Genomic DNA, 112,507 nt, shown 5'->3' with positions numbered 1-112,507 from the left:
GCTGGGTGGCAACTTTTACCAGAGTAAACCGGAGGCAGGTATTTACGATGCCAGCTATGGCCTGCTGTTGAAAGGAGATGGCAAGGGCAATTTTAAAGCGGTTAATGAAAGTCAAAGCGGGATAATGGTTAAAGGGCAGGTAAGAAATATTACCAATATCAAAGCTGGTAAAAGAAATCTAACCATTTTTTCCATGAACAATGAAGCGCCAACAATTTTTGAAATGACAAATAAATAATCACGATCACTTTTAAAAAACGACTTGCTGATATGAAAAAATTAATTGTTGCCTGCTTATTATTTGCCGGTATTGCGGCAAATGCACAAACCGAAAAAGCGAAAACGAAACCACTTTTTAATGGCAAAAATTTAAATGGCTGGTACAGCTTTCTTACTTCAAAAGGAAAGAATAGTGATCCTGAAAAAGTATTCAATATCGAAAATGGTTTGCTGCATATTTCGGGAAAAGAGTTCGGTTATATTTGTACTGAAAAAGTATACAGCAATTTTCACCTGATAGTTGAATTTAAATGGGGCACAAAAAAGTATCCACCAAGAGATGCAGACACCACTAAAAGAGACAACGGCATTTTATATTTCGTACCGCTCAATGCAAAGGATTTTGTCTGGCCAAAAGGTATCGAGTGCCAGATACAGGAAGGTGATGTAGGTGATTTCTGGATGGTGGATAGTGCAACAGTTGTAGTAGATGGCGTTCGTTCGGTTCCTAAAGATTTTAACCGGGCTAAAAAGAAAGCCGATGCAGAAAAACCAACAGGCGAATGGAACAGGGTAGAAGTAATTTCAAACAACGGAAAGCTTACACATATTGTAAATGGTACCGTTGTAAATGAAGCGACAGACCCAAGTGTAACCGAAGGAAAAATAATTATTCAGTCAGAAGGAGCAGAAATATATTACCGCAAGATTGAGCTTGCCGAATTGGAATAAAGGTGACTGCCTTTAGCAGAACAATTAAAGAACGAACAGTAAAAATAATTTGATTAACGATTAAAACAGAGTGCTATGCCTGGAGATTCCACCAATATCAATAACAAATCAGCCACCCAAAATACCTATGATGCCATCGTAATTGGTTCCGGCATCAGTGGTGGCTGGGCCGCAAAAGAACTAACTGAAAAAGGATTAAAGGTGCTGATGCTGGAACGTGGACGTCCGCATGAACACATCAAGGATTATGCATCGGCCAGTAAAGATCCATGGGATTTTCCTCACCGCGGCAAAGCGCCCTTACAGTATAAAAAAGACAACCCCGTTATATCGCGTGATTGGGCCATGTATGGTACCGCAGCGCAGGAAGCAATCCTGGACAGTTGGGTAAATGAAAAGGAATGTCCTTATGTACAGGAAAAGCCTTTCGCCTGGTGGCGCAGCTACCAGTTTGGCGGCCGTTCACTCTTATGGGGAAGACAAAGTTATCGTTTAAGTGACCTGGATTTTGAAGCCAATGCAAAAGACGGCATTGCCATCGACTGGCCAATCCGTTATAAAGAGATGGCGCCCTGGTATGACTATGTAGAAAAATTCGCCGGCATTAGTGGCTCCATAGAAGGTTTACCGCATTTGCCGGACGGACATTTTTTACCGCCGATGGAATTGAATGTGGTAGAAAAAGATGTGGCAGCAAGAATAAAGCAACAATACAAAGACCGCCATATGATCATTGGGCGTGTGGCCAATTTAACAGCACCGTTGCAGGCAAGAACCCAGTGCCAGTACAGGAACCGTTGCTGGGAAGGATGTCCTTTCGGCGGTTATTTTAGTACGCAGTCGTCTACATTTCCAGCGGCAACTGCTACCGGTAATTTAACCGTTCGGCCATGGAGCATTGTTACAAAAATCATTTACGATAAAAATACAAAGAAGGCAACAGGCGTAGAAGTGCTGGACGCTGAAAACAATAAAACTTACGAGTTTCATGCAAAAATTCTTTTCCTGAATGCTTCTGCTTTAAACAGTGCCTGGGTGCTGATGAATTCAGCAACTGATATCTGGCCTGATGGACTTGGCAGCAGCAGTGGCGAATTAGGTCATAATGTGATGGATCATCACTACATGCTGGGCGCACAGGGAACAATAGAAGGTTTTGAAGATAAAACAACCTACGGCCGCAGGGCGAATGGTTTTTATATTACCCGCTTTGCGAATTTATATGGTGATAAAAGGGACTTTTTGCGTGGGTATGGTTACCAGGGAAGTGCCAGCCGTGAAGGCTGGAGCCGTGAAGTAGCTGAACTGAATATTGGCGGCGATTTTAAAGAAGCGTTGACTGAACCCGGAGCATGGAGCATTGGAGCTACAGGCTTTGGTGAGATACTGCCTTACCATGATAATAAAATTTCTTTGCACAAAACTGTAAAAGACAAATGGGGCTTACCCGTTTTATCTATGGATGCAGGATTGAAAGAAAACGAATTAAAAATGCGTAAAGATATTATTAAAGAACTGGTAGCCATGTTTGAAGCCGCAGGTGTGAAAAATATTACTACCTGGGATAAGGACTATAACATTGGCCAGGGCATTCACGAAATGGGTACGGCACGCATGGGCAACGACCCCAAAACATCGGTATTGAATTCGCACAACCAGGTATGGGATGCACTGAACGTGTTTGTAACAGATGGTGCAGCGATGACTTCATCCGCCTGTCAAAATCCATCGCTTACTTATATGGCATTAACCGCAAGGGCGGCGGAATATGCGGTGAGTGAATTGAAGAAAGGGAATATCTAAATGTATTTTAAAAGCGATGAAACAAAAAGAAGGCTTGCAACACAACTAATAATTAACAACAAATCAATCATTAAAAAAATGAAACAACACTTATTTTTTTCAGCAATACTGGTGGCCGGTTTTTTAAGCACCAATGCACAAAATGCAAAACCAGAAGACACAGAATATTATACACCCGTGCCTAAAGTAATTACCCCAGGTAGTGCGTATGGTGTGCCGCCAAGTGATGCGGTTGTATTATTCGATGGAAAAAATCTCGACCAGTGGGTGCCAACCAAGGACAGCACTTCAAACAACAAATGGACTGTTGCCGATAATTGCATGACGGTAAACAAAGCCAACGGAGATCTGCAGACAAAAAGATCATTTACCGATTTTCAACTGCATATTGAATACCGTATTCCGGCGAACATTACCGGTAGCGGTCAGGCACGTGGTAACAGCGGTATTTTTTTAGCAGCATTGCCATGGGGCGCAGGCGGCTACGAATTGCAGGTGCTGGATAATTACAATAATACTACGTATGTAAACGGCCAGGCAGGAAGTATGTATAAACAAACGCCGCCATTGGTGAACGCTTGCCGAAAACCCGGCGAGTGGCAAACCTATGATGTTGTTTGGACTGCACCCCGCTTTAACGAAGATGGTACAGTGAAAAGCCCTGCCCGTGTAACGGTTTTACACAATGGCGTACTGGTACAAAATAATACCACATTAACAGGCGATACACCCTACATTGGTAAACCGGAATATAAAAAACATGGTGCTGCGCCCATTAAATTACAAGCCCATGGTGATAAAAGTGAACCAATCAGTTACCGCAATATCTGGCTGAGAGAACTATAACCAACCAATGAATTTTCAACGCATATTATATTGCCTGTTTACGGCCATTATATTTTGCGGATGTAAAAGTAAAACGGATACGCTGTTTTCAATGATGCCTGCAGCGCAGACGGGTATTGACTTTGAAAATAAAATTGCGGATACGGACACGCTGAACATCCTCGACTATTTGTATTACTATAATGGGGGCGGTGTAGCAGTTGCGGATTTTAACAATGACGGCCTTGCGGATATTTATTTCACGTCCAACCAGGGCAGTAATAAATTATACCTTAACAAAGGAAATTTTAGATTTGAAGACATCACTGCCAAAGCAGGCGTGGAGGGAAAGGGCAATTGGAAAACAGGTGTTACAGTGGCGGATGTTAACGGTGACGGCTTGCTGGACATATACGTTAGTGAAGTTGGGGGATATAAAAGTTTTAAAGGCAGCAATGAACTCTTTATAAATAATGGCGCTTCATCTTCGGGTGAGATAACCTTTACAGAAAGTGCACATACTTACGGACTGGATATTGAAGGCTTCAATACCCAGTCCGTTTTTTTTGATTACGACCATGACGGTGACCTGGACATGTTCCTGGTAAACCATTCTGTACATTCCAGCCAGAGCTATGGCGACTCTTCCATGCGGCATGTAAAAGACCAGGCAGCCGGAGATAAATTATTCAGGAATGATAGTACAGCCACCGGAAGAAAATTCGTTGAAGTAACAATCGAAGCCGGAATTTACAGCAGTATTGTCGGTTATGGTTTAAATATAGCTGTAGCAGATATTAACAATGATGGCTGGGATGATATTTATGTAAGCAACGATTTTCATGAAAATGATTATTACTATCTCAACAACCACAACGGAACTTTTTCAGAAATAAACCGGGAGGCTTTTGGCCATGAAAGTCGATTTTCTATGGGCAGTGCCATTGCTGATATGAACAACGATGGCTGGCAGGATATCATTACGCTCGACATGTTACCTTCAGATGAAAAAACACTAAAAGCTTCCGCGGGAGATGACCCGTTGGACATCTACAATTTTAAATTTGGTTTTGGATATTACCACCAGTATGCACGCAATTGTTTACAGATAAATGCAGGCGGCGGAAAAAAATTCAGTGACATTGCTTTGTACGCCGGTGTTGCTGCAACAGACTGGAGCTGGAGCCCGCTGGCAGCGGATTTTGATAATGATGGCATTAAAGATTTATTTATCTCCAACGGTATTTTGAGACGACCAAACGATCTTGATTTTGTAAAATTTTACAGCAGCACAACAGGCAATGATACCAGTCGGGCAGCAGATTTGGCGGCCATCAGCAAGATGCCCGAAGGCAAAATAAGCAACTATATTTTTAAAGGAACCGACAGCCTGAAATTTATTGATGAAACCAACACATGGGGTCTTCAACACCCGGGCTTCAGCAATGGCGCAGCTTATGCGGATTTGGACAATGATGGTGACCTGGATATTGTCATCAACAACATCAACGAGCCGGCCACTATTTACCGGAACAACACGGTGCAGCAGCAGTTAAATCATTTTATAGAACTGCAGTTAAAAGGTGATGATCAAAATAAATTTGGTATCGGTGCCAAGGTTACGCTTCAACAAAAAGCCAACATACAAACCAGCTATATCAATGCCAGCAAAGGCTTTGAAAGTGCGTCACTTCAGTACATTCATTTTGGTACAGGAGCAGATTCAATCATTGATAAAATTGAAATTCAATGGCCGGATGGAAAATCACAATTATTAACGAATGTAAAAGCCGATCAGCGACTTGCAGTTTTATACAAGGACGCAGGCAGCAATAACAATTCATTGCTTCCGGGATTTAATACTGAAGACAAAAAATTGTTTGCAGATATTACCGATTCAATTCAACTGCCGTACAAACACAAGGAAAATAATTTCAACGATTTTAACGTACAGGCTTTTATTCCACACATGGTTTCTACACAAGGACCAAAATTGGCAGTAGCTGATGTGAACAGCGATGGCCTGGAAGATTTTTTTGTTTGCGGCGCTGCAGGCCAGGCGGGCGCTTTGTTTCAGCAAAACGCTGCCGGTAAATTTATTGCCACCAATCAAAAATTATTTAGTGCAGATGCCGCATGTGAAGATGTGAATGCCCTCTTTTTTGATGCAGACAATGATGGCGACAAGGACTTGTATGTAGTAACAGGTGGCAATGAAACGGAAGCAAAAGTCGCATCTTCTTTAGACAGGTTATACCTCAATGATGGCAAGGGAAACTTTAGTAAATCCGCCACGTTGCCGTTGCTTTATGGAAATAAATCTGTAGCTGTTGCTGCCGATATTGATCACGACGGAGACATGGATATATTTGTTGGTGGAAGAGTGGTAGCAGGCCGGTATGGCGATGTCCCAACCTCTTATTTATTGATCAATGATGGCAAGGGAAATTTTACTATAGCCGATGATACAAAAGCGCCGGGCCTGAATAAAATCGGAATGGTAACGGATGCCATATGGACTGACATTGATAAAGACGGCTGGCAGGATTTGGTAATCGTTGGTGAGTGGATGCCCATCACTCTGTATAAAAACCAACAAGGCAAACTGGTAAATGGAACTGAGGGTGCTGGATTGGCAAAGACAACAGGCCTGTGGACTACGATTCATGCTGCTGATTTAAACAATGATGGCACCGATGAACTATTGGCAGGTAACTGGGGAGAAAATTCAAAGCTGCATGCCAGTGAACAATATCCATTAAAATTATTTGCCGGCGACCTGGATAACAATGGTGCCATGGACCAGGTACTCGCCACTGAAAAAAATGGCAAGTATTATACCTTTCTGGGTAAAGAAGAAATAGAAAAACAATTGCCTGCTTTGATGCGCAAAAAATATTTACTGTACAGCAGCTTTGCGGGACAAACGGTGGAAGAAGTATTTGGTGAAAAATTGGATCATGCAAAAAAATATACGGCCAGTTTATTGTCGTCTGTAACGCTCGCCAACAATGGCAAAGGAAAGTTTACCATTAGTAAATTACCTGCATCCGTTCAATGGTCGCCTGTGTTTTCTTTTTTAACGGATGACATAAATGACGATGGAAAACCGGATATCATTTCAGCCGGCAATTTTTTCGGCGTATTGCCTTATGAAGGCCGCTATGATGCAGGACTGGGAAGCGTTTTGACAAATGCAGGTAGCAATCGATTTAATGTATTGCCATCATACATTAGTGGATTTATGGCAAGCGGTGAAGTAAGAGACATCAAAAAAATAAAGCTGGTAAACGGCGGCGAATACATACTTGTTGCAAGAAACAATGACAGCATACTTATCTTCAAAGAATAATTTTTTACTTCGCAAAAGCAGAGGCTTATTTTACCGCTTCCAGCAAACAAAAGGAATACGGTTCTACAATCAAATATTCTTTATCTCTGCCCACGATGTAATCTTTTTTATTCCAGTGATCATATAACATAACTGGTGGGTTTCCCTTTTCTTTTACCACCTGCCAGTCAACATACATTACTTCGTTTTTAAAATTGAAAAAGCAAAATAATCTGTTGTCTTCTACCTGCCGTAAAAAACCTGCGACATGTATGTTGTAAGGAGAAAGCCAGGTAAGATTACTGTAGTCTGCCAGCACGGGTAATTTTTTACGCAGGCTGATCATTTGTTGCGTGGCGCTGAAAATGCGATGCTCAATTGTTCCTTCCACTTCAGCTTTGCTATTTTTATCCCAGTCGATTATGGGCCGGTGCATCCAGCGGTTATCATAACTTTTGGCAGGGTTGCTGAGGTAACTGTAATCATTTGTATACCCTACCTCATCCCCATAAAATAGCATGGGTAAACCACCGATAAAAAAGCTGGCCGCCTGCATTACAATGATCCTGTTAATTGCAGTGCTGATCTCATTTTCATTATTATTAGCAATGGCTTTTTCAAGCCCGCACAGAGAGGCCAACGTGCCACTGATTCTTGCATCCTGCGTTTTTGGATTTACAGAAAACAACGCACCCGTTGCAGTTGACCCCGGCGTATTGCCGGAATAAAAATCCTTTAGAAATTTGCGATGCTGGTATGGATCGAATCCTGCCTGCTGGATCATATAATCATCATAACCCAAACCAATATCATCATGGCAGCGGGTATAAGTTAACCAGGATGTACCATACGGTTTTTTCAACAATTCGTGTTGTGCGGCCAGCATCACCCGGGTATCGCCGGTAGCAAGCGCATCCCATTGCAATGCCATTTGCGTGGCGTTGTAGGCAAAGTCGCATTCTTTGGCAACAAAATTTCCGGTACCAAAATATTGCATGATTTCTTTAGGCGCTACGATGGCTTCACCCAATAAAGCCATGCCCGGCGAAGCAACCTGCACACACTGTTTCAGCAGCCGCAACAGGGTATGCGCTTTGGGCAAATTCTGACAGGTAGTGCCGGGTTCCTTCCAGATAAAGGCGGGTGCATCAATGCGCAAAACATCCACCCCGAGGTTGGCATAAAACAATACAATGTCCAGCATCTCTACCAATACTGCCGGGTTACTGAAATTAAGATCCCACTGGTAATTATGAAACACGGTCATCACCCATTTATGGCATTCCGGAACATAGGTAAAATTGCCGGCAGCCGTTTCAGGGAAAATATCAGGCATGGTCTGCTCAAAAATATCAGGCATGGTGCGGTCATCAAACATGTAGAAATAATCCTGGTAATGCTTATCTCCTTCTTTTGCTTTCATGGCCCATTCCTGCAAACGGGAAGTATGATTCAATACGATATCTGTCATCAGGTACATGCCTGCAGTACTCATCTTTTGTTGAACGACAATTAAATCATCGAGGGTTCCAAAACGGGGATTAATTTTTCTGAAATCAGCTACGGCATAACCGCCATCACTTTCACCGGCCGGACTTTCAAAAAGCGGCATCAGGTGTAAAAAATTTACGCCAAGTGTATCAAAATAATCAAGCTTTTCGCCGAGGTTGGTGAGGTTGCCGCAGAACTGGTCAACATATAGACTCATCCCTGTTATTTCATTGCTTAAAAACCAGTTTCCTTTTTCTGCTTTGATAGCATCGGTTTTTTTTAATGCCGGTTTTCTTTTTTTATGAGCAGATGTAAGCGTTTCAATTAACAGATCAAACTGTGGTACCGCTGCTGGATGCTGCCGGTACAATTCATCATACAATGATTTTATGGTAGATGCATTGGCGATTAACCGGCTGTAAAAAGAAAGGTCATCTTCCTCTTTACCAACCCGGAATTTCAGTAACGCCGATTTTATTTTTTGATGCAGCAGGTAGTCGTACATATTTTATTCAGCAACGGTTAATTAAAGATGTCGGTTGTGAGGTGTTTAAAGGCTTCCATGGCGCCGAGGTATTCGCAGGTTCGGGCGCCTGCTTTATTGGCGTTTACCACAAGCTGGTTCCACTGGTTTTCAGACATTGCCTTTATCTGTTCCAGCGATTTATCACTTAACTGGTAAAGCAATGCACCAACAAATGCATCACCGGCGCCGGTAGTGTCAACCGGTGTTACAGGGATGCTGGGCACAATCATGGTTTTATTATTCAAGCCAAGCATGGTGCCTTCTTTACCAAGCGTAATGGCGAAAATGCCGTTGGTTTTTTCCAGCAGAATAGCCACGGCATCCGGCAGCATTACGGCACCTGTAATCAGCATGGCTTCTTCATCACTTACTTTAAAAAAATGACAGCAGTTTAAAAAATTCCATGATTGATCAATAAAACTTTGCTTGTTATTTTGAAACAGCAGCTGCCTGTAATTAGGATCAAAACTTATAAAAATATTTTTCAGCAGCGCCTTTTGTAATAAGCCCTGGTAGGCAGCCTGCAATGGTCCCGGTAAAAAACCGGTCGCAGAGCCAAAATGAATGATAGAAAATTCATCCAGGTCGATTGCTTCTACTTCCTGGCGGCTTAACTGCCCGTCTGCGCCGCGGTTAAAATAAAAATCCCTTTCCCCGTTTTCCATCAGCGATACAAAGGCAAACGTGGTAAAATAATGTTCATCCTGCAGCATCCATTTGGTAGACACACCAAAATCCTGCATCACTTCTATTAAATGTCTGCCGAAGGGATCAATACCTACTTTCGCCGCCAGCTCTACATTACCACCTAAGGCAGCAATGGCTGCGGCTACATTGGTTGGTGCTCCGCCGGCTTTTTTTAAAAAGTTATTTCCGTCAGAAAGTGATTTTCCCTTGTCGGTACAAATCATATCAATCAGCGCTTCGCCGATACAAAGAATTTTGCCTTTATTTTTTGAAACGGTATCCATTGTTATAAATTATTTAGAAGATTGTTTGATAAATGTCGTGTCAAAATTAATGGCCGCCACCCATGGGCAGTTGCACGTCTTCGCCCGGCGGCACCGTTTTTATCAGCGCAGTTGCCATTGCAGCAATGATTAAAAAAGCGCCTGCAAAACTAATGGCGCTGCCGGGATTGTTATTCAGCAGGTGCTTCAGGATATAACCAAAGGTCAGGTTCTGTAATATCATGGGTATTACAATCATCATGTTAATAATGCCCATGTATACGCCATATCTTTCTTTCGGGATATTGCCTACCACCATTAAATAAGGAATGCCCATCATGCTTGCCCAGGCAATACCAAACCCCGTCATGGGCGCAAACAGCAGGTATTTATTTTCAATGTGCGGAAAGATTAATAAACCGATACCTGCCATTATCAGGCAACTGAAATGCACCAGTTTTGGACTGTATTTATTAGCCAGCCAAACCAGCCCAAAAGCCGACAAAAAAGTAGCCACATTATACCAGCCATTTACAAGTCCGGTCCAGCCAACTGCTTCTTCGTATAATTTGGGATCTGCCGAAGGCGATGTATGCCATACCGATTGGGCGATACTTTTGGAAGCGTTTTGCCAGTAACAAAACAAGGCATACCATTGAAAGAGGTACACCAGCGCCAGTTGCCACATTACTTTCGGCATATCTTTAATGGCATGAGCGATTTCTATGAACGGTTCTGCTACGCCCTTTTTGTTGGCACGCAAGGCCGACAGTTCTTCTGCTGTTGGCGGAATTTCCGGTGTTGTTTTTATTGACCATAACACCGAAGCAATGGAACAAAATGAACCAAGGAAGAAGGAGCCATATACCCAGGTTGGAATTTTACCATGGCCCTGCGGAAAATATTTTTGAAACACAAACAGTGATAGGTTCGCCAGGGTGATGCCGAGCCCGGTAAAAAAGCTTTGCGTTAAGAAGCCGGTGGCGTGTTGGTCTGAAGGTAATTTATCAGCAATAAACGCCCTGTATGGTTCCATGGCGGTATTGTTGCCTGCATCCAGCACCCACAATAAACCTGCGGCCATCCAAAGGCTACTGCTGAAGGGAAAGAAAAACAACGTAATGCTGCAAAGCAGGGCACCGATAAAAAAATACGGCTTGCGTCTTCCAAAACGGGGATGCCAGGTTTTATCACTTAACACGCCAATGATGGGCTGAATCAGCAGGCCTGTCATTGGTCCGGCCAGATTTAAAATCGGTATCTGGTCAGGGCTTGCGCCTAAAAAATCATAAATAGGATTGACTGCACTTTGCTGCAAGCCAAAGCTGTACTGAATGCCAAAAAAACCAACATTCATATTGATGATTTGCTGAAAACTTAAATGAGGCTTTGAGATGGAAAAAGACATACGCAGGCAATGGTTTTATAACAATCGTGAAAGTAAGATAATTATAGAAACCCTGCAACCGGTTGATTGGCTGGTTGCAAACGTTTGATGTGGGCAGTTTGGGTTATCTAAACGACTGTATCTCTTTCAAAAAACGTTACTGATTTCTTTTAAGTTTTTGTTTGATTCATGATCTACAAACATATTTTTTACCCAGATGATTGGTACTTTTGTTAATAGAAATAAATGCTTTCCGTTTTATAAGGGGGGCAGATGTTTCGGAAAAAAAATCGCAAAAAACAATCACCATGATAGACTATGCCGTATTAGATGAGTTCTTACTCAGCATCACCAATAACCATATTACTTATAGCACAAAAATTAAGGCCATTGAGTACAAGGACTACAAACCTTATCAAACTTTTCGGGTTGAATACAAACGTTCAGATACTGGCGAAACGGGGGTTATAGAACATTTAACTTACATGGAGAATATCTTCACGTGGACCGATTCCGAATTTCCCGATAAACAACTTTGTCAATTGATCGGTGACAGGATTATCGCCTACTATTATAAAAGGACGGTGTTACTTCCTAAAATTCTTTCCTGATTTTTTAACTCAGCTTCGACTTGTTCATACTTAGCAGGTTATAAAGATTGTCCTTCAACCAGGTAAGAGTCGACATACAGTTCCTGGTAGGGAACATCGTCGTTTACGCAGGTCATCATGGCTGAAAGCGCCAATACGCCCAGCTTGTAGCCGCTTGTTTCCACATAGGTAATTTCTGGCGTGTATAATTTTGGAAAAAAATCACTGTTGCTGATGGTAATCACGGCCACCTCTTCCGGAATTTTAAGACCGAGTTCCTGAACGGCTTTCATGGTGCTGTTCAGAATAACATCGGTCATACAAAAGATCGTATCCGGCCGGTCTGCATTTTGCAGTTTTTGCTTAATGACCTCTTTGGTATTTTCGTAATGATTGGTATTGTAGATAAGCAGCTTCGGCGCATTTTTATGCTGCTGAAAAACTTTTTGAAAAGCCTTCAATCTTTTTTGAGTGATGGATAAACTGGGTTCTGCAAAAATGGCCAGTACCCTTTTTTTATTTTTTTTGATGATGGCTTCTGCGGCAATAGTGGCTGCGGCTTCATCCGCAAAACAAATACGGTTGCAGCTATTGCTGTCAGGCACACGATCGAAGAAAATTACAGGAATGCCCGATTTACCAAGACTCTGAAACAATTCAAAATTTGATGTGCCCGGCGTGATGCAGGCAAACAACCCTGCCACCCGTTGTTTTTTACAATAGCGGATATGATTGGCTTCAATCTCCGGATCATCATCGGTTTTAAGAATGATGAGGGTGTAGCCGATTTTACGGCTTTCATTTTCTACCGCATCAATAAAGGAAGTATAAAATAAATTGCTTACTTCCGGTACAATTAACCCGAATATTTTACTATGGCTTGTGCTTAATTGTATGGCGAAAGGATTGGGCTCATAGTCCAGCATTTCTGCCAGTTCCTTTACTTTTTGTTTGGTGGCATCTGCAATATCGGGATGATCTTTTAATGCACGTGACGCAGTAGAGATACTTATATTGAGCAGTTGCGAAATTTTCTTTAGCGTTATAACATCAGACATCTTTGCCGGCAATTAAGCTTTTATAAGTGGGGTGTTTGTTACAAGGCAACCAATGTATTGGGATAGCTGCATATTATCAATTAATGAGCCGTTAATAAAGTAGCTTTCATGGCTATGTAAATACCATTGGTCCAGCCAAAGCCATCCTGTCCGGGATACTCGCCTCCACCAGCCGGCTCATCCAGGTTTTCTACATTGTATTTTTCCATCATTTTACCAGTTTCGTTAAACACTTTTTCATTGATTGCTACCCAACGCCGGGCAATTTCATTTGCCAGTTCTTCGTGATGATAATTATTCAATCCTGCAAATGCAATCCATTGCAGCGGCGCCCAGCCGTTGGGTGCATCCCATTGCTGGCCAGTGTGGTTGGTGGTGGTAACAAGTCCGCCACCTTTTAAAAGAAATGTGCGGGTAACCGCAGCTGTTTCAACCGCCTGTTCATCGGAGGCAATTTTTGTAAAGAGCGGAAAAAGACCTGCCGCCGTAATATTCCGGTTGATTTTTTTTGTTTGCATGTTGTAATCGCAGAAAAATCCCAGCTCATTATTCCAGCAGTATTTTAGGATGGCGGTGCTTCTCCTGGCTACTTTCATTTCAAAGTCACTGGCATAGGAGGCATTACCCGCCATTGCGTTTGCTTTCGCAATAGTTAGTTCCAGCGTGTACAGCAGGCAGTTTAAATCAACTGGCACAATATCCGTGGTCTGAATCGTCCCAATATTTAGTTGGTCAGCAAACCAGCGGCTGCTGAAATCCCAGCCGCTTTCAGCACCGGCCCTCAGGTGGGTAAATAATTGGTCAGCCGACTGCTGGCTGTGCTTGCTTACATGCACATCTTCCGCATAACTCTCCTGCCTCGGGCTTGGATTGTTATCATAATACCGATTCAATATTTCGCCATCGGGCATCATAACCACCCGGGCATTTGCTTCGCCGTGCTTGAGATTATCTGACCCAAGCATCCAGAAGTTGTATTCTGTTTCCAGTTCATTTTTATATTGAACAAAAATTCCTTCATCTTTTTTTATCTCGGCCAACAAAGTAACCATCAATGCAAAAAAAGGAGGTTGACTGCGGCTTAAATAATAGCGCCGGTTGCCGTTGGGGATATGACCGCAGCTACCTAGTAAAAAAGCGAAATTATTGATCATGCTTTCAATCAGATCTACCCGCCCGTGCTGTTGCAGACCGAGCATGGTAAAATAACTGTCCCAGTAATAAATTTCCCTGAAACGGCCGCCGGGAACTATGTAGGTGTATGGCAGATTGATCAGCGAACTTTTCTCTTCAACAGGAACTCTTGTAAGTACATCCCATAAATGCCTGATATTTTCTTCAACGGACAGTTGTTTATTGCTTTGATAATTGGCGGCAATCACCGGCGGCTCATCAAAATTTTTTGCTACAAATTTTTTAAGATCAAAACTTGGTTGATCTTTCTCCAAAAGGTATTGACGGGAAATGTTATCCAACGATCCTTTTGGAATACAATCCACAAAGGTTTTTCCGTCTGCGAATACATTACCCATTTGAACATCCTCAAACAAGGGATGACACTCAAAAATATCGGTATTGTTCATCGTTGTAATAGTTTAACTAACGTTAGTGACCTCCGGCTGTAAATTCAATTGTAGTACCGGTTTTCTTTTGTATGCGGTAAAAGAAAAGCAAACAAATCATCAGCACCGTCATCGGTATCAGCGAAAAATAAAAGGCGTTTTCGCCGCCGATATGTTTAAAAAGATAACCCACCAGTCTTGAACCAATCGTACCACCAATGGCCGAAAAGAAAACGAGTAATGAAGCCATAGGACTATGAAACATTTTTTCTGTAGCGCTGAGCACAAACGAATTGACCAGTGGATAAATGGGTGCCAGAAAAAAACCAATCAACGGAAACACATAAGCGATCACAGGCACATCTTTTAATGAAAGAATTTCTTTTGCTTCCAGGTGTTGCGTTTGAGGCAACACAAACAATACCATCAGCGCAGCGCCAATTAAACAAGCCGCCAATATGATCAGCCAGTCAATTTTTTTAACAAGCAATGAAGAAATATACCTGCCCAATGCGATGGACAACATCAATATAACAGCCATGAAAACACTGGTACGCTCCGGCAGATGCAGCACTTTTTGATTAAAAGTGGGCAGCCAGCTCATAATACCCTGCTCCGTCATTACATACATAAATGCAGCTACTGCAAAAATCAGCACCAGCGGGCGCTTCAGCAGTTTAATCATTTCTATAAAATCGTCTCCCAGGCTGGTGCCGGGTATTTCATAATTAACTTTAAAATCAGACACCAGCAGGATGATAAATGACACAGCTATCAATACTGCCAGTAAAAGATAAATGCGTAACCATGCGTCAGGATTTGTATCGCTGTAAAAAAGCGGGAATACAACAAAGCCACCGGCGATGCCAATCATAAAAAAACTTTCGATGGAAGTAAGCAGGCTTTTATGTTCCTTATCATTGCTGGTGATAATACCGATCATGGAATAAACGGATACTTTAATTACCGCGAAAGAAATACCAACACATGCAAACAAGATGCGCACCGAAGTAAAAGAATTGCCATAGTACATTCCGATGCAGCCAACAAAAACCAGCGCCAGTGCTATCAGCATTCCTTTCTTATATCCTATCCGGGGTAAAAAAGATCCTATGAGAAAAGACACAAATGCAATCGACAGATCTTTAAATGCTTCCAGCGAACTGGCTTTTAATTCATCGACATGATAGGTATTGATGGATTTTTGAATGAGGATACCCACGCTGTTCAGCAGTATTGCAAAAACAAAATAGTTTAAATACAGCGAGGTTTTAATTTTCCAATTATTCATATAGCAATTTGATCGTGATGAGTGCTTAAATATACACAACCTTTACAGATACTGATTCAACAGCAACAGGTATTATTTTTAATGTTCGTTAAGTTACAGATTCCGAAAAATTTCAGGCCACTGTTATAAAATTAAAAAGTGCCCGTTGTAAAACGGGCACCTGTTATCAATAAAATTAAAGGTAGAAATCTAACCTTCTCCGTTTAAATTAAAGCGTATACCAACACAAGCATAAAGATGATTGGTGAAAACTTTATAACCTGGAAATCCTACAGGTGCATTGGCGGAACTGGTGTGGCTGCATGGGCTCATAAAATGGATAAGCTTTTAGGTTTTAATAAAATATATTTGAACGAGCTGTTATAGGCGGCATCAATAAAAGCCAGCATAGCAGGCCATTTTTCTTTGGGGTTATTCGCTTTTTTATATATTTTTTTGATCTTTAAAACTACCATCCCATTTTGTTCTTCCGCATCACAGGTAAAAGTGCCGGTCTCATTATCGATACTTGTTTTTAATTCCTTTACTCCTTCAACTGTGTAACCGTCTGGTATTTTAAAATTGATGGTCCAGTTAAGCGTTCTTGCGTACCCAACATTGATATCATACTTTCTTACACGCTCTTCTTTTTTTATTTGTAATTGAGACCCTACCAGGCCAGCAATGTTTACCAGGTATTTTTTTCCTGCTTTTCGCACCATGCCTGCCAGTTCAAAGTCTTCTGTATACACCAGGGTTTTTGCTTTTAATGAACGGCCATCGCTGGAAATGGTGAAGTTTTTATATTTTATCTTTTGTTGAAACTCTCCCTGCAACTCACTTTTCACCTGTTCAACTTTTGCTTCTTTAAATTCATCCTTCAGTGCTTTCACTGATTTGATGTATTCCTCTTCCTGCGCATCTTTCATTTTTTCCGTAGGAGATGAACCGCCATAATATTTATAGTCGTCCAGCATATAGGGTGTATACTTCAGGGTGGTATAAATATTCCTGGTTTTACTGATGCCCGTGTAAGTGCTGACACGGGAAACATTCCATGTACTCATATCTGCAGCAATTGATGCATTTATGGTGTAGTCGGAAACGTTATCCTGGAAGCCTGCATCCGGAAGCTGTACAGGAGTTATATTCTGCGTATTTTGTTTTGTTGGTTTATCTATGATCCAAGCTTCACTACCTAACAGGTTTTCCACAAGGTCGCCCGGATTGCTGTGATCGGTCCAGTTAAAATAAAAACTATTATTCACTTTGCATACATAGCGCAGTTCCTGGTCGAATAATATATTGCTGAGTTTGCCCAAAGTATTGGACACACTGATCAATATATCTGTGTGAATGTCTTTTTGCGAAAGCAAAAAGCTGAAAATATATGCGGCTACCTTATCACTAAAATAATTATCACGGTTTATCGCAATATTCCTCATTTTGTAATATACAAGGTTGAGAAATTCTTTATCACTGAGGTCTTTGACACCTTGCTTTTTCAACTGTGACCACACAACAGATGCGTACGCGTATACTGTACCGTATTCTGGGTAATAATAATTTCCGGTCTGTTCAAAATCTTCCCATGCTTTTTTGGCAAGCTCTTCCTTTGTGAAACCGGTTTTAATTTCCCCTGCCTGACCAATAAGTGCTCCTTTTATTTTCTCGTTATTGGCATAGATTACCTGGAATTTTGCCAGGGGATACACCTGGAATGAACTGATAAAGTTCACATCTTTTTCAACGCCCCGGTCGCTATCTGTAAAAACATATTTAAAGAAACCGTCGTCGCTTGCGTCTGCCTTTTTAAAATCCGGAGCGCCATTTATGGATAAGGATTTGAAAAAAGATTTATTATCTGTTTCAATATTGATCTGGTTAAAAAGTACGGGATAACTTTTATTGCACACTTCGTATTGCGGATCAAACTCAATGTACCCCGTTCCCTTAACATCCAGCTTGCTTTTGGTGTTCGTAACATATTCCAATATATCGCCCGGCTCAAGATCTGGCACGGCAACTTTATAATATCTTTTTTGAGCACCAACCTGTTGATCGAAGAAACTCTTAAAAAATTCGGGTACATCTGATATCGACTCCACCCCTACCGCGTCATTTAAAGCAACTACTTTGGAACTGCTATCAGGCTTGGTTATCCGGGCACTAAAGCCATCTGTTTTATCGCTGTACCTGAAATAAATTTCAGTAAAAGATTTCACAGCATTTTTATCATTCACTTTTATTTTAAATCGTACGTTTTCAAAAAACAATAAACTTCTCTCGCCCCTGGATAAAAAGCCAGACCTTGATTTTTTATCAATGGTTACGCTTCGTTTAAAGCCAAATACAATGGCCGATTCATTTTTATATTTATCGGGTACAATATTGGTGGCAAATGCAGGAATATTTTCTGCCCAAAGTGTTTTAGCATTGTCTTCAATATTATCTAAAAAATCTTCGTTGATAATAGTTTGAGCGCTGGCCGCGAAGGCAAGAAATGCAAACGCAACCGGCAGAATTATCTTTTTATAATTAATTGTTTTCATTGCGGTTGGCTGTTTATTTTTTGGTAATGCTTAGTAAATATTTATTGAACTCTTTGATAGATTCAATAAATTTTTTCCAGTTGGTGAAGTCTGCTTTTTTGATAATGCTGTTGTTGATAGCCAGTTCTTTTTTAAGCACTACTTTATTTCCTGTAATGGTATATTCACCTTTAAAACTGTAACCGTCAAACTTCAGTTCCAGGTTATCTGGCTTGTCAACAAATTTTTTATCGGCAGGAATGGTAAGAGCAATTTCATCTTCAAATTTTACCAGTGCATCCAAATCGTAGCCTTCAATTCTTTTTTCATCCGGAATAAATTTGTCTAGTGATTTTGGAAAGAAGTCTATGCCTACGTATTTGTCGCCGCTGATAGTATTTACGGTATTCGATAAATCCACATCGCCTTCAATGGTTACGGGCAGTTCCCTGTTTTTCAGATCGCTGGTTTTTAGGTTGGTGGCAACCATATTGTCATTGCCAAATTCAAGGTATTCATTCAGGTATTCCTGCTGCGATGTTACCGGCAGGTTCTGATACGACTGATGAAATTCTGTTCTTTCATTACCGGTAAGTACAACTTTCACTTTGCCATTCAGCTTGTCATTTGCCAGTGTAAAATCAGCCCTGGTAACAACTTTATTGTCATTGGCTGTAGAAGACGGCACTGTTTTAATTTCGTATTTATCGCCATTGGCAATCATTACTTCCTTACCCTGAATTCGAAAAGCATTTTCACCGAATGGCGAGTAACTTTCAGTACCATCCAGTTCGTAGGTTTTGCCGCCAAAGTACAAAGTGCAAATAGCATGATTGTTTACGCAAAGGGCAGGCATGCTTTGCGGATAGGGAATAAGGCGGGTTCCTATCCAGCTAAAGCGGCCATCATAGCCGGCCAGCTTCAGCATTTCTGTTAGCAAGTTGGCCATGCCTTTGCAATCGCCATACTTTTTGGCCAACACATCCTGCGCCGGAGTGGGTATATACCCTGAGTAACCATCTTCGTATGCGATGTAACGGATGTTGTCCTGTACCCAGTAATAAATAGCTTTTATTTTATCCAGATCTGTGGTTTTGCCCTGGATAATTTTTGTTACCAGCTGCTGTACTTTATCCTGTACGTTACCGGCCATTAAATACAGGCGGTTGTTCCAGTTGTACACATCATCTGCCTTATCAAATCCTTTCAACGTCTCGCCTTTGCTTTCGAAGGATTTTATTTGTACAATGATGTGCGGATCTGTATAGGCTCTTCCAATGCGACTATACTCCGGCTTGTAGGCGGGGATATCTTTCATGGTAAAAACATAGTTGATAAAACCGCCTTTTTTATTTTCCTGGATCTCGATCTTACGGCCTTCAAAATTCATTTTTTTAAAATCTACCGTTAACCAGTCCGGCACTTGAAATTCAAATACCTGCTCTTTGATTGGGTAAGCCGCATGAAAAAATAGCCGGGTTAAATACTTACCATCCAGGTAAACCTTTTTAACCATTACTCTTGCCATATCACCTTTTTGAGAAAAGCGCAAAGGGTAAAACTGCACCCGGCTATCATCGAAGAAGACGCCATCATCCGTTACTGAGCGGTCTATGCCGCCCCGGTCGGAGGTGATATATTTACTGTTATATTTGAAAGCTCTTTTAAACGTTTTCAACTGAATAAACTTGTTGTAATATTCAGCATAGGTCATACCCGAAAATTTTTTAAGGGATAGAAATTCGTATTCTGCGTCTTCCTGTATTTCCACCACTTTATCATTGAGGGCGTTTTTGCCCTTGTCAAAAGTGAAATAGCGGTAAGATGATTTACAGATAATGCCATCATCTTTAAATTTTTTGGCATAAAATTCTGCCGTACTAAGGTCATCATCATTTTGGGCCTGTATCGGGAAAGAGAAGAAAGAAAACAAGCAGAACAGCAAAAACGAAAGGGATGGTTTGGTAAGGGTCCATCTTTTTACAAAGTAACAAGCGGAGGTACGTTTAGCCGGGTAGCTAACGCTGAGGGTATGATTCATGCAATGCTGGTTAAGATATCGACAAAGTGTAAATGTACAGGTATATAACTATTATTTATCCATATTATTTTATATAAGATTAAAATTAATGAGATTAAGATACACTTTTACAATGGGGCTCTTAGGTCAAGCACGAGACTTCATTGATAAAGTAGTAAACAGATTTATTTTGTTTTATTGTCAGCTGCCATATTCAGCTCAAGCCAGTTTTTTTCTGGACTTATTCTTGCAACTACAGTATCGTTTGGTTTTGAAAATATTCCTTTTTTGGTTGTGATGGAATAATTCATGTGTTCAAACCTGCAATCCAGCCGGTGCAGGTTTATTTTTTGAAATGGTAGTATAACGCTGTCTGCTGCATTGAGATCAAGAAACCATTTTACGTTGTCTTTCGCACGCAGGCTTATTTTTATACTCCGTTCATCGATATCCATGTGCAGAGTTCCATCAACAGATTGCAGTGGCCAGGCTATATGTAATTTGCCACGAACAGAATCGGTTATTATCGGATCGCCGCCTGTCAACAGTGTTTCCTTCCCATCAATAACGGCTTTAAAACGCAGACCAGCGATATTCCCTGGTTTGCTCCAGATATAGCCGTCAACAAAGGGAAGCGTAAAAAACGAACATTCGTTGGATGTGGCTTTGTTCAAAGTGTAAAATGATGGAAAATTTTCGTTGAATAAATGAATATCACGAAAACGCAGCGTGCCATTTTCCCACAACAAATTGAGGCGGTAAAAGCGGCTGTTAAACCAAACGGTTTTATGGTTTCCTTCTTCCAGGTCGTTTGTTACAGTTACCGAAGTGGCGGGTGTAATTTTATAATGGTCTTTAAACCATTGGCCGGAGGCAGCTAGTGTTTCCACCTGTAGTTTCTTTTCATCTCTAAGCCGGGCAATTAAAGGCAATTGTATGGCAAATCCTTTTGCCATGGCATCCCAGGTAAACGAATTTTCCTGGCCCGCCTGCGTATAATTATATTCCATATCTGCGCCCTCAACAAACTCTTTAAAGTACCAGTTAACCCAGGCAGAATCGCCGCCAGCAGATGGATAAACGGGCTCCAATGTTACAACGCCTTGTCTTGCTGATCCAAAACCATTATCGTACTGACGAATTGGGTCACTACCGAGCATGCGAAAGATGGGCACTGGCGTTTGGTTCTTTTCACTTTGCGCCGGCATGTAGGAATTGATTTTACTGGGATAATAGGCCTGGTTCCAGTAACCGCCCCACAATGTGTAGCCATCGGTTCCATATTGGTCCTTACAATTACAGGACGCCACAATATGGTATTTTGTGTACAGGTAATTCAGCGTGTGTGCATCAATAAACCAGGAGCCAACCGACCTGGGATAGTAACCGAATATCTTTTTAAAATCGGCCATGTACACATCGCATAACTTTTCCCTCTCGGCAGGTGTGTAGCCAGTAGAAAAGCCAACGTCAGCAAACCAATCCCAGGGGTAACGGCCACGCCATTTAAGGCCGGCTTTTTCAACCAGTGGTTGTGGAATTTCCCACCATGCTCCAACCTCAAAACTATTGCGGGGTAAGGCTTTCAGTAATTTTTGATAGCGTGCATCCATCAGCGCATCGTACTGCAACAAAAACGTTCCGCCCAGTTTGTATTGTTGCATCATTTCTACCTGCTTTGCAACAGTTTCATACAATACCTGTTCTGTAACGGCGCTATCTCTCGGCTCCAGCAACCGGATAAAATTTACAATGTTTACTATTTTAGGATGGCTGGGATTTTTAGGAGGAAAGCTTTGATGACTGCCTGTTTTGTTAAAAGAAGATAGCATACAAATGCAGGTGAAACCAGTTAGCACAAAGCCAATTATTTTTTTATTCATTTGATTGATCATCTTTTTAGGCTCTTTTACAAAAAGAATTTTCATTTAATAAAAAGGAATTTGGCTGGCGGTAAGGCCGTCAGCAGCTGCAATATCAGCAATAAAATAGTATAAGGGAAAAAGCCTTTTGAAAAACAGGTGCTTATTTTTTTGTCTCAGGATTAAAAGTTCGCCAGCTGTGCCAAAACTCCTGGTAGGCTGGCAATGATTTCAAATTTGCACTGCTGTTGATTCCCTTGCCATCGATGTTGTACTTATGATTATTTTGTACCAGGGTATCGTTGCGTAAACTGAAGTTGTTTAACGCATCCGGATTTTCAAAAGCAAAAAAGCTTTTATCATCCTGCGCCAAAACCAGGATAATATTTTTTCCATCCAGCGTATCGTTGATAATGCGCTTTTCTTTTAACTCGTTCCAGTCGTACGCCTTTTTTTCTTTACCAGCTTTTACACCAATCACCCACGATTTATCTTTCCAGCTAAGGCTATCCGTGCCTGTTAGTTTGCTGGTACTTTTGCCACTTTCAAATTTACCGGTCGTGTCATATTCATTTTTAAATGCCGGGTCTTCCTGCATCACGAGTGAGTTGGGATTGAGTGCAAGCCACTTTGTTAACGAAGTTTGTATATTAAAGAATTCTGGCAGTTTTTGTCCTTTTAATTTACCGGTAATGGCTTCTCCCGTTGCCTGGCGCCACCAGCTTTTTGTAGTCGCATCTTCCAGCATGGCATTAAAATGATCCATACCAACTAAACGAAACTGTTCCGGTTTGCCATTTACAATCGGTTCGTATACACGGCCGGTTCTGCATACGGTACAATAAGTAATCAATAATGGTTTACCGCCCACGGTATCCTGAACCTGGTGATGATAGCCTAAAAACCTGATGGGATAAGCTTTTGCTTCGCCGTTGTTGATTACGCCAATTACCAATCTTCCGGAGTCTACTTTATTATTGGCTTCATTTACCATCAGCACTTGTTTTGGTTTATAAAACATATGATCTGCGGCCATTTGAAAATTGACGACATAAATTACTGAAACAAGCAGCAGTAAAAACAACAATGGCGCCCACCAGCTTTTCCATTCGAACCTGTATGCACCAACTATAATCATTGCAGCAAACACTATCCTAAATGCCCAGCGCCATTGGTATAAAAAATATGCCACATCAATACTGTTCATCTGCTGGCTGCCCGGCATGGGCATGATGAGGTACACATTCAATATTTCAAACAACAGCAGGCCAAAGAAACCGAGATAGAATATTTTTTTCATGAAATTCAATTATATGATTATTCCTTGTTCATTACTTGCTTGCATCATAACCGGCATAGCCCTCCTCCGCCCTTTGCTTTGCCCTTTCAATATAATAATTTTTATCTTCAGGAGCCCAGGTGGCCAGGCCATCTACATACCGGTTAAACATACAAAAAGCTGCCGCTATTAATACGGTGTCATGTATTTCCTTGTCTGTTGCACCAACAACCTTAGCGGCATCAATTTGTTCGGCGGTTACATTTTTTCCGCCTTGTTGAACTTTTTCAGCGATCCATAACAACGCTTTCATTTTATCAGAAATGTTGGTGTCCATATAATCTTTCTTCACCGCATCAATAAAGGCACTGTCGCATTCCAGGTAATGTTGTGCCAGGCCTCCATGCACATTTTGACAAAAAGCGCAATCATTTAACGAAGAAACATAAGCAGCAATTAATTCTCTTTCACCACGGCTCAGCGAATTGTCACTTCGTAGCAACACTTCTGCAAGGTCGTTCAAAGGCTTGGCTGTTGCGGGGCTGAAAGCCATCGGGCCGCGAATGCCGGGAAAATCGTTTTCTAAATTTATATGAGCCATTGTTTAGAGTATTTAATTTTAAAATAGTATCCATTAAGATCATTCATTAAAATTATTGTTCAGTCACAGGCAATGGAAATTCTGTCCATACGTCGTCACCTGTTCTGTCGAGAGGTAGGTCAGCCAGTTTGTTATACCTGCGCAAATCTATCCAGCGATGCCCTTCATAAAAAAGAGAATACCTTCTCTGGTACAACAATTCAGTTATCAGCGCATCTGTTGTTATTGCGCCGGCATAAGGAACCAGGTTATGGCCTTGCCTAATTACATTCAAGGCGGTAACTGCATCAGGAAAAGCGTTGGTGTTTATTTTTGCTTCGGCGTATAACAGTATTAACTCTTCATTTCTTATGATGGGTAAAGGGGCAGTACTTGAAGTATACACCCATACGTCCCGGTCGCTACTCAAGCCATTGAGTGAAGCTGTAGCGTTTCTAACACTGGTTTTATTAATCCGGTCATCGCCTGATTTTATATCTGCAGCAAAGGAAGCATGCGCAACCCTCACTTCTCCACTTTGGTTTTTAGGAATAAACATCGGGTTTAGCTGATCGCCGGAGCCGGTACCAAACACATGGTTCACACCCAGATAAAAGTCTTTTGTTATGTCAAAAAAAGATTCATTCAAGGCGGTTAATACTTCCGGCCATTTTTTACGATAGGCCGCAACCCGGGCGGCGATGGCACGGTTTACTTTTAGCAAGCCGGCTGCATCATTTAAACCATCAAAGCCGGCAAGAGGAAACGCTACAGCAGCAGTTGCGAAATCTGTTTTGGCTGAATCCAATATGGCTGCGATAGCAGTCAGTCCATCATCATAACTTACAAAGGCGCCTAAATTATCGGGGTCTGTTACATTTATTCTTATTCCTTTTGTGTAGGTAAGATTCAGATTCAGTAATAACTGGTAGGCTTTAATGGTTCTTGCAAAACCGATGTAACCACTTTTTTCTGCTCCGCTGATCAGGGTAGAATTAGTAGCTGCCTGTATTAGTGTATTGCAGTTTTTTACAACCCTGTAACGGGCCGCCCACGGATTGGTAATATAAAAATTACTGCTGCTTAAGGTAGCATCATTTGCGCCCAGCAAATCGGTAACGTAACGAGGCTCAGATCCTGAAAATCGATATCCTTCTCTGCCGATTGTACCAACATCATCCAGGTAAAAAGCGATGTTGTTGCGCATCCCTGATTCGGTGCCGCTTACCAGATTATTTAATTCGCTTTTGGAGGCATTGCCTAAAAATTGTTCAATTGTAGGACTGTTTAAATTACCATAATCTTTTTTGCAGGAAGAAAAGAAAATAGCTGTTGCCATAACAACCGCGGTATATATATATTTACTGTGTTTCATTTTAATAATTTTATTTGCTTTTATAAATTGATCCATTGTGACTTTTCAAACAGGGTTAGAAATCTATAGCGACGTGTAAAGAAGCCCGTTTAGATGCCGGGTAAGGATCAACATCAACACCTGAAGAAAAACCTGTTCCGAAATTGGATACTTCAGGATCGTAGGATTTATATTTTGTGATGGTGAGGTAATTGTTCAGAGAAGCACCCACCCTGATATTTTTGATAAATAATGTAGACGGTAATTTGTTGAAAGAATAATACAATCCTATTTCTCTTAAACGCAGGTAGCTTGCATCTTCCACAAAAACTTTGGCAGAACTTCCGACCTGTGAAATACGGTAGATGCCATTTGGCATGCCTGCCTTAATGGTCATGGCATCAAAGTCAGGCGAGGTTTGTCCAAAATCGTTTTGCAGGTAAGTCAGGTTCACATTGTCGCCGCCTTTTTTCCAATGCATTAAAAAGCGCAGGCTTAACTTATTGTGAAAAGTAATTTCGTTGTACGTATTCATCTGGAACTTTGGTTCTGCGTCGCCTAATACGCCTACACCAGCACCATTCAAGCCAACGATTTGTGTAGCGGATTTACCCTGCTCAACCTGGAACGAACCAAGCACATAACCAAATGATCCCTGCGGAATGGGTGTAATGGTGTATTTTGTAACCAATGATTTATTCAGCCAGAAATTAACGGATGTATTCCAGGTGATATTTTTTGATGCAACTGGTTTTGCTTTTACACCCAGCTCAACACCACGGTTACGTAAGTCTCCCGCATTTACCCATTTGGTAGAAAAGCCGGAAGAGGCCGGCAATCCTGCCAGCATCAGGAAGTCGAATATTTTTTTGTTATAGTAGGTAAATTCAAAAGCCAGCTTGCCGTTCAGCAAACTAAAATCAATACCAGTTTCCAGTTCGGTTTGTTTTTCTGGCTTGATGGAGGCATCGCCGCGTTGTATATTTACCAACGACCCAGGGTTGCCGGCAATATTAGAAACCACCAGAGAAGTAAACTTGCTGCCGTACGCCGGAACGTTAGTGGCTTGTCCGTAAGCCGCCCTTAATTTGATGTCATCAAACAAGCCTTTTTGTATAAGACCCAGGCTGGTTAAATTGATTGACACGCCGCCCTTTGGATAAGCATAATATTTTTTTACATCGCCATTATTACTGGAACGGTCAAAACGTACACCACCTGTCAACGTAATACCATTATTGATCACCGCTTCTTCCTGTACAAACACCCCATCATTCTGGTATTTGGCCCTGAACTGGGTGGCAGTTAAAGCACCCGCCTGGTCAACATTCGACTGACCAGAAATAACCTGTGTAGCGACGTTCAGTAAATTATTGTAATCACCGCTTTCCCTGGTGATGCCTGCAGATGTAGTAAAAGAGAGTTTGTCAGAAGGGGTGAAGGAATTCACCAGCGAGGCAATATAGTTGGTGCTTAAATTTTTTGTAGCACCCTGTATTGAAGTTCCTTTGTTAACTGCCTGGAACTGCAGGGCACTTGGAAATAAAGCATTGGTTTCAAGATTATAAAAATCGAAACCACCCCTTGCTACAAACCTTGTAATGCTGTTGTTGTTTTTTTGCAGAATTGCATCCAGGTTTAAGCCGGTTATAAAACGGTTCACCGATTCATTATTGGTCATCAATGCTATTGTTTGTAAAGGATTAGATGCGCCAAATGGATTGGCCGGGTAGTTGCCAAACTGATCAGGATGCAACTGCGCAAAGCTGGGAGTAGATGACAAGGCAATGCCAATAGATGTTCCGGTATTATCATTGCCGGACAAGCCCCTGTCTGCAGAAGAATTGATATAATTTGTACTGATACCGATTTTGATATTATCCGTTATACGGTGATCTACATTTAACCTTAGACTGCTGTTTCTATACCCGGTATTTTTTACAATACCATCTTCATCTTTTTGTGCTGCTGAAAAGAAGAAGTTTGTTTTTTCGCCACCACCACTCATGCTTAACACAGTATTTCTTGCAAAGCCTTTGTTGCCATATACTTCCTTTTCGTAGTCATAAATTTGCCCTGCTGTTTTTGCTGCTGTAAACTGCGCTGCCAATGCGGCTCCGGCTGACGGGTCACGGGAAAGGCTGGCGGCTTTTTCTGCCGTAAACTCCCTTACGCCTAACAATTTTCTTGCTGAAACCTGGCCAAGGTCCTGCGAAATACTGATGTTTGTTTTTCCCTGTTTACCTCTTTTGGTAGTGATGACAATAACACCTGCTGATGCTTTGGAACCATAGATAGCGGCGGCGGAAGCGCCCTTTAAAATTTCGATGTTATCAATATCTTCTGCACGGATATCTGCAATGCGGCTGGAAGCATTGTCCTGGTTGGAAGTGGGGCTGCCGCCGGATGCTGCATTTGTTACTGCATTTAATCCACCCGAGGTAGCCGTGTTATCGATAAAAACACCATCCACCACATACAACGGTTGGGTATTGCCGTAAATGGATGTGACGCCTCTTAGTTTTACAGAAATACCACCACCTGGCGCACCGGTGTTTGAATTGATATACGCACCGGATATTTTTCCGTTAAGAGCGGCATCAAAAGTTTGGGCTGGCGCTACGCCGTTTAATTGTTTGGAAGAAATAGTAGCTACTGCATTGGCAAGATTTCTTCTTTTTACATTGGTAGCCAGGCCTGTGACAACCACTTCATCCAGTTTGGCAAAATCCTCTTCCATTTTTACCTGGATGTCGTTCTGTGCGGCATCGGCTGTAATTATTTTTGTTTTAAATCCCGAAGTGCTGACAGTTAGTTTTGCAGTGGCAGGCAGTGTTAAAGTAAATTTTCCATCGGCATCTGTAATGGTGCCTTTATTGCTTTTGTTGATGGAGATGGTAACGCCAGTTAACGGGGCCATATTGGCATCGGTAACTTTACCAGTGATTGTTTTTTCCTGGGCAAAAAGCCAGTCAGGCAAAAATATAAGGAATAGTATCACCGGTAAAAAATGAAGTACTTTTTTCATTTGAGTTTGTTTTGAATTTTAATGTTGATTTGGGATTATTAGAATGGATTGCTTTTAAGTGGGTTGTTTACTGGTAAAAACATAGTTTCCATAGCCATTATCCACAATTTGTTTTGCCCGAAGCGGATAGGAATCCATATCGGATGGAGTAATGGTGGCGAGGCCATCTACATACCTGTTAAACATGCAAAATGCAGCGGCAATCAACACGGTATCATGTATGTCTTTGTCTGTAGCGCCTTTTTCTTTTGCCAGCTCAACGTCGGCTGTGGTTACGTTTTTTCCACCCCGCTGTACTTTTGCCGCAATGGCCAGTAGCGATTTTAATTTATCAGAAACAGGGGCTTTGGAATAGTCTTTTCTTACCTGCTCCACCAGCTCATTATCACCATCCAGGTAAATACAGGCAATCGCCCCGTGGGAATGATTACAGTAAAAACAATCATTGAGATAAGAAACATAAGTGCCGATTAACTCCCGTTCAGCACGCGATAGACCATCTTCGCTTCTTAATAAAATTTCTGCCAAAACACCCATTGGTGCAGCAGTTACGGGACTGTAAGCCATGGCGCTTCTAATCCCCGGAAAATCGTTGTTGAAATTAATGTGTGGCATACAATCGTTTAAAAATTGAATTGATTTTTTCTGCGAGTCCGGTATTATCTATCCTGGCTTTTATTTTTGCAAAGGCAATATCCCTGGAAGTTGAAAGGTTTTAAGGGAGCGGATTTTAATGGATTACTTTATAATAATTTTCATCACTTCGGTTCCGGAGATGCAGGCAGCACATATCCTTTGGCCATTCTTTCGCCCATTGCTTCATATACCGCAGGGTCGGTCGGTGTAAAACTGGCAAGTCCGTCAACGTAGCGGTTGAACATAGAAAAAGCTGCGGCAATCAGCACTGTATCATGGATTTCGCGGTCATCAGCACCCAACATCCTTGCAGCTGCAATGTCTTCGGGTGTTACTTCTCTTCCCAACACCTGTACCTTTCCGGCAATGTGGAGTAAAGCTTTTAGTTTATCACTTGCACCAGATTGCTGCATATCATGCAACACCTCATCCACCAGGTTTTTATCAGGTCCATACAGGCATCTTGCCGCCGCCGCATGACTGCTCATGCAAAAAATGCACTCATTGCGGTAGGATACATAAGCTGCAATCAATTCCCTTTCGGCTTCAGATAAGGACGAAGGGCCACGCAATAAAACCTGTGCTAAATCATACAAAGGCTTTCCTGTTTCAGGTCGAAAAAGTACGAGGCTTCTGATACCCGGAATGTTCTCTTCTACTTTAATATGCGCCATAGTTATTTCGCCTCTGCCGCCATTTTGGTGGACTATTGCCTGGAGGAGAATACAGGGTTTAGTGAATACTATCAGCCGAAAATTTTACTTCCGTCACTGATTCGACGTCTGCAGCATCAGCAGTGAAAAATGTTACTACTAAGCCTATCAGGAACACCGTGGAAAAGATAAATAAGGCATTGCTATAGCCGCCTAATTCAGTCACCAGCACACCCACAAACAGCACAGCAACCGCCGTTAAAACTCTGCCTGTGTTAAAACAAAAACCCGTTGCGGCCCCGCGGATTTCAACCGGAAATAAATGTGGTATATAAACGGAAAGCACGCCCTGACTGGCGCCGAAGAATAAAGCCAGTATAATAATTTCGAAATATACAATCGGAGAAAAATGAACATTTGTTTTAAACAGGATGAGTGACATTACTGCACAAACTGAAAAACAAAGCTGCATGGATTTGCGAAGGCCGATGGCGTTGGTTAACCAACCGGACAAAAAACCTCCGGTTAAACCGCCCATACCCAGCATCATCATGCTAAGCCCTCTTTCTTTTTGTGCATCACCATTAATTACGAGTGTTTGTATCCAGGTAGGCAGCCAGGAAAAGATCGCCCACAAGCCAATGAGCATGGTGCCAAAAATAATGGAGCCGGTTATTAAATCTTTACGATGGCTGCCGGTAAATAAAGTGTCTTTAACATGTGATTGCAAAGCAATTTCATCCCGGTTGTATTTCCATTTGGGTGATTCTTTTAATAAAAAACAGGCAATTATGGCGATACCCACAGGGAAGACACCTATTAAAAAACCCTGTCGCCAGGAGGAAACAAAATAATCAATTACCCCTGCGGAAAAAATACCCACGGGTATTGAGATGGATAAAATACCGATGAAGATGGCCCTGGTTTTTTGCGGCCATTCTTCCATCATGATGGTAACGGTAGTTACCAAAACACCTCCCAAACCAAAACCACTAAAAAAGCGGCAAATTACGACGCCCCACCAGTTGGGCATGTAACCAGTTAAAATCGTAAAGATCCCGTAGCTGGCAATTGACACGATTACGCCTGCTTTTCTTCCCGCTTTATCACTTATGATACCGCAAATAAAACCACCAAATGCTCCGCCGAAAATAAAAACCGCGTTGATATAGGCGCTGATGGTATTGAGTTCACCTTCACTTTTTTCGCCCAGTAAATCTTTTACAGCCACGGGCAGGTAAACACTCATCAACGTCGATATGGTGCCGGCGAATGCAGTCCCTAAAAAGCAAATGGCAAACAACAACCAGTAATAGGGTTTTATTTTTTCATCTTGTGTTGGTAAAGTCATTGTCTATTTTTTTAGATGCTCATAGCCCTGCGGCAAACGATTGTATCCATTGTTGTTTAAGCGCTCTCCAAGTCCTTTGTAAAATGCAGGATCAGTTGGCGTAACGGTTGCCAGCCCGTCTACATAACGGTTGTACAGGCAGAACAATGCTGCGATCAAAACAGTGTCATGAATTTCTATGTCTGTTGCTCCGGCTTCTTTTGCTTTTTGCACTGATTCGGTCGTTACACTTTTTCCACTCTGCTGCACCTGTGCGGCAATGGTTAGTAAGGCTTTCATTTTTTCACTTACCGGTGCAGTAATAATATCCTGCTTTACCCTGGCCGAGGTTTCTTCTTCACCCAATAAAATATTGGCTGCTGCCGTATGGGCTGTTGTGCAAAACGTACATTGGTTGCGGTGTGAAACAACAGTGGCGATTAATTCTCTTTCGCCTTCGGTTAGAGTGGATGGACCACGGAGCAGAATTTGCGTTAACTCCCTGATGGGTGCTGCGGTTTCTTTGCTGTATTCCAGCAAACCGGTAATACCGGGCAAATGTTGCTCTAAGGGAATGTAAGGCATACTTAATGGTTTTAATAATCTCAAATAATTTTTAAAAATTCAAATACTTCCTTTGATTATATGCGTATTGCCATTGATATAGTTGCTGTGCGTCCGTCAGCCGGCAGAATACCCGGCCCGGGATAAAAAGTAATCCTCCGGTTAAAATATTTATTGTTGGCAAAGTTGTTGATAGCCCCGCTTAAACGGAATTGTTTTGACAATTGCCAGCTGAAACCCCAGTCCCAGACATGATAGGCGGGAATAATTCCTATAACACCATTTCCGCTTGATACGGTATTAAGTGCGTCATTGAAATTCATGCCGGTATAACTGTATTGGAAATTAAAAAGCAGGTTATTGAAACGAAAGTCAACGCCCGTTTTGTTTACCCAGGCCGGTGCGTTTTCAACATAATTACCCTTTATCGTTTTGTTGCTACCCGATTGGCTGATGATACCGCTTACATAACGGGCATTGTTATAAGCCAGCGAATTAAATATTTTGATATCGTTTTTTACCATAGCGGGATTAATGAGTTTCATTAATGAAACTTCTCCAAAAGCTTCTATTCCCTTTGTAACCGAATTGCCAATATTGGTAGAATACAAATAAGCATTGCCAACAGCATCTGTTTGGCTAAGCAGGCCCACTTTGTTGCCATAGTAGAGATAAAAAACATTTACTTCAAATTGGACAATATTTTTATAATGGCCCCTGTAGCCTAAATCAACAGTATAACCCTTACTGTCTTTTAAATTGGGATCTATTTTATCTAACCGGTCCGGGGGGGTAATATTCGCATATAGATAGGGGCGGTATTCCTGCGAAATGTTGCCATATAACTGGGTGGCCTGGCTCAGCTGGTATTGCAAACCAGTGCCGAACAATGGAAAATTGCGGCTGCTTTTATAATGAACTGCGGTACTGGCAGCATTAATAACGCCACTAAGATCAGTTTTAATTACTTCGTACCGTACACCTGGTATAACCGAAAATCGGGGCGTAATTTGAAAATTGTTTTCAGCAAAAAAAGCATAGTTGCCGGTAGTAAGCCTGAGATCTGTTCCGTAGGGTTTATTAAGCGAAAGGTCAAAATCGCTGCCACTTGTTCCCACACCTTTTTGTTGTCTTTTGGTTAGCTCAGTAAAATACCGGGCGCCTCCGGACAATGTGTTATTTATTTTTCCAATTGTATATTGGTGTAAAAGGCGAGCCTCAGTAGTATAGCCGGCATAATAATCCCTGTCAACCTGCCTCGGGTTGTATTTGCCAATAGCCGTATTGATGGTGTCGGGTATATTGCCGGCATTGATGAACTGCACACTGTTGCGCTGGCCAAAAATGCCGTTGGCAGTAATTTCCAGTTTGGTATGTTGGCTGATAGCATAGGTAAGTTTTACAGCAGGGATGTTAATGATTGGCTGAAAGTAGTTCCTTGATCTTTCAGATTGTTTCGGGTTTGCTTCAAATTGTGCATCAGTGAGCCCACCTGCTATTTGTTGTACATAATCCATCCTGGAAAATTCAGCTGATACGCTGATTCGCTCATTTATTTTGTATCCAAGATGCACATGAAACGTGTGGTAGCTGAAATTCGCATTATCCCGCCAGCCGTCGCCATGCCGGTTGTCATAAAAGGCGTAATAATTTAATTTTCCTTTGGTGCCCCCTGCTGAAGTGAATGAATTAAAATAATTGTTGCTTCCGGCAGTTTGCTCACTTTCTATTGCGAGCGCTTTTGTACTGTCGCCGGTTTTTAAACGGTAGTTCATCATGCCTCCAAATTGTGGCCCAAACTGCAGGGCCGAAGATCCCCTTACCAGTTGCACCTCTTCCACGGCCTGCATGGGGACAGTATAATGATTTTCAGGGTATCCAAAAATATCCGAATTGGTGTTGTAGCCGTTTTGGCGCATATTCATTTCAATCGACCGGTGGGGATCGGTACCTCTTGAGCCAATATTTAACTGTGTTCCTGCACCATCCATTTCCCACATATTTAACCCGGGTATACGGGCCATAAGGGTCCGGCTGACATTTTGCTGAAGCCCGGGAGTATTGTTATTTAACAGCAGAGCGTTGGTTCGTTTACCGGCATAAATATTCATACCAGCAATATCCGGAAGATAAGACGCATCTGAAGCTTTTAGCTTTGCATAAACGATTATACTGTTCAACGTTTTTTCTGAAAGGGAATCTATTATTTTTTTTGTTGGCAGGTGTTGACCATCGCATGCTGATGCATAGAAGTAAATTGCAAAAAAAATGCATTTTAAATTTGAATATAATTTCATTTTTTATTTTTTGGTCCGGGTAAACCTTATCAGTTAAATGATTTAGTAAGAAAATTAAGCTTCAAAAAACTTCTATTATTGTAAATACAGAAATGGAATTAAAAAGAGGCATCATAAAGAATTATGACGCCTTATCATTAAACTAAACTGCTAAAAACGACTGACTAAAAATATTGCCTGGTTTGGTGTATTATTTTAATTATAAAATTGTAATTGTTCAGGTTGTTGAAAATGGCATTGTAAAGAATTACAACGCCTTATATTGGTGCATCATTAACCTAAAAACTAAGCCTGAAAAAAACGATTTAATTTATTCAGCCCCATCAGTAAGCGCTCTTTGTATAGCATACCCACCTACGCTTTTCCCTACAGTCAACCCAACAGCGCAATCGCTGCGGTAGTGAATGCCACCGTACATTCTTGAATTGGAAGCTTCCTGCGCCATCGCTTCATAAGCCGATGCTCTTTCTGGAATGATATGGCCCAATATGGCCGCCGCCGCACCGCTAAAAGTTGAGTGGCCTGAAATATAAGAAGGGAAGTTAGGTATCCCTGTAAGTGTTTTTATTGCCGGGTTCAATTGTGTCGGCCGTGGATTGTAATAATAATTTTTTGTATCCCAGCAAACAATGGCGGCATCCATTAGCGACATGTTAAGTAATGCCATATTTCTTGCCCAACGAACCTCACTAAAACCTTTTGCAATAAAATCTTCAGCAGCTATGGCATCCCAGTGGCCTGGAGGAGTAGATGTAGCTACCCCATCAGCCCAGAACTGAACAATGGCGGTTCTTTCGCGTGTTGGATTTTTTACCATCTGGTAAATCTCTTCTGTTTCATCTTTCATTTGCTTGCTGCCAACAGCGGGTGGCGGCGCCGGGCGCAATGATAACGCAGTTAAAGAATCAAATAAAAATGCTTTTGTTTTTCCAAAAACAGGCAGCATGGGCGGCCGCTTTGGAATTTCCAGGCTATACCAGGGGGTTTCGCCCCTTGCCATACAATCCGTTTCGAGCTTTGCCCAAATGGTGGGCGTACCTACTGCAGCACCCGCCCTGTCGCCTCGTGCCCTCGCTGTAAATTTTTGTGCTACTGCTTTGCCCAAAGCCTCACCTGCTTCGATGTCGCTGCGTACATTGGCGCCGGCAATAATTCTTGCTCTTCTGTGTTCTGCTGCTTTCTGCTGTATATAATCCTGGTCTCCGGGAAAAAGTAGTTTCAACATTTCAACCGCTGTACCTTCTACTACCGCATCTTCGGATGGATAAGACGGCAACTCTGACTTTGGAACCAATACCTGTAAAGTAGCATCCACTTTATACGGCGCCGCACGGTTAAATTGTTTTTTATAATACCAGGCAGTTACCAAAGCATCGTATTGGGCTGCACTTACATAAGCATAGGCCCTTGCTGCATAAGGGGGATTACTGAATGGAAATTGCGGGTATGCCAGTGGATTGGCGGCACTTGGAATAGGGTAGGTACCATCGGGGTTTTGATAAGGAGGCAGGTTGTGTTTGGCTACCAGTTCCCTTAAAATTTCGTTCCAGCGCAGTATAGCGCCGGCACTCCAATACTTTACCATCTTTTTTTCTTCCTGCGTAATATTGGCCTGGGCGCTTTTTATTTCATTGATCTGCGCAATGTAATCAGGAGTGTTTGTGGCGATAGGAGTTGCTACCACGATATCTGTCGGTGCAGCCAGCAGCACGGGTTTCCACGAGCCTGCATTCGAATCAATGTTGGTTGGTGCCAGGGCAGGTGCATTGTCTGTTCTGCCCACGATATCTTTATTGCATGCTATAATGATTGCTGCCGCAGCAACCACAATACAAACCTGGTACAAAAATAATTTCTTGTTCATGTTAATTTGTTTTACCTGATTTATCAGTTGATGTTGTTTTGCGTGTAAAGTCAAGGATATAAAAAACGGAGCCGTAAAAAGCAGTTGCCTGCCCAACATTCCTTCCGGCAACAGTTGTATTACCACCGCCTACCAATGATAAATTGTGATTTGCTGTAACAACATATTTAACATTGGCACCTATGGTGGTGGCATTCATTTTATTGCTGGGGAAAGGCATATTATTCCTGGTGATATCAAAACCGCCAAGCGTGGTCCATTTGTTCAGCACGGCTTCTGCAATTAATTTACTGCTGCGGTAACCAGCCCTGAAATTAAAGTTGGAAGCATCGGGCATTGACACTTCATTGGTGAGATGCGACTGCGTATCATAGTAAGATGTGCGGTCTAATTTTGTGTTATCTCTTACCACATAAGTAGCACTGCCGGTAACAAAAATGTTGTTTACCTGGTAGTCCAGCAGCAATCTTGCAGAAAGTGTTTTACTATGCAGCCCGATTGATAGCGGCAAAAAATCAACTACATAATTAGTTAGTGGTATGGATGCACCCCCAATGGTATACAAAGAAAATGTACCCGGTCCGAGCATCTGTTCAACCGGCATCCATTTTATAAACAGGCTTAGATCCTGAAAGCCCTGCATGCTGTGCAATGTGCCGTCTGATGCTTTTGTTTTGATGTAAGGCACATTAAACAAAGCGTTTAGTTTTCCTGTAATACCGTAGGCGCCCATTACTGCAAACGTGTTTGTGCTTACAGTGCCCAGGTTTTGATTGTCTCTTTTTAAAGTGCCTTCCCAATAATTTTTCCAGCTGCTATGGTTGTACATTGGCCCTACACAAAACTGCCTTTTCTCCATCATAATGGCATCCATATCTGTTTGCGCCTTGCTTGTTAATGGCAAGATTGTTACAGCAATTGCGATTGATACTATTGATAACAAGTATTTCATATCCAATTTTTATAGTTCTTTTTTAATTTGATAAAGCATAAATTGTTGTTTAAAATTTTACGCTGAAACCAAGGTTAACTACATAATCTGCAAAGGCGGCGTCGCCCTGTACATGTTTATTTTGCGTAATGCTGTTTTCCTTATCTGTTACACTTTGTGTTCTGTTGCGGGCAACAGCAAAGGGTACAGAAACAAAGAAGTTCAGATTATGTACCATGTAAGCAGCAGCTGGTTCTACCGACCATATATAACCGGGTCTGCGAAAATCACCACTGCCACCAATCAAGTCGTGAACGGGTACACATTCCAATTTAGCACCGGCTGCCACAGTTAATCCGTGCAAGCTGTTGATTGAATAATTAAAACCACTTCTGAACATATATTGATCCGGCACACTGCAAATGGCTTCGTTGGCTAAAGACGCCACCAATGTTTCACGATAAGTTCTTACGCCATTCTGTTCCCTGGGATTAATCAGGTAATAGAAATTGCCATACATACCAAAATTGCGGGTGAAATTGTAATAGGCATTTAGTTCGGTTGTAAAGCCGGTACCACCATCTCCCAATTGTATGGATTGATCCACAGTACGCAGTTCTTTTGTTCCATTGGGTCCTACGTTGTACCAGTAGTCTTTAAAATTATCATCGCCTGTTGGCAGTTTAATTCCTAATCCTGCCTGTATATTTCCTTTGGTACTTTTCTTTGGATCAAGCAGCCACCTGTAGGCGGCAAAGCGCATATCGCCCAGGCCAAAAGAATGTGTTGTGTGTCGTTCTTTTTTTATGTAAGCGCCGTTTACAAGTCCATGTTCATACAGGGATGAACGTGCATTCGACAAAATAGGCAGGTCAACCATAAAAGACCAGCGGTCATTTACTATGCGTGTTAATGCAAGATCAATACTTGTCTGGTGATTGATTACTTCGCTCCCATCTACCAGTCTTTGCTTATTTTCAGTAGTGCCGGAAAAATGGCGAAAAGACCTGAAGGAGCGGGATGTGGTACTTAATAACCAGGAAGCTTTATCATGTTCGTCAGGATGCAGCATATTGATGTTGCCTGTACTGCGAACTGCAACGCAGCCCTGCGCCGATGTTTGAATATAAAAGCCTGCAATCAACAGGATAGATAAAATGTACTTCATAATAATTTTTTTTAGTAGTTAGTTTTTAAGAATGGTTTATGTTTAAGTCAATAGAATGAATAGCGTTCCTATTTTTCAATGCGGATCAGTAAATAAAAAGATAAGGCGTGTGAAAATTAATATACCCCAATGCAGGGCTGCATTAATTTTACAAAGTCTTATGTCGCTGGTTTAAAAAAGGGTGTTCTGGTTAAGCGTGTTTCTTATTTTTTGCAAACCTGTAAGAATAGCCAAGACTGATGGAATAATCTGCAAAAGCAGCATCGCCCTGAACATGAACCAATTTACTTGCGTCGCTGATTTTTGAATTTTGCAGATTTTGGTCTGCCTTATCAGCGGCGCTTTGTGTACGGTTTTTAATGAAGTTATATGGAACAAATAAACTAATACTGTGCTGACCCATACGGTATGAAACACCAGACTCAACGGCTACAACATAACCCGGGCGACGATACGCTACCTGCCCGCCAATAATGTCATACGCGGGAATACCTTCCATCCTGGTTGCCAGCGAAAACGTAAGTGTTTTTGCTTTTAAAACAGAAGCCATAAATCCTGCACGGATGAAATACTGATCTGGCGAAGCGTAAATATTGTAACCAGCTAAACCCGCTTTTGCTGCTGATTTATAAGTGCCGTTTGATTCCCTTGGGTTAAATAAATAATAGCCGTTTGCAAAGCCATAAATGTCTTTGTAGATTTTTTTAAATCCCTGGAATTCCAACGAAAATCCTACACCACCATCACCTGGTTGTATGGCCTGGTCGTTGACAGCACTTTTGGTTGTACCATCTTTTTGCAGTGCATTATCAGTTGTATTGTGACTGCCTGTTGCCAGTTTCAACCCAAAGCCAATCATCAGGTTTCCTGTGTGTGCAGCAGCTGGGTCGGTAACCCAATAGTTAAGTCCCAAACGGGCATCAGCAATCCCTTGTGCGAATACACTGTAACGGGTTAGTTTTTTTGAAGCCGAATCTTTATTCAGTGTTAAAGTTTGAGAGCGCTCGTTGTGCACATAAGGCAGTGTTACATTTAACTGTAAACGGTTGGTTAAACCGTAAGACAAATTAAGATCCACCGCATGAGAATAAATATTAACCGCATTGCCCAATACCTGGCGCTGAGGCTGTTCGTCTGTACCTACAAAATGCCGCCAGCTGTGGAAGTAACGGTAGTTGGTTCCTGCCTGGAAATCGCCTTTGGAAAGATTGTAGGAACCAGATGGAGACATGGCGCCCAGCCCGCCCATCTGGCGTACCGCTACGCATCCCTGCGCTGTTGATTGTAAATGAATTGTGGTGGTTAATAATAAAGCTATAATAAAAATAGATATGATCCGTTTCATGTTTGATTTTTGAGTAGTGAATTTTTTGGATGCCATGTACAACTCCAATCAATGCTAACAGGTGACTACACCCGGTAATATTAATTGCTAACTAACCGGCACAGATTGTTATTTTTTCATTTTCAATTTACCGTTAATAAAGTCGCCTACTTGTTTGCCCACGGCATTGCTTACGATGCAGGATGGGTGAAAATGAATGCCGCCGTAAAACCTGGCTGAGTTATTTTCCAGTGCCGCCTGCCTGAAAGAAGTAAAGTTGCGGTTTTGAATGCCAAACTCAAGCTCCGTGCTATCTGTGTAGGCAAAATTATCACCGTAAATATCAGTTAATGCTTCCGCTGCTGCTGATGAAATGGTTGAATGTCCGCAGGTATATTCCGGAAAAGCCGGTGTTTGCAAATAAGGTCTCCAGTTAGGATCAATGTATTTGTTGATCACTGTTTCAGGACGCACGGTATTGTACGTATACTTCACCTGCCAACATTGAATGAATGCATCAAATAAGGCAATGGAAGTTTTGGCGTATGCATACACCGTTTCATCGTAACTGGATTTAGCTTGTTTAGCCGCAATGCCAATTATACTCATCCAGTGACCTGAGGGAGAAAACTTTTTTGTACCGAACATTACATGACCAGAAACATTGAGTTTAAAAGGATTATCATCCCAAAAGTCAGCTATATGCTTTTGTTCATCGGTTAAGCTGTCTATTGCATTTTTGATCGCCATTAACTGCTCGTAATACTTACTCTTTTTATCAGTAATATCAAAAGGGATAGGCGGCGGTGTTAAAAACTGGTTGGCACTGTCGATAGCCATGGTCCTTATTTCCATCCAGTGGGGTTCTGCGGCCTGCGCATACATGGGCGGCGTAGGAACCCAGCGGCCGGGTTCATCTCTTACGGTGTATTTTTCAGCACTTCTTGTTTCAGCATAATTATCTTTTTTACTCCATCTTATGATACTTGCGCTCATACTGTCTGCAAATGTCTGTGAGGCAGTTTCAATATTTTCCGGCAAACCTTTATCTCGTGCCAGTTTCAAAATACTGTCTTTATATTCCTGCATACTTCCTTCCGGAAATGTAACCGCTTCACCAACTTTAATATAAGCTAATAATGCGGCCAGCTCAAAATCAACCGGCGTATTGGCTGCTGGTTTTGCTACCGCAGTAAGCCCGTGCACCTGTCCCACCAGTGACTGGTATTTTTTTGGATAGCCCGCTGCGATTACTTCGTACGCTGCTATTGCGCCATAAGTGTAATTGCGTGCGGCAATCATTGGTGGAAAATTATTTCCCATTACAACACTATTCAGTTCATGTACTGTGTTGGAAAACAACTGTGGGTCATGCAGGTACGCTTTATACTCGATGTTTTGCTTGCAGGAATACAATGATGCTACAATGCAAAGACATACAAAAAGTCTTCTCATCTTTTGTTGTTATAGTAAATGGACAGTATCAGCAACGTATAAATGATCGCTGAAATTAAGTAACTATGCTGTGAAAGAAGTACTTGCCTGCGGAGGTTTAATCAGTTGCAGGATGTGAGCGGAACTGTTATCCAATGAAGGTTTGATAGCATAGACCAGGGGGTCGGCTATAAACGAAATACATTTCCAGGAGATAATATCATTTGTAAAATCAGATGCGGCAAACTTCACCATGCCGGAAGTTTTGCCAGGCATTTTTTTAGCATCACTGCTGCCATTGACATCATTTATTTTTCCAAAATAATCGTTTGATTTTTGTTGCAGGTCATTTTTTTCTGCATGGCGGATGCATTGTAAATACATGGTATCATTCGCTACTTTACGTTGAACGTACATGTATGTTTCTCCATCCACTGTAATTTCGCCATTGATTCTTTCAAAACTGGCCCAGGTATTCTGGTAAGGTAAGTTGATGGGAATTTTTAAAGTAAACAGGTCCTGCTCGTTAAAATTATTCTTATCCAGTGCGGCTTCCAGCCTGTTATCGGCCTGTTGCATGGCGATGCTGAACCACAGTTTATATCCAATGGTGTTGAATACAAACAGCATTAAAAGTAGTATGGCAGCAGTTTTACGCATTGTTTGGAAAAGTGAAAATAATAAAAATTCTTATTGGTGGCGCATTTGGTGCGATTTATTTTTATTCACTGCAGAAAAAAGCGCAGTTTTTACTTATTGATATATGTTTTTTTATCCACTCCAATACCGGTTAGGGTTACACTTTTCCAATTGGGGGGTAAGGCGGTTTTAATTTGAACAATGCCTTTCGGGGTAATTTCAAGTCCGCCAAAACCCATCAGCACACTTTGCAAAATGCCGCCGGCACCGGTAGCAAAATAGGGATTGGTGCCGCCCTTGGTTTCAGCGATTACCCTGAGTGGCGGGTTTAAGTTAGGCAGGTAAGCATCCTGGAAAAAATGGTAGGCTTTGCCACCATCGCCCAGCCTTGCATACAATAAAGCAAACACCCCTTGCGTCATGGCAGGTGTGCCTTCGTTGGGCACCCTTGTTTCATAATATTCCAGGTCTTTCCTGATTTGTTTGGTATCGGTAATTTCTTTTAGCGGATAAGCAAGCAGGTTTACATCGGCCTGTTTAATGCCTTCGCCATTGTAAGAACCATGTTCCCGTGTAACACCATTGTCTATTTTCAAAATGGGAATATTATTGGCCACGTTCATCCAGTCTGCATCTGGTTTTATGCCTAATAAAACAGCCGCTTCTGTGGCATGTTGCAATACCGCTTTGGCGGCTGCATTGGTAAACGCGTCATTGTCTATATTTTCAGCCCATTCATCAGAAGCAACCACATTTTTAATTTCATATTTACCCGGGCCGTTTCTTTCCACACGGCTTGCCCAAAAAAGGGCGGTTTCTTTTAGTATAGGATATCCTTTTTCACGCAGCCAGTCCTTATCCTGCGTTACGCAATAATAATTCCAGGCAGCAATGCCCACGCAGGCAGTAATATGGTGTTCGAACGGACCGCTCAATGCCCAAACCGGTGTTTCTTCTACGCCCGTGCCCGCACTTTCCCAGGGAAACATGGCGCCTTTAAAACCATGGTTAAAAGCGTTTTGTTTGGCAGCTCCCAGGCGCTGAAACCTGTATTCCACAAGGCTTTTAGCCATTTCAGGATGCAGGACTAATATCGCGGGATACATCCACAACTCCGTATCCCAAAATACATGACCATTGTAGCCTAGTCCGCTTAAACCCATCGGTGAAGGACTTAAAGCCGTACCTTCCCGTACAAAAGAGTATAAGTGATACATCATGCTGTGTATATCCTGTTGCGCCTGCGGATCACCGTCGATGGTGATATCACTTTTCCAGATTTCATCCCACGCCTTATTGTGAAACGCAATCAACCTGTCCCTGCCTTCCAATTTGGCTGTGATGGTCATTCGCTCTGCTTCGTTCAACGGGTCGTCATGGTGCGCAGAAGTGATGGAGGAACCGGCAATAGAAAAATGATATGTTTCACCCGCTTTTATTTTCTTGGTAAACTTCATCAGGTGCATATTGTTATCCCACATTTCGTGAATGACTCTTGGCTCTTCCCCATGTTTTTCGCTGAATAAAAAAGTGTTGCTGGCGCACATTTGCAATTTACCCGTTGGACTTTTGGCGGTTGACGTGAGCAGGCTGATGACTACATGCGGCCGGTCAATTTCATTGTAATAATTCTGCACTTCCTTTAAGGCATCTGGCGCTTCCATCACGCTGGCGCTGTTAATCGTAATATCTTTTTTCGCAGTAACAGTAACATCCATTAAAACCGTAAATGGCAACTGGCGCAAGGAATAATAAGTATAGCTAACATCTGCTTTATCACCATAATTAAAAGTGGTTGTAAAATTGGCATGGTGCATATCCAGCTGTTGCTTCATATTGGCAGCATCCGCACTGCCGATGCGTTTGCCATCCACTTCCAGGTACATATTGAGCAGGTTAAAACTTCTTAAAAAATTACTCACCCGGCCACGGCCATACAGGTCGTAAGCGCCGGCCAGCACTACATCTTTTACCTTAAACGGCTCCGGTGAAGACACGACGCCAATCATGCCATTGGCAACCGTAATTCCATAATAATTTGAGGGATCTATTTTAACGGCAGCGATATTCCACGGGTCTTGTGCGGTTAAACTTGCAGTAAATAATAAGAACAAGGCAGGGGCTAATAAAAGTTTTTGTATCATGGCAGCAATAGTAATTTGACAGGTTGGAAAGATATTGTTTAAAAATAAACATTACACTACAAAACTGACCATATAATTTTTTGATTACATGATGGCCTGAGGAAATATTTTGCCTGCGTTCCGGTGCAATATCAATCAGCACTTACCCAAACCGGTGTTCAAAAAGCCAACAATCTGTCGTTTACTGTAGCGTATTTTTCCCGTACACAATTGTGACCATTGTATTACAGGGATAAAATTACTGGCCGCTTATTTGTTTTCTGCATAGAAAAACTACCCGGATGCAGAAAAAATTTTCTTTTAAAGGATTGATAGAAATATTTAAAAATGCTTTTAGTGGCTTTAGTGATAATAAAGTGATGAAACTGAGCGGTTCACTGGCATACTACACTGTATTTTCAATGGCGCCGTTGCTGATAGTAATTATTTCTTTATGTGGCATGTTTTTAGGCAGGGAAGCGGTTGAAGGAAAAATTTACGGACAGCTGGCAGGTTTTGTGGGCTCCGATACGGCAGTGCAGTTACAGGATATGATAAAGAATGCATCACTGGCCGGCAAAAGCAAATTAGCCGCGATTGTGGGCACGGTAACATTGGTACTGGGGGCTACATCAATTTTTGCAGAAATCCAGGATTCCATCAACAGTATTTGGGGCCTTAAACCAAAGCCTAAAAGAGGCTGGTTGAAAATGATACAAAACAGGCTGCTTTCTTTTTCTGTTATCATTAGCCTGGGGTTTTTATTGCTTGTATCACTTTCTATCAGTTCCATTATTGATGGTTTCAGCGAGAGGCTTACCAATCAATTTCCCGGTGTGGCTGTTATTGTATTTTATATCATCAATGTATTGATCACTTTTAGTGTTACAACACTCATTTTCGGCGTTATATTCAGAGTATTGCCTGATGCCGATATTCAATGGAAAGATGTGCTGGCTGGTGCCATGGCTACCGCATTTTTGTTTATGCTGGGGAAATTTGGTATTTCTTTTTACATCAGCAAAAGCCATGTGGGCAGCACTTATGGTGCCGCAGGTTCGCTGGTAGTTTTATTGTTATGGATCTATTATTCTTCATTGATACTCTATTTCGGTGCAGAACTTACCAAGGCTTATGCCGTAAAGTATGGATCACCTATTCACCCAAACCAGTATGCTGTAACAACAAAAATGGTAGAAGTTGAAACCGGCAAGCAAAGTATTCAATCCAAGGAAAGTATGACGATGGAAACCAATCACGGCGAGGTGACAAATAACAAAAAATAATTGTGAGCAATTTGATCAACAATTTTTGTATAACTTACAAGTTTGTAATTTGATTTTTAAACTCCTTTCTGCACATGTGCCGGCAAATACCAATCAAATAAAAGTCTTTTTATTCTTCATTAAAAAGAATGAATTTTATCAGCACTAACCATTTTGCTCACTTTTATTTTTTTGTACTGAAAAAGATAGCACCTGATAAATGGAAGCATTTTTTTGTCGGCATTCCCCTGGGTGCATCGCTGCAAATAATCTGCTTATCGGCATTCCCAAAACATACCTGGCTGGATACCGCCGCCGCGTTTGTGATATTATTTGCAGGCTGCTATGCATTTGAACTATACTCGTTAATAACCGGAAAAGGGCATTACGAATTGCCGGATGTATGGGCAGGCGTATTGGGAGGATGTATTGGTATTGGAGTCGTCTTGCTTTTTTGTCTGTTTGGGTAAAACTAAAATGTGCAGATTGATTTACAACCTGCACATTTAAAATCCTGTGAATAAAAAAATTGTTTTACACTTTGATCGTTTTCCATTTCCCTTTTCTGAAGTAAAAATAACCAGCCAGTGTGATGGCAGTCTCAGCAACTGGTATGGCAATAAAAACGCCTAAAGGTCCCCATTCAAAATATTTAGCCAGCATATACGCCAATGGAATCTGGATTAACCAGAAGCCGCAAAAGTTAATAATGGTAGGCGTCCATGTATCGCCGGCACCGTTAAACGTGTTCATCATCACCATACCTATGCCGTAAAAAACATAGCCCGATGCAATGATACGCCCTGCCTGCGTTGCCACTTTCCGGATGGCTTCATCTGCTGTAAAAAATGACACGAGGTAATTTCCCATCACCCAGAAAATGACAGTTACTACGGCCATAAATATTACATTGTAGTAGATGGTTTTTTTCACAGATTCTTCTGCACGCTGCAATTGTTTGGCACCCAGGTTTTGGCCCACCAGCGTTGCAGCAGAATTACTGAGGCCCCATGCAGGCAATAAAAAAAACATCATCAAACGCAGTGCTGTCTGGTAACCTGCCGAGCCGGTTTCCCCGCCTGTTGTAGCTACCAGCTGTGCTAAAAATATCCAGCTGCAGCTACCTATAATAAATTGCAAAATACCCGGCGCCGCAATTTTTACAAGCGAACCAATCACCGCCCAGTCTGGTCCCCAGTGATCTTCCTTAATTTTTAACTGGCTGCTGCCATTTATCAAATGATACAACTGGTAAACGACCCCGCTGCCGCGGCCAATCACCGTAGCCCAGGCAGCACCTTCCAAACCCAGTGCAGGTATTGGTCCAAGTCCGTTAATCAGGATAGGACATAAAATAATATTGCAGATGTTGGCCAGCCACAAACTTTTCATTGCCATGGCCGCATTGCCGGCTCCCCTAAAAATACCATTGATTAAAAAGAGCAGCATGATCACAATGCTGGCGCCCATCATGATGCGGACAAAGCCTGTCCCCTTTAAAACAGTGTCGGCAGAAGCACCCATCCAGCGCAAAATGTCAGCGGCAAAAACCCATCCTCCGATGCTGATTAATATGGTTACGGCAAGTGCAACCACTATGGCCTGTATGCCCGCATGTGCAGCAGCTTCCGGATTTTTTTCACCAATGCGACGGGCTACTACTGCGGTGGCAGCCATGCTCATGCCAATGGCCAGCGAATAAATAATGGTGAGTACGGATTCTGTTAGACCAACAGTTTGTATGGCATGGCTGGCATCTTTCAAATGGCCGACAAAATAAAGGTCAACCACTGCAAATACGCTCTCCATGCACATTTCCAGCATCATGGGTATGGCCAGCATCAGCACGGCTTTCCGCAGGCTGCCGGAGGTATAATCCATTTCGTGTCCGTTGATGGCTTGTTTTAGTAAGGTAAAATAATAAGATAGTTTATTGGCAGGTATGGCTTGTTCCATTTTGTAAAGTAGATTTAGATGTAGATGAAATGTAAGGCACAGCCAAGGGATGAGCTGTTAATTTTTACCGGTAAAAAAGAGGTTCTTAGCAGATGACAGAACCCGGAACCATTTTCATAAACTTAAATTGAGATTATAAAAATAGGGATTTAGTTTTTAAAAACAATCATCCTGAAAATAATTGAGTACAGAATTATCTCATGGTTGCCATACAGGTGACCTAATTTTACAACGGCTATTTATTAAGAAATGAAAATACAATACTGTTCTGATCTTCACCTGGAGTTTATACAGAATAACAAGTTTATAAAAAAACATCCGTTAAAACCTGCGGGAGATATATTGGTAATGGCCGGTGATATAGTGCCTTTTGCAATAATCGAAGAACAGCATGATTTTTTTAATTACCTGGCTGATAACTTTGAAACAACCTATTGGGTTCCGGGAAATCATGAGTATTATTATTGGGACATCAGTACAAAAAGCGGCACTATCAATGAAGCTATTCGAAGCAATGTTTTGTTAGTCAATAATCAAACGATACAAACGAATAAGGCAAGATTAATCTTTTCAACATTGTGGTCTGCTATATCACCAGATGCAGCTTTTTTTATTCAAAGGAGGATGGCTGATTTTCGTGCTATCAACTTTGGCGAAAGGGTTTTCGCTCCTGATGATTATAACACACTGCATGGCCAATGCAAAAGCTTTATTGAACATGAATTAGCGATTAAAGCAGATACCGCCACCATGGTAATCACCCATCATGTTCCAACATTTTTACAGTACCCGGCAAAATATAAAAGAGATGTTTTGAATGAAGCCTTTGCAACCGAACTGCATACATTGATTGAACAGTCAGGCATTGATTACTGGTTGTATGGCCACCACCATTTTAATACGCCTGCATTTAACATTGGCAAAACCAAACTCATCACCAACCAGCTTGGCTATATTAAATTCAGGGAAAATGCAGGTTTCCAAAATGATGCAGTGATTGAGATTGTATAAACAATTGGCAAAGAATTATTTCTTTGTGTTATTGTGTTGTAAAAATTTTACCGTTACCATCAATTGACCCACATGCCGCATGGTATGTTCTGCGCCATGCACCAGCAAACCAATCACAGTTGAAGGCAACTGCTTTCGTCCCACGCCTCTGAATTCCGTAAGTATTTTTTCGTCTGTATTTTTTAATTGGGTAAGCGCTATATCTACCTGGTGATTAAAGCGGGTTAACAGTGCGTTGGTATCAACACCTGGTTGAGGAGCGATATCTTCTGCATGCAATTGCTCCAGTTGATGAGTAGTCAGTGCTTCGCCGCGTGCATAAGTGAACACCCTGTCCAGCACGCCAGATAAATGTTGTAAATGAAATGCCGGAGAGGCAACACCGGCGGGTCTTTCCCATAACAAGCTGCCAGGAAAATCTTGCAACAGTACAGCTAATTCTTCTCTTGCCTGCAACAGCGCATGTGCAACAGGTTGCAGTAAAGGAGGCACATCTGCTACAGGGCCCCGTTGCCAAACCTCTAAATTTTGATCTGCCATATTTTGTAAAAATTATTTTATCAATCCGAAATAAAGAGGTTATTGTGGTCCAAAAAAACAGGGTATTTTGAATTACCAAAATACCCTGTTGCAAATATATATACTAAAAAGATACTGTCTTTAAGAATGTGAAATGGCCATCCACTGTGGCATTCTGTCTGTTATACTTTTTTTAATGCCAGATAATTTATTCACCAGTGCTGTTCTGTTATTGACATGTTCCACCCTGAAGTTTTTGGAAAGAATGGGTATAACTGGCGCAACTTTTTCAGGATGCACTTTTGATGGCCTTGCTTCTGCCTTAAGCCATTCTTTTAATTCTGCATCTTTTATACCGGCAATATTGCAGGCCTTATCAAAGTCTGTATGCATACCAAAACCTTCCAGCATGGCCGGTGCATCTTTTACTTCAGTGTAACGGATATATTTCTTTACAAAAAAATAAAGGCTGTTATTAATCGTCCGGGTATAGGCGCTGTAATAATGTTCCATACAAGTATTTTTTAAAATTTACGGTATTTACCGGTGTTTGTATTTAAGATAATTTCCCGGTTTTCAGTGCAGATAGTGGAACAAGTTAAAGTATGGTACCAATGTGCATTTCGCACTAAATCAGAAACAGCAATAACGGATGATTTTTAAACAGGATAGGAATAAATCAAAAAAAGTATAGAAGGATTTTATAAACTAATGTGCATTTGCCGTGCCAGTTATTGGCGTTCGCAAGATGTTGGACAAAATGACTGGTGTAAAGTTTAAATCTAAATTGGAATGGTTGGTTGTTAAACGGATGTTGGAGTCAGGGTACGTAGAAGCATTGTAAAACTACAGCTTTTTTTTTAATTACCAATTTTAAGTTTCAGGATACAGAGCAAACTACCTCTTTATAAAGTTCATGATGATACAAAAAGAAATTTGTATAACTGTTTAAGGGCAAAGCATATTCGCTTATCATCTTAGTATTACATTTGTTCAATAAACCATATAACATGCCTTTTATAGAATTAGAGAACCTGCCTGAAAAAGAAATTTTTCCGGGTTTTACCGCACGGGGAATCCATACAGGTACCATGAGTTTTATTTACTGGGATGTGAAGGCGGGGGCTGAAGTGCCCGAACATAACCACCTGCACGAACAAGTGGCCAATGTATTAAGAGGCAGATTTGAATTAACAGTAAATGGCGAGACAACAATTTTAGAACCCGGCACCGTGGCGATAATTCCGCCGTACGCAGTACATAGTGGCAGGGCCATTACGGCCTGCGAATTGCTGGATGTTTTTACACCGGAAAGAGAAGATTATAAATTTTAAACATGAACCTTAACCTGATTAATAAAACTGCTCTTGTTTGCGGAGGCTCGCAAGGACTTGGACTAGCAACAGCTAAAGAACTTGCCTTACTGGGTGCAACAGTTATTATCGCAAGCCGTACAGAAAGTAAATTAGTGGAAGCCCTTCAACAACTGAATAGCACCGCAGGCCAGCGACATCATTACCTGGTGACAGATCTCTCTGATCCTGAAAAAGCAAAAGCAGTTGTGGAAGAATGGATGCATCAACATGGAACGATACATATCTTAATCAATAACGCAGGCGGACCGCCGTCGGGGCCTATGATTGATACTAATGCTGCAGACCTTGAAAAAGCTTTTCTGTCACATGTTGTAAGCAGTCATTTACTGGCGCAACTATTGGTGCCGGGCATGCAGCAGGCTGGATATGGGCGCATCATCAATATTGTTTCTACCGCTGTTAAACAACCCATCAATGGGCTGGGGATTTCAAATAGCATTCGGGCGGCAGTGGCCAACTGGGCAAAAACACTGGCCAATGAAATTGCCCACTCCGGCATTACGGTCAACAATGTTTTACCTGGTTACACCAATACCGACCGGTTAAAATACCTTTTTGAAAAGCAAGCCAGTAACCAGGGCGTTACTTCAGCCGATATTGAAAAAGATATTGTGAACAGCATTCCGGCAAAACGCCTGGGTCAACCGGAAGAATTTGGAGGAGTCGCGGCTTTTTTATGTACACCTGCGGCAGCTTATATCAACGGCGTAAATATCCCGGTTGATGGTGGAAGAACCGGCAGTTTGTAACCAACTGCCAAAAAACAATGCGGCATATTTTAATAAACCAGTTTATTTTAAACCAGTTCTTTTATGGAATATTTATACAAAACAGATTTGAAAATTGGATGGATTGTGAGTGCCCTGCTGCTCTTTTTACCAGCAGCATTTTCGCGACAAAAAAGCCAGACAATTTTTACCATTAACTTAAGTGACACTGTACAAAAAATCAGGAATATCGGGGCATCAGCTTGTTGGTTTGGAGAAGAGATCGGGAAGAAATGGCCGGCAGCGGAAAAGGCAGTCATCACGGAACGTCTGTTTAGCCGTGGCTTTGAAAAGAATGGTCAGCCTAAAGGCATTGGCCTTTCTGCCTTTCGCTTTAATATCGGCGCCGGCACTGCAGAGCAGGGAGACAGCAGTGGTATTAGCGATCCCGCACGCCGGGTAGAGTGTTTCCTTTCGCCGCAAGGCAAATACGATTGGAACAAACAGCAAGGGTATACCTGGTTGCTAAAACAGGCAAAGGAATATGGAGTAAAAGATTTGATTGCATTTGTAAACAGTCCACCTGTGCAGTTTACAAAAAACGGCCTGGGATATAAACTGCAGAAAGACTTTATAAGTAATTTAAAGGAAGATCAGTATTCCAACTACACTAATTTTTTAGCAACCGTCATTCAGCATTTTGATAAAATCAATTGCCACTTTAGTTATATCAGCCCGGTAAACGAGCCGCAATGGGATTGGAGCGGGGAGTATGGCAAGGCAAAGCAGGAAGGATCTCCATGGACAAACGAAGAAATTTATAAAGTGGTAAAATCATTGAACAATAGTTTGCAGCAAAAAAAATTGACCACAAAAATAATTACTACCGAAGCCGGGATGTTATCCAATCTGTATGATTCCAACGCAAAAGCTTCCCGGCAGATTGCCCATTTTTGGGATGCCAAAAGCGATTTGTTCATTGGCAATTTAAGTCATACAACATCCTTTGTGGAAGGCCATGGATATTTTACAGACGAAGGTGATGAAAACCTGTTGGGAGCTAGAAAAAAATTGAGAGATACATTAAAAAGATACGATCCCCGCCTTGAATACTGGCAATCGGAATATTGCATGCTCGGTGATGGATATAAAGAAAAAGTCATTACCGAAAAAAGAAGTGCTATGGATTGCGCACTCTTTTTAGCGAAAGTGATTCACCAGGATTTTACGGCAGGCAATGCTACTGCCTGGCATTATTGGAATGCTTTTGAACCGGGTGCTGCTGACAGCAATACAAGGTATTATCTAATAGCACTGAAAGAACCAAAAGATACAGGTTTAAAACTTTACAGTGTTACCAAAAACCTATGGGCGCTGGGGCACTACAGTTTGTTTGTGCGCCCGGGTATGTACCGGCTGCAAACCAGTCGCAGTGACGGTTTAAGCGATATTGCCGCTGCACAACAGGTAATGGTATCTTCCTTTAAAGATGATAAAACACTGGTGGTAAATGTGATCAATTATACGATAGAAAATACCATTGCCGGTTTCGCATTGCAGGGTTTACCAAAGGCTGCAAAACCAAGGCTGCTCAAACGGTATATAACATCAGCAGGTGCCGGAGAAGATATGATGCCCTACCCTGTTGCAAACACGGCAGATGAAAAAACGGCCAATAGCTATGATATTATATTGCCGGCCAGGTCAATCACTACACTCTTATTTTCTTTGTAGATAAAACGCAATGATCAAGGGTTAAATAACCAGCACAGATTTATGGCATGTGAAGTGATGTAAAAAACAAAACAAATTTTGATGATTGAAAATGAAATAAACGGGGGGAAAGCGGTGGATGTAATTTTAATAGGTGCAGGTATTATGAGCGCTACCCTCGGGATGATGATAAAGGAATTGATGCCGCAAGCCAGCATTGAAATTTTTGAACGGCTGGATATGGTGGCGGGAGAAAGTTCAGATGCATGGAACAATGCAGGTACTGGCCATGCCGCTTTGTGCGAACTGAACTATACACCCGAAAAGGAAAATGGCACCATCGATTGCAAAAAGGCCCTCGCCATCAACGAAGCGTTTGATGTCAGCCGGCAGTTCTGGTCCTGGATGGTAGAGCAGCAAATCATCCAGCCCGGATTTATAAACAGTGTACCGCATATGAGCTTTGTATGGGGCGACGACAACGTTACTTATCTTAAAAAAAGGTACGAAGCGCTAACGCAATATCATCCCTATAAAAAAATGCAGTACAGTGAAGATGCTGCACAATTAAAAGAATGGATGCCGCTTGTAATGGAAGGCAGAGACCCCTCGCAGAAAATAGCGGCTACCTATATGGATATTGGCACCGATGTAAATTTTGGCGAGCTTACCCGTGCTATGATTACGCACCTGCAACAGCAGGACAATGTAACCCTGCACCTGAAGCATGAAGTACGGGATATTGAAAGAGCCGAAAACGATCAATGGCGTATTTCTGTAAAAGACCTGGCTACAAAAGATTCACGTGAACTGAATGCCAAATTTGTTTTTATTGGCGCAGGCGGCGGCTCGTTGTGGTTGCTGGAAAAATCGGATATACCCGAAGGCAAGGGCTTTGGAGGTTTTCCTGTGGGTGGGCAATGGCTGCGCTGTACCGATGACGCTGTGATTGAAAGGCACGGAGCAAAAGTGTATGGTAAAGCGCCGGAAGGAGCACCGCCCATGTCGGTACCGCATTTGGATACCCGCCTGATTGAAGGAAAAAAAGCATTGTTGTTCGGACCCTATGCCGGTTTCAGCACCAAGTTTTTAAAGAACGGATCTTATCTTGATCTGCCCCTGTCGGTTAAGCTCAGCAATATTGTGCCGATGATTTCGGTGGGCTTAAAAAATATTCCTTTAACAAGATACCTTATCCACGAAGTATTACAAACACCGGAAGATAAATTAAAATCACTGCAACAGTTTTTACCCGGAGCAAAGCTGGAAGACTGGGATTTGGAAATTGCAGGCCAGCGGGTACAGGTAATAAAAAAAGATAAGGAAGAAGGGGGCGTGCTGGAGTTTGGAACTGAAGTAGTTGCTGCCGCAGATGGCTCACTGGCTGCGCTGCTCGGTGCTTCACCAGGTGCATCTACTTCGGTATCTATTATGCTTGGCTTGATTGAACGTTGTTTTCCGGAGAAAATAAAATCATCCGAATGGCAATCTGTCATCAAAAAAATGATACCGTCTTATGGCAGTTCAATGGTAAAAAATCCGGACCTCTGTGATGCCATCAGGGCAAAAACAAGTGCCGTATTGGGACTGGTAAATTAAAGCAGTTTAAAAACCATCCAAACAATATTATATTACATTGTTATTTTGCATGGTTAAAATTTTCTGAATAAAAAATCTTGGATAATCCTCAGTACACAACCAGTGTTTTAATTGCAGGTGCAGGGCCCGGCGGGGCAAGCACTTCTATATTTCTTACAAAGGAAAAGATCAACCACATTATTATTGACAAAGCTATTTTTCCGAGAGATAAAATTTGTGGCGATGCATTAAGTGGCAAATCTGTCGGTATGTTAAAACGTATTACACCCGCCTGGCAGGATTGTTTTTTAGCGGATAAAAACAAAGCCGTTGTTTGCACCGGTATACAATTTATTGCACCCAGTAATGCCACACTCAATGTGCCCTTTTTACTAAATGATACCGGCCTGCAAGACCCGCCGGGCTTTGTAAGCAAGCGCATTGATTTTGATAATACACTGGCAGGTTTAATTAAAAGTCCCTGCGCTACCTGGCTTATCGAAACCATACTTGAAGACATTGAAGAAAAAGAAGATGGTTTACTGGTAACCGTGAAACAAGGGCGTGAACGTAAACTGATATTTACCAAAATGATTGTGGGTGCCGAAGGCAGGGGCAGCATCGTGGCAAAAAAAATGGCGCATCAAAAAATGGAACCTGAACATTACAGTGCAGGTATTCGTGGCTATTATAAAAACGTAGGCGGGCTGCATGCAAAAAATTATATTGAGCTGCATTTTTTAAAAGAATTTCAGCCGGGTTATCTATGGATTTTTCCGTTGGCAAATGGTGCCGCCAATGTGGGTGTGGGCATGCTCAGCAAAAACATTTCACTGAAAAAAGTTAACCTGAAACAATTAATGCTGGATGCCATTCAAACACATCCCCATTTAAAAGACCGGTTTAAAAATGCAACGCAGGAAGGAGCCATTGAAGGCTGGGGCTTGCCCCTTGGCTCTAAAAAAAGAACGCTTAGCGGCAACCGCTTTTTATTAACCGGCGACGCCGCATCACTGATAGATCCGTTTACAGGAGAGGGTATCGGCAATGCAATGGTTTCTGGTTTGGTGGCGTCGAGAGAAATAAAAAAAGCAATAGCCGCAAATGACTTTTCCGCAGCCTTTTTACAGCAATACGACGAAGCCATTTATAAAAAATTATGGGCAGAGTTGAAGCTAAGTCATTACCTGCAAATACTTTCCAGCAAACCCCGGCTGTTTAATTTTGTAATCGGTAAAGCCAGTCGCAGTAAAGAGTTAAGAGAAACGATTAGTTGTATGTTTGAGAATGTAGATATCAGAAAAAAATTTATGAACCCGTTATTTTACCTAAAGATTTTATTTAACCGATAGCCCTTGCCTCAATGAATTGATTTTGGATCTACTACCACATATTTAATGGCTTCACCGGATTTATCTAAAGAATATGAATAACTGATGCGCAACAGCCCGTCAGCAGTTTGTATTAAGCAGGGATAAGAAAAACTACCTTTTCCTTTTGTTTCGTTTTCCAGTGTTCTTTTCCACTTCCAGCTGGCACCCTCGTCATCCGATAGATAAAGGCTTAACCTGTAGCGGCCATCATCTTCATCACAACCGACAAATGCCCAGCGGCCATCGTTCATTGCTATCAGTTCAACACTTGCTGTGTTAGGAATGGTAGTTTTTTTTGCGGCGCTCCAGCTTTGACCATTATCTGCCGATTCACTTGTTTGTACCCTTGGCGGGTCATCTCCATTATCTCTCATAAAAGCAACGATATTGCCATTCTTTTTTTGCACGAGGGCCGGCTGTACATTGCCTCTTCCAACAATAGGAAGACTTGCATGCCATGTATCGCCGTTATCATCAGAAATAGCAACCAGCGACATGTTATAGCCATCTGAGTATAATGGCAATAGTATTCTGCCTTCGGCAAGCCGCAAAGGTTTTATTCTTGTCATCCAGCCAGTACTTCTTTTTGCCAGGTCCTTGCTGGCGTCTATTATCATATTATCGTAAGAAGGAGCATAAGCACCAGAGCCTCCGATATTGGGGGTGAGCTGTTTAAATTTGACAGCTGTTTCTGTAGCGAAACTGTCTTTTGGTGCAAGCAATATATTGTCCTGCCAGTTCCATACCGGCGCTCCGCTGTTATTGTAGTCAATAGCTGTACGAAATCTCAGAACAGAGCATTCCCATCGATGAGCCTGTACGGCAATCCAAACCAAAAACAACTTGTTGTTGCTGTTGAGAAACAATACCGGGTTACAATCCGGTAAGCCGTACGTATCTGCCATTTCAAACGGTGCTGACCATACTGAAGCACCTTTTTTTAACCGGGCGCCCATAATTTTTACATCATCTGCAGTTCGTTCGCCACTGCCCTGGAACCATGCCGCCAGTATGTCCCCATTGGGCAAAGCAACAATGCTGCTGCCATGCGTATGCTGCGGTTGCGTGGGAAAAATCAAGCTTTCAAAAACAGGCAATACTTTTTCTGTTGCAGGTTGTGCCAGCAGGACATTGGATATAAAACTGCCGGCAAAGCAAATTACAAGAAATCGTTTCATTTGATATGTGTAAGTTAAAAAGGGTTATTTTTTATTGGACGAAATTGGTAAAAAATTGGTGTAACTATTTAATAAAATAAAAATCAGGCTGGGTTTTATCAGGATGATTTATATTTAATGCCAGATCATAAATATATACTTTTTCTTGTTTTATACCATTAAATATGAATAGCATGAACAACGATGAAAAGAAATTTGTTCCGGTGATGATTACACCTTTTAACCTGAAGGCAACCGTTGATATGGATGCTTTAAACAGCCTGGTTGATTTTTACCTGGCGGCAGGTGTAAAAGGTTTTTTTGCGAATTGTTTAAGCAGTGAAATGTTTAGCATCAGTGAAGATGAAAGACTTGAAATTACCAAGCATATTGTTAAGTATGTAAATGGAAAAGTGCCCGTAGTAGCTACCGGATCTTTTGGATTGACCATTGAAGACAAGGCAAAGTTTACAAAAAAAATATACTATACCGGCATCGACGCAGCCATCATGATTACCGGTCATTTTGCCAATGTAGAAGACGGTGATGATGTGTTGCTGCGCAATTTTGAAAAAATGTTTGATCTTACCGGCAACATTCCTTTGGGTATGTATGAATGCCCCGCACCTTACAAAAGAATTATTTCAGCAGATGTTTTTAAACAACTATTAAGTTTTAACCGGCTGGTATATCATAAGGATACTTCTATTGAACACAGCCAGGTAAAAGCAAAGCTGGATGTGTTGAAATCGATTGGGAATAATAACCTTGAATTTTATGATGCGCATTCGCCCAATGCTATGTTCTCATTGCAAGCGGGTGCCAAAGGCATGTCATCTATTTCAGGGAATTTTTATCCTGAAATTTTGGTTTGGATGTGTAACAATGCCACCAACCCGGACAAGCAGGAGGACGTAAAATGGCTGCAATCAGAAATCACCAGGGTGGACCCGTTGATTCACCAGGCATACCCGATGAGTGCAAAATATTTTTTACAGAAAAGGGGTTTGCCCATCCGCACCATCAGTAGAACATTTGCATTGGAATTAACTCCTGATCAAAAGAAAACACTGGATGACATCCATACCAGTTTTCTTGGCTGGTGCGACCGCCTGGGTATACAGCCAGTGATTTAATTCCTTTTGCAGAACTACGATTGCCAATAAGCTATTATGAAACATTTACCGGTTGCGGACCTCGCCATTATTGCATTGTATATGCTGGCCATGATATTGACCGGGGTTTGGTTTTCGAAAAAAAATAAAAATCCTGACCAGTTTACAAAAGCTTCAGGTCAGATTCCCCAATGGGCCGTAGGCATTTCTATCTATGCCACTTTTTTAAGCAGCAATACTTTTTTAGGCGTACCAGGAAAAGCATTTGGCACCAACTGGAATGCTTTTGTTTTTAGTTTATCAATGCCTTTTGCAGCCTGGATTGCGGCAAAATATTTTATTCCTTTTTACAGAAACAGTGGCGAAGTATCTGCCTATACCCACCTGGAGAAACGCTTTGGCGCGTGGGCCAGGACATATGCGGTGGTTTGTTTTTTATTGACACAACTAGCCCGTATGGGCTCGGTGTTTTTTGGTATAGCACTTAGCCTGCAGGCCATGACGGGTTATTCCATGCAAAGCATTATGATTGTAATGGGTGTCATTATTATAGTTTACACCGTATTAGGTGGAATGGAAGCCGTGATCTGGACAGAAGTTGCCCAAGGTATTATCAAGACATTTGGAGCTATCATTATTTTATATTTTATCATCAGCAAAATGCCGGGCGGTGTGGATCATATCATTGCCATTGGTAAAGCAGATGGTAAATTCAGCCTTGGGAGTTTTAAGCCGGATTTGACCACCTCTACCTTCTGGGTGATTTTCTTTTACGGCATTTTTATCAACCTGAATAATTTTGGAATGGACCAGAATTATATCCAGCGTTACCAAGCTACGAGTTCCGGTAAAGAAGCTGCTAAATCGTTATGGCTTTGTGTTAAAATATACCTGCCCGCTTCATTACTGTTTTTTATAATTGGGTCTTCGCTGTATGCCTGGTACCAGGTGCATCCTGAAATGCTGAATGCCATTAAGCTAAGGGCAGCAGCAGAACGCTTGCCTTCCGTGGCTTCGGTAACCGAAATGGGAGCCATGGCCAACACGTTGCAGCCAGCCGATTACGGTGATAAAGTGTTGCCTGATTTTATGGTAAATGTATTACCGGTTGGTATCGTCGGCATTATTGTTTCAGCAATACTTTCCGCAGCGATGAGCACCATCAGCTCGGGAATGAATGCCTGCGCTACTGTGTTTACGTTTGATATTTACAAGCGCTATATAAAACATGACATTAGCCAGCGCCAAACCATGACGTTGCTTTTTACTTCCACATTTGTGATCGGTGTACTGTCTATTATAACCGGTATTGCGATGGTTGGTGTTAAAAGCATACTGGATGTGTGGTGGCAACTGTCTGGTATTTTTGCGGCTGGTATGCTGGGGCTTTTTTTACTGGGTATCGCCAGCCGTGCAAAAAATGCCGAAGCTGTAATGGCCGTTATTATTGGGGTGCTGGTAATTGCCTGGATGACATTTCCTTCCCTAATTCCGGAAAGCCTTTCCGGTATCCGAAGCAGCTTTCATACCAATATGGTAATTGTAATTGGCACCCTCACCATATTTTTAACAGGAACCGTTTTTTCTTTGCTAACAGGCAACCGTAAAAATGTTTAGCCTTGAAGTGAATGATATTTAGCCAGCCCTTCAATAGGCGTTCGTATAATTACACCTGGCTTCATGCCGTACAGGGTTGCCACTGCGGATAAAATATCTTTAAAAGCATACCCAACAGATCCGGTGCAATTAAAACTATACTGCCTGTAGTTGGGGTATTTGGTCACCAGCCTTTCAAAAAAATCAATGAAAGCATTTTTCACCAGCTGGTTGGTGTATTCTTTATCAGCTGTGCTAACAGAGATAAACTGTACAAAGCCGGCGCAATAACGGTTAGGAAGTTTTTCAGAATATACCCTGTCCATAATTTGTTCTCTTGTAAGGCCGTAGGCGGCAAAAAATTCAGCCCTTACCGCAGCAGGCATATACTCCCGGATATAGTCGCCCAGCAATTGCCTGCCAATGTAAAATCCGCTGCCTTCATCTCCCAGTAAATAGCCCAATGAATCTATATTGGCAGTGATGGCTCTTCCGTCATATAGGCAACTATTGGTACCGGTTCCCAATATAGCAGCAAAGCCAGGCTGATCATGCAATACAGCTCTTGCAGAACCTAACAAATCAAGCCCCACAGCAAGGGTCGCCGTTGGAAAAACCAGTCGCAGGGCGTCTTTGATAATGTGCGTCTTATCTTCAAAACAACCGGCACCGTAAAAATAAATATAGCTGATCTGTAACGGGTGTATGGTGGATGGCAGGCCTAAAGTTAGCGACTGAACAATGTAACTGCTGTTTACAAAATAAGGATTATAACCTTCACTATTAAAAAAGGCAGGACCTGCTTTTTCATTTAAGAGGCACCAGCTTGTTTTGGTTGAACCGCTGTCAGCAACAAGTATCATTTAGAGGTTTTTATTGGTAATCCGATTTTATGACCCGCTATGGCATAATAAAAAATGCACAGGTAGCAGGGAAGTAACATGCCATAAGCGTGTTGCGGTGAGTAATGACCCGCCAGCCACCCGTACAATAAGGGCAACAGCGCACCTCCACCAACAGCTGCTATTAACAAAGACGAACCGGTTTTTGTAAATCGCCCTAAGCCATTAATAGCGAGCGGCCAGATGGATGGCCAAACCAGTGAATTTGCCAGCCCCAGCAAAGCAATGAAAGCAACAGATATATACCCGCTGGTTAAAAGGGCAAAACAAGAAAAAATAAGCCCCAGCAAGGAAGATATTTTTAGCACCCTTACCTGGGAAATATATTTTGGTATAACGATGATACCTATCACATAACCAAGCAACATAAAGCCAAGCGTACAGCTGGTAAAGAATTTTGCAGTCGAAAGCGGAATACCCTGCGAAGGACCATAATTAATAATGGAATCGCCTGCAATTACTTCTACGCCTACGTATAAAAACAGTGTGGCAACACCTAACAGCAAATGCGGAAATTGAAGGATACTTGTTTTACTAAGATTGGCAATACCCACTGCTTCATCCCCTTCATCGGTATCCAGTTCCGGGAGACCGGATAAATGCACCAGGATGGCTAATATTACGAGCACGACGGCTATTACCAGGTAGGGCACTACTACACGATGAGCAAGAGTATTTAATACGTCTTTTTTTTGGTCTGTGGTCATCCCGGCAAGGCGTGCCGTTATACCATCTGCATCCTGTAAGATAATGGCACCCAATATCAGCGGAGCGATTACACCCGCAATTCCATTGCAGATGCCCATAATGCTGATACGCCGTGCGGCACTTTCCATCGGCCCCAAAATAGTAATATATGGATTGGAAGCGGTTTGCAAAATAGCCAACCCGGCTCCCTGTATAAATAAACCGGTAAGAAATGAAATATAAGATCTGGATAAGGCTGCAGGAATAAACAATGCTGCACCAACAGCCATCAGCAACAACCCCAACGTCATGCCTTTTTTATATCCTGTCCTTTGCAACAATGCCGCTGCCGGAATGGCCATTACCATGTAAGAAATATAAAAGGAAAATGCTACCAGGTAAGAAGCCACGCTGTTTAACTGGCAGGCTATTTTAAGATAGGGGATTAACACGGAGCCGATCCAGGTTAAAAAACCAAATACAAAAAACAAAGTGCCGATTATAAAAATTGGTTTTTTGATGCGCATAGTCAACGAGCTTTTCGGCAATCAATAAAGTAGTCTATTTCTGAAGATTCATATTGAACTGATCCATGGCTTTTTTTACGCTGCCGTTTGCAAGCAGCAACGATTCGGCTTCGGCATAATCTGCTATGCCCGATTTCTGCATCAGCATTTTTACTGCACGATCAGTTATTTTTTTATTGATCAATTGTACGTGGACCATCTGGTTATCTTCTACCCTGCCAAGCTGAATCATCACTGTGGTACTGATGATGTCGAAAATTATTTTTTGTGCGGTACCGCATTTCATACGGGTGCTGCCGGTAATCACTTCAGGACCGGTAATTACTTCCACCGGGTAATCGGCATGCTGACTAATGGATGAATTAGGATTGCTAACGATACATCCGGTGGTGATGTTATTTTTGCGGCAGGCTTCTAATGCACCCAGTACGAAAGGAGTTGTGCCGCTTGCCGATATGCCCAATACAATATCTTTTGAGTTTACTTCTTCCTGCAGTAATTTTTCCCATCCTTCATTATAGTTATCTTCCATTTCTTCCCTTGCTTCAACCAGGCGTTCGATACCGCCTGCAAGCACAATATTTACGATACCTTTTTCTATCCCGAAGGTGGTAGGTAATTCAATCACATCTAACACCGCAAGCCTTCCCCCGCTGCCGGCACCAAGGTAAAATAGCCTGCCCCCGGCTTTCAATTTATCTGTAATGGCCTGTATCAGCTCGTTTAATTGAGGAAGGGCTTTTTCTATTGCACCAGTAACGGTTCCGTTTTCATTATTAATTAATGCCGTAACCTCTTTGATGCTTTTATTTTCCAGGTGTCTGTGGTGGGATGGCTGCTCAGTAATAGGGACCATAAATTATGTTTATGTTAGTTTTGCGGTTTTTTTCCTGTTTTTTTTGTAAAAGTATGTAGATTCACGCAAAATTAGTAGTTTTATCAAAACGATTACTGTCAACTGCATGTTAAAGGAAGAACGCCATAAAATTATTTTGCGGGAAGTGAATCTACATAATAAGGTGCTTACCAGCGACTTAAGTGAATTATTGGACGTGTCCGAAGATACCATTCGCAGAGATTTAAATGAATTGGACGAATTGGAAATGATTTTAAAAGTGCACGGAGGTGCAATGAGTAAAACCTTCCATTATCCTTTCAACGGTCAAAATCCGGTATATGCCCTGGAGGCAAAAAAGCTGATTGCACAAAAAGCAATCACACTTTTTAAAAAAGACATGCTGATTTTGATAGAAGGCGGAACAACCATAATGGAAATCGCCAAACAAATACCAACAGATTTACACGCCACTTTTTTAACCGTATGTCCCCAGGTTGCGCTGGCATTGGCCGAACATGAAAACATCGATGTAATCACTATTGGTGGCAGGCTCGCCAAAAATGCGAATATACATACCGGCGCAAGTGTAATAAACGAACTGGCCGGTATAAAAACGGATTTGTGTATAATCGGTACAAACGGTATTTCGGTAGAAGATGGATTGACCGATTCAGACTGGGAAGTAGTGCAGGTGATGAAGGCCATGATCAGGTCAGCCAAAAAAACAGCAACGGTTTGTATTGCTGAAAAATTCAACACCGTTCAAAAAATAAAAATTGCGGATTTAACAGATGTGGATTATGTGATTACAGAGCTAGATGTCAATAATCCCATGTTGGATGTATACAGGGGAGAAGGTAAGCCAGAATTGATGTAACCCTGGTTCAGCCAATAAAAAGATCATTGTTTAACCATATCAATAACCAATAAACGGAAAAGAAAACAAGTCCGATTTCATAACTGCAAACAAAACCAAACATGAGAAAGAAAATTTCGCTCACCCCCATATTACAATGGCTGATATTGCTGGGGTTTACGTTTTTTACAAATACCCTTGTCCTGGCTCAGAAAGAACACATAGTGAAGGGTAAGGTATCCGACGCCAATGGTCCGCTTGTTGGAGCAACCATCTCCGAAAAAGGCGGCAAAGCCACAACTATGTCTGATGCATCAGGCGTTTTTGAAATACCGGTTTCGGGATCAGCCGCCACTCTGGTAGTTTCTTACGTAGGCTACAACAATTCCGAAATTAAAGTGAAGGGACAAACATTTATCAATGCAGTATTGGAAAGTACCAATGCCAACACATTGTCAGGAGTGGTAGTAACCGCCCTCGGTATTACCAGAACAAAAAAATCACTGGGCTATGATGTAGGCCAGATAAGTGGAGAAGATATGAACCGGGTTACGCAAACCAATGTGCTCAATGCAATGGCCGGAAAAGTTTCCGGCGTAACCGTTAGTTCAACAGGTGCTTCACCAACCTCATCCGTTAGTGTCGTAATTCGTGGAACCCGTTCTTTAAACAGCGATAATCAGCCATTGTTTGTTATTGATGGTGTGCCGGTAAAAAATTCGCTCAGTAATATTGGTACCAACACTGGTAACAGTAATGATGTTGATTATGGCAATACCATTTCTGATTTAAATCCCAATGACATAGAAAATGTATCTGTGTTGAAAGGACCAAGCGCCGCGGCTTTGTATGGGTCAAGAGCGGGCAACGGTGTTATATTAATTACTACCAAATCTGGTAAAAAGCAAAAGGGTTCAGGTGTTACATTTAGTTCTGCTACAGAAGTAGCAACTCCGTACCACTATTTACCTTTGAATCAATCTTACACAATAGGTACCGATCCTTATACAGAACCCAATGGCTTCAATAGCTGGAACGGAGTTTTGGTTGATATGGCCGGTACCGATACTTACCGCTTTGGTACACCATTGAACAAAGGCTTAAAAGCCATACAGTGGAACAGCCCGAAAGATGCCAGCGGAAATTATATTCCATTGCCAATGGTTAGCCACAATAACCTGCAGAATTTTGTAGAAACCGGTATTACAAGCACCAACAGCCTTTCTGTTGAAAATGCTACTGATAAAGACAATTACCGTTTTTCTTATTCCAATACAACCAACAAAGGCATCATACCAACTACTGGTGTAGTGAAACATAACCTGTCGTTGAATGTGGAGCATAAAATCAGCAACGCATTAAAGATATCTTCTGTGATCAATTATGGCAGGTCAAGTTCTGATAATGTTGTTGCGGGTAATGATGGCGTTTTAAAATATGTGGCTTATTTATCACCGAGCGTCGATATAAGGGATATGAAAAATTTCTGGTTAACACCCGGCATTCAGCAAAGAAAAGTGTTACCTCCGGTTGGGGTTGACCAAAGTCCGGATGTATTGGATCCTGCTGATAATGGCGACGACAATCCTTATTTTTATTTGCACCAGGTTAAAAACAGTTTTGTAAGAAACCATTTGTTTGGAAACGTAAAATTGAGTTACCAGTTAAATCCGCATATCAGTACGTTTGTGCGCTACTCCCAGGATATGTTTTATGAAAACAGGGAAACAAAAATTTCCAAGAGTTTCAACGACGAAATAAACGGTTATTATTCGCTCGCAAACATTTACAACACAGAAAGCAATACTGATTTTCTTGCTACTTACACCAATACGTTTCAAAACAAGTTTGATCTGTCCACCTCTGTGGGAGGAAACATTTTATACACATATGGCTCCAACCTGTTAACTAATTCTGCCCATGGCGGCGGCATTATCGCACCTGAATATTTTAACGTGTCCAATATTTCGCAAACAAATATCAGGTATGGTTCAGGTTATAGCCAAAAGGCTGTTTACAGTGCATACGCTACAGCGTCATTGGGGTACAAAAGCATGGCCTACCTTGATCTGACAGGCCGCAACGACTGGTCAAGTACATTACCTGCCGGTCAAAATTCTTACTTCTATCCTTCTGCTTCACTCAGTTTGCTGTTGAACAAAATGTTCAATATGGGCAACAGCATCAGCCTGTTTAAAATAAGAGGCGGTTGGGCAAGTGTGGGTAAAGACACGGATCCTTATAACCTGTATGGTACTGTTGGTGTGGGAAGTTTTGGTGGTATCATTACCCAGGGAACATCTTCTACCTTGAAAAACCCGAACCTGAAACCGGAAAAAGCGGTGTCTACGGAATTGGGCCTTGAATTGAACCTGTATAAAAACCGCCTTCGTTTTGAAGGAACTGTATACCGTTCTGATAACAGCAACCAGGTATTGTCTATCTCTACACCCGGATCATCCGGATACAGCGGCAGACAAATCAATGCAGGCCTGGTACGCAGCCAGGGTATTGAATTAAGATTAGCCGGTACCATCATTTCCAATAAAGACTGGACATGGGACATGGCTGTTAACTATACCAAAAATGACGCGTATGTTATGTCATTGGCAAACGGTGTAAATTATTTCTCTTTCTGGCAGGATGGACGTAGCGGATCATGGACTTATGCCAAAGGTCAGCCAATACCAAACATGTTTGATGCCAACGGAAAACAGGTAATCAGCGATGGTAAACTGGGCCAGTTGTGGGATAACCAGCTAGCAACCGTTACCGATAAAACATCCAAATATTATGGCTGGCCTTTACTGGATAACGATGGATTTATCCAGACTGTAGGCAATGGCGATTTTCAACACAAAACTGTGGTAGGTAATTTCAATCCCAAATTATTACTGGGCATACAAACATCTGTAAGCTGGAAAAGCCTTACCCTGAGCGCCAGTATTGACACCCGCTGGGGCGGCACTTTCTTTTCTCAAACCTACCGTTACCTGGGATCGGATGCAGCAATGGCACGCCAGGAAAATATGGGTATTCCCATTCCTGCATCTGCCAAAGGCGATATACCAGGTTACCTGAAAGCAAATCCCGGTGCCAATATTATTGTCAGCGGTAATCTTGCTCAATTTCACCTGGTGGGCGGACCAACAACTGAGTTGGGAGGCTTCCCCTTTACCAATAATGGTATTACTATTAATGACGGAGCGTTTTATCCAGGTGTATATGAAGATGGCAATGGCGGGTATATAGAAAATCTGGGTGATCCTGCAACAACAAAATATGATATTTATGAGGATGCTGTTACCGGCGGCTGGAACTTTGCAAGAATGAGCATGTTTGATGCGTCTTATATTAAGTTAAGAGAACTGACTTTAACTACGCAGTTGCCCAAACGTTGGTCAGATGCTTTAAAATTGCAGGGAATATCGCTTGGTGTTTATACACGGAACATCATCATCTGGACAAAAGCCAAAGCTGGTGTGGATCCGGAAATGGCCTACCAGTTTCAAAAAGGTCGCCAGGGCAATGGTTCGCAGTTCAGGCAAGGTATAGAAAGGTACAATATCACGCCATGGACAATACCGGTTGGTGTAAAACTGAGTGTACATTTTTAAATCCCGGCTTCAATAACCTTATCTAATTTGTAATATCAAAAAAATGAAAAAAATGAAAAGCGCAAAAAAAGTAGTTCTGGTTATGTGCGTTTTCTTTGCAATAATCACGCTGGGCAATTCATGTAAAAAGTTTGATGTGCTCAACACCGATCCAAACTCTATTACACCCTCAGTCGCCTCACCGGATTACCTGATGGCAAATGTGCTTACGCAATCAGCCATGTGGTACGGAAACTACGGTTCCGGAATATTTTCCGGCGCCATGCAGCAAACTTACCAGGATGCATTTGGCAATACGTTTAGTGGTTACCAGTGGGGTCCAGAATCATGGGCAGGTAATTATTCGATATTAAGAGACAATAAACTGTTGCTGCAAAAAGCGCAGACCAACGACTGGAAATTTCACCAGGGAGTGGCGTTGACCATGAGGGCTTTTAACTTCGGTAATATCGCTGACGTTTGGGGAGATGCACCGGATTCTATGGCACTGAACGGCGACCAAAACGGAAGCGAAAATCTATATCCTGCTTTTGATTCACAGGAAGCAATTTATGCACGTGTAATTGCAGATCTGCAGGCGGCCGTTCCGCTGCTGGATGGCAGTACAACTGATCATCCTGAAATTACGGGTGTCACCATGTCTTCGGATGTTTTTTATGGAGGTGATCCTGCAAAATGGCAAAAGCTGGCCTATTCACTCTTACTGCGATATTACATGCGGGTATCTTCTAAAATGGATGTAAAAGCAAATGTTGAAGCCATTGCGTCTAAAGTAATAGCAGATAATGACGGCAGTTGGGTAATGCCTTTACCAGGCGCAGACCAGGGAACGTCTTACCAGTTTTGTTCAAAGTTCAATGGCCCTTCCGGCTATAACAGAAACAAAATGTGCGGTACCTTGACAATGAAACTAAAAGCGTTAAAAGATCCACGGATTGTGATAATGGCCGAACCTGTTGTAACCCGGTCAGTAGTAGATGCATCTAAATTTGCACCAGGCGATAATACAACTTTGCTGAACGTAGTCAATGGCATACGTTATATTAATCCTGCTGCCGCAACTGCATCTAAATTTAAACAGTTTGATACAGCGACTTATGCGCAGGACAGGCCATACGGTGCCGTTGCAGCCAGTATATACAGCTTGTATGATACGTCAGCAAGGTATGTGGGAATTCCGATCAGCTACAGCAATTTCGATTTTGAATACAATATCAACGGAACCGGCACGCAGTCCACGTCTTTGAATGATTATGTGTCTTACCTGAGAAGAGATATTTACGATAACCCAACCGGTGATTTGCTCAATCAAAAACTGTTAACCTACAGTGAAGTATGTTTTGATTTAGCGGAAGCTGCGTTAAAAGGGTGGAATGTAAATGGTACCGCAGAAGATTGGTATCACAAAGGCGTACAGGCAAGTTTTGATACATGGAAAGTTTTCAGCGACTACCAGTCAGATGTAAATGATTATTATGGCTGCGTAAAAGATTTCGCCAGCTATATCGCACAGCCATCAGTTAAGTTCAATAATACACTGCAAAGAATTATAGAACAAAAATGGATTGCTTCCTGGCAGGCTTGTAACGAAGCATTTATGGATTGGAGAAGAACTGGTTACCCCACACTCAACGTAGGATGGGCTTCGTACCGGGGCGCTATTCCACTTCGTTTTGCGTACGACAATACAGAACTGCAAAACAATGCAGCCAATGGTGATGCGGCAATAGCCAAATTAAAACCATCTTCTTACGTAGGTACAGACGGCAACAATAGTTCCTGGTCAAAATTCTGGTTGGTTGACGGAACCGGTAAGCCCTGGTAAATGAAGTACAGCGCTAACACCATAAGGCAAAAAGGAGCTTTGGCAGCTATCGCGGTTATTTTTAGCCTGTTGTGTTATGGCCAGGTAAATAACACCTATAATTTGATGCCGGCACCTTTTGCAATGCAGGCGGTAACGACAGGCAGGATTGCGATTGATAAGCAATTTCGTGTCGCAATATCGGGCTCTGCCAGCGACCGCATATATGCAGAAGCAAGCAGGTTTATAAGGCGATTGAGTAATAAGACCGGCATTTTCCTGGATAAACAGGAATTTGTAACCCGGCAGCAGGATAAGTCAACAGCAACCTTGCTTGTTACCATACAACGCAACGGATTGCTGAAACTGGGGGAAGATGAGAGTTATGCAATTGAAACCAGCGGACGGCAGGTACTTGTTACCGCTGTTACTGATTTAGGCGCCATTCATGCATTGGAAACTTTAATACAATTGGTTAGTACAGATGCTGCCGGATATTATATTCCGGCAGTGTCTGTTAAAGACCATCCCCGTTTTGCCTGGCGTGGTTTATTGCTGGATGTGGCCCTGCATTTTATGCCGGTGGAGGTGGTAGAAAGAACGCTGGATGGAATGGCTGCGGTCAAGATGAATGTACTTCACCTTCACCTTTGCAACGACCAGGGATTCAGGGTGGAGTCAAAGGTTTTTCCCCGGTTGCAACAAGTAGCTTCCGATGGCATTTATTACACACAGGAAGATATCAAAACCATTATAAAATATGCAAGCCAAAGAGGCATTCGTGTAGTGCCGGAATTTGTTGTGCCGGCGCATACCACGGCCATATTAACGGCCTATCCTGAACTGGCAAGCGTTAAAAGAAACTACTCATTACAAAGATATTTTGGCGTATTTGATCCGGTGCTGGACCCTACCAACGAAAAAGTATATCCGTTTTTAGAGAAACTGTTTACGGAAATGGCCTCCCTTTTTCCGGATGAATATTTTCATATTGGCGGCGATGAAAACACAGGTAAGGATTGGGAAGCGGTGCCGCACATCAAAAAATTTATGCAGACACATGGCATGAAAACGACCATGGATTTACAGACTTATTTTAATCAGCGCTTACTGCCCATCATTCGCAAAGCCGGTAAAAAAATGATGGGGTGGGATGAGGTGTTTCATCCGGGTTTGCCTAAAGAAATTGTTATTCAATCGTGGCGGGGAAACGAAAGTTTTTACAGCTCGGTAAAACAGGGATATAAAGCCATTCTTTCTTACGGTTATTATATTGATTTAATTCAACCTGCTTCTTATCACTACCAGAATGATCCAATACCGGATAGCGTGAAACTGACACCGGACGAACAGAAATTGATACTGGGCGGCGAGGCAACTATGTGGAGCGAGCTGGTAACACCTGTAACAGTTGATTCAAGAATATGGCCAAGAACCGCTGCTATTGCGGAAAGATTGTGGTCGCCTAAAGCGGTCACTGACACCGATGACATGTACCGGCGGCTGGATATGGTCAGCCTGCAACTTGAATCGCTCGGACTGCAACACCTGACTTATAAACCGGCAATGATGCGGCAGCTTTGCAATGGAAATAAAATTAAGGCACTGGAAGTTTTGGTAGCTGTGCTGGAGCCCTTAAAAATATACGATCGCAATGAAGGTGATACGATGTACACGGTATTTTCTCCGTTTACAAAAATTGCTGATGTCGCTACGCCTGATCAGCCGTTACCAAGGATATTTAATAAATCGGTGCAGCAATTTTTAATGAATTCATCCTCAGGTAATGAAAAAGAAATTACAGACCAATTGATCCTCTGGAAAGAAAATGATGCAGCATTTAAACAGTTGCTTGCGAATTCACCGGTGTTGCAGGAAGCTGCTTCATTATCACAACATCTTTCCTTGCTGGCGGAGGCTGGCCTGAAATCGATTGAATACATAAAGCAACACAAAACCGCGGATGATGAATGGCTTAAACAACAACGGGTCGTAGTAAAACACACACGGATGCAGGGCGGCAGGTGCGAAATACAGGTAGTTGATGCCATACAAAAATTAATTACGGCTGCGGCGGGCAAACAGCAATAAAAATAGTAGTTGCATTTTTTATAAGAGAAGAAAAAAAACAAAGTTTGATGAGGGTAAAATTTATTGGCTTAATTCTTTTAACATGGTGTTTAACAACTGCCTGCGCACAAATAACTGCACATACTCCAACAGCAGCCAAAAGCAATAGGAAGGAAGGATTTTTCCAGGAATACCATGAGGCATATCCGATTGGAAAGTCCAGCGTTGAAAATAACGTTCGGAGTATTGCCGTGGATAAATCATCCAATGTTTTTATAACTACTGAAGCGGGTGTTTTTGAGAAATCCAGTGGCGCAAGTACATGGACAGAGTTGCCATTTCAGGAGGAAGATAAAGGCCCTGCTTATGCCGTAGCCACTGATGGCAACGGCACGTTGTGGATTGGCAACTGGAACGGCGTTTTTACATTTCACCATAATCTGCTCACCAAAATGCCCGGCACAACAGGGCCTGTATCCCTGATTTGTGTAGCCAAAGAAGGGGTGTACGCTCTCGGACCTCAAGGCGTTTGGCTTAATACAGGAAATCAGTTTCTTCTAAAAAATTACCCTGTGGCCCGCTCCGTAAGGGGTGTTGTGTCAGATGGTAAAGCCGGCTTGTGGATTACCAGCGATGCAGGCCTTTACCATGTAACGGAAAAAGCAACTCATCATTTTTATAAAACAGATATTTTGTTAAGCGCAGAACTGAAAGGGCTGGCGTTTGATGAGAAAGAAAGTCTATGGATTACCGGGCTGGGCGGCGTTTCTGTTATCAGCAATGGCAAACGGCAAGCTGCAATTACGCCAGCCGACGGTTGCCCGTCCATTTACACCAGTTGTGTAAAAAGGTCTCCTGACAAGGTGATGTGGATAGGTACAAAGGTTGGCGTAATTCGTTTTTATCCCGGCGGCAAACATTCACTTTTATTCAGCCGCCGCTGGCTGATAAATGACCAGGTAAATGATATAGTTTTCGACCAAGAAGGAAGTGCATGGATCGCCACCGCCAATGGTGTAAGCGTTATCAAAAAAAGATGGATAACTCTTGCCCAAAAGCAGGATTATTTTTATGGCGTTCAAATGGCAAGGCATATCAGGGAACCATGGATATCGGGCCAGTGCAGGATGGCAGTAGCCGGGGATACAGCTCATTGTTCGCCTGAAGATGATGACAATGACGGGGAATACACAGGCAACTATTTAGCCATGGAGTCATTTCGGTTTGCAGTCACCAAAAGTGAAGATGCAAGAGAAAAAGCAAAAAAGGCATTTCATTTTTTAAAAGAATTAAAGGACATCACCGGCGGCGACGGTTACTTTGCCCGGACGATAGTCCCCATTGGCTGGGCTGCAAAAGTGCATGACACGAACCGCTTGTATACGGCAAGAGAAAGGGCAGAAGAACTGGTGAATGAACCCAGGTTTAAACCGGTTGAAACCCGCTGGCATAAATCAGCCGACGGGCAATGGTTATGGAAAGGTGATGCCAGCAGCGACGAATGGTGCGGCCACATGATGGGATACTATTTTTATTACCAACTGGCTGCCAATAAAGAAGAGAAAGCATTGATACGGCAGCATGTAGCGTCACTTGTTGATCATTTAATTGCACACAACTATACTATGATGGATACAGATGGATCGCATACACGATGGGGTGTTTGGTCGCCTGCATTATTGAACAGAGATCCTGAATGGCAACTGGATAGAAGTGAAAATTCAATGGAGTTGCTGGCATTTTTAAAGCTGGCTTATTATTGTACAGATAACGAAAAATATCAGCAGCATTACCTGCAACTGGTCAGCAAAGAACACTACCTGGACAATATGGCTGCTTTGACAGAGCAGAACCCGGCATGGTTTATTTATTTTGATGTGACAATGCAGGCCTATTTATTTCCAATATTAATTCGTTGCGAAAATGATCAGCGGCTGCGAGCTTTTTATCAGCAGCTGATGGACAAATGGATGGAACAACGGAAGGGTGATCATAACCCGCTGATCAATTTTTTATACTGTTATGCCCGTGATAAAAAAGCAGAGCAGCAGGCGTCTCTTGATTTTTTGATTAACACACCGCTTGATCTCACGGACTGGCATATTGACCATACCAAAAGAGAAGATGTTCATATGGTGCATACACCGGTGTTAAATGAATTACAGGTAAGTGAATTGCCACCGCCAGAAATCAGAAACACGGTGCGCTGGGACAACAACCCATGGTCAGCAACAGGCGGATCAGATATGGTGGAGCGTGAGCCGGTGTTTTGGCTGTACCCTTACTGGATGGGCAGGTATCTCAACATGATTGATTAATTTTTAAAGAATAAAATAAGAATAATGATTAAAAAAAAGATTGTTTTTTTGTTGCTGGCAGGTTTATTTTTTAATGTGTTGAAGATGGGTGCTACAGATGGCGGCGGCTTTCCCGTTCCTCCGGTATTTAAGGACACTGCCTGGTTGCAGGCTTATAGTATAAAATATGCGCCCGATGGGATGAAAGATGCAGGCAATATTGCTTTCAAAAAAGTATGTAGCGATCGCAATGGAGTTGTATTGATTCAATCTTCACGAGGACTGTTAAAAAAATCCGGCGGACAGTTTTTGTACCCCGGTCAGCTGGTACCACATGTATCTTATCTGCCTATCGTTGACAAGAAAATCAGCAGCCTTGGTTTGTATCAAAACCAATTTGTATTTGCCGACGATAAAGCCATCTTAAGCAATGCATGGGCGGGGAAATTATACAGCCTTCATACCATGCCGGATGTTACATTGTTCAGCGGCGGAGATGATTTTTCTTTTCTGATTTCCAATGGCACTTTGGTACAATACATAAAAGATTCAAAACTGTTGTTTGAATGGAAAAGTGAAGAAAAACTGATTGATGTTTTATTTGATAAAAAGAGCAACCTGTTCTGGCTTTTGACAGGCAAGAGCATTAGTGCTTTTAACCCTGGCGATAAAAAAGTATATCCTAAATACACGGGGGATGGGTTAACCTGTTTTAGTCTTGCAGGCAATACCAATGAAATATTGGTTGGAACACACAATGGCTATTTTAAATTGAATGGTGGTACAGGAAAGAAATCAGCAGAAATAAACAACGCATTACCTTGCCGCGATTTAACCGTAATAAAAAACGTTGACAATCGAATTTGGTTTGGATCTGTTAACGGCGCATTTACGCAGGAACCCAATGGCAAATTTAAATACTATGCTTCAAAACGCTGGCTGCCCGGTAATAGTGTTACTGATATTGCGGCGGGCAGCAATCATTCGGTATTGGTATTAACAAGCAAGGGGCTGGGAGAAATACATTTTGAGCCAATGACACTGCATGATAAAGCGATGTTTTATGAGCAGCAGGTGCGTGACAGGCATATCCGTCACGGTTTCAATGCTACTATTACAAGAATGAAAAATGGTAACGTGAACGCAGGTTCACTCGAAGATTCAGACAATGATGGATTGTGGACCTGTATGTACCTGGGAGGCGAAGTATTTCGGTATGCGGCCACCAAATCGCCGGAAGCATTGGATAATTGCCGGGAATCACTCGATGCAATTGAGCGGTTGTACACGGTGACTAAAATCAAAGGATTTCCTGCCCGTTCTTTTGAAAGAAGAGGATATGCAGTGGCAGATACGCAGGTGTGGAAGCACGCGGAAGATCCGGAATGGGACTGGAAATCTACTACCAGCAGCGACGAAGCCATTGGGCATATGTTTGTTTTTGGCGCCATAGCAGAATTAATTGATGACCCTGCAATGAAGGCCAAAGCCATCCGGTTAATGGATGGCCTGATGCAGCATATTGTTGACCACCAGTTTTACATGATCGACTGGAACGGTGAGCCTACCCGTTGGGGAAGATGGAACCCGGAATATGTAAATGCAATGCCAAAAAACGTGGGTGACCGGAAGATTACTTCTTCCAATATTGTGTCGATGTTACAAACGGCCTATCATTTTACCGGCAAAAAAATCTTTAAAGAAAAAGCGTTGGAACTGATGAATAAATATGGTTACCTGGAAAACCTGATGCGGCCGATGAAAGAAATTGGTCTTGCTCCCGGCGATGCGGGTGACCTGGCTAAACTTCTTTCAGATGGCTGGAACCATTCAGATGATGAAATGTATTTTTTGGGTTACTGGGGTTTATACCGGTATGCGTTAAATGACACGCTCAAAGCTAAATTTAAAGCATCTATCCTGGATCACTGGCAAATTGAACGGCCGGAGAAAGAAGCCGCCTGGGATATTTTTACCGCCATCACCGGCGTAAAACAATTTGACCTGGATGAAGCAACCTGGTATCTGCAAAAATATCCGCTGGACATGATTGAATGGAAAGTAGCCAACAGTGAAAGAAAAGACGTTGTATTTATTCCACAAAATTTCCGTAATCAAACAATTAAAGAAGTGTTGCCACCGGATGAATTACCGATTAACCGGCACAACTCCAACCGGTTTGATTTGGATGGAGGTGATGACAATGGAACCACAGAATACAGTGCGGGAGATATCTGGTTATTACCATACTGGATGGGCCGCTACCTAAAAATAATCAGTGCGCCGGTTAACAACGTTCATGCCGCCGCAGGGCCGATGAATAAAGGAGTTGGCCGTTAGTTGTAAGTGGTGAATAGTGAAAGGTGAATTGTGAGCGATGAGTAGTGAGTAACAGTTTGCTGAGTCTGATCACTCACAACTGACCACTAACTCAAAATGTACTTTGTTAGAAAGAAAATCGAATAGTAAATGATTATTCAAACCAAACGGCTTATTTCACTGGATGCATTACGGGGTTTTACTATTGCAGCAATGATTATGGTAAACTATCCCGGTAGCGAAGACGCCGTTTATTTTACGCTGCGTCATACGGAGTGGAATGGATTGTCTTTTACAGACCAGGTGGCACCTTACTTTTTGTTTTTTGTTGGTGCTTCCATTGCGCTGGCTTATTCTAGACGCCTGCAAGCGAATGTTAGCCGAAGTTCGATGTATAAAAAAATATTTACCCGGTCGCTGAAAATTTATGCGGTGGGTATGTTTTTAAACCTGATGCCCGCTTTTGATTTTCATAACATCCGGTGGACAGGAACGCTGCAGCGAATTGCTGTGGTATTTTTTATTTCGGCGATTATTTACCTAAATACCAACTGGAAACAACAGGCCTGGATTGCGGCTATTACATTGGTTTTGTATTGGCTGTTAATAACCTGTATTCCAATGCCCGGCTATGGAAAAGTAATGCTGGAGCCGGGAGTAAATATTGTGGCGCTGGTTGACAATCATTTGTTACCCGGCAAAATGTGGCGTGGCAACTGGGACCCCGAAAGTATCTTAACGACGTTTACTTCAGTCGTGTCCTGCATAACGGGGATGCTTGCCGGACATTTGATGCTGAGTGATAAAAGTCCGGATGAAAAAATCAACTGGTTAATGACAGCAGGCGTTTTTCTTTCAATCACAGGCTATTTCTGGGGATTGGTTTTTCCGGTAAATGAAAATCTTTGGACCAGTTCCTTTGTGCTGGTTACCTCCGGGTTTGCATCGTTGCTTTTTGGCGCTCTTTATTTTTTGGTTGATATAAAAGGTAAAATAAGGGGCACACTGCCCGGAATTATTTTCGGCGCCAATGCAATCACCATCTATTTTTTAGCTGATGTATGGGCATTGTTTTTTTACGTGGCAAAATTTGGAGGGTCATCCTTAAATGAAAAATTTGTTAATAGTTTAAGTAACGCTGGTGCAGACCCAAAGTTGGCGAGCTTAATATATGCCCTGCTTTTTGTTTGCATCAATTTTATTCCCGCCTGGTGGCTCTATAAAAGAAAGCTATTTATTAAGCTTTAACGAAACCATGTGTGAAAAAAAATTACCTTATCATATTGATGCGTACTTCTTTTTTTGACAGCAATAGCAACTAAAAAATAAGATGTATTAAGGTATAATTGATAGTTTGACTGAATGTTGCTGCGATTAAAAGATAGAAAGAGACAACACAGATGTTTTATTAAACGAGTGGGATGCCGGCTTATTAAGAATGTTTAAAAAAATAATTATTTCATTACAAAACAAAATAAAAACTGTATGGAATATTCACTACTTTTAAAATTGAAATTGCTTTGCTATAATACTCATTGAATAACAAGTCTAATGACACAAGAATGCGATAAGGCATTGTTAAAACAAGTCTCAGAAGGCGATCAAACAGCTTTTAAACAATTGTTTAAAATTCACAGGGATGCTATTTATTCTATAGCTTTTACTTTTGCGAAATCGGTTGAACTGTCTGAGGAAATTGTACAGGATGTATTTTTAACGATATGGCTCAGGAGGGCCAGTCTAAATGACATCCAAAATTTTAAGGCGTATCTTTTTGTTATAACACGAAACCATGTGTATCATGTTTTAAAGCAAGTCGCCCAAAATTATACAACTACCTTAGTGCCCGTTGAAGATCATTTAATTGCGGATAATAACACTATTGATCTTGTAATAGAAAAAGAATATAGTTTATTGTTAAAAAGGGCAATTGCCAGGTTGCCAAACCAGCAGCGGGAAGTATATACGCTCATGAGGGATCATGGTTTAAAACGCAATGAAGTGGCCTGCCAGCTTAATTTACAGCCTGAAACTGTTAAGTTTCATCTTGCACAGGCCATGAAAAATATCCGCTCCTTTTGTATGCTCCACCTCAACTCATTTATGTTGTTTTTTGTCTGCATACATAAGTATATCCCAATTTTTTAAAAAAAGATTCCATCCAACCCACCCAAGGCCATACAAAAAATACTCCTGCATACGGACGGTTGATGAAATGTGTAACCTCTGTTTAATTTATGTCAGTATTGCGTTTAGAATATTTATTGGATTGCTATATAAAAAATAAATGCAGCGGGCAGGAAGAGGAAGAATTGATGGCTATACTGGCCGATCCCGAAAGCGAAGTATTCGTTCATGATGTTATCGACCGTTTAATGCAGCAGTCTGCTGGTGAAAAACAGTTATCCGATAGCGCTGCGGCCAGCATTTTGAAAACTATTTTAAAAGATGACGGCGATGCAGCTATTCCTGTAAAAAAAAATGAAACAGTTTTTTCATTTTGGATGCGTTTGGCTGCCTCGGTTTTGATTTTACTTGTTGGTGCGTATTTTATTTTTGAAAAGAATGAGCGCACCATCGGAAATGCGGAAGATAAAAAGCAAGTTGCCGGATTGCCTGAAAAACCGGCACCCATTTTACCCGGGCGAAACAGGGCAATACTTACTACTGCAGATGGCAGGTCGATTATATTGGACAGTATGCAAAACGGACAGCTTGCCAGGCAGGGGACTACCAATATACAAAAGCAGGGTGGTTTATTAATTTATAAGGCACCTGCATCTTTTAACGGCGATACACAGATTACTTACAATACACTTTCTACACCGCGGGGAGGGCAATACCAAATTATATTGTCAGATGGAAGTAAAGTTTGGCTGAATGCAGCATCCTCAATTCGCTTTCCAACAGTGTTTTCTGGTAAACTACGCGAAGTAACATTAACCGGCGAAGCCTATTTTGAAGTGGCAAAAAATAAAGAAAAGCCTTTCCAGGTAAAGGTTGGCGACATGAAGATTGCAGTACTGGGAACACACTTTAATGTAAATGCGTATGAAGATGAAGCTGAAATAAAAACAAGTTTGTTGGAAGGTAGTGTTCAAATAAATAATGGCAATGCATCTGGCTTGCTGCAGCCCGGGCAGCAGGCAGTAATAAATAATAAAAGCGACCAAATTAAAACGGGCAATGTTGACTTGAAGGAAGTAATGGCCTGGAAGAACGGACTTTTTCGGTTTGAAGGAGCAGACATTACAACCATTATGCGGCAAATAGGACGCTGGTATGATGTGGAAATTGTATATACCGGTAAGGTTCCCAACCATCACTTTGTAGGGAAAATAAACAGGAACGTTGAGTTGTCGGAAGTGTTGAGAATATTGGAATTGAGTAACGTTAAGTTTTCGGTGGCAGGAAAAAAAATTATTGTACTATAAATGTAAACATGGTTGTAAACACTAAATAATTTAAAATGAATTTCGAGGTAATTAGCTCATTGGTTTAATCAATGGGGTAGGTATCCTGTTAATAAATCTGTATTAATGGCAAAAAAAGCCAGCAAATGTTCGCTGCATTGCTGGCCAATAAAGGCTATAAAACTGTCGGTCAAACAATTTACTTAACCAAAATCAACCCAAAATTATGATTTTAACTGTCGCTTGCCAAAGCAAAAACGGCACGAAAGCCTTATGGGCCAAAATGTTGATGATTATGAAATTAACTATCCCCCTATTTTTATTTTTTACGTTCCAGGCGAGTGCGAACGGGTACGCACAAAAAGTCACCATCGTCAAAAAAAACATTTCTTTATCCGAAATCTTTAAATCGATAGAGCAACAAACAACGTTTTTGTTTTTCTTTGATAGAGACCTGGTAAATGAAACCAATCCTATTGATGTTAAAATAAAGAATGCAACGCTGGATGAGGCATTGAACATTTGTCTTAAGGACCAGCCACTTACCTATACGATTGTGAGTAACACGATCGTAATTCAGCCCAAAGTAATAGTTTCACATGCTGCCGCTGAGTTAGCGGGTTCCCTGGCTTTGCCTCCTCCCGCAGAAATCCACGGAAGAGTTATCAACCAGAAAGGAGAGCCCTTGCAGAACGTTTCAGTGTTAGTGGCGGGAACCAATATAGGAACTACCACCGATGCAGATGGTCGTTTTACCCTGAATGCGCCCGACAATAAGGGTATAGTACTTGAAATTTCCAACATCGGATATCAAAAGAAAAGAGTAACGGTAGGTAAGCAAACTGAAATTAATATTACACTTGAAGAGGAAGTATCAGGTATGAATGAAGTGGTAGTTATTGGATACGGTACGGCAAGGAAAAAAGACGTTACAGGTGCTGTATCAAATATAAGTTCTAAGCGCTTGTTGGATAAACCTATTGTAAACGTTGGGCAGGCTTTGCAAAACAAAATTGCCGGCGTTGATGTAAACTCCATGGGAGGGGGTGTTCCTGGACAAAACCCGTTGATCCGCATTCGTGGTACAAACTCTATCACAGCTGGTAACGACCCCTTATATGTTGTAGACGGTGTTGTGGGAGTAGCAAATCCTTTATCAACTTTAAACCCCAATGACATCAATTCAATCGACGTGTTAAAAGATGCCTCCGCTACCGCCATTTACGGAGCCCGGGGAGCAAACGGCGTTATTATTATCACCACAAAACGCGGCACAAGCGGAAAGGCGCAAATCAGTATCAGCAGTACGGTATCTGAAAATACTTTACAAAGACACCTGTATGCTTTAAATGCCGAACAGCTGATGTACCTGTATTTACAATCAATGAACAACGCCACCAAATATGGTAGTGTAGTGCCTGCAAATGATTTTCGTGGCACAACGGCAGGTAGTACCAGTTTTTCTGAAATGCCGTGGTTGTTTGAGCAGGTTCCTGCGGGCAACTATGCCATACCATTGGTTGGCCGGGATGGCAAAAGCTATGCACCAAAATATGACACCAATTGGGAAGATCTGATGTTTGCCAACTCAACGTCTCAAAATCATTATGTAGCAATCAGGGGAGGAAGTGAAAATGCTAAATTCTCAGTGTCATTAGGAGCCACAGATGAGCGTGGCCTTATGAAGAAGTCTTACTTTAAACGCCTGACTGGAAGAATTGCAGGTGATATCAAAGCCTTGAAATGGCTAACCCTGTCAACATCAATCGGGTTTAATAAAAGCAGGGCGACCGGCGATGATGGCATCACCCGCTCTGCCACTGAAGTATGGTCTATCTTACCGGTTCAATATCCTCAGGACCCCAGTCTTGGAATATATGCCGGCCGTTGGGGAACAAATTTTGATTTCAAGACCGGTGAACAATGGTACAATGTTGTGTTTAGAAGATCTCAAATCTATCAGCAGAACAATATTGGCCAGGTAACGGGTAGTTTTACATCGGTTGCTCAAATCACCAAAGACCTGAGCTTTAAGAGCGATTTCTCTATTGATTATAACAACTACAAAAACAATAGCTACAGCGGAAAATTATACGGAGGTGATGGTAGCGCTTCCATCTCGCTAAGCCAAACTTATTTTTGGCAAAATGAAAACTATTTCACCTATAATAAAAAAATCGGCAAAAACCATTCACTGAGTGCGATATTGGGGCTTTCCTGGTCCAAAAACGCCTATCAGAATATGAATACATCCAACTCTGTATTCTTTTCCAACTTCTTTGGATATTCCAACCTTGGCGCAGGTGCAGCAGCCAGACCAGGTTCTGGTAGCGCAGATGGAAATAACACACTGAATTCTTATTTTTCCAGGATCAATTATTCGTTCAAAGACAGGTACATGTTAACTGTTACCGGTCGTGAAGATGGTTCATCCCGTTTTGGAGCAAATAATAAATATGGTTTCTTCCCATCCGCAGGGGTGGCCTGGAAAGTATCCCAGGAAAATTTCATGAAAAATGTAGATGCGATTTCAAATCTAAAAGTGAGGGCAAGTATTGGCCGTACGGGTAACCAGGAAATTGGAAGTTATGTAACGCAACCATTTATCAGTACCGCTAATGTGGTATTAAATAATGCAACGCAAATTGGTCTTTTTCCAAGCTCGGTTGCTAACCCCGATTTGAAATGGGAGACTACTACCCAAAAAGATATCGGAGTTGAATTGGGGCTATTTAAGGATCGCCTGAATATAGGGGTTGATTACTACGATAAATTGACCAGCAATATGTTGCTGAATGTGCCGCTTCCTTTATCAACAACCACGGGTAATGTAATTGAGAATTATGGTAAAGTTCAAAACAGGGGCTGGGAATTTACTGTGAATACGTTGAACATTTCCACAAGGGATTTTAAATGGAATACGGATATTACCGTAGCCGCTAACAGAAACAAAATAGTACAATTGGGGCCTACAGGTGCGCCGATTTACAGCCAGACTGGTGCTGGTAATGGTACTTCTGTATTTATGATTGGGCAACCCATCGGTGAATTTTTCGGACTTACACGGCTAGGTACTTATAGCACACAGGAGGCATCATTAGCAGCCCGCTATAATTTAAGACCAGGCGACCTGAAATTTTTGGATAAAAACAATGATGGCAAAATTGATTTGATTACTGATGGCAGTGTGATGGGAAATGCATTTCCTGATTGGGTAATTGGTTTTCATAATTCTGTTAACTATAAAAGCTTTGATGCCGGTCTTGATATTCAAATTATACAAGGTGTTAAAAAGGCATTTGTACATGAGTCTGCTGAAGATCGCCAGTTGGTTTCAGGTGGTTTAAATTCAACGTTAACGGCTTGGCGTCCGGATGCACAAAATTCCATGGTAGCCCAATTACGTCCGGGAAATGGCGGTGCGTACTACCAGTCTTATCCAGATACACATTTGGTGTATGATGGTTCATTCATCAGGGGCGCCAATGCCACTGTTGGATATTCCCTTTCAGACAAATTGGTGAGCAGATGGCATATGCAAAGAATTAGACTATACCTGAGTGCAGTTAACTTCTTCCTGATAACGAAGGCCGCAGGCTACGACCCACAAGGTAGTTCTCTTGATAAAAATATTTCGACGGTACCCAATACTGATAAATACCAGTATCCTACCCCATCGATTTATTCTTTTGGTTTGAACATCAGTTTATAATTTTTAGTAGCTCATCATTTTAAAAAATTGCAACATGAAATTTAATATAAAGAAAAGAAATAAAGGAGTTGTTCAACAATCATTGCTTTTATTAGCGCTTGTAATGATGCTTGGCAGTTGCACCAAATTCCTAAAAGAAAATCCAACAGCTAACCTCACTTCAGACTATACTTTTACTACAGCAGCAGAAGGTACAGCCCTGGTAGTAGGCGGTTACAGATCCTTATCTACTTATACCGGCGGCGGCGGCGATTACGGTAATTACTTACCATCAACACTGGAATATTTGACCGGGCTTGCATGGTCTTCCGATTCTCACCCTTTGATTAATAAATTCCAGTCCAACCAGCTATCAGGAAGTACACTGTCTGATTTTGACAATTTTTGGAACAATAATTACCAGGGTGTCAAAGACTGTAACAATGCCATTGCAAAAATACCTGGCATTATTGAGTGGACGCCCAACGATAAGTCAAACTATATGGGCCAGGTACGCACGCTTAGAGCCTTATATTATTTTAACCTGGTGCGCTACTACGGTGATGTAGTAATGGACACAGCCTTGAGCACATTTGCTGAATCTCAACAGCCAAGAGCATCGCTGAAAACTATTTATGACGAAATCATCATACCTGATCTTGAGTTCGCTGTCAGCAGTAATTTAGCGGATGTTCCAAGTACTGGAGGCTACGTAACCAAATTGGTTGCGAGGGCAATTTTAGCAGATGTTTATCTTACGTGCGCCGGCTATCCTTACCAGGAAGTAGCAACAGATCCAGCTAAACCATGGTGTACTGATGGATCATTTTCTCAATCCACTTACCCAGTTAATACCCCAGGTGCAACAAGTTTTTTACAGAAGGCGGCTGAGCAGTTAAATTTATTATATGGCAGGTATACGATGGTATCAACCTATCGTGATCTTCATAATCCCTCCCTGAACAATAAAGGCGAATCAATATTCCAGATACAATATATATCAGGGGTAAACGAAATGACGGGTTTTATGGGATCTTTGCTTCCGCCAGCCATAAAGGCAGCATCACTTACAGAATATGGTACACTGATTCCAACTATTGGATATTATAATTCCTATACACCCGGTGACTTGCGCACGCAGGAACGCCAGATGTTTTATACAAAGGATAATGTAGCTACGCAATACGATGCAACCAATCCCCCGGTGAACTTTGATCAGCCTTATGTTTTTAAATATTACGATTCAGCGGCCTTTAAAACCTCCGGCGGACATAGCGGTTTAAATTTTACACTGTACCGCTATTCGGATATTTTGCTGATGCTAACAGAAGTAAACTGGACTCTAAGACAAAACGGAATATCTGTTGCTGACGATGATGTACTAAAAGGCATCAATGCCGTAAGAGCCAGGGCACAACTTCCTGCATACCGCATTGGTGACATCAATCTGCTTTCCATTTTCAGCGAAAGGGCATGGGAACTGATTTTTGAAAATAAAATGTTGTGGGATCAACGTCGTACCCGTAAATGTCTCATAGATGGTGTTGGATCTTTTTCAGGTATTGAAAATTTTGTAGGCCATCAGCCGGTTAGCTTCAACTTCAAATTTTCCAATATGAATTTGTTGTCGCCTATTTCCCAGGCCGAAATTGCCAATAACTCAAAATGTCTACAAAATTTTAATTTCCTGCCTAAACAGGTCGGCCAGTAAACATATCAACAAAATTATTAACTAATTTATACAGCCAAAATGAAAAATAAAATAAGGTTCCTATTTATAGGCGCAATAGTATTGTTGCAAAGCTGCAGCAAACAAGACTATTTCGATGTTCCTAAAGACAGCAGTGGAAATGTGATAATTACTACGGTATCAAGTACTACATCTAATGGTATTTCTACTTTGGATGATAATTTTACAATCAACGCGGTATTGCCCAACGCAAAAGCCGGCGATACCATGACCGTGGAGTTGTTAAAGCAGCAAGTACCTTCCGGAGCCCCGGCCGGCACTGCCACGCAGTTACTTCCTATAGCAGGTACCCAAAAGAAAGTGATAGTAGCAAGTGATCTAACTACCTCGGTAATTTTTACAAGGGCTGAAGCTTTAATGACAAAAGCGGGAGATGTAGTGACTGTTACTTTTGCAGGTAAAACAGAAGCGGCAATGAGGGTAATTACCATGACAAAGGCTACTACGGTGTCTGGCACTAAGTATAACGGTAAGGTGGTTCCCATCATACGCTCTGCAGGTCCTGCTTATTTTGATGTGAATGTTTCGCCTAAACTGGCGGCCTATGCAGGCACTGTATTAGTAAAAAATAAAAATGGTATTAATGACCCCTGGCAGACTGTTGGTAACTTTCCGGGTACATCGCAGGTACCTATTTCCGGTGATGACTTTGCCGTTGGAAAAGATACCATGTACTATGCCTTTATATCCCAGGTAGGTAATTTTTCTGACACTGTTACCCAGACAATACTTAACAGCAATCCTTATTTTCAATTTAAGAAAACAGGAAAGATGACATTGGGCGGATCTTCAGCGGGCGTAAATATGCTGGTAAACGGAGCGGTAGCGGCGAATAACGCTATGGCAATAATGGCAATTGATGATAGCTCATTAATAATACACGGAGGAACTGCCTGGGCTGTTGGTGGCAAGGGCATTTCCTTTGTTAAATCAACACTTGCTGTATACAACGAAAACAATTCAGATAAAATAATTATGGCTTTCATGGCAGGAACAGCCGCAGCAACTGCTGCACCAACTTCAGGCGAAGGCGTATACATTTTTAAGATTGTAAACGGTCCAAATGCAACAGACATTTTTTACGGAATTTTAAAAGTTGTAAGTATAGTACCAGGATCTTCAATCAATTATGAGTACAGGATTGGTAACCTGTATGCCCAGCTTGCTGTCCTTCAATAAATTTCCTTTTTATTGATTCAAAATGATGTTGTTATACTATTATTTGTAGATTTAAAGATGCAAATAATAGTATAACAACTCACCAAACCACAATTAGAACCACACACAATATTTTATTTTATGGGAGATGTGCAAATCAAAAAATCATCAGAAGTATATGATGTCATTATCGTAGGCTCTGGTGCTGGTGGCGGCATGGCAGGCTATGTGCTGGCCAACGCAGGAATCAAAGTATTAATGCTGGAAGCAGGTCCGTTTTTCGACCCTGCCAAACAATCGCAGCAAATGAAATGGCCGTATGAATCACCGCGGCGGGGAGCGGGTACCACAAGGGCTTTTGGCGATTTTGACGCAGCTTACGGCGGCTGGCAAATAGAAGGCGAACCGTATACCACCAAAGACAAGACAGAATTCAGTTGGTTCAGGTCACGCATGCTGGGCGGTAAAACAAACCACTGGGGAAGAATTTCTTTGCGTATGGGACCGCTCGATTTTCAGCCAACCGATGGGCTTACCGAACGTTGGCCAATTACGTACGATGAAGTGAAACCTTTCTATGATAAGGTAGACCGCATGATTGGCGTATACGGTACAAATGAAGGATTGGAAAATGATCCCGACGGCGTTTTTCTTCCTCCTCCAAAACCAAGGCTGAATGAAATATTTATAAAAAATGGTGCAGCCAAAGCTGGTGTAAAAGTAATCGCCGGAAGAGGATCGGTATTAACTGAAGCCTTGCCTGGAAACAAAGACCGCGGCGCCTGTTTTTATTGTGGCCAGTGCGGCCGGAGCTGCAAAATATATGGTGACTTTTCAGCCTCCTCCTGCCTTGTCATTCCTGCTATTAAAACGGGTAATTTAAAAGTGATAACCAATGCCATGGTGCGCCAGGTATTAACCGGCAAAGACGGACAGGCAACCGGTGTTTCATATGTTGATAAAACAGACGGACAGGAATACCAGCTAAATGGTAAGACAATCATTCTCGGTGCAAGTGCCTGCGAATCGGCCCGCATATTATTAAACTCGGCATCGGCGCAGCATCCGGGCGGCCTTGCCAACAGCAGTGGCGTAGTGGGTAAATACCTGCACGATTCAACCGGTGCCAGCCTGGGTGGCTTTCTTCCCCAGTTGATGGACCGCAAACGTTACAATGAGGATGGTGTGGGTAGTGTGCATATTTATTCTCCCTGGTGGCTTGATAATAAAAATGTTGATTTTCCCCGTGGTTATCATATAGAATATGGTGGCGGTATGCATATGCCTTCGTATGGCTTTGGTGGCGGCACTACAAAAATGAATGGTATGGTACCGGACAGGGATGGCAAAACCAAAACCGGTGGAGGTTTTGGCGCTTCATTAAAAGATGATTACCGTCGCTTTTACGGAACGCAGGTGGGCATGGCTGGTCGTGGTACTGCCATTGCACGAAAAGAAAATTTGTGTGAGATTGATCCGAACGTGGTTGATAAATATGGTATACCGGTATTGCGTTTTAACTATACCTGGAGCAACGAAGAAATCAAGCAAGCCAAACACATGATTGATACTTTTCAATCCATCATGCATGGTATGGGTGCTGTAATTACCTCAACTATACAGGGGCCGGAAACCAACTACGGACTGGAAGCACCAGGAAGAATCATTCATGAAGTAGGTACTATCCGTATGGGGGATGATCCTAAAACATCTGCCCTTAATAAATGGTGCCAGGCCCATGATTGCAAAAATTTATTTGTTGTAGATGCAGCCCCATTTGTACAGCAGGGAGATAAAAATGCTACCTGGACAATCCTCGCTTTATCTATGCGTACAGCTGAATATATTCTTGATCAAAGAAAGAAACAAAATATTTAAATTATGAACAGAAGACAATCATTAAAAGCCCTCAGTATATCTACACTTACCGCCGGATTACTGATTGAATCCTGCAAAACAGATACGCCAAAATCTGCCACAGTTGTGGATAATAGCAACCTTGGAGATGTAGCAGGACTGCAGGAGTTTGAAATAGAAAGATTAAAAAAGTTATATGCCGCACCAGCATTTTTCAATGAACATGAAAAGAGTACATTGATCGTACTGGCTGACCTGATCATTCCAAAGGACGCAGTATCGGGCAGCGCCTCTGATGCTAAAGTGGCAGACTTCATTGAGTTTATTGTAAAAGATATTCCCGACCACCAGGTGCCCATGCGGGGCGGATTAAAATGGCTGGACCTGCAATGCCTCAATACCTACGGTCAACCGTTTACTGGTTGTACACCGGTACAACAGAATGAACTGCTGGAACAAATTGCTTACCCCGGTAAAACAAAGCCGGAAATGCACCAGGGCGAGGTATTTTTTAACCGCATGCGTGACCTCACCGCTTCTGGATTTTATACCAGCGAAATTGGTATAAAAGATTTGGGGTATAAAGGCAATGCGCCCGGTAAATGGGAAGGTGTTCCGAAAGATGTATTGCAACAATACAATTTGAAGGATGAGTAAGAACCTTGTAAAGGAATAAAAAAAAACAAAAGGGCCGCTTCCGGATATTTTCGAGCCTAGCCTCAATGCAAATAACAACAACCTTAATACTTTGCGTCATTGAAGCAAAGTATTAAGCAACATTTAAACTACAAAAATTACATCATGAAAAAGGGTAAAAAAACGGAAAATTCAAGGCGGAGTTTTATTAAAAATGCAGGGCTGGTATCTGCAGGTTTTATGATTGTGCCAAGACACGTATTGGGAGGGAAAGGTTTTGTAGCCCCAAGCGATAAATTAAATATTGCTGCCATTGGCGCAGGGGGCAAAGGACATGACGATTTAAAGAATTTTTCAAAAAGCCCAAATGTTAATATCGTTGCGTTATGCGATGTGGATGAACGCCGGTGTGCTGAATCCAGGAAAGAATATCCCAATGCAAAGTATTACAAAGATTTCAGGGTAATGCTGGAAACCGAAAAAAACAATATAGATGCCTGTAACATTTCAACGCCCGACAACATACACGCTGTAGCAACAATTGCGGCTATGCAATTGGGCAAACATGTATACACGCAAAAGCCCCTCACCCATGATATTTTTGAGGCCCGTACACTGGCCAATGCGGCGGGTAAGTACAAAGTAATTACACAAATGGGTAACCAGGGCGGCTCCAGTGATGGAGTTCGCCAGGCAAAGGAAATGCACGATGCCAATTTATTAGGCGATGTGCATACCGTATATGTTTGGACCAACAGGCCGTTGTGGCCGCAAGGTTTACCTACGCCAACAGGTAGTTTTCCGGTGCCTAAAGAAGTGGATTGGGATCTTTGGCTGGGCCCTGCAAAATACATCGATTACAACCCTGCGTATATGCCCTGGAACTGGCGTGGCTGGAATGCCTTTGGTACGGGTGCCCTCGGTGACATGGCTTGCCACATGATGGACCCTGTATTTCGCATTCTGCCAATTGATTTTCCTACCGAAGTAGAATGCAGTATTCCTAAAAGCTGGACGGTGGATGGTAAAGAAGCAAAATATCCTGATGGCTATCCGCCTGCTTCCGTAATCCATTTAAAGTATCCAAGAAAAGATGGTAAGGGAGAAATAAAGGTATCCTGGTTTGATGGCGGTATTATGCCACCCCTGCCCGATGAATTGCTGCCGGGTGAAACGTTTGGAGGCAATGATGGAGGCGCCATGTTTATCGGTGATAAAAGTAAAATGATTGTGGATTGCTATGGAGAAAATCCGAGGCTGTTACCATCTTCACTGATGAAGCAAACGGTAATGCCCGCGCAAACTATTGCGAGGGTACCCGAAGGACATTACCTGCAATGGGTAAACGCCTGTATGGCAGGGTATGGTAAAGCAAAAACCAGCTCACCGTTCGAGTATGCAGGTCCTTTTACCGAAAGTATTTTGATCGGAAACCTGGCCATCAGAAGTTGGAACCTGGAAACAAAAAATGCAAAAGGCAGAAGTGAATATCCAGGCAGAAAGAAATTGTTGTGGAATGCAAAAGAAATGAAAATCACCAATTTTGAAGAAGCCAATCAATTTGTAAAAAGAGATTATCGCCAGGGCTGGAGTTTAGGAATTTAATTAACTAATAAAAATAAACGCATGAAGAAAATTATCTTGTTTTTTATGGCCGCTTCTTTATTATCGGCTTGCTCCAACTCGAACAAATTAAAAGGCAGCGATGGTTGGGTTAGTCTCTTCGATGGTAAGTCGCTTGACGGCTGGAAATTCAGTGAACAACCAGGCACCTTTTCTCTTGAAGACGGCGCTATAAAAGTAGCAGGCGTTCGCTCGCATTTATATTATGAAGGCCCAGTATTAAACCACAATTTTACCAACTTCGAATTTAAGGCAAAGGTGATGACAAAGCCCGGCTCTAACTCTGGTATCTATTTTCACACTGCATACCAGCAAACAGGTTTCCCGGATAAGGGCTTTGAAGTACAGGTAAACAATTCGCACAGTGATTGGAAAAGAACCGCGGGATTGTACGATATTAAAGACGTAAAGGAAACCTATGTAAAAGACGACGAATGGTTTACCGAATATATAAAAGTAGAAGGCAAACACGTGATCACAAAAATCAATGATATAGTAGTGTGCGACTGGACGCAGCCTGATGGATTTGTTCCTCCTAAAGGTCATGCGGAAAGAATTATTTCCAATGGCACTTTTGCCTTGCAGGGACACGATCCAAAAAGCATTGTGTTTTTTAAAGATATTATGGTAAGACCATTACCATAATAATTTACAATTTTTCTTGTGGAAGTTGCCTAATTCAAATCCATGTTGGTTATTGCAATCTTTTACAAGTATGAATTTTTTAAAAAAGATTTTAGGCAAAGTTGATGACGCAACACCAGCTGAACCAATTTTCCCCAAAGAAAACTTTAGCATCTTTCAGTTAAAAATGCCAGATGGTTTTGCGATAGCAACAGTAAATACCGCATACAAAAATTACCAGAATAAAAAGTGCTATCCATTTCTCGTAGGCATTGATTTGGAGGTGTTGGAGAAAAATAGCAATGGACATCCTGGCGAAATTGAAGGACAGCGGCTTAATGAAATACAGACGGATTTTGAAGAGTTGCTAAAACAACAACAGACTGTACATTCGGTTGCGCAGGTTACACGTTACGGTGCAAGAGATGTAATGATATACATTGACAAGCCGGTATTTTCAGAAAAAGCCGTTACCGGTTTTTGCAATAATAGCAGGAAGGAAAGAAAAATGCTGTTGTCTGTTCAGAGGGACGAATCCTGGAAATCTGTTTCAATATTTTTCAACTCAGACAAAGTAGTCGGTAAACCAGGATTGTAAAGGTAAAAATGAAATCCTAAAATAAATTAGTAGTATAATGAAACCAATTGTTCAAATATCTTTAGACCTCACCAATATTGACGAAGCGCTGGAAACTGCAGCCATGGCCATGCGGGCGGGGGTGGACTGGCTGGAAGCAGGCACGCCGCTGATTTTAGCGGAAGGCTTGCACGGTGTAAGAAAATTAAGGGAAGCCTTTCCCGGAATACCGATTGTTGCCGATTTAAAAACAATGGATGGGGGCTACCTGGAAGCTGAGATGATGGCAAAGGCCGGCGCCACCCATGTGGTGGTAATGGCAAGGGCTCATGAAGAAACGATTAAATGCGTCGTCAATGCGGGACGTGATTTTGGTATCCAGGTAATGGGCGATAACCTTGGTTGCGAAGACATGGTTGCAGCAGCCAAATGGCTGGAAGACCTGGGTTGTGATTATGTAATTCACCACATTGGTTACGACGAACGCCGCGGTATTGCCGCCAGGGGTTTACGTATGCCAAGTCCGCTGGATCAGCTTCGCGAAGTGGTGAATGCGGTGAAAATTCCGGTGCAAGCCGTTGGCGGACTTAGCCTGGAGCAAGCCATCCAATGTCCGGAATATGGAGCGCCGCTGGTAGTTTTGGGAGCACCCTTAACCATTGACGGAGATAGTTTCAAAACAGCAGGTGGCGATTTGGAAAGTTCCTTGCGCCTCATCTGCGAAAAAATCCATTCTTATAAAACAAACTAAAATAGAAGAAAATGAAATCAGCCGCTGTTGTAAATTTTGCGCCTGAAAAAGGTTCAGTAGAAATCAGAGAAATAGAACAGCCTACCATTGGTGATGAAGATGTGCTGCTGGAAGTAGCCAACGTTGGGGTTTGCGGAAGCGACCTGCACCAATGGACTGCAGACCATAGCTGGCCTGTAAATTATCCTGTAGTACTGGGTCATGAATTTGGCGGCCATATCATTGCCCTTGGCGGCAAGGTGAAAGGTTGGAAGGAAGGCGATCGCGTAGTGAGCGAAACCGCCGCCGTAATTGACGTCAACAATCCTATGTCAAGAATTGGGTTGTACAATCTTGACCCGACAAGAAAAGGTTTTGGCTACGGCGTAAACGGCGCCATGACAAAGTATGTTCGTGTACCTGCAAGATGCCTCCATAAAGTGCCCGACCAGATTCCTTTTGAACATGCTTGTTTAACAGAACCTTGCTGCGTTGCTTATAGTGCAGTAGTAGAAAATACCGGCTTAAAACCCGGCGACCGCGTGATTGTATTGGGTCCAGGAACCATTGGAATTTTATGTGCGGCCATGGCAAGATTGTGTGGCGCACAGGTAGCCATTGTAGGCTTGGAGGCAGACAGGCATCGCCTGGATATTGCCAAACAATATGGCTGCGAAGCTATCATTGGCGATGCTACAGAATGGGCGTTTAAAAGAGATGGATTGGGCGCTGATTGCGTAATAGACGCGGCAGGTGCCAGCATCACGTTAAAAATTGCCATGCAGCTGGTAAGGCCAAATGGAAAAATTACCAAAGTAGGTTGGGGACCACAACCATTAGGTTTTAATCTTGATCCGCTTGTACAAAAAAATATCCGTTTGCAGGGCAGTTTTAGTCATAACTGGCCGATGTGGGAACGAGTACTTGCCTTACTGGCCAGCGGTCAGTTAGATGTAAAACCCATCATTGGTGGCGTATGGCCTGTAACCGAATGGCACACGGCTTTTGAAAAAATGCACAAAGGCGAAATTGTAAAAAGTGTTTTAAAACCAGTATAAAGTTTCAGCATGCGGTTAAAAGATAAAGTAGTTATTGTAACAGGCAGTACCACCGGCATCGGCAAAGCCATTGCATTGCGCTGTGTGGCGGAAGGCGCAAAAGTAGTGATCAACGGTTTGGATAAAGAAGGCGGCGAATCAGTTGCAACACAACTGGGCGACAAGGCTGTTATGTATATAGAAGATATCAGCATTGCCGGAGCGCCGCAGCGCCTGGTGGATGTTGCTGTTAAAACTTTCGGCAAGCTAGATGCCGTTGTGAATAATGCGGCCATGGTAGTGTCGGGTAATATTAGTACCACCGACCTGGCTTTTTTGCGCACGGTGCTGGAAGTAAATACCATTGCACCGTTTGCATTGTTGCAGGCGGCATTGCCTGAGCTTACCAAAACAAAAGGTTGTGTGTTGAACATCGGCTCGGTAAATGCCTATAGCGGCGAACCAAACCTGTTGCCCTATAGCATGTCAAAAGGTGCCTTGATGACCATGACCCGTAACCTTGGAGATACGCTCAACCGTGAAAATGGTGTCCGCATAAACCAGATCAACCCAGGCTGGGTATTGACTGAAACAGAAACACTGCGCAAGCGACAGCACGGGTTGGCGGAAGACTGGTACAAGGATATTCCCTCGGTATACGCACCTGCAGGAAGAATCCTGAAGCCGGAAGAAATTGCCGCCGCTGCCGTGTATTGGCTCAGCGATGAAAGCGGTCCTGTATCGGGTCAGGTGATGGACCTGGAACAATATCCTTTCATTGGCCGCAACCCGCCTAAAGACACTACCACAATTCCTGTATCAAAATAAAATATTGTACTTATGCCCAAATTAGCGGTGTTTCCAAAAGCCTTTATGGTAGCCCTTTGTAAAGATGGAAGCATGCGTGTTTCAGAATGGATTGAGCTGGCAGCAAAGCTGGATATTGACGGACTGGAATGGTATGCAGGTTTCCTGGAAATGAAAGACGAAAAGAATTGGCCCATCTTCCGGCGCCAGGTGGAAGATCATGGAAAAACCATTCCGATGATGTGCTGTTCGCCTGATTTTACCCACCGGGATGCTGCTTTCAGAAAAAATGAAATTGAAAAACAAAAACGCTGGATCGACATGACCCATGCACTCGGCGGCTCTTATTGCCGGGTATTGTCTGGTCAAAAGCGGCCGGAACTTTCCGTTGATGAAGGTGTTCAACTGGCTGCTGATTGCATAGAAGAATGTCTGCCTTATGCACAGGAAAGGAACGTCACCCTGATCATCGAAAATCATTACAAAGATGACTTTTGGGAGTATCCTGAATTTGCACAAAAGATGGATATATTTTGCAAACTCGTGGATAAAATTAATCATCCTTACTTCGGTGTAAACTACGACCCCAGCAATACTTACCTGGCAGGCGAAGATCCCATCGAATTGTTGCGGCGGGTAGCGCACCGTGTGGTGACTATGCACGCCAGCGATCGTTACCTTAAAGAAGGAACGATGGAAGACCTTCGCAGGGAAGAAGCTGGTGCACAAGGATATGCCAAGCGTTTAAGCCATGGAGAAATCGGGAAGGGACTGAATGATTATGATGCTATCTTCTCCATTTTAAAAGCGCAGGGTTTTAATAGCTGGATCAGCATTGAAGATGGCGTGGATGGTATGGACCAGTTGGAAAGAAGCGTTGCTTTTGTTCGGAAGAAAATGCAGCAGTACTGGTCTTCGTAAAATTTAAATTCAAAAGTTAAAATTTAAAAAAGGGCTCTAAATTCAGATGTTATCATGAGATATAAAAATATTGTTTGCTTGTTGATGGCTTGTGTGATGGCTGTTGGGAGCTTTGCCCAGCAATCTTCAAAGCCTGTTTCAGCTAAAAAAATTGATCAATGGATTGCACAAAGGGAATGGGCTGGCGGTATTGTGCTCTCGCCGCATTCGTCTGTTGACAAAGCCGCTTTTTATGAAGCGTATCATACCAATAAAAAATTATGGGATGCTGCTTTTGGATTTATGAAAACACACGACCTGGTCACTATGGCAACCGGTAAATATCCCATCCTGGGAGATACTGTATTTGCTTCTATAACGGAAGATCTCAGTAAAAAAATGGAAGATGTAAAATGGGAATCACACAAAAAATACATCGACCTGCAATACATCATTAAAGGAAAAGAAATCATCGGTGTGGCAGATGCGTCAAAGGCTACCATTACAAAACCCTATACGCCCGATGCCATGAATTATATTGCGGACGGAACTTATTACACGACAGACCCCGGCACTTTCTTTTTATTTTTTCCAAATGATGCCCATCGCCCGACAATTAAAGCAGACGGTTATGATGTGGTAAAAAAAATCGTGATAAAAATACTGGTCGCCAAGGCAGAATAATTTAAGCAGCTGATGAGAAAAGCCGCTCAGTAACAAAGAAATTTATTGTCCACCATGAAAGAAAAAAACAACTCCTCACGCAGAAGTTTTTTAACCAACCTTGCCACAGGTACCTTGGGTGTTGCCCTAACCGGTGGCATCAATACAAAGCTTTTTGCTGAAGACAAAGCACAACCCATTTTACCCATCAACAACAACGAGTTTGTAAGCGGTAAAAAATTTGTGCCGGTAATGCTCACACCTTATAAACAGAACGGACAGATCGATTTTGATGTCTTATCGCGGCTAACTGATTTTTACCTGGCTGCGGGAGCAAAGGGACTTTTCGCCAATTGCCTGAGTAGTGAAATGTATAGCCTTAGCCCCGAAGAAAGATTGGCATTAACAAGGCACGTGGCAAAACGGGTGAATGGTGCTGTATCAGTAGTGGCAACAGGTTCATTTGGTGAGACAATGAACGATAAAGCGGAGTTTACCAAACAGATTTATCACACCGGCATCAACGCGGTAATATTGATTACCGGCCACTTTGCCAAGAAGGAAGAAAATGATGATGCACTGATTGCCGGATTTGAAAAGTTCTTTAACCTTACAGATAACATTCCTACGGGTACCTACGAATGTCCTTCGCCATACAAAAGAGTGCTTACGCCGCAGGTATTTAGATACCTGCTCGGCACCAACCGCCTCATTTATCATAAAGACACCACCATTGATTTTGATAAAGTAAAGGCAAAAATTAACCTGGTACAAAATAACCGCCTGGAATTTTATGATGCCTGTATTGCCAACGCTACCAACTCGCTACAGGCCGGCGCCAAAGGCATGTCTGCTATTTGCGGCAATTTTTATCCGGAAATCATCAGCTGGATTTGTGCCAATGCTACCAACCCGGATCGCCAGGCAGATGTACAATTTATCCAGGAACAACTTACCAAAACAGAAGACATCATTTCAACCAACTATTCCTTAAGCGCTAAATATTTTTTGCAGAAAAGAGGTGTTCCAATTGAAATTAGTGGGCGTACAGCTAGTTCGCCATTAACAGGAGAGCAGCGAAAAACACTGGATGAAGTATATAAAATATTTGTAGGCTGGTGCGACAGGATTGGGATAAAACCTGCAACGATTTAATAGAAGTTTAAAAAAAACACCAATTGCGGCAAGGATAAACGTTAAATTTCAACCACGTTATAAATACTCATAATCAAGGCATTAAATGAAGAATTTAATTTTTAAATTGCTGCTGGGATGTACAGTCATCCAGTTATTGCCTGTCAATAGTACTGCTCAAACTGCCATCACACCCGCAACTGCTTTGCAAAGTTATATACACAATGGTGATAAAACCTACCAATGGGAAATTAAAGAGACCTTTAAAATAAAAGAGTCAACCGTGTATACCTTATTGCTTACATCGCAAAAATGGCGGGAATACACGTGGAGACATGAATTGAGTATTATTGTACCGCAGAAAATAAATCACGCCGGGGCCTTATTGTTTATTACAGGAGGAAGCATTAACGATAAAGGGTTGCCGAATTGGAGTGGTAAAGATGATGCATTGAGGATTGGATTCAGCGACTTGGCTACTAAGAATAATGCTGTTGTTGCCATCTTAAAGCAAACACCCAATCAGCCCTTGTACGATACACTGGTGGAAGATGCATTGATTTCATTTACGTTGCACCAGTTTAAACAGGATCACGATTATAGCTGGCCATTACTTTTTCCGATGGTTAAAAGTGCCATCCACGCCATGGATGCGGTACAGGAATTTTGCAAAAAGCAATTGAATAAAAATGTACAGCAGTTTGTTGTTTCCGGTGCATCCAAACGCGGCTGGACTACCTGGCTTACCGGTGCAAATGACCCACGCGTAGTAGCGATTGCCCCAATGGTGATTGATATGCTGAACATGCCGGTCAGTATGAACTACCAGGTAAAAGTATGGAACGATTACAGTATCCAGATTGAGGACTATGTAAAGCTGGGTATTGCACAGGATATAAGTTCTGCAAAAGCAAACGAACTCACTACCATGATTGATCCTTACTCGTACCGGAAAACACTGCGAATGCCCAAAATGATTTTTATGGGCACGAATGATGAATACTGGCCGATAGACAATATCAAAAATTATTACGACAGTATTCCGGGGCAGAATTTATTGCATTACATCGCTAATGTAGGGCACGATATGGGCGACAAGAAAGAAGCACTCGCAAGTCTCAGTTCCTTCTTCGGGCTAACGCTCGCAAAAAAAGCTTATCCAACCTGTGTATGGAAAACCAGTTCTACAAAAAGCGGTGTTGAAGTAAAAATCACTGCAACTGCCGATAAACTAACAGATGTAATTTGCTGGTCTGCCGATTCGCCGGACAAGGATTTTCGCAATGACAAATGGAACTCGAAAAACCTTGGCATTAAAAACCAACATCTGATAAAAGTAACCGAAGCATTTCCTGAAAAGGGCTATCGTGCTTTCTACCTGAATTTAAAATACCGCGATGCCAATGGTGGTGAATATACAGAAAGTACGAGGGTATTTATGACGGATGAAAAAGAGCTGTTATAAAGATCAGGATTTGCAAGGTATCGTCAGAATTACCACGGCTGCTTAAAATACTTCGGGGTGATCATTTGCACAATCACTCCGAAGTTGTTATTCTTTGAAACACTTATTTTATTTCTTTTTCGCCGCCTGCATCGCCATTAATTCTTCCAACGTCCACGGAGTTGTGCGGTCTTTGGTAGCTGCTCTTACATCTTTTACTTCATCCACAAATACTACTTTAGATTTATTGCCAAAACTGTTGCGCACATAACTCAGTACCGAAGCAATGTATTCATCGGTTTGGGCTTGTTGCGATAACATCTGGTCAGGATATTTTTTTCCATCGATCGGCCCTTTTAATCCGTGCAGCAAAATATTGATAAGGGTGGTTTTGTCACTGTTAACCCTTGCCGAACCTGCCAGTGGCGGTGCTATCATAGAAGGAATACCTTTTCCTTCAGGCCCATGGCAGGTGATGCACAGTTGTTTAAAATAGCTGGCGCCATGGTACACCAGGTCGCGGTCTTCCCCGTCCATGCCCATGGTGATGGCCCTTAGTTCGCTGTTGGCTTCATCCTTTTCCTGCAGGCTTCTTTCCGCAACTTTTACGAGTAATACATTAGTGGTATCCCTGGTTTGCAGTGTTTTTAGCAAAGCCGATGCCGTTGCTTCTTTGCTGTACCGAAGCGACAAAGCCAGTTGTACCTGCACGCCTGCGTCTTTATCATCCTTCATGCTTTCCAGTTTCGTAGCTATGGTGTGGTTGCCCTGCTTTAGAAAAGGTTCGCTGATTCGCATCGCTGCCTTTCTGATTTCTGCATTGTCATCAGCCAGTGCGGTTAATACGGCTTGCTCGTCAATGGCGCCCAGCCCTTCCATTGTCCATAGGGCATGCAGTCTTGTTATGACATCTGGCTCTTTTTTCCAGAAAGCCAGCTTTTCACCAAAACTCTTTTCGTTTAAAGCAATTTTCTTCAATGCAGGTACTACCGATTGATCCCCGTGAATCACCAGTAATTTCTGCGCATTATCCCTCCACCAGCCGTTGGGATGGGAGAGATAGGCAACCAGTTCAGCATTGGTTGCTTTGAGCAAATGAGGCTGTGGGCCAGGTTTGTAACCATCATGCACCACGCGATAAATACGGCCGCGGTTAATGTTCTCATCCATCTTTTTTCGTTTTATCTGGGGATGGATATAACTGTCGGGTTTTGTCCAGGCACTTTCCTGTATAATGCCATGGTACATGTCGGCGATATATAAACAACCATCCGGTCCTGTAGCGGTATTAACGGGTCTGAAATTCATATCGCTTGAAGCAAGAAATTCTCGTTTGTCATACGCATTGTGCAGTATCATGGTTCCTTTTTCATAGGTAGATTTTGCCCTGCGGATCAAACGGCCAACGGGCTCACAAATAAAGAGGTCATTCACCATAGTTGCAGGCAGTCGGTCTCCGCGAAATACGGTTTGGCCGCAGGATGCAGTAAAATGATTGAGTGTGCTGTCGCCTCTCAACCTTTCCTGGCCACCTTGTACATCAGGCGTGCCAATGATGGGCCATACCGCATCAAAACTGCTGTCGCGTTGATTGTCTAAATCCAGTTCTCCGTAGGCCGGGTTCTCCTGGAAATTCAGTGCAGGCGTTTCGCCCCCGGCTGAAGAAAAGAACAGCCGGCCATAATTATCCTGCGTTAATCCCCATTGTCCGCTGGGCGGGCTTATGAGGCTGTCCACTACCAGCATACCATTATTATAGCGGAAGCGAACGGGGTTGCGGGTAACGTAAATCCAGTTATCAATGTTCCAGATCAGGCCGCTTTTCTGGTGTTCCAGGTTGGCTTCGTCGGGTTCATCGTTATGGTACACCAGTATTTTTTCATCTGCTACGCCATCGCCGTTTTTATCGCGGTAACTGTACATATTGTTGGTGTAGGTTTCATTTACTACCAGCCGGTCATCCAGCATCAGCATCATCCTTGGTAAAATCAGGCTGTCGATAAATATCGTGTGCTTATCCATTTTTCCATCACCGTTGGTATCTTCCAACCTGGTGATACGACACACGGGCAGGCGTTCGCCAGTGCCATCAATATCCTGCATGTAACTGCGCATTTCGGCTACATACATGGCGCCATTGCCATCCCATACCATGGCGACGGGTTCCTGAATTTCGGGTTCACTGGCTACCAGCTCCATATGATAGCCGGGTGGCAGGTGCATGGTTTGTAAACTTTCTTCGGGGCTCAACGGAACAGCCGACGGATCGGGAACTATTTTAGCAGGCCTTTCGGGAGCCGGCTCTTCGGTTGGTAAAGGTTGTTGACAGGAAAAAAAAGCACAAACAAATAATGCAATGCAGGCAGCAGTATGAATGGGTTTCATGAATTGATGTTGATGGTTTATTAAGCGGGATGCCAAACATTTCACGGGGACGAACTGGGTGTTGAAGATAATATATTTGAGGCAAACATCAGCAACCTGTTGCGCAAATGCAGCAGTAATACAATTATGAAAACATAGCAGCGGGAATTAGTTAGATTGATGTATTGGCTTAAAGGAAATGTTACAGGAATTAACATGAAGCATCCGGGTACAAATGTATGCCTTGTGGCCATGTTATTTAACTGCCAATGCTTTTCCCTTCACCACTTTTGCCCGGTGCTGGTAATAGTATAATACACATCTTCTCAGCTGTTCGCCCATCACAAATTTGGGATTGTCCCTGCTGAATATTTCCCCTGTTCTTTCATTCGGATTGAAATCCTTGGCGCATAAAATATCATACACTTTAAACAGTTTGATTCCTAAAAAATCAACCAGGTAGCGTTGGCGTACCAAAATGCTGCTGAAGACTTCGCTTTTTTTGCGGGTTTTTATGCCGATGCAAATACCAAAAGTGCGGGTATCATCAATGCTTAAATTTTTAACCAGGTAAGTTTTTAAATCCAGGCCTTCCGGGCAATTATCTTCTACCTGGAAGTTAAGTTCGTTGGCTGCATGCCGCATATTGATCTGGAATTCTTCCAGCAGTAAATTCCATTTCTCTTTGTCTTGCTCTTCAATGCCTTTTATCAGGATTGTTTTCCACGAAGTACAACACAGCTGGGTGATACCAGTCTGCATACAAAGCCGGCACAACTTTATTAAAAATGGTACGCTGAATAATTCATCCCGCCTGTAAATGCCCAGCCAGTATTTGTCGTTATAACGGTTAAGGCCTTCATAATAGGGAAGGTTAAAAGGCGGCAGTACTACCGGGCTTTCAGCAGGCTGTATGTTTAAACCATCGGAATTAAACAAGGCAAACAAGTCATCACCATTGGCCAGTTCTGTATCAACAAATTTATCCGGGTGTTGCAGAATGATTGTTTCCAGTTTTTTTGTAACAGATGCAATGTCATTGGTATGGCAAAGCATGGTCCATTCGTAAATAACATTCGTTTTGGGAAAGCGGATGATCAGGTGCCAGAAATTTTCAATAGAAGGCGAAGCAATCCAGTTGATATTACCCGTAAGGATGGGCGTAAAGCTTTGGTTATTGTCGCAGATGTTAATCTTTAGCATTGGCGCATAATCGATGGAATCAAGCACGTTCTTATAAATGGCTTCACTTAACCAGCTGTCGCCGATGAATACGCCGGCCGCCGGATATGAGCTGCAAATGTTGGGATGTTTGCACTCATCTATTTCATAAGCCAGTTCCAGTTTATCCAGTTCTGCCGTAAAGGGTTCTACACTGTAATGTTCCATGTCTACCAGCAATTGCTGCCGCAATCCAAAGTGAACGTCTCTTATCTTTATTTTATTTACAGCAATTAAAATATTGTGCAGATTGGCGGGGTCAATAATGCCGCCGCGGAAGTTTATAAATATGGTGCTTATCATACATCAAACATACAAATTAAATAAGTGAAATAGCAGCTGGCGCCGACAGTAAATGCATGTTCATTGAAAAAGTAAAATGAAATATATTTGAATGAAACATCTACCCCACAATAAATAACTGATATGAAGATAGCCCTTGCATCTCCGCCTTATCCGGCTTCCATTGCAGATGGCCTGGCCTGGATTGAAAAACTTACTAAAGAAGCAGCCTCCCAACAGGCAGCCATTATTTGTTTTCCGGAATCCTATATCCCCGGCTATCCCGGTATGGGCGTCGATCCGGCGGAGCGTACACCACAAAAATTGGAAGCAGCATTACAGGCGGTTCAGCGCATTGCGGCCAGCAATTCAATCGCGGTAATTATACCGATGGATTGGTACAGGGATGGGGCCTTGTTAAACCTCGCTTTTGTCATTGATGATAAGGGCGAAGTGTTGGGCTACCAGACAAAAAACCAGCTGGATCCGTCAGAAGATAATTTGTGGCAGGCAGGTGCCGAACGCAATCTCTTTGAAGTGAGCGGAATAAAATTTGGTATCACCATTTGTCATGAAGGATACCGTTATCCCGAGTCAGTACGATGGGCAGCCAGGAATGGCGCACAGGTAGTATTTCATCCCAACTATACAGGAAGTAACGACACAGGAAGATTGCCCATGGAGTGGGGTGCAAAAGAAAATCCCTACTACGAGAAAGCCCAGATGCTGCGTGCGATGGAGAACACGATTTATTTTGCCACTTCCAACTATGCCTTTCAATATCCGGAGTCTGCCAGTTCTTTAATTGGTCCTGATGGCAGTTGCGTTGCTTACCAGGCATATGGCAAAGCAGGCGTGATCACCGCAACCATGGAGCCGGAAAAAGCAACCGGCTTGCTGGCGGGCAGGTTTAAGCCAGAACTATATCGTTGATCCGGTTGGTAAAAAATAAGCCCAATACAAATCATAAAAATTAAAAATAAGGTAAGTTCTGATAAAAGATGAAGCAGCCCTGAAGCAGACTGAATTTACGGATTGTGTAAATGCTTTTCCCTATTTCGGCGGTAAAATTCACCCCAATACTTTTCTTTGCACCAAATTAAAACTATGAGCAGTAAAGCAACCCTTCACAACAGCATGCGTGTATATCACCGTTACCTGGGCTTTTTTTTAGCCGGTATTATGGCCGTATATGCCCTCAGCGGCATCGTGCTTATTTTCAGGGATACCAGTTTTTTAAAAAAAGAAAAACAACTAACGCAGCAACTGCAGCCGGGTCTTACAGCAGAGGCTTTAGGCAAGGCGATCCGCATACGTGATTTAAAAATTACTTCCGTGAGCGGCGACATGCAAACTTTTAAACAGGGCACTTACAATGCACAGACAGGTTCAGCAAGCTATACCGTCACCGTATTGCCGGCGCTGGTAGAAAAACTAACTCACCTGCACAAAGCCAGTACAAAAGACCCCTTATTTTTTCTGAACGTTTTCTTCGGGGTTTCCCTTTTCTTTTTTGTGATCTCTTCTTTCTGGATGTTTATGCCCAAAACAAGCATTTTTAAAAAGGGCCTGTATTTTACTTTGGCGGGTGTTATGTTGACGGTGGTTTTGCTGATGGTATAATTGGGTGATATATTTGATTTTCTGGATTTACTCCAAATGGGGAGAAAATTAATATGCTTACGACTATCGTTTTCATCCGTGAGGCTGAGTGTAGTTATCCGCAACAGTGTGATATTGCCGTTTTGTCGGATTTACAATTGCCGGAGTAAAGCACAATAAATATGAAAATAATTTGATTTTTTGTATCACCAAGTAGCCTTTTGTGATAGGAGGGCGGCATAATTTTCAGGGGCAGTACTTTGAACAGATGAAACAAGCATTCCAGAAAATAAAAAGCAGGAAAACTGATTTTAAAATCAATTTTCCTGCTTTTTGTGGTGCGAGCCGGGGTTGAACCGGCGACACATGGATTTTCAGTCCATTGCTCTACCAACTGAGCTATCACACCGTTCCCTTTCGGGGCAGCAAAAATAGGAGTTTCTCCTCAAATATTGCAAAACAAGCGCATCAAATTATGAAAGAAATAAAAAAAGGTGGGCAAAATCAGGCCCACCTTGTATTTACGTGTTAAAAAGATTTATTTTAAAGAGGCGATATCTATCACAAAACGATAGTGTACGTCGCCTTTTAACATTCTTTCGTAGGCCTCATTTATCGAAGATACTTTAATCACTTCCACATCGCTCACAATATTGTGTTCGGCGCAGTAGTCCAGCATTTCCTGCGTTTCTTTAATACCACCAATCAGGGAGCCGGCAATAGAACGGCGTTTGCCGATAAGGTTAAAAGCGCCCACTACGGAAGGCTGCGGAGGTACGCCCACCACCACCATGGTGCCGTTTAAAGTAAGCAGGTTTAAATAATCATTGTATTCGTGCGATGCAGAAATTGTACTTAAAATAAAATCAAATTTGCCCTGCAGTTTTTTCATGGTGTCCGCATCTTTTGTTACCGCAAAATGATGGGCGCCTAAATTCAGCGCATCCTGTTCCTTTGATTTGGAAGTGCTCAGCACGGTAACATCGGCACCAAAAGCAGCGGCAAACTTAACGGCCATGTGGCCCAGACCGCCCAGGCCAACTACGGCCACTTTGTGTCCTTTGCCAATATTCCAGTGCCTTAAGGGGGAGTAAGTGGTAATGCCTGCACACAACAAAGGCGCCACTCCTTCAATAGGCAAACTGTCAGCTACATGCAGCGTGTATTTTGCATCCACTACAATTTGCGTAGAATACCCGCCATAGGTAGGGTTGCCTTCTTTATCACGGCCATTGTAAGTGCCAACCATCCCGTTGTCACAATATTGTTCTTCATGTGCCAGGCAGCTGGGGCACTCCCTGCAGGAGTCTACAAAGCAGCCCACGCCGGCCAGTTCACCGATTGTAAAGTCTTTTACGTCAGACCCAATTTTGGTAATGCGGCCTACTATTTCGTGGCCCGGTACCATCGGGTAAATAGAGCCCCCCCATTCGTTGCGTACCTGGTGAATATCGGAGTGACAAACGCCACAATATAAAATTTCAATTTGTACATCATTGGCGCCAACGTCTCGTCTTTCAAAATTAAATGGTGTTAATGGTGTGGTTGCACTTTGCGCTGCATAAGCGTTTATGGGTGTCATATGTTTTATTTTAGAATAAGTACAAACAGCTCTTACAGGCTGTTTGTTGAATGAAAATTTATTTTTCGGAACAGACAACAAAAACCGCTCCCATAAAATAAATCAGGCAGAAGGGGCCAGCAAAGAGTAAATAGCAGAGTCAAGAAAGCGGCCGTTGTAAAAATAATTTTCTTTAAACCAGGCTTCCTGTACGAAGTTATTTTTCAGCAGTAAGTTTTTAGAAGCTTCATTGGCAGGATTGATATTGGCTTCCACAGAATGCAGGCCAATGGTGGTAAATCCATAATGTAATACGGCTTTGATCGCTTCCTGCATGATGCCCTTTCGCTGTTGCTGCGGGTGCAGCAGGTAGCCGATTTCTGCCCGGTAATTGGGCGCATCAATCTTCCAGAAACCAATGGTGCCAATTAATACAGCATCTTCTTTTAAAGCAATGCCCCAGGTAATATTTTCATTATTTTTTACGCCGTCAATTATTTTTTGAATCAGCTCCATGGCATCAGCTGCCGATTGGCAAGTGGCCTGTCAATATAGGCCATCACGTTTTTATCAGAACGCAGTACCAGTAAATCGTTCACATCTGCCGCTGTTATTTCTTTCAGCATCAGCCGTCCGGTATACAGCACCGGAAAAGGATTGAGTTGCAGTGAAAGCATAATTTGTATTTAAAAAATAATGGTCCGGGCAATAACAGCTTTGTGGAAAATCGTTGTGTCACTCACTTATACTTTTACAGCTTTGTGCATCGCCTTCAATTCGCAGGGCATTAGTTTTTGGAGTGTTCGCTTTGCGGTCTGACCTTTGGTGCCGACCGCAAATTTTTACCATGGTCGGTACCGAAGGTCAGACCGCGGTAAAATATTATACAAGTTAATTGCCTGCTCTAAAGCAATGAACCAACTATAAAGTAGCCTGGTAAATATCTTAAAGCAATATTGTTTTGCCCAATTAAAATTCTGCACTCTTGGGATACCTTGGGAAAGGAATTACATCCCTGATATTACCCATGCCAGTTACGAATTGTACCAGGCGTTCAAACCCAAGCCCGAAGCCGGCGTGCGGGCAACTGCCGAAGCGGCGGGTATCCAGATACCAGTTCAGTTCTTCTGCAGGAATATGCATTTCAGCCATGCGGGCCGTTAATTTATCCAGCCGTTCTTCCCTTTGCGATCCACCCACAATTTCACCAATACCCGGCGCCAGTATATCCATGGCTGCAACCGTTTTACCATCCTCATTCAAACGCATGTAAAACGATTTGATGTCTTTTGGATAGTTGGTGAGTATCACCGGTTTTTTAAAATGTTTCTCTACCAGGTAACGTTCATGTTCGCTTTGCAGATCAACACCCCAGCCTTCAATTAAATATTGAAACTTCTTTTTCTTGTTGTGGTTACTCTCTCTTAAAATTTCAATCGCTTCGGTATAAGTCAGCCTTTCAAAATCGTTGTTTACTACAAAATTCAGTTTGTCCAGTAAACCCATTTCACTTCTGTCCTGCTGAGGTTTTTGTTTTTCTTCTTCTTCCAGCCGCTGCGCTAAAAATTCAAGGTCTTCTTTATTTTGCTCCATGGCATACTTGATCACGTACCGGATAAAAGCTTCTGCCAGGTTCATATTATCTTCCAGGTCGTTAAAGGCAACTTCGGGTTCAATCATCCAAAACTCCGCCAGGTGGCGCGTTGTATTGCTGTTTTCTGCCCTGAATGTGGGGCCGAAAGTATATACATCACTAAAAGCCATAGCAGCCAGTTCACCTTCCAGTTGTCCGCTAACGGTCAGATTGGTGCTGCGCCCGAAAAAATCATCTTTAAAATTTATGCTGCCATCTTCATTTTTGGGTGCGCTGCCATCCAGCGGTAAAGTAGTTACCCGGAACATTTCGCCGGCACCTTCCGCATCGCTGGCAGTGATGATGGGTGTATGCAGGTAAACAAATCCCTTATCATTGAAAAACTGGTGAATGGCAAAAGCCAGTGAATGCCGGATGCGAAAAATAGCGCCAAAAGTGTTGGTGCGAAAGCGCATATGGGCAATCTCTCTTAAAAACTCAAGACTGTGTTTTTTTGGTTGCAAAGGAAATTTTTCTGCGTCACTGTCGCCTAATATTTCGATGGTAGCGGCCTTTAACTCTACCTTTTGTCCTTTACCTAAAGATGCAATTACCTGTCCGGTAACTTTAATGCAGGCGCCAGTGGTAAGGCGTTTTAATGTGCTGTCTTCAAACTCGCCTAATGACGCAACTACCTGTAAATTATTATTGGTACTGCCATCGTTAAGGGCAATAAACTGGTTGTTTCTGAAAGTACGAACCCATCCCATTACGGTTGCTTCAAAGCCGGTGTTTTCTTCTGCCAGCAATGCTTTTATCTTTATTCTTTTGTTGAACATAACGTTTAAATTGGCTGCAAATATAACGGGGATTTTGATGGATTAAAAGTAATGCATGGTATTAATGCTGTTATACTAAATGAGAATGTTGCTGCAGAAATTGCTTTTACTAAAAACTCTTTTCAATACACATTACCTTTGCCACATGAAAATTGCTTTCTTTTCGTCGAAAATGTACGACCGCGAATTTTTTGACCGCTATAATACAAAACACGAAATCATTTATTTTGAAGCGCCTTTAAATGAACAAACAGTAAACCTGGCCTGGGATTGCAACGCAGTTTGCGCCTTTGTAAACGATAAATTATCCGCCGATGTAATTGCAGCATTAAAAAGCAATGGCATTCAATTGATAGCTTTACGCAGTGCCGGGTTTAACAATACAGATATTGCCGCGGCTAGAGCAAACGGCATCCCGGTAGTACGGGTACCGGCCTATTCTCCGCATGCAGTGGCGGAACATGCGCTGGCGCTGATTTTAACGCTCAACCGCAAAACCCATAAAGCCTATAACCGGGTAAGGGAAGGCAACTTTTCTCTGGAAAGAATGATGGGTTTTGATCTCTATGGTAAAACTGTCGGTGTGATCGGTACCGGTAAAATTGGCCAGTTGTTTTGTACTATTATGCTGGGCATTGGTTGTAAAGTGCTGGCTTTTGATGTGATAGCTAATAAAGAAATGCAGGCGGCAGGAGTTGACTACCTTCCATTGATCGACATTTTTCAACAGGCGGATATCGTTTCGCTGCATTGCCCGCTGACAGAACAAACCCGCCATATTATAGATGCAACCAGCATTGCCATGATGAAGCAGGGTATAATGCTCATCAATACAAGCAGGGGCGGGCTGGTAGATACACCGGCTGCGATTGAAGGCCTTAAATCCGGCCGCATCGGGTATCTCGGTCTGGACGTGTATGAGCAGGAAGAAAAATTGTTTTTTAACGACTTATCAGAAAATATCATTGATGATGATGACATCATGCGCCTGTTAAGCTTTCCCAATGTGTTGATCACTTCTCACCAGGGCTTTTTTACGCAGGAAGCATTAGCGGAAATTGCCAAAACAACACTCGCCAATATAGATGAATTTGAGGCCGGAACAAAGCTTACCAATAGCGTCGCATAATAAAAAGCCTGGCTAAAACCAGTCATGTCAGCCAGAGGGGTAATGACTTTGTCCAACGTGCAAATTGTTGCAATACTGCTCGGTTACAAGGCACATTTTCTCTTTGTTACCATTTGAGTTACCCCCTCATTAACAAAAATTTTTTTAGTATTTAGCAAAAACGGCGTAATATTGTGCAGGAATATTGCTGATAAGGTCTTCCATATAACTACTGCATCAGACAGTCACATTCCATCAAACAAAAAATTCTCACCCGAACAATTGGGATTATTTCAAGACTTTAAGACCGGATTTTTTTGAAAAAACTTTTTTCATTTCTTTATGTATGACACTTTACAACTGAACGATATGCTCGTTCCTGAGTTGCATGATATTGCAGAGCAGCTCACTATCTCCAATTATAAAAAACTAGAAAAGCAGGATCTGATAGATAAGATACTTGCCAGGCAAACTACCATGAATACAACAGCAAAAAACGAAGGCGAGGAAAAACCCAAGCGTAAACGCACCATCAAAGCCGCAGCTACAGCCGCTCCCGCAGCAGCTGCTTCTCCCGTAACAGAAAAACCGGTAGCAGAACCAACTCCGGCAGAACCTAAAACAGCAGAACCCAAAGCCGCAGAACACAAGCAACATAAAAGAACAGAACATACTGCAGAAAGAAAAAAACAACCGGTTATAAAGGACGAACTCGAAGAAGATCTTCAGCCAATAACAGACGAGCAAAGTACAATACCTGCAGCCATCGCATCGCTGCTGCATGAAGAAGATGATGTACAACAACAGCAGCCTGAACTGCAAATGACAGAAGGTGGACAGCAAAATGTGTACCCCAGCAAACAATACCAGCAACGCAGGGACCAGCAGGTTTTTAATATTGAATTTGACGGTATCATATTAGGGGAAGGTGTATTGGAAATGATGCCTGACGGTTATGGCTTTTTAAGAAGTAGTGATTACAATTATCTTTCCTCCCCGGATGATATTTACGTATCTCCTTCCCAGATAAAATTATTTGGCTTAAAAACCGGCGATACTGTTTACGGATCTGTTCGTCCGCCAAAAGAAGGTGAAAAATATTTTGCATTGCTAAAGGTAGAAACCATCAATGGTAAAAGCCCGGAAGAAGTAAGAGACAGGGTTCCTTTTGATTATCTTACTCCCTTGTTTCCATTTGAAAAACTAAACCTTACTACCACTTCCAATAATTACAGTACCAGGATAATGGACTTGTTTACGCCAATAGGCAAAGGCCAGCGTGGATTGATTGTTGCCCAGCCAAAAACGGGTAAAACAATGTTGCTGAAAGAATTGGCCAATGCAATTGCAGAAAATCATCCGGAATGTTACCTGATGATTGTGCTGGTTGATGAAAGACCGGAAGAGGTAACAGATATGGAACGCAGTGTAAAGGCTGAAGTTATTGCCAGTACATTTGATGAACCTGCAGAAAAGCACGTAAAAGTTTCAACCATCGCTTTGCAAAAAGCAAAAAGACTGGTTGAATGTGGTCATGATGTGGTGATTTTATTGGATAGTATTACCCGTTTGGCACGTGCGCACAATACCGTTGCTCCGTCAAGTGGGAAGGTATTGAGTGGCGGCGTGGAAGCGAATGCCATGCAAAAACCAAAACAATTTTTTGGGGCTGCACGTAAAATAGAATTTGGTGGCTCATTAACCATTATCGCCACTGCACTGGTAGATACCGGAAGCAAAATGGATGAGGTTATTTTTGAAGAATTTAAGGGAACCGGTAACATGGAATTGCAGCTGGACAGAAGACTGTCTAACCGCCGCATTTATCCTGCAATTGATATTGTTTCGTCTTCAACAAGGCGTGATGATCTGTTGCTTGATAAGGAAACATTCCAGCGCATGTGGGTATTACGTAAACACATGGCCGATATGAATCCGGAAGAAGCATTGAATACCCTGCTTAAAAACATGAAAGGAACAAAAGACAACGTAGAATTTTTAACTTCTATGAACGGATAAAAATTTACGCTTTTAAATTAATACATTACTGGCCGCTGATTATTCAGCGGCTTTTTCTTTAACAAAAAACATAATGATGGCGGCCACCAGCATGGCGGCTCCGCCCGTTAAAATCGTGAGGTTGGTTTGGCCGGAAAAATAATGACGGGTTAAAAAACCGAGTAAGAAGGCAGCGGTTATTTGTGGTATTACAATAGAAAAATTAAATACAGCAAAATAAGTGGTCATTTTATTTTCAGGTGCTATATCGCTGACGATGCTGTAAGGTATATTGCTGATGCTGCTCCAGCCAATGCCAATAAAAGCAAACGATATCAGTAAGAGGTATTGATTTTTAAAACAGTAAATCAGCAGCAGGCCAATGCTCCCGATAAGCAAGGCGACGGCGTGCAGCTTATATTTACTATACCGTTTAGTTAACACGGGAATAGTAAAAGCCAATATTGCAGCCAGCGTACTGTAGAAGGCAAAACAGATACCTACCCAGGTAGTTCCATTTTCAAAGGCTCCGCTTTCGGCATCTGTAGTATTAAAAATGTATTTGGTAATAACCGGTGTGGCATAGATCCAAAGCGAAAATAACGCCAGCCAGGTGAAAAATTGTACAATAAATAAGGGAAGCAGATGTTTAATAATTCTAAGCATCAATAAATATACTTTGTTTTTCAAGGAAATTTTCTGATGGCTTTTTTCTTTATGTATCTTGTGTAGCAGCTTTTTTCATCCAACAATGGCCATACAAAAAATTTTAATCGATCAGTTTTTAATGCTCGCTTCGCAGTACCCGGTATTGGATGTACGCAGTCCGGGCGAATATGCGCATGCCCATATTCCCGGTGCCTATAGCCTGCCATTGTTTACCGATGAAGAAAGAAAAGTAGTGGGTACAGCTTATAAACAGCAAAGCAGAAAAAAAGCCATCAAAATCGGGCTGGATTACTTTGGCGTAAAAATGAGGCCCATGGTGGAAGAGGCGGAGAGGTTGGTTCTTCAATTAAATGACAGAAGCAGACAAGAAAATGACCCTGTTGTATTGGTACATTGCTGGCGTGGCGGGATGCGGAGTGCGGGTGTAGCCTGGCTGCTTGATCTGTATGGATTTAAAGTATACACCTTAACGGGGGGGTATAAAATGTACCGGCAAAGGGCAAGAGCCCGGTTCGATGAGCAATACCAGCTAACGGTACTTGGCGGGTATACCGGCTCGGGCAAAACATCATTATTGCACGAGTTACAGCACAATGGGTATAAAATAATCAACCTGGAAGCATTGGCAAATCACAAGGGTTCCAGCTTTGGTGCGTTGGGCGAAAAGCCGCAGCCTTCGCAGGAGATGTTTGAAAACTTACTTGCGGATGCCCTTTATTCAATGAGCAGGGTTGCAGGTAATGCCGGGGAGATTTTTATTGAGGATGAAAGCCAGCGTATAGGATCCATGAATATTCCGGATAGTTTTTGGAAGCAGATGCGCAGCAGTCGGGTGGTATTCCTGGATATTCCTTTTGAAGAAAGGCTTACTTACCTTACTGAAGAATATGGCAAATTCGACAAGGCTGCTATGGTAAATGCAGTCATTAGAATTCAAAAAAGATTGGGCGGTCTTGAAACAAAACAGGCCGTAAACTACCTGCTCGAAAATAATCACCGGGAATGTTTTCGTATTTTGCTGAAGTATTATGACAAGTACTATGAAAAAGGGTTGGCGGCAAGGGCTACAGATCCTGCTTTGGTTAAAAAAATCAATTGTTCAACCGTAGATATAAAAACCAATATCCAAAACCTACTGCATGAAAAAATTACTGTTCAATAAGTTTTTTTTACTTTCTTTATTATTACCTGCCAGCCTGCTGGCGCAGGATCGTGATATTACGGGACTTTGGAAAGGCGAAATGTATGTTGATTCAACCAAACAATACCTGCCCTTTGAATTATCCATCAGCGAAGTGAAAAACAAATTGATTGGTTATTCGCATATCACTTTTGAAGAAAATGGAAAAAAGGAAACCGGGTTAAGGGATGTTACTATTCAGCGAAAAGGAGATGAGATTATTATTGAAGATGTAAGCCTCATAGACAACTCATTTAGTTTTACTCCCCCAAAAAATATTAAAAAGACCATGATAGTTACCCTTACTATTGAGGATACTGCCATGATAATGAAAGGCAGCTGGAGTACCAACCGTACCAAACGCTTTTTATCAGCAACGGGTACCGTTATAATGCAACGCAAAAACGATTTTAAAGAAACGGTACTATATAAAAAACTGGCAGATTTAAAGCTGGAAGATAAACTGGTTTTTAAAGAACCAGAGAAAAAACCTGCGCCACAGGTGGTAGCATTGCAAGCGCCTAAAACAAACATCAGCGTAGCGCCACCAACGGCGGTTGATCCCGATGTTAAACAAAAACCAGTAAGTGAACCTGTTGAAAAAAAGCCTGTTGTTGCTGAGCCCGTAACCACTGTTGCAGCTATACCAAAACCAGTTGAAACAAAGCCTGCTACACCCGTTCCAACTCCGCCGGCTCCGGTAGTTGCAGTAGTAAATAAACCTGTTGAAACAAAGCCCGCAACAACTGTAACTCCACCGACTGCTCCTGTTGTAACGGCGGTAAATAAACCTGTTGAGATAAAGAAAACTCCGCCGCCTGTAAGTGCACCATCACCGGTAGCAGTAAGTAGACCTGCTGAAGTTAAAAAAACACCGCCCGTGGTGACCAAACCTGTACCGCCACCTGCTGTTATCGCGGCTAAGCCGGCAGAAGTTAAGAAGGCACCTCCTGTTGTAAGTAAGCCGGCACCGGTTGCAGCGCCGCCCGTGGCGATTGAAAAGCCAAAGGCAGTTGCAGTTGCTGTAGTGGAAAAGAAGCCTGAACCAATTGCACCCAGTGTTGTAAAAGGTGCCGCAGACGTGGATAAAAGATCGATCGCTACTTCGCAGGCAGTCTATTTTCAAAGCGATAGCCTGGTACTCACCCTGTATGATAATGGTTATGTAGATGGAGATACTGTAAGTGTTGTAATGAATGGCGATGTTATTTTTTCCAAACAGGGTTTGAGCACGAAAGCAGTAAGCAAAACCATTTATATTACAAAGGAAACACCGGATTCAATTAAACTGGTGATGTATGCAGAAAACCTCGGCAGCATACCACCCAATACCGGTTTGCTGGTAGTGCATGACGGCGATGCGGTATATGATGTTCGTTTTAGTGCGGATTTAAAATCCAATGCACAAATCATCCTGCAAAG

85 protein-coding genes and 1 tRNA gene (1 of these 86 only partly in view) are annotated in these 112,507 nt (G+C 42.3%); 46 read left to right on the top strand and 40 right to left on the bottom strand.

Features of this window, described 5'->3' with window-relative positions; genetic code table 11:
• The 5 genes from QWZ08_RS27735 to QWZ08_RS27715 all read left to right on the top strand — a co-directional run.
• A partial coding sequence (locus QWZ08_RS27735) for a hypothetical protein (protein WP_290341182.1) occupies nt 1-238 on the top strand: 238 nt, incomplete at its 5' end.
• A 32-nt stretch (nt 239-270) separates the two neighbouring features.
• The gene (locus QWZ08_RS27730) at nt 271-951 is read left to right on the top strand and encodes a 3-keto-disaccharide hydrolase (protein ID WP_290341180.1); all 681 of its coding nucleotides are present in this window, start codon (nt 271-273) and stop codon (nt 949-951) included.
• Between the two features lie 75 nt (nt 952-1,026).
• A complete protein-coding gene (locus tag QWZ08_RS27725) occupies nt 1,027-2,754 on the top strand; it encodes a GMC oxidoreductase (RefSeq protein WP_290341178.1) in 1,728 nt (575 codons plus the stop codon).
• 78 nt (nt 2,755-2,832) lie between these two features.
• A complete protein-coding gene (locus QWZ08_RS27720; RefSeq protein ID WP_290341176.1) occupies nt 2,833-3,600 on the top strand; it encodes a 3-keto-disaccharide hydrolase in 768 nt (255 codons plus the stop codon).
• Between the two features lie 7 nt (nt 3,601-3,607).
• Nucleotides 3,608-6,931 (top strand): VCBS repeat-containing protein, encoded by a 3,324-nt coding sequence (locus QWZ08_RS27715; RefSeq protein ID WP_290341174.1) that lies wholly within the window; start codon nt 3,608-3,610, stop codon nt 6,929-6,931.
• 25 nt (nt 6,932-6,956) lie between these two features.
• Here QWZ08_RS27715 and QWZ08_RS27710 read toward each other — a convergent pair whose 3' ends face one another.
• The 3 genes from QWZ08_RS27710 to QWZ08_RS27700 are packed head-to-tail and all read right to left on the bottom strand — an operon-like array spanning nt 6,957 to nt 11,285.
• Nucleotides 6,957-8,906: an alpha-amylase family protein gene (locus QWZ08_RS27710; protein WP_290341172.1), complete on the bottom strand. Its 1,950-nt coding sequence runs from the start codon at nt 8,904-8,906 to the stop codon at nt 6,957-6,959.
• 17 nt (nt 8,907-8,923) lie between these two features.
• A complete protein-coding gene (locus QWZ08_RS27705; RefSeq protein WP_290341170.1) occupies nt 8,924-9,898 on the bottom strand; it encodes a carbohydrate kinase family protein in 975 nt (324 codons plus the stop codon).
• A gap of 46 nt (nt 9,899-9,944) precedes the next feature.
• Nucleotides 9,945-11,285, bottom strand: a complete 1,341-nt coding sequence (locus QWZ08_RS27700) for an MFS transporter (protein ID WP_290341168.1) — start codon at nt 11,283-11,285, stop codon at nt 9,945-9,947.
• 200 nt (nt 11,286-11,485) lie between these two features.
• Between QWZ08_RS27700 and QWZ08_RS27695 the strand changes: the two genes are divergently transcribed.
• Nucleotides 11,486-11,875, top strand: coding sequence for a hypothetical protein (locus QWZ08_RS27695; RefSeq protein ID WP_290341166.1), 390 nt, complete (start codon nt 11,486-11,488; stop codon nt 11,873-11,875).
• A 38-nt stretch (nt 11,876-11,913) separates the two neighbouring features.
• Here QWZ08_RS27695 and QWZ08_RS27690 read toward each other — a convergent pair whose 3' ends face one another.
• The 22 genes from QWZ08_RS27690 to QWZ08_RS27585 all read right to left on the bottom strand — a co-directional run bounded on the left by QWZ08_RS27690 (nt 11,914) and on the right by QWZ08_RS27585 (nt 43,382).
• Nucleotides 11,914-12,912 (bottom strand): LacI family DNA-binding transcriptional regulator, encoded by a 999-nt coding sequence (locus QWZ08_RS27690; RefSeq protein WP_290341163.1) that lies wholly within the window; start codon nt 12,910-12,912, stop codon nt 11,914-11,916.
• An 80-nt stretch (nt 12,913-12,992) separates the two neighbouring features.
• Entirely contained in the window at nt 12,993-14,495 is a 1,503-nt protein-coding gene (gene treF, locus QWZ08_RS27685) for an alpha,alpha-trehalase TreF (RefSeq protein ID WP_290341161.1), read from the bottom strand.
• A 22-nt stretch (nt 14,496-14,517) separates the two neighbouring features.
• Complete coding sequence (locus QWZ08_RS27680) at nt 14,518-15,765, bottom strand: MFS transporter (protein WP_290341158.1); 1,248 nt, start codon at nt 15,763-15,765, stop codon at nt 14,518-14,520.
• Between the two features lie 308 nt (nt 15,766-16,073).
• Nucleotides 16,074-18,296, bottom strand: a complete 2,223-nt coding sequence (locus QWZ08_RS27675) for a DUF3858 domain-containing protein (RefSeq protein WP_290341156.1) — start codon at nt 18,294-18,296, stop codon at nt 16,074-16,076.
• A gap of 13 nt (nt 18,297-18,309) precedes the next feature.
• Entirely contained in the window at nt 18,310-20,316 is a 2,007-nt protein-coding gene (locus tag QWZ08_RS27670; RefSeq protein ID WP_290341154.1) for a transglutaminase-like domain-containing protein, read from the bottom strand.
• Nucleotides 20,317-20,480: 164 nt separating this feature from the next.
• Nucleotides 20,481-22,223, bottom strand: a complete 1,743-nt coding sequence (locus tag QWZ08_RS27665) for a DUF3863 domain-containing protein (protein WP_290341152.1) — start codon at nt 22,221-22,223, stop codon at nt 20,481-20,483.
• Nucleotides 22,224-22,320: 97 nt separating this feature from the next.
• Nucleotides 22,321-23,457, bottom strand: a complete 1,137-nt coding sequence (locus tag QWZ08_RS27660) for a DUF3179 domain-containing (seleno)protein (protein ID WP_290341150.1) — start codon at nt 23,455-23,457, stop codon at nt 22,321-22,323.
• A gap of 31 nt (nt 23,458-23,488) precedes the next feature.
• Entirely contained in the window at nt 23,489-24,037 is a 549-nt protein-coding gene (locus tag QWZ08_RS27655; RefSeq protein ID WP_290341148.1) for a carboxymuconolactone decarboxylase family protein, read from the bottom strand.
• A 52-nt stretch (nt 24,038-24,089) separates the two neighbouring features.
• Complete coding sequence (locus tag QWZ08_RS27650) at nt 24,090-25,391, bottom strand: RagB/SusD family nutrient uptake outer membrane protein (RefSeq protein ID WP_290341146.1); 1,302 nt, start codon at nt 25,389-25,391, stop codon at nt 24,090-24,092.
• Nucleotides 25,392-25,446: 55 nt separating this feature from the next.
• Nucleotides 25,447-28,398: a SusC/RagA family TonB-linked outer membrane protein gene (locus QWZ08_RS27645; RefSeq protein ID WP_290341143.1), complete on the bottom strand. Its 2,952-nt coding sequence runs from the start codon at nt 28,396-28,398 to the stop codon at nt 25,447-25,449.
• Between the two features lie 54 nt (nt 28,399-28,452).
• Nucleotides 28,453-29,013, bottom strand: coding sequence for a carboxymuconolactone decarboxylase family protein (locus QWZ08_RS27640; RefSeq protein WP_290341140.1), 561 nt, complete (start codon nt 29,011-29,013; stop codon nt 28,453-28,455).
• Nucleotides 29,014-29,156: 143 nt separating this feature from the next.
• A complete protein-coding gene (locus QWZ08_RS27635) occupies nt 29,157-29,708 on the bottom strand; it encodes a carboxymuconolactone decarboxylase family protein (protein ID WP_290341138.1) in 552 nt (183 codons plus the stop codon).
• A 58-nt stretch (nt 29,709-29,766) separates the two neighbouring features.
• Nucleotides 29,767-31,038 (bottom strand): MFS transporter, encoded by a 1,272-nt coding sequence (locus QWZ08_RS27630; protein WP_290341136.1) that lies wholly within the window; start codon nt 31,036-31,038, stop codon nt 29,767-29,769.
• A gap of 3 nt (nt 31,039-31,041) precedes the next feature.
• Complete coding sequence (locus QWZ08_RS27625) at nt 31,042-31,602, bottom strand: carboxymuconolactone decarboxylase family protein (RefSeq protein ID WP_290341134.1); 561 nt, start codon at nt 31,600-31,602, stop codon at nt 31,042-31,044.
• A 56-nt stretch (nt 31,603-31,658) separates the two neighbouring features.
• Nucleotides 31,659-33,878, bottom strand: coding sequence for a TonB-dependent receptor family protein (locus QWZ08_RS27620; protein ID WP_290341132.1), 2,220 nt, complete (start codon nt 33,876-33,878; stop codon nt 31,659-31,661).
• A 310-nt stretch (nt 33,879-34,188) separates the two neighbouring features.
• A complete protein-coding gene (locus QWZ08_RS27615) occupies nt 34,189-35,742 on the bottom strand; it encodes a phosphatase PAP2 family protein (protein ID WP_290341130.1) in 1,554 nt (517 codons plus the stop codon).
• 1 nt (nt 35,743) lies between these two features.
• A complete protein-coding gene (locus tag QWZ08_RS27610) occupies nt 35,744-36,694 on the bottom strand; it encodes a hypothetical protein (protein ID WP_290341129.1) in 951 nt (316 codons plus the stop codon).
• A gap of 49 nt (nt 36,695-36,743) precedes the next feature.
• Nucleotides 36,744-37,841 (bottom strand): hypothetical protein, encoded by a 1,098-nt coding sequence (locus QWZ08_RS27605; RefSeq protein ID WP_290341125.1) that lies wholly within the window; start codon nt 37,839-37,841, stop codon nt 36,744-36,746.
• A gap of 190 nt (nt 37,842-38,031) precedes the next feature.
• Nucleotides 38,032-39,186 carry a hypothetical protein gene (locus QWZ08_RS27600; protein ID WP_290341123.1) on the bottom strand — a complete coding sequence of 385 codons (1,155 nt, stop codon included), beginning with the start codon at nt 39,184-39,186 and terminating at the stop codon, nt 38,032-38,034.
• A 108-nt stretch (nt 39,187-39,294) separates the two neighbouring features.
• Nucleotides 39,295-40,620: a vanadium-dependent haloperoxidase gene (locus QWZ08_RS27595; RefSeq protein WP_290341121.1), complete on the bottom strand. Its 1,326-nt coding sequence runs from the start codon at nt 40,618-40,620 to the stop codon at nt 39,295-39,297.
• A 63-nt stretch (nt 40,621-40,683) separates the two neighbouring features.
• The gene (locus QWZ08_RS27590; protein ID WP_290341119.1) at nt 40,684-41,259 is read right to left on the bottom strand and encodes a hypothetical protein; all 576 of its coding nucleotides are present in this window, start codon (nt 41,257-41,259) and stop codon (nt 40,684-40,686) included.
• An 89-nt stretch (nt 41,260-41,348) separates the two neighbouring features.
• Nucleotides 41,349-43,382 (bottom strand): kojibiose hydrolase, encoded by a 2,034-nt coding sequence (locus tag QWZ08_RS27585; protein WP_290341117.1) that lies wholly within the window; start codon nt 43,380-43,382, stop codon nt 41,349-41,351.
• Nucleotides 43,383-43,663: 281 nt separating this feature from the next.
• Between QWZ08_RS27585 and QWZ08_RS27580 the strand changes: the two genes are divergently transcribed.
• On the top strand, nt 43,664-44,647 hold the full coding sequence (locus QWZ08_RS27580) for a YihY/virulence factor BrkB family protein (protein ID WP_290341115.1): 984 nt from the start codon (nt 43,664-43,666) through the stop codon (nt 44,645-44,647).
• Nucleotides 44,648-44,775: 128 nt separating this feature from the next.
• Complete coding sequence (locus QWZ08_RS27575; protein ID WP_290341113.1) at nt 44,776-45,096, top strand: hypothetical protein; 321 nt, start codon at nt 44,776-44,778, stop codon at nt 45,094-45,096.
• Nucleotides 45,097-45,160: 64 nt separating this feature from the next.
• Here QWZ08_RS27575 and QWZ08_RS27570 read toward each other — a convergent pair whose 3' ends face one another.
• The gene (locus QWZ08_RS27570) at nt 45,161-46,582 is read right to left on the bottom strand and encodes an MATE family efflux transporter (protein ID WP_290341111.1); all 1,422 of its coding nucleotides are present in this window, start codon (nt 46,580-46,582) and stop codon (nt 45,161-45,163) included.
• Nucleotides 46,583-46,831: 249 nt separating this feature from the next.
• Here QWZ08_RS27570 and QWZ08_RS27565 point away from each other — a divergent pair, with 249 nt between their 5' ends.
• Nucleotides 46,832-47,593: a metallophosphoesterase gene (locus tag QWZ08_RS27565; RefSeq protein ID WP_290341109.1), complete on the top strand. Its 762-nt coding sequence runs from the start codon at nt 46,832-46,834 to the stop codon at nt 47,591-47,593.
• Between the two features lie 15 nt (nt 47,594-47,608).
• Here QWZ08_RS27565 and QWZ08_RS27560 read toward each other — a convergent pair whose 3' ends face one another.
• Nucleotides 47,609-48,133, bottom strand: a complete 525-nt coding sequence (locus tag QWZ08_RS27560; protein ID WP_290341107.1) for a DinB family protein — start codon at nt 48,131-48,133, stop codon at nt 47,609-47,611.
• A gap of 120 nt (nt 48,134-48,253) precedes the next feature.
• On the bottom strand, nt 48,254-48,625 hold the full coding sequence (locus tag QWZ08_RS27555; protein WP_290341105.1) for a hypothetical protein: 372 nt from the start codon (nt 48,623-48,625) through the stop codon (nt 48,254-48,256).
• A 497-nt stretch (nt 48,626-49,122) separates the two neighbouring features.
• On the opposite strand from QWZ08_RS27555, the gene QWZ08_RS27550 reads away from it, so the two are divergent.
• The 5 genes from QWZ08_RS27550 to QWZ08_RS27530 all read left to right on the top strand — a co-directional run bounded on the left by QWZ08_RS27550 (nt 49,123) and on the right by QWZ08_RS27530 (nt 54,838).
• The gene (locus tag QWZ08_RS27550) at nt 49,123-49,446 is read left to right on the top strand and encodes a cupin domain-containing protein (protein WP_290341104.1); all 324 of its coding nucleotides are present in this window, start codon (nt 49,123-49,125) and stop codon (nt 49,444-49,446) included.
• A 2-nt stretch (nt 49,447-49,448) separates the two neighbouring features.
• A complete protein-coding gene (locus QWZ08_RS27545) occupies nt 49,449-50,237 on the top strand; it encodes an SDR family oxidoreductase (RefSeq protein ID WP_290341102.1) in 789 nt (262 codons plus the stop codon).
• A gap of 63 nt (nt 50,238-50,300) precedes the next feature.
• The gene (locus QWZ08_RS27540) at nt 50,301-51,929 is read left to right on the top strand and encodes a glycoside hydrolase (RefSeq protein ID WP_290341100.1); all 1,629 of its coding nucleotides are present in this window, start codon (nt 50,301-50,303) and stop codon (nt 51,927-51,929) included.
• Nucleotides 51,930-52,010: 81 nt separating this feature from the next.
• Nucleotides 52,011-53,507 (top strand): malate:quinone oxidoreductase, encoded by a 1,497-nt coding sequence (locus tag QWZ08_RS27535; protein ID WP_290341097.1) that lies wholly within the window; start codon nt 52,011-52,013, stop codon nt 53,505-53,507.
• A gap of 77 nt (nt 53,508-53,584) precedes the next feature.
• Nucleotides 53,585-54,838 carry an NAD(P)/FAD-dependent oxidoreductase gene (locus tag QWZ08_RS27530; protein WP_290341095.1) on the top strand — a complete coding sequence of 418 codons (1,254 nt, stop codon included), beginning with the start codon at nt 53,585-53,587 and terminating at the stop codon, nt 54,836-54,838.
• Nucleotides 54,839-54,846: 8 nt separating this feature from the next.
• Here QWZ08_RS27530 and QWZ08_RS27525 read toward each other — a convergent pair whose 3' ends face one another.
• Nucleotides 54,847-56,037 carry a sialidase family protein gene (locus QWZ08_RS27525; RefSeq protein ID WP_290341093.1) on the bottom strand — a complete coding sequence of 397 codons (1,191 nt, stop codon included), beginning with the start codon at nt 56,035-56,037 and terminating at the stop codon, nt 54,847-54,849.
• A gap of 173 nt (nt 56,038-56,210) precedes the next feature.
• On the opposite strand from QWZ08_RS27525, the gene QWZ08_RS27520 reads away from it, so the two are divergent.
• Both QWZ08_RS27520 and QWZ08_RS27515 read left to right on the top strand, forming a co-directional pair.
• Nucleotides 56,211-57,152: a dihydrodipicolinate synthase family protein gene (locus tag QWZ08_RS27520; RefSeq protein ID WP_290341092.1), complete on the top strand. Its 942-nt coding sequence runs from the start codon at nt 56,211-56,213 to the stop codon at nt 57,150-57,152.
• Nucleotides 57,153-57,188: 36 nt separating this feature from the next.
• The gene (locus QWZ08_RS27515) at nt 57,189-58,748 is read left to right on the top strand and encodes a sodium:solute symporter family protein (protein WP_290341090.1); all 1,560 of its coding nucleotides are present in this window, start codon (nt 57,189-57,191) and stop codon (nt 58,746-58,748) included.
• Here the strand turns inward: QWZ08_RS27515 and QWZ08_RS27510 are convergent.
• The 3 genes from QWZ08_RS27510 to QWZ08_RS27500 are packed head-to-tail and all read right to left on the bottom strand — an operon-like array spanning nt 58,745 to nt 61,699.
• Nucleotides 58,745-59,590 (bottom strand): N-acetylglucosamine kinase, encoded by an 846-nt coding sequence (locus tag QWZ08_RS27510; RefSeq protein WP_290341087.1) that lies wholly within the window; start codon nt 59,588-59,590, stop codon nt 58,745-58,747. The two genes, QWZ08_RS27515 and QWZ08_RS27510, sit on opposite strands and share 4 nt — an antisense overlap.
• Complete coding sequence (locus tag QWZ08_RS27505) at nt 59,587-60,843, bottom strand: sugar MFS transporter (protein WP_290341085.1); 1,257 nt, start codon at nt 60,841-60,843, stop codon at nt 59,587-59,589. The genes QWZ08_RS27510 and QWZ08_RS27505 overlap by 4 nt, the downstream gene beginning before the upstream one ends.
• A gap of 34 nt (nt 60,844-60,877) precedes the next feature.
• The gene (locus QWZ08_RS27500; protein ID WP_290341066.1) at nt 60,878-61,699 is read right to left on the bottom strand and encodes an N-acetylmuramic acid 6-phosphate etherase; all 822 of its coding nucleotides are present in this window, start codon (nt 61,697-61,699) and stop codon (nt 60,878-60,880) included.
• A 106-nt stretch (nt 61,700-61,805) separates the two neighbouring features.
• Between QWZ08_RS27500 and QWZ08_RS27495 the strand changes: the two genes are divergently transcribed.
• From QWZ08_RS27495 to QWZ08_RS27380, 24 genes are all read left to right on the top strand, one after another.
• Nucleotides 61,806-62,558 (top strand): DeoR/GlpR family DNA-binding transcription regulator, encoded by a 753-nt coding sequence (locus QWZ08_RS27495; RefSeq protein WP_290341064.1) that lies wholly within the window; start codon nt 61,806-61,808, stop codon nt 62,556-62,558.
• A gap of 101 nt (nt 62,559-62,659) precedes the next feature.
• Nucleotides 62,660-66,154 (top strand): SusC/RagA family TonB-linked outer membrane protein, encoded by a 3,495-nt coding sequence (locus tag QWZ08_RS27490; protein WP_290341061.1) that lies wholly within the window; start codon nt 62,660-62,662, stop codon nt 66,152-66,154.
• 52 nt (nt 66,155-66,206) lie between these two features.
• On the top strand, nt 66,207-67,979 hold the full coding sequence (locus tag QWZ08_RS27485; RefSeq protein WP_290341058.1) for a SusD/RagB family nutrient-binding outer membrane lipoprotein: 1,773 nt from the start codon (nt 66,207-66,209) through the stop codon (nt 67,977-67,979).
• Entirely contained in the window at nt 67,980-70,049 is a 2,070-nt protein-coding gene (locus tag QWZ08_RS27480; RefSeq protein ID WP_290341057.1) for a beta-N-acetylhexosaminidase, read from the top strand.
• Between the two features lie 47 nt (nt 70,050-70,096).
• A complete protein-coding gene (locus tag QWZ08_RS27475) occupies nt 70,097-72,346 on the top strand; it encodes a ligand-binding sensor domain-containing protein (RefSeq protein WP_290341055.1) in 2,250 nt (749 codons plus the stop codon).
• A gap of 24 nt (nt 72,347-72,370) precedes the next feature.
• On the top strand, nt 72,371-74,665 hold the full coding sequence (locus QWZ08_RS27470) for a ligand-binding sensor domain-containing protein (RefSeq protein WP_290341052.1): 2,295 nt from the start codon (nt 72,371-72,373) through the stop codon (nt 74,663-74,665).
• Between the two features lie 129 nt (nt 74,666-74,794).
• Nucleotides 74,795-75,892 (top strand): acyltransferase family protein, encoded by a 1,098-nt coding sequence (locus QWZ08_RS27465; RefSeq protein WP_290341049.1) that lies wholly within the window; start codon nt 74,795-74,797, stop codon nt 75,890-75,892.
• 303 nt (nt 75,893-76,195) lie between these two features.
• Nucleotides 76,196-76,792, top strand: coding sequence for an RNA polymerase sigma factor (locus QWZ08_RS27460; protein ID WP_290341047.1), 597 nt, complete (start codon nt 76,196-76,198; stop codon nt 76,790-76,792).
• A gap of 89 nt (nt 76,793-76,881) precedes the next feature.
• Complete coding sequence (locus QWZ08_RS27455) at nt 76,882-78,078, top strand: FecR family protein (protein ID WP_290341044.1); 1,197 nt, start codon at nt 76,882-76,884, stop codon at nt 78,076-78,078.
• Nucleotides 78,079-78,352: 274 nt separating this feature from the next.
• Nucleotides 78,353-81,769 (top strand): TonB-dependent receptor, encoded by a 3,417-nt coding sequence (locus tag QWZ08_RS27450; RefSeq protein ID WP_290341042.1) that lies wholly within the window; start codon nt 78,353-78,355, stop codon nt 81,767-81,769.
• Nucleotides 81,770-81,803: 34 nt separating this feature from the next.
• A complete protein-coding gene (locus tag QWZ08_RS27445; protein WP_290341039.1) occupies nt 81,804-83,459 on the top strand; it encodes a RagB/SusD family nutrient uptake outer membrane protein in 1,656 nt (551 codons plus the stop codon).
• A gap of 39 nt (nt 83,460-83,498) precedes the next feature.
• Complete coding sequence (locus tag QWZ08_RS27440; protein ID WP_290341036.1) at nt 83,499-84,677, top strand: hypothetical protein; 1,179 nt, start codon at nt 83,499-83,501, stop codon at nt 84,675-84,677.
• Nucleotides 84,678-84,797: 120 nt separating this feature from the next.
• Entirely contained in the window at nt 84,798-86,534 is a 1,737-nt protein-coding gene (locus QWZ08_RS27435; protein ID WP_290341033.1) for a GMC family oxidoreductase, read from the top strand.
• Between the two features lie 3 nt (nt 86,535-86,537).
• Nucleotides 86,538-87,170: a gluconate 2-dehydrogenase subunit 3 family protein gene (locus tag QWZ08_RS27430; RefSeq protein WP_290341032.1), complete on the top strand. Its 633-nt coding sequence runs from the start codon at nt 86,538-86,540 to the stop codon at nt 87,168-87,170.
• Nucleotides 87,171-87,314: 144 nt separating this feature from the next.
• Nucleotides 87,315-88,754: a Gfo/Idh/MocA family protein gene (locus tag QWZ08_RS27425; protein ID WP_290341030.1), complete on the top strand. Its 1,440-nt coding sequence runs from the start codon at nt 87,315-87,317 to the stop codon at nt 88,752-88,754.
• Nucleotides 88,755-88,775: 21 nt separating this feature from the next.
• Complete coding sequence (locus tag QWZ08_RS27420; RefSeq protein ID WP_290341026.1) at nt 88,776-89,417, top strand: 3-keto-disaccharide hydrolase; 642 nt, start codon at nt 88,776-88,778, stop codon at nt 89,415-89,417.
• A 70-nt stretch (nt 89,418-89,487) separates the two neighbouring features.
• Nucleotides 89,488-89,994, top strand: coding sequence for a DUF695 domain-containing protein (locus QWZ08_RS27415; protein WP_290341024.1), 507 nt, complete (start codon nt 89,488-89,490; stop codon nt 89,992-89,994).
• Nucleotides 89,995-90,031: 37 nt separating this feature from the next.
• Nucleotides 90,032-90,724, top strand: a complete 693-nt coding sequence (locus QWZ08_RS27410; protein ID WP_290341021.1) for an orotidine 5'-phosphate decarboxylase / HUMPS family protein — start codon at nt 90,032-90,034, stop codon at nt 90,722-90,724.
• Nucleotides 90,725-90,735: 11 nt separating this feature from the next.
• Complete coding sequence (locus QWZ08_RS27405; RefSeq protein WP_290341019.1) at nt 90,736-91,761, top strand: zinc-binding dehydrogenase; 1,026 nt, start codon at nt 90,736-90,738, stop codon at nt 91,759-91,761.
• Nucleotides 91,762-91,770: 9 nt separating this feature from the next.
• Entirely contained in the window at nt 91,771-92,568 is a 798-nt protein-coding gene (locus QWZ08_RS27400) for an SDR family NAD(P)-dependent oxidoreductase (RefSeq protein WP_290341017.1), read from the top strand.
• A 12-nt stretch (nt 92,569-92,580) separates the two neighbouring features.
• Nucleotides 92,581-93,468 carry a sugar phosphate isomerase/epimerase family protein gene (locus tag QWZ08_RS27395; RefSeq protein WP_290341014.1) on the top strand — a complete coding sequence of 296 codons (888 nt, stop codon included), beginning with the start codon at nt 92,581-92,583 and terminating at the stop codon, nt 93,466-93,468.
• A 54-nt stretch (nt 93,469-93,522) separates the two neighbouring features.
• Nucleotides 93,523-94,131, top strand: a complete 609-nt coding sequence (locus QWZ08_RS27390) for a NanQ anomerase/TabA/YiaL family protein (protein ID WP_290341012.1) — start codon at nt 93,523-93,525, stop codon at nt 94,129-94,131.
• 54 nt (nt 94,132-94,185) lie between these two features.
• Nucleotides 94,186-95,265, top strand: a complete 1,080-nt coding sequence (locus QWZ08_RS27385; protein WP_290341009.1) for a dihydrodipicolinate synthase family protein — start codon at nt 94,186-94,188, stop codon at nt 95,263-95,265.
• A gap of 85 nt (nt 95,266-95,350) precedes the next feature.
• Complete coding sequence (locus tag QWZ08_RS27380) at nt 95,351-96,709, top strand: PhoPQ-activated pathogenicity-related family protein (RefSeq protein WP_290341006.1); 1,359 nt, start codon at nt 95,351-95,353, stop codon at nt 96,707-96,709.
• Between the two features lie 108 nt (nt 96,710-96,817).
• On the opposite strand, the gene QWZ08_RS27375 is transcribed toward QWZ08_RS27380, so the two are convergent.
• Nucleotides 96,818-99,073: a DUF7133 domain-containing protein gene (locus tag QWZ08_RS27375; RefSeq protein WP_290341003.1), complete on the bottom strand. Its 2,256-nt coding sequence runs from the start codon at nt 99,071-99,073 to the stop codon at nt 96,818-96,820.
• A gap of 234 nt (nt 99,074-99,307) precedes the next feature.
• Nucleotides 99,308-100,576: a rubredoxin gene (locus QWZ08_RS27370; RefSeq protein ID WP_290341001.1), complete on the bottom strand. Its 1,269-nt coding sequence runs from the start codon at nt 100,574-100,576 to the stop codon at nt 99,308-99,310.
• Between the two features lie 123 nt (nt 100,577-100,699).
• Between QWZ08_RS27370 and QWZ08_RS27365 the strand changes: the two genes are divergently transcribed.
• Together QWZ08_RS27365 and QWZ08_RS27360 are read left to right on the top strand one after the other, a co-directional pair.
• On the top strand, nt 100,700-101,488 hold the full coding sequence (locus QWZ08_RS27365; RefSeq protein ID WP_290340999.1) for a carbon-nitrogen hydrolase family protein: 789 nt from the start codon (nt 100,700-100,702) through the stop codon (nt 101,486-101,488).
• Between the two features lie 174 nt (nt 101,489-101,662).
• A complete protein-coding gene (locus QWZ08_RS27360; RefSeq protein WP_290340997.1) occupies nt 101,663-102,178 on the top strand; it encodes a PepSY domain-containing protein in 516 nt (171 codons plus the stop codon).
• Between the two features lie 315 nt (nt 102,179-102,493).
• On the opposite strand, the gene QWZ08_RS27355 is transcribed toward QWZ08_RS27360, so the two are convergent.
• The 5 genes from QWZ08_RS27355 to asnS form a co-directional block, all read right to left on the bottom strand.
• A tRNA-Phe gene (locus QWZ08_RS27355) sits at nt 102,494-102,566 on the bottom strand.
• 129 nt (nt 102,567-102,695) lie between these two features.
• A complete protein-coding gene (locus QWZ08_RS27350; RefSeq protein ID WP_290340996.1) occupies nt 102,696-103,739 on the bottom strand; it encodes an NAD(P)-dependent alcohol dehydrogenase in 1,044 nt (347 codons plus the stop codon).
• A gap of 102 nt (nt 103,740-103,841) precedes the next feature.
• Nucleotides 103,842-104,234 (bottom strand): GNAT family N-acetyltransferase, encoded by a 393-nt coding sequence (locus QWZ08_RS27345; protein WP_290340995.1) that lies wholly within the window; start codon nt 104,232-104,234, stop codon nt 103,842-103,844.
• Nucleotides 104,225-104,395, bottom strand: a complete 171-nt coding sequence (locus QWZ08_RS27340; protein ID WP_290340993.1) for a hypothetical protein — start codon at nt 104,393-104,395, stop codon at nt 104,225-104,227. The genes QWZ08_RS27345 and QWZ08_RS27340 overlap by 10 nt, the downstream gene beginning before the upstream one ends.
• Nucleotides 104,396-104,687: 292 nt before the next feature.
• The gene (gene asnS / locus QWZ08_RS27335) at nt 104,688-106,130 is read right to left on the bottom strand and encodes an asparagine--tRNA ligase (protein WP_290340991.1); all 1,443 of its coding nucleotides are present in this window, start codon (nt 106,128-106,130) and stop codon (nt 104,688-104,690) included.
• A 145-nt stretch (nt 106,131-106,275) separates the two neighbouring features.
• Between asnS and QWZ08_RS27330 the strand changes: the two genes are divergently transcribed.
• On the top strand, nt 106,276-107,259 hold the full coding sequence (locus QWZ08_RS27330) for a 2-hydroxyacid dehydrogenase (protein WP_290340989.1): 984 nt from the start codon (nt 106,276-106,278) through the stop codon (nt 107,257-107,259).
• Nucleotides 107,260-107,580: 321 nt separating this feature from the next.
• The gene (gene rho, locus QWZ08_RS27325; RefSeq protein WP_353960512.1) at nt 107,581-109,257 is read left to right on the top strand and encodes a transcription termination factor Rho; all 1,677 of its coding nucleotides are present in this window, start codon (nt 107,581-107,583) and stop codon (nt 109,255-109,257) included.
• Between the two features lie 39 nt (nt 109,258-109,296).
• Here the strand turns inward: rho and QWZ08_RS27320 are convergent, their stop codons facing one another.
• Nucleotides 109,297-109,902, bottom strand: coding sequence for an MFS transporter (locus tag QWZ08_RS27320; protein WP_290340987.1), 606 nt, complete (start codon nt 109,900-109,902; stop codon nt 109,297-109,299).
• Nucleotides 109,903-109,987: 85 nt separating this feature from the next.
• Between QWZ08_RS27320 and mnmH the strand changes: the two genes are divergently transcribed.
• Both mnmH and QWZ08_RS27310 read left to right on the top strand, forming a co-directional pair.
• Nucleotides 109,988-111,067, top strand: a complete 1,080-nt coding sequence (gene mnmH / locus QWZ08_RS27315; protein WP_290340985.1) for a tRNA 2-selenouridine(34) synthase MnmH — start codon at nt 109,988-109,990, stop codon at nt 111,065-111,067.
• Nucleotides 111,045-112,507 carry the 5' portion of a hypothetical protein gene (locus QWZ08_RS27310; protein ID WP_290340982.1) on the top strand. Its footprint extends 16 nt past the window's final position, so the window shows 1,463 of its 1,479 coding nt (coding positions 1-1,463); its start codon is at nt 111,045-111,047; its stop codon lies beyond the right edge, outside the window. The genes mnmH and QWZ08_RS27310 overlap by 23 nt, the downstream gene beginning before the upstream one ends.

It is taken from the genome of Ferruginibacter paludis (assembly GCF_030409685.1).
GTDB classification, from domain to species: Bacteria; Bacteroidota; Bacteroidia; order Chitinophagales; family Chitinophagaceae; genus Ferruginibacter; species Ferruginibacter paludis.
The sequence above is the reverse complement of the archived record's forward strand: the minus strand, read 5'-3'. Positions and strand labels throughout refer to the sequence as shown.

Excerpts from the sequence above, each read along its gene's own strand:
- QWZ08_RS27730 (WP_290341180.1), top strand. The coding sequence starts at position 271 with ATGAAAAAATTAATTGTTGCCTGCTTATTATTTGCCGGTATTGCGGCA.
- QWZ08_RS27725 (WP_290341178.1), top strand. The coding sequence starts at position 1,027 with ATGCCTGGAGATTCCACCAATATCAATAACAAATCAGCCACCCAAAAT.
- QWZ08_RS27720 (WP_290341176.1), top strand. The coding sequence starts at position 2,833 with ATGAAACAACACTTATTTTTTTCAGCAATACTGGTGGCCGGTTTTTTA.
- QWZ08_RS27715 (WP_290341174.1), top strand. The coding sequence starts at position 3,608 with ATGAATTTTCAACGCATATTATATTGCCTGTTTACGGCCATTATATTT.
- QWZ08_RS27710 (WP_290341172.1), bottom strand. The coding sequence starts at position 8,906 with ATGTACGACTACCTGCTGCATCAAAAAATAAAATCGGCGTTACTGAAA.
- QWZ08_RS27705 (WP_290341170.1), bottom strand. The coding sequence starts at position 9,898 with ATGGATACCGTTTCAAAAAATAAAGGCAAAATTCTTTGTATCGGCGAA.
- QWZ08_RS27700 (WP_290341168.1), bottom strand. The coding sequence starts at position 11,285 with ATGTCTTTTTCCATCTCAAAGCCTCATTTAAGTTTTCAGCAAATCATC.
- QWZ08_RS27690 (WP_290341163.1), bottom strand. The coding sequence starts at position 12,912 with ATGTCTGATGTTATAACGCTAAAGAAAATTTCGCAACTGCTCAATATA.
- treF (WP_290341161.1), bottom strand. The coding sequence starts at position 14,495 with ATGAACAATACCGATATTTTTGAGTGTCATCCCTTGTTTGAGGATGTT.
- QWZ08_RS27680 (WP_290341158.1), bottom strand. The coding sequence starts at position 15,765 with ATGAATAATTGGAAAATTAAAACCTCGCTGTATTTAAACTATTTTGTT.
- QWZ08_RS27675 (WP_290341156.1), bottom strand. The coding sequence starts at position 18,296 with ATGAAAACAATTAATTATAAAAAGATAATTCTGCCGGTTGCGTTTGCA.
- QWZ08_RS27670 (WP_290341154.1), bottom strand. The coding sequence starts at position 20,316 with ATGAATCATACCCTCAGCGTTAGCTACCCGGCTAAACGTACCTCCGCT.
- QWZ08_RS27665 (WP_290341152.1), bottom strand. The coding sequence starts at position 22,223 with ATGAAAATTCTTTTTGTAAAAGAGCCTAAAAAGATGATCAATCAAATG.
- QWZ08_RS27660 (WP_290341150.1), bottom strand. The coding sequence starts at position 23,457 with ATGAAAAAAATATTCTATCTCGGTTTCTTTGGCCTGCTGTTGTTTGAA.
- QWZ08_RS27655 (WP_290341148.1), bottom strand. The coding sequence starts at position 24,037 with ATGGCTCATATAAATTTAGAAAACGATTTTCCCGGCATTCGCGGCCCG.
- QWZ08_RS27650 (WP_290341146.1), bottom strand. The coding sequence starts at position 25,391 with ATGAAACACAGTAAATATATATATACCGCGGTTGTTATGGCAACAGCT.
- QWZ08_RS27645 (WP_290341143.1), bottom strand. The coding sequence starts at position 28,398 with ATGAAAAAAGTACTTCATTTTTTACCGGTGATACTATTCCTTATATTT.
- QWZ08_RS27640 (WP_290341140.1), bottom strand. The coding sequence starts at position 29,013 with ATGCCACACATTAATTTCAACAACGATTTTCCGGGGATTAGAAGCGCC.
- QWZ08_RS27635 (WP_290341138.1), bottom strand. The coding sequence starts at position 29,708 with ATGGCGCATATTAAAGTAGAAGAGAACATTCCGGGTATCAGAAGCCTC.
- QWZ08_RS27630 (WP_290341136.1), bottom strand. The coding sequence starts at position 31,038 with ATGACTTTACCAACACAAGATGAAAAAATAAAACCCTATTACTGGTTG.
- QWZ08_RS27625 (WP_290341134.1), bottom strand. The coding sequence starts at position 31,602 with ATGCCTTACATTCCCTTAGAGCAACATTTGCCCGGTATTACCGGTTTG.
- QWZ08_RS27620 (WP_290341132.1), bottom strand. The coding sequence starts at position 33,878 with ATGAAATTATATTCAAATTTAAAATGCATTTTTTTTGCAATTTACTTC.
- QWZ08_RS27615 (WP_290341130.1), bottom strand. The coding sequence starts at position 35,742 with ATGAACAAGAAATTATTTTTGTACCAGGTTTGTATTGTGGTTGCTGCG.
- QWZ08_RS27610 (WP_290341129.1), bottom strand. The coding sequence starts at position 36,694 with ATGAAATACTTGTTATCAATAGTATCAATCGCAATTGCTGTAACAATC.
- QWZ08_RS27605 (WP_290341125.1), bottom strand. The coding sequence starts at position 37,841 with ATGAAGTACATTTTATCTATCCTGTTGATTGCAGGCTTTTATATTCAA.
- QWZ08_RS27600 (WP_290341123.1), bottom strand. The coding sequence starts at position 39,186 with ATGAAACGGATCATATCTATTTTTATTATAGCTTTATTATTAACCACC.
- QWZ08_RS27595 (WP_290341121.1), bottom strand. The coding sequence starts at position 40,620 with ATGAGAAGACTTTTTGTATGTCTTTGCATTGTAGCATCATTGTATTCC.
- QWZ08_RS27590 (WP_290341119.1), bottom strand. The coding sequence starts at position 41,259 with ATGCGTAAAACTGCTGCCATACTACTTTTAATGCTGTTTGTATTCAAC.
- QWZ08_RS27585 (WP_290341117.1), bottom strand. The coding sequence starts at position 43,382 with ATGATACAAAAACTTTTATTAGCCCCTGCCTTGTTCTTATTATTTACT.
- QWZ08_RS27580 (WP_290341115.1), top strand. The coding sequence starts at position 43,664 with ATGCAGAAAAAATTTTCTTTTAAAGGATTGATAGAAATATTTAAAAAT.
- QWZ08_RS27575 (WP_290341113.1), top strand. The coding sequence starts at position 44,776 with ATGAATTTTATCAGCACTAACCATTTTGCTCACTTTTATTTTTTTGTA.
- QWZ08_RS27570 (WP_290341111.1), bottom strand. The coding sequence starts at position 46,582 with ATGGAACAAGCCATACCTGCCAATAAACTATCTTATTATTTTACCTTA.
- QWZ08_RS27565 (WP_290341109.1), top strand. The coding sequence starts at position 46,832 with ATGAAAATACAATACTGTTCTGATCTTCACCTGGAGTTTATACAGAAT.
- QWZ08_RS27560 (WP_290341107.1), bottom strand. The coding sequence starts at position 48,133 with ATGGCAGATCAAAATTTAGAGGTTTGGCAACGGGGCCCTGTAGCAGAT.
- QWZ08_RS27555 (WP_290341105.1), bottom strand. The coding sequence starts at position 48,625 with ATGGAACATTATTACAGCGCCTATACCCGGACGATTAATAACAGCCTT.
- QWZ08_RS27550 (WP_290341104.1), top strand. The coding sequence starts at position 49,123 with ATGCCTTTTATAGAATTAGAGAACCTGCCTGAAAAAGAAATTTTTCCG.
- QWZ08_RS27545 (WP_290341102.1), top strand. The coding sequence starts at position 49,449 with ATGAACCTTAACCTGATTAATAAAACTGCTCTTGTTTGCGGAGGCTCG.
- QWZ08_RS27540 (WP_290341100.1), top strand. The coding sequence starts at position 50,301 with ATGGAATATTTATACAAAACAGATTTGAAAATTGGATGGATTGTGAGT.
- QWZ08_RS27535 (WP_290341097.1), top strand. The coding sequence starts at position 52,011 with ATGATTGAAAATGAAATAAACGGGGGGAAAGCGGTGGATGTAATTTTA.
- QWZ08_RS27525 (WP_290341093.1), bottom strand. The coding sequence starts at position 56,037 with ATGAAACGATTTCTTGTAATTTGCTTTGCCGGCAGTTTTATATCCAAT.
- QWZ08_RS27520 (WP_290341092.1), top strand. The coding sequence starts at position 56,211 with ATGAACAACGATGAAAAGAAATTTGTTCCGGTGATGATTACACCTTTT.
- QWZ08_RS27515 (WP_290341090.1), top strand. The coding sequence starts at position 57,189 with ATGAAACATTTACCGGTTGCGGACCTCGCCATTATTGCATTGTATATG.
- QWZ08_RS27510 (WP_290341087.1), bottom strand. The coding sequence starts at position 59,590 with ATGATACTTGTTGCTGACAGCGGTTCAACCAAAACAAGCTGGTGCCTC.
- QWZ08_RS27505 (WP_290341085.1), bottom strand. The coding sequence starts at position 60,843 with ATGCGCATCAAAAAACCAATTTTTATAATCGGCACTTTGTTTTTTGTA.
- QWZ08_RS27500 (WP_290341066.1), bottom strand. The coding sequence starts at position 61,699 with ATGGTCCCTATTACTGAGCAGCCATCCCACCACAGACACCTGGAAAAT.
- QWZ08_RS27495 (WP_290341064.1), top strand. The coding sequence starts at position 61,806 with ATGTTAAAGGAAGAACGCCATAAAATTATTTTGCGGGAAGTGAATCTA.
- QWZ08_RS27490 (WP_290341061.1), top strand. The coding sequence starts at position 62,660 with ATGAGAAAGAAAATTTCGCTCACCCCCATATTACAATGGCTGATATTG.
- QWZ08_RS27485 (WP_290341058.1), top strand. The coding sequence starts at position 66,207 with ATGAAAAGCGCAAAAAAAGTAGTTCTGGTTATGTGCGTTTTCTTTGCA.
- QWZ08_RS27480 (WP_290341057.1), top strand. The coding sequence starts at position 67,980 with ATGAAGTACAGCGCTAACACCATAAGGCAAAAAGGAGCTTTGGCAGCT.
- QWZ08_RS27475 (WP_290341055.1), top strand. The coding sequence starts at position 70,097 with ATGAGGGTAAAATTTATTGGCTTAATTCTTTTAACATGGTGTTTAACA.
- QWZ08_RS27470 (WP_290341052.1), top strand. The coding sequence starts at position 72,371 with ATGATTAAAAAAAAGATTGTTTTTTTGTTGCTGGCAGGTTTATTTTTT.
- QWZ08_RS27465 (WP_290341049.1), top strand. The coding sequence starts at position 74,795 with ATGATTATTCAAACCAAACGGCTTATTTCACTGGATGCATTACGGGGT.
- QWZ08_RS27460 (WP_290341047.1), top strand. The coding sequence starts at position 76,196 with ATGACACAAGAATGCGATAAGGCATTGTTAAAACAAGTCTCAGAAGGC.
- QWZ08_RS27455 (WP_290341044.1), top strand. The coding sequence starts at position 76,882 with ATGTCAGTATTGCGTTTAGAATATTTATTGGATTGCTATATAAAAAAT.
- QWZ08_RS27450 (WP_290341042.1), top strand. The coding sequence starts at position 78,353 with ATGAAATTAACTATCCCCCTATTTTTATTTTTTACGTTCCAGGCGAGT.
- QWZ08_RS27445 (WP_290341039.1), top strand. The coding sequence starts at position 81,804 with ATGAAATTTAATATAAAGAAAAGAAATAAAGGAGTTGTTCAACAATCA.
- QWZ08_RS27440 (WP_290341036.1), top strand. The coding sequence starts at position 83,499 with ATGAAAAATAAAATAAGGTTCCTATTTATAGGCGCAATAGTATTGTTG.
- QWZ08_RS27435 (WP_290341033.1), top strand. The coding sequence starts at position 84,798 with ATGGGAGATGTGCAAATCAAAAAATCATCAGAAGTATATGATGTCATT.
- QWZ08_RS27430 (WP_290341032.1), top strand. The coding sequence starts at position 86,538 with ATGAACAGAAGACAATCATTAAAAGCCCTCAGTATATCTACACTTACC.
- QWZ08_RS27425 (WP_290341030.1), top strand. The coding sequence starts at position 87,315 with ATGAAAAAGGGTAAAAAAACGGAAAATTCAAGGCGGAGTTTTATTAAA.
- QWZ08_RS27420 (WP_290341026.1), top strand. The coding sequence starts at position 88,776 with ATGAAGAAAATTATCTTGTTTTTTATGGCCGCTTCTTTATTATCGGCT.
- QWZ08_RS27415 (WP_290341024.1), top strand. The coding sequence starts at position 89,488 with ATGAATTTTTTAAAAAAGATTTTAGGCAAAGTTGATGACGCAACACCA.
- QWZ08_RS27410 (WP_290341021.1), top strand. The coding sequence starts at position 90,032 with ATGAAACCAATTGTTCAAATATCTTTAGACCTCACCAATATTGACGAA.
- QWZ08_RS27405 (WP_290341019.1), top strand. The coding sequence starts at position 90,736 with ATGAAATCAGCCGCTGTTGTAAATTTTGCGCCTGAAAAAGGTTCAGTA.
- QWZ08_RS27400 (WP_290341017.1), top strand. The coding sequence starts at position 91,771 with ATGCGGTTAAAAGATAAAGTAGTTATTGTAACAGGCAGTACCACCGGC.
- QWZ08_RS27395 (WP_290341014.1), top strand. The coding sequence starts at position 92,581 with ATGCCCAAATTAGCGGTGTTTCCAAAAGCCTTTATGGTAGCCCTTTGT.
- QWZ08_RS27390 (WP_290341012.1), top strand. The coding sequence starts at position 93,523 with ATGAGATATAAAAATATTGTTTGCTTGTTGATGGCTTGTGTGATGGCT.
- QWZ08_RS27385 (WP_290341009.1), top strand. The coding sequence starts at position 94,186 with ATGAAAGAAAAAAACAACTCCTCACGCAGAAGTTTTTTAACCAACCTT.
- QWZ08_RS27380 (WP_290341006.1), top strand. The coding sequence starts at position 95,351 with ATGAAGAATTTAATTTTTAAATTGCTGCTGGGATGTACAGTCATCCAG.
- QWZ08_RS27375 (WP_290341003.1), bottom strand. The coding sequence starts at position 99,073 with ATGAAACCCATTCATACTGCTGCCTGCATTGCATTATTTGTTTGTGCT.
- QWZ08_RS27370 (WP_290341001.1), bottom strand. The coding sequence starts at position 100,576 with ATGATAAGCACCATATTTATAAACTTCCGCGGCGGCATTATTGACCCC.
- QWZ08_RS27365 (WP_290340999.1), top strand. The coding sequence starts at position 100,700 with ATGAAGATAGCCCTTGCATCTCCGCCTTATCCGGCTTCCATTGCAGAT.
- QWZ08_RS27360 (WP_290340997.1), top strand. The coding sequence starts at position 101,663 with ATGAGCAGTAAAGCAACCCTTCACAACAGCATGCGTGTATATCACCGT.
- QWZ08_RS27350 (WP_290340996.1), bottom strand. The coding sequence starts at position 103,739 with ATGACACCCATAAACGCTTATGCAGCGCAAAGTGCAACCACACCATTA.
- QWZ08_RS27345 (WP_290340995.1), bottom strand. The coding sequence starts at position 104,234 with ATGGAGCTGATTCAAAAAATAATTGACGGCGTAAAAAATAATGAAAAT.
- QWZ08_RS27340 (WP_290340993.1), bottom strand. The coding sequence starts at position 104,395 with ATGCTTTCACTGCAACTCAATCCTTTTCCGGTGCTGTATACCGGACGG.
- asnS (WP_290340991.1), bottom strand. The coding sequence starts at position 106,130 with ATGTTCAACAAAAGAATAAAGATAAAAGCATTGCTGGCAGAAGAAAAC.
- QWZ08_RS27330 (WP_290340989.1), top strand. The coding sequence starts at position 106,276 with ATGAAAATTGCTTTCTTTTCGTCGAAAATGTACGACCGCGAATTTTTT.
- rho (WP_353960512.1), top strand. The coding sequence starts at position 107,581 with ATGTATGACACTTTACAACTGAACGATATGCTCGTTCCTGAGTTGCAT.
- QWZ08_RS27320 (WP_290340987.1), bottom strand. The coding sequence starts at position 109,902 with ATGCTTAGAATTATTAAACATCTGCTTCCCTTATTTATTGTACAATTT.
- mnmH (WP_290340985.1), top strand. The coding sequence starts at position 109,988 with ATGGCCATACAAAAAATTTTAATCGATCAGTTTTTAATGCTCGCTTCG.